This window comes from Flavobacterium sp. J372, from assembly GCF_024699965.1.
Classification (GTDB): Bacteria; Bacteroidota; Bacteroidia; order Flavobacteriales; family Flavobacteriaceae; genus Flavobacterium.
Map to the genome: position 1 here is coordinate 173,014 of NZ_JAJOMZ010000004.1, position 115,343 is coordinate 288,356.

The following is a 115,343-nucleotide window of genomic DNA, read 5'->3' on the forward strand; positions in this document are numbered from 1 at the left end:
ACTTGGTAGGTAGTGTTGCCATTGGTTATATCGCTGTTGGCCTCTGTAAGAAGGAAGATGGATTCGCCCGGGGCGGTCTCACACTCGGCAAGCGGAGTTGGCGCCGGGTTCACCGCCGGAAGCGGCTTCACCACAAGGCTGATAGGGGCTACGCTCACACAGCCGTTGGTATCCACTACCCTTACCCATGCCTGGCCTGTTCCGCTTGGGTAGGCGGCAGCATTAGCAACAGGGGTGGTGCCGGCCTGTGCGGCGGCTTGTGTCGGGTAATAGCTTACTGTGGCTCCCGGAAGCGCTGCCAGTATATCGGCCGTGCGTACCGTAAGGTCAAAGTCTTCCTGGCCCACAGCGCCCGTGGCGTCACACTCGGCTATCTCTGCAAGGGCAGGGATTACAGGCTGCGGGTATATCGTTACGTTGAAGCTTTCTTCATCTGTACAGTTCGGCGTTGTGCCGCTCTGGGCATATACGTATATCGTCTGGGTGGTTGTAATAAGGTCGCCTGCATTGAGCTGCGTGCCTGATCCACCTGGCTGGGTGTAATAGTTCCCCGTAGCAAGAACAGGAAGAACATATCCGTCAGCCTGGCATACAAATACATCGGCAACCGGTAATACATCAGGCACCGGGTTCAGAAGGAGGGTAAGGGTAGTAGTATCATAGCAATTTGTATTGCCATTGCTGGTCATCCTCACATATACGATAGTATTTGTTGCCGCAGCAAATGCAGTAGAATCAACAATGTCAATAGTGTTGTTATCTGCAGCTGCCTGGGTTGTATGGTAAGTAATTGTATATAATGCCGGATCCTGAGTACCTACTATCTCTGCATTGCGGCTAGTCAGGTTAAATAGTTCAGTATTATCATTGCCGGTATCACATAATGCGATAGGCTGAGGCGTATTAGGGACAGGAACAGGGCTGATAAGTAATTTAAACGGCCTGATGACATAACACCCGAAAGTAAGGTCTTCTAAACGAATATAAATTGTCTGGCCATTTGTTCCCTGAAAATTTTGCGCCTGTGCAGTACTTAAATGTGATATATCATTGATAGCCTGATTCTCTGTCAAGTATATTCTGATAGAATAATCGCCCAGATTAAGTCCGTTTAAAACAGGAGGAATATTTTGGGTTAAATCAAAAAAGTAAGTGCCTGAAGTATTTTCACACTGTATAAGGTCACTGGCATTACCGGCAGGAACTTGTGGAAGAAACTCAATTACTATATCATCCCTTAGATCACAAGTAGGATTAAGAGGTGATGAAGCAAGCACCGAATAAATACCCGGTTGGGTAACTTGTATACTGGCCGAAGTAACAGGGTTACCCTGGTCATTAAGTACAGGCTGCCCGTTGTATAACCATTCTAAAGTATAAGCAAGGCCTTGTGTATCTACTGTAAGGGTATAAGGCTGTTCGTGGCATAAGGCCAGTCCGCTTTCCATAGTTAAGTCTTCTGGAAGTTCCGGTTCTCCAAAATCAAAACCTTTTTCCTGAAGAAAAACAGCTGCATTCCAGGCGTGGTCTCCCCTGTTTCCGATAGCAACCTTTATAGAATATTCGTGAGTTGGATCAACCGTTGCAGATGCAGTAAGCTCTGTGGTTTGTCCATTAAAATTGATAGGTGAAATAGCTGCAGCAGCCGGAGTGTTGTTATACTGGCCGAAATAAATAGGATTTGCTGCAGCACAGCCACCAGGGCCAGGCACTGTAGGGCGTATATTGGTTACAGCAACAGGAATATTTGTATTTGGCAATACTGCTAAATTTTGTACTGCACCCGTGGTTAGGTCAGTTAATATAAATGCAAAAACATCAGACCATGTACATTCATAGTTTTGGGCACCACTAGTATACTCTTCAGATGCCATTATATACTTAAATTTAAAAGTATCGTTTAATGGCTTAAAATTAAATTTAATAAATGTGGCATCTTGTGTAGGTATGCCTGTGATACTAGTCAATTGAGCATCACCCGGCCAACCTGGGTTATTTGACATTTGTGTAGGGTAAGGAGGAGTTACACCTGCAGGGGTGGATTTAATATTTGGCCCCTGAACACCCTGATTGTAAGGACTGGTACCAACCGCGTTACCGCAAACCAGGGCAACCCCGCTTTTTATAGGAAAGGTAGAATTCTCCCTATGAAAATAGGCAATACCATTTGGCTGTCCGTAGTTAGTACCTGTACTTGAGGTTACGTTAGAAATATAAACACATTCTTTACCAACCAATATATTTCTTACAAGCTCTTCAGTCGTATAAACATTATTATTAGCAGAAACGAATTTTCCTCTTGGTGTATCTGTATCTGTACAATAAGGACACAATGGAACAGGGTCACTTACATCAGGTGATGTAACAGTAACAGTATTGGTAAGATTACCTATAAAGTCAGGAAAATCAATAGGTACAAAAAGATTAACAGTATACTGTACGGTTTGGCCTGCAGCCAATAAAGGTATAGTGTTATTTAATGACCCAACCCCGCCAACACCATTACCAGACCATGTCATTGAAGATGTATAATATGGCGCCGGGTCACTTACTTGTACATTAGTAGCATCACTTGGCCCTGCGTTGGTAATTGTTATTGTATATTTAACCTGCTCACCGGCCAAATACGATGTTTGTCCGTTAGTTTTATAAGTAACTATATTAGCTTTTGGAGCCGGCGTTGCAGACAATAGGCATGAAGCACATGTTGTGTCAGGGTCAGGGGTTGTGCTCGTAACGCTAATATTATGGTCTAGATTTTGCCCTGCAGGATAATTAGACGGTACTTCTATTAAAAGTGTATAAGTAATAGTCTGCCCGTTATTCACTAAAGGAATTGTATTGTTTAAGGCACCTGTACCACTGCTGCCGTTGCTTCCGGTCCATGTAACCTGCGATGCAGTAATGCCCACAGGCAGGATACTTGAAACCACAACGTCTTGCGCAGCTGTAGGTCCGTTGTTAGTTAGCGTAATAGTATAAACTGCAATAGCCCCTGGGGTGAATGTGGTACCCGTATTTAAGGTTTGTGACAGCACCAAATCGGCAGATGTTGCAGCAACATCTGTATCTGTACAATTAGGACAGCCGGGTGCGGGGGTCCGGCGTTGCTGATGTAGCTTGTACTGTTACTGCAAACGGTGTAGTTTGAAGTGCAGGAACATCAAGTGTAATAGTATAAGTTACCGTCTGGCCGTTTGCCAGTGAGGCTATGGCATCGTTAAGCGGCCCGGTTCCGCTGCTGCCGTTGCTGCCTGTCCATGAATAAGATGTTACACCTGCAGGTATTGCACTAGTAACAACAACACCTGTGGCAGCATTAGGACCAGCATTAGTAACCGTTACATTATAAGTAGATGCCGCACCCGGAGTGTAAACCAACTGGTTGTTAGTGTTTGTAACAACAATATCGGCTCCTGTAGGAGGCACATCTGTATCAACACATTGCGCACATGCAGGAACAGGGTCATTAGGCCCCGAAATTTGGGTAGTACTAACAAGGTTTCCCGTTTGCCCTGTAGGGACAGTTAAAGTTATAGTATATGTAACTGTTTGTCCGACAGCCATGTTAAGAATCTGGTCTACCAACGCAGCATTTGTACCCGAGGAACCATTTGAACCAGTCCATGAAAATGCTGTAACCCCGGCAGGGATGGCATTCTGTACACGCACATCTGCCGCCTCAGGGCCATTATTGGTAACTGTAACCGTATAAGTAGAAGTTCCGCCCGGGGTATAATAACTTTGGTTATTGGTATTTACCACAACAATATCAGCTTTGGGCTTATACGTAACTACAGGAGCAGGCAAAGGCATATTGAAACCTAAAGGTATCCTTATTCTTACTGTATATATAATTGTCTGGTTAACATTAATATTGATGGTATTGTCAATTTGCTGGTCATTTCCCGAAAAACCATTTGTTGCACTCCAGGAAAATTTAGTGTACCCGGGCGTATAAGTAATTCCGCCAGGAAGTGCATTGAAAACATTTACCTGTGCCGGCATAGGCCCGGTATTTGTTATAACTATATCATACACCATTTCCTGGTTAGTTTGGTATGCCATGGTAGGGTTTGTATTATACCAAACAATGTTTGACTGGGCATTTGCTATGAAAGTTGCCAGAAAAAACAATACTGCGAGTAAAAATCTCCTCATAAAGCTAATTTTTTAATTGCATTCTCTTATTTAAGAACATCAGTTAAATCTTTATAAACTAAATGTTATTAAAAATAAAAAGCCAAATATAATTATTCATTGAAATATTGCCTGTTAATTTTTGAATAATCACAAAATACCTCACAAATTCATATATAAATAACGGCTTCTTTATCTTAATATCAGATAAATATATTAACAGCTGTTTTACTTTTTACCCTACTAATATTTAACTTTTATTGTTTGTACCTTTGTGTCATAAATTTTACAATATGGAAAAAATAATTATAAAACCCACACAAAACCCTGCTATACTGAAGTTTGAGTTTAGCAATTTTATTACACGTACGGGTAATCACGAATTTAAAAATATTGATGAAACGGCCAATTCGCCACTTGCAAAACAGTTGTTTTACCTGCCTTTTGTAAAGACGGTTTACATTTCTGGGAATTTTATTGCTATTGAGCGTTACAGCATCATTGAGTGGGCAGATGTTCAGGACGAAGTGGCAAAACAGATTGAGGAATTTGTAAACAACGGCGGAGAAATACTTACTGCGGAAACAGAAGGGCCAAAGAAAATTCCGGTGACTGTTTATGTTGAAACCACTCCCAACCCGGCAGTGCTGAAATTTGTGTGCAATAAACTGCTTACAAAAACACCTGCTGAATTTAAAAATATTGATGAAACCGGCGCATCTCCGCTGGCAAAAGAGCTATTCCGCTTTCCTTTTGTGAAAGAGGTTTTTATGGATGAAAATAATATCTCCATAACCAAATATGCGGTAAATGATTGGGATGAAGTTACCGGAGAAATCAGGGCGTTCATTAAAAAATATATTGAAGAAGGCAATGAAGTAATTAATGAAGCATTGCTGCAGCAGACTCCACAAGCCGAAAAGCAGCAGGAGGCTTATTTTGATTCTCTTGATGTGACATCACAGCGCATTATCAATATACTTGAAGAATATGTGAAACCTGCCGTACAAAGCGATGGGGGCAATATTGCTTTTGATTCTTATGATGAGGCTGATAAACGCGTAAAAGTCATACTCCAGGGTGCCTGCAGCGGCTGCCCGTCATCAACTTTTACCCTCAAAAGCGGTATTGAGAATATGCTTAAAGATATGCTCAACGATAACGAAATAAAAGTTGAAGCGGTAAACGCATAAATTAAATCCCTGCTGCAGCAGGGATTTTTTTATTTAGGCACACGCTGTTCTTTCTTTATTACTGTATTTGTTTTTTCGTTGTATTGTGCAGGTTCAACCTTGTCATATGTTTTACTAAACACTTTTATTTCAGGGGCTTCGTGTGTGCCTTTAATCATGATTGGTATACCGATGAGCCCCCCCGGCGGCAATCCTAACCTCATCCTTATGTTCAGAATCCCTCCAAAACTGGTTGTCCCCTGGATTTTAGGCCTGAACCCGGCCACTGAGAATGTGAAATCATCAATCTGGATGAGATTGTTATCAATAGTAGTTTTCACCTCAATTCCCTTGATGTTGGGGTTATTGAGTTTGTCCTGCCCTGTCTTTTCACTTACACCGCCAAACAGTTTAAGCCCGGCAACTTTTACATCGCGAACAAAAATTGTACCTCCGCCTTCAAGTGATTCCATAATAGGGCTCATGTTGCCGTCAAGGTCGCCCGCTATTTTATAATCAAGAGATATGATGCCTTCAGCTTTTTCTGCGGCAGTTACCATTTCCCGAAACAAAGGAATTTCGTTGTAAGCGCGCTTCACGTCAAAATCTTTTGCACGGAGGTGTGCGTTAAACCTCGCCGAAGTTGGTGATTCATCATCATATGCAGCATCAATTCCAACCTGGCAGTCAATGATGTTGAATGTTGTATTTTCTAACAGGAATTTACCTTTACTTATACCAACCTTCCCAATTAATTTATTCAAAGTTAGGCCTGTATATTCAACTTTATCTGCATTTGCAATAAGCGATACATCAAGGTTTGTTGGTAAAACCACTACTCCGCTTTGTTTTGGGTTTTGCGCTTTTGCTGTTTCAACATCTGCTTTTCTGTCTGTATTCTCACCTTCTTCAAGCGCCATAAACTCATCAACATTTATGAGTTTGGACTTCATGTTGAAGGTACCGTGAAGTGTACCGTTCGATTCTAAAAAGTAATTTATAGTATTAAGCAAATGTCCGTTTATTGCAAAATCACTTTTACCATAGCCGGCGGTAAACTTATCAAAAAACATTTTTTCCTGAAAGAAGCTGAAGTATCCCTCCCTGATTAAAAAGGCTTTCGGGAAAAGTTCACTCGTTGCTTTAATGTTCTTCAGGATAATGTTACCCTTGTTGTTCAATTTTTCATACTGCCCGGTTGTTGCGTAGCTCTCCCGTCCTTTCAGTGATACATCTGCCTTAGCATAACCCTCAACGTCAAGGCCTTTCTGTGCAAAGACCTTATAAATACGCCCAATATTAAGCTCACCTTTCGCGTTCAGGTCATAGTAAGTGTCATCAAAATCAGAGAGAACGGCTTTTACATAAACGGGATTACCTTCAAATACAAACGATGCAGGAGTTACCGCAACTTTCAGGCCCTCAAAGGTTCCGGCAGCATTATCAGCATTTACCACAAATTTTATATTTGTGATTGGGTTAGGGTAATACTTTGTTTTGAGCCAGCCGTTTTGCAGGTTAATGCCGCCCTTTGTTTTAGGAAATAATCGTTTTTCAGCATCGTAAATCCCCTCAGCTTCAATATCGGTTTTAAGATTACCTTTCAGGTCAAAATCTTTAAGCCCTATTGCCTGGTCAAGCGTGGCAAGGTTTAACGTTCCTTTAACATTTGCTTTCAGTTGCATTTTTGACATCCCCTTTGATTGTAAAAACGCATGGAAACTATCTTTATCGCCAACATTAAAATCTAGCGCTTTTAAATACACTTCCATCTGTTCTACATCAAGTGCCGGCAATTTTGCTGAAAGATCGAGCTTAAGATTTGAAAGCGGCACCGGTGCATCCTCATATTCAATAAAACCATCACGCACTTTCATGCTAACACCCAGATTCGGTTGTTGGTTAGTTGCGGCTTTATATCTTCCCTTGAAAGAAATATTCAGGTCACTACGGCCTTTTATCCGGGTGTCTTCCATCCAGGTTAAATATTGCGGCGGAAGCACAGAGAATAAGTCAGCCAGGCGGTTGTCTTCACTTTTTGCATCGAGGTTGATGTTGTATCCATCGCGAAGTATGGTGAATTCCCCGGTAAATTCAACCGGCAGCCTGTTAATGCGCAATTCGTTCTTCTGTAATATAAAGGATAGCGAGTTGGTATTAATACGGGTTATCAAATCTGCGCGAAGGCGTTTTTTCTCAAGATAAGCGATATTATCATAAATGAAATCAACCGAATCAATTTCGGCATCGGTTTCTAAGTCAAAAACTGCCTCGCTGAAACCGCCTCTGCCTATATAATTGAACCCATGCGCGTCAACCAATACTTTTGCAGAACGGTCGGCATACTTCACATGGCAGTTCTCAAATTCAATACGGTCAAGCTTTATCGCCGTGCCTTGTTCGTTCAAAGTATCTTTAGGCTGGTCTTCAGGCGCTATGTAAACATTATAATTTGCCTGTCCTTTTTCATCAACCATAACATTAATGAAAGCATCAGACACATACAGCTCGTCAATCTTTACTTCACCGTCAAAGATCAGGCGTTTCAGGTTGATTCCAAAAGCCACCTGGTCGGCACGAAGCAGTGTATCTTTTGCAAAAGGCTGAGAACCCATAAGCGAAAGTTCGTCAAGCGAAACCGTCAGTGACGGAAAATGAGTAAAAAATGACAGTTTCGATTCTTTAAAATCAAGTTCTCCGGCAAGGCTTTTATTGGCCAGCGCCTTAACCTGCTGTGCTACCTGCCCCGGAAAGAGCAGCGGGATAAGGTAAAGCAGGAGGAGTACCGAAGCTATAAATATGCCCAGGCCCTTGAGCACTTTGAGTGATATTTTCTTTACGCGCGCATTCATTACCATTAAATTTATACTAAAAGTAAGTATTTACTTTCATTATAACAGTCTCATTTAACTTCACCTTAATAAATTTGGGCTTGTCAGCGTTTTAAGGTATTTTTACGTTTCATCAATTAAAATCACTATGAAAAAAGCGTTTTTAACCATAACCCTCATAGCTACACCTCTTATGTCTTTCAGCCAGGAAAACAAAGCCGTTGCAACAGGCAATAACCCGTTGCTCACTTCTTATTCAACACCCTATGAAGTCCCGCCATTCCACCTGATAAAAAATGAACATTTCAAGCCTGCAATCTTAGAGGCAATCCGTATACATGATGGTGAAATAAAAGCCATCGCAGAAAGTAAAGCTGCACCTACCTTTGAAAACACAATTGTAGCCATGGAAAATGCAGGCACACTCCTGAACCGGGTGAATACTGTTTTTAGTAACCTCAATGGCGCTAATACTAATGATGACCTGCAGCGTATAGCGAAAGAAGTAGCGCCTGAACAAAGCAAGCACCTGGATAATATTTTCCTGAATGAAAAGCTGTACGCCCGTGTGAAAAAGGTATGGGACGAGCAGAAGAAATATAACCTTAATGGCGAACAGGCCCGTATGCTGGAACGCAAGTACAAGGCATTCCTCCGCAGCGGGGCCAACCTCGATGCCAAGGGTAAAGAACGCCTCCGCGAGATAAATAAAGAACTGTCTGTACTATCCCTAAAGTATGGCGAAAATGTTTTGGCAGAAAACAATGCCTACCAGCTTGTAATTGATAAAAAAGAGGATTTGGCGGGATTGCCTGCAGACCTTATAAGCGCTGCTGCAGATGAGGCGAAAGCAAAAGGCAAGCCGGGTAAGTGGGTCTTCACGTTGCACAACGCCAGCGTAATGCCTTTCCTGCAATATGCTGATAACCGTGAGCTACGCAGACAAATATGGACTGCCTACCAAAAGCGCGGCAACAACGGCGGCGCAACCGACAATAAGGCAGGTGCAGTACAAATGGCGAACCTACGTAATGAGAAAGCAAGGCTGCTGGGATATAAAAACCATGCTGCTTTTGTTTTGGAAGAGCGTATGGCACAAACTCCCGAGAAGGCCTATGCCCTGCTTGACCAGCTTTGGAAACCGGCTTTAGCCAAAGCAAAGGCTGAAGAGGCCGACATTAAAAAGCTGATGGCTGCTGATGGCATTAAAGGCGATGTGCAGCCATATGACTGGCGCTATTATACTGAGAAAATACGCAGGCAGCGTTATGCGCTGGATGAAGAAGAGCTTAAGCCTTATTTCAGTTTGGAAAATGTGCGTAACGGAATTTTTAAAGTGACTGAAAACCTTTATGGGCTACAATACCGCCAGCTGAAAGATGTGCCGAAATACCATGAAGACGTGACTGTTTGGGAAGTGACGGAAAAAGACGGCAAACATATAGGCCTGCTGTATATGGATATGCACCCGCGTGAAAGCAAAAAGGGGGGGTGCCTGGATGACATCATACCGCAAGCAGCAGATGAAAGATGGCAAGCGTGTAGCGCCGGTTATCTCAATCGTATGCAACTTCTCTAAGCCGGTGGGCAATGCCCCTGCCCTGCTTACTTTTGATGAAGTAACCACATTCTTCCACGAGTTTGGCCATGCATTGCACGGACTTTTGAGCAACGTGGAATATGAAAGCCTGGCAGGCACCAGCGTATTTACCGACTTTGTGGAACTGCCATCGCAGATAATGGAAAACTGGGCTGCGGAGCCGGAAGTGCTGAAAATGTATGCGAAGCATTATAAAACCGGTGCCGTTATCCCGGATGAATTGATCAAAAAGATGCAGGCTGCCAGGACTTTCGACCAGGGATTTGCCACGGTAGAATACCTTGCAGCGTCATATCTTGACATGGCTTACCATACGCAGACTGAACCGCTAAAGCAGGACCCGATAGCCTTTGAGGAAGCTGCCATGGAGAAGCTTGGCCTTACAAATGCTATTATTCCACGTTACCGCAGCACCTACTTTACGCACATATTTGCTGGTGGTTACTCTGCAGGCTATTACAGCTATATATGGTCGGGCGTGTTGGATACCGATGCTTTCCAGGCATTTAAAGATAAATCGTTATTTGACACTGCTACGGCAAAATCGTTCCGCACCAACATACTGGAGCGCGGTGGCACAGCCGATCCAATGGTGTTATATAAAAACTTTCGCGGAGCCGAGCCTAAGATTGATGCGTTGTTGAAGAAAAGGGGGTTGGAGTAAGTGCCTTAGAGACTGAGCAACTAAGCTACTGAGCTGAGCTTCCATCATTTGCCCCTGACTTTAGTTAGGGGCTCAAAGAGAGTGAATTGGCTTTAGCCGAATACTTCATTGGAAAAATTTGGCTAAAGCCAATACCTGATTCAACCGTCAACCCTTGACTAAAGTCAGGGGCAAATGATGCCAGTCTTCGTGCGGTAGTTTGTGTTTAGGACACCCCGCCCTTCGGGCACCCCTCTGAAAGAGGGGAATAAGCCCCCTTAACCCCGAAGGGTAAACAACTTTATTCACTAAACATTCTTTATGAACCTTTGAGCTGCTTTGCGAATCTTTGCGGAATTAGCACGAGTGAAGCTAACCTCAGTACCTAAGCCCCTCAGGATCTCAGGTACTCTAACCGTGATATACCCTGCTAAAAACTATCTTTTCATCTTTAATCTCCAGTACTTCGGCAACCTGCATGTCGGGTTCACCGTCAACGGTGCGGGTGTATTCCATAAAAACTCGGTAGTTGTTTGCCGTGAGGGTTTTCACTTTATAGTGTAATGTCGGCAAGCGGTCAAACGCATCCTGCCACCAGCTGCGCAGGGCGTCTTTACCTTTTACAAGGCCTTCGGTTTCCGGCCGGTGTATTTTCAACTTGGGGCTGAAATGTTCCGCATCATCAGCATATAAATCCAGAAGCCTTTCAAGCGCCTGTGCATTAAAAGCATCAAACCAACGCATGGCTATTTGTTCGTTGTCCATAAAAAGATCCTTAGTGCCTGAGATAGTGAGTATCTAAGGCTAATAGTTAATAAGCAGAGGTGTGGTGTAGAGACCTCAGGTTCTAAGGAACTTAGGTACTCAGGCACTTTCCTTAAATGTTCTTCAGATTAATGATTTCCTGTTCCGTCAAAAAGCGGTAGTTGCCACGCGGCAGGTTCTTTTTGGTGAGGCCTGCGAATGATACACGGTCAACCTTAAGCACATCATATTTAAAGCTTTCAAATATGGCACGTACCACTTTTACATTCGGAGTGCGCAGCTTCAGGCCTATTTCTGTTTTCGGTTCGCCGTCAATGTAGCTTATCTCGTCAATATAAAGCCTGTGCCCGTCAAGCGTAACACCCTGGCTCATCTTCTCGAGGTCTTCAAACTTCAGGTTACGGTCAAGCGACACCTGGTATATCTTTGGCGACTTTTGGTTGGGCTGGGCGAATTTACGTATCATGTCGGTATCGTTGGTGAAAATCAACAATCCGGTTGTATTTTTATCCATACGCCCTATCGGCTGCAGTTTTGCTTTTGTAGCGCCACGCACCAACTCGGCAACGTTACGCAAATCTCCTTCATCATCACCTGATGTTGTGAAGTTTTTAGGCTTGTTAAGCAATATGTATTCTTTCTTTTCAGGAGTGATTACGCGGCCATCAAAGTCAACTTTGTCATTCAGCTGCACTTTGTAGCCCATTTCCGTCACGACTTTGCCATTCACTTTCACGTTCCCGCTCTGTATGTATATATCCGCATCACGGCGTGAGCACATGCCACTGTTGGCGATGTACTTGTTCAGGCGCATCTCGTCAGGATTGGCTTTTACAGCAGGTTTTTTAGCAGGCGCAGGTTTGTCGGCAACAGGTTTTGGCCTCGGGTAGCCTGATTTCTTTGCAGACACTCCCGGTTTTGCAGATGCAGCACTTCTTTTATCGGTTGCCTTCTTTGCAGGTGCACTTTTCTTCGCAGCTGTAGTTTTCTTTGCTCCGGTGCTTTTAGACGGCCCTTTGCTGTTACCCTTGTTCATAGCGTGAATATTTCGTACAAAGATAGTCGATTTAAGTTGGAATGTTGAAAGTTATAAAGTTTGAAAGTCTTGTTGTCGAAAAATCGAAATAATCGAACCTAAATCTGCGCAAGCAAATTCCTTCCATTAACCAAAACCTGCGGATCTATAAGCACAATACAGAACACCCCGGTTACAATGAGGAGCTTTAGTATGTTGTGCAGATGAGTGTATTGCAGCTGTGTTTCCGCCTGCCATAGCTTTATCAGGAAATAGATGATAACCATCATACCTGCGTAAAAGTAGATATCCATATAACCTACATCATACACGCTGATAAGAAGTATCACAGGTAGTAAGGTAGTAAACGTAAGTAGTGTGATGATGCGCTTGCTCATCCGCTCGCCAAACATAACCGGGATAGTACGGTAGTTATTGGCAAGGTCTCCCGTAATGGTTTCAAGGTCTTTGATGAGTTCCCGGGTGAGGATAAGCAGGTATAGGAATGTAGCGTGCGCAAATATTACCTCGTAAAAATTTTTGAAATACATTAGAATACCGAAAAAGGGCAGTACCGCAAGCAATGCCGCAGTAAGGTTACCTATTACAGGGTACTTCTTTAGCTTGTGTGAGTAAAACCATATCAAAAAAATATAAGCCGAGAAGAACACAGCAGCCCTCCAGGACACGATGAACGCCAAAAGCACCGCAAGTATGTTTAGTGCGAAGTAAACGTGTAGTTTCGTTTCCTGACTTACCAAACGGTCGAGCATAGACTTGTTTGGGCGGTTAATCAGGTCTTTCTTTGCATCGTAAAAATTATTGATTATATATCCTGAAGCGATAGATAGCGATGATGCTAATACAATTAAAAACAGGTTAAGGTCGAGGATAACATCAAGCGCACGTGCTTTAGGATTCAGGATAAAAATAGCCGAAAGGTACTGCGCTAAAATTATAATCGGGATATTATAGCCTCGCACCACCGAAAACAGGCTGAGGATTTTTAACCATGTAAGCCTGGCCTTCCTGGATGACATAAAATGCGGTATTAAAACTGGTAAACCACCTCTACCTTGTGCCCGTCAAGCGCTTTTTTGGCCCTGTCAATATCCGGGGCAAAGCCAAGGATGTAACCGCCGCCGCCTGAGCCGCAAAGTTTCAGGTAGTAGTCATTGCTTTCAATGCCCTTTTGCCATAGTTCATGGAATTGCTCCGGAATCATTGGCTTGAAGTTATTGAAAACTACTTTTGAAAGCTTCTTGGTGTTCGAGAAAAGTGACTTTGCATCCCCATGAAGAAAGTCATTAATGCAGGCATCTGTATATTTCAGGAACTGGTTTTTAATCATGGTACGGAAACCTTTATCTTTGAGGCTTTCCATAAAAATCTGTACCATTGGCGCCGTCTCCTTTACAATACCCGAATCAAGCAGGAATATTGCGCCCTTGCCTTCAAGATTCTGCATCGGTATGCCTGTAGCCTCGATATTGTCGTGAGAGTTGATAAGGATCGGGATGCTCAGATAACTGTTAAGCGGGTCAAGCCCAGAGCTTGTACCATGAAAATACGACTCCATCTTACTAAAGATAGTCTTTAGCTGAAGCAATTTTTCACGAGTAAGGTTTTCAAGAACGGTTATCTTATTGTTGGCATACTGGTCATAAATTGCAGCAACAAGTGCGCCGCTGCTGCCTATGCCATACCCCCTGCGGAATGCTGCTGTCAAAATACATGCCTGCTTCCACATTAAGCTTTAGCGTATCAAGGTCAAATGTTACCAATTCCGGCTGCTCTGCCTTAAGCTGCTCCAGATGCTTTACAAACCCTCGAAGGCTGGCGTTTGATTTTTTGGCAGCTTCGGTTTCGGTATTGTCAACCTTAAGCCCACCATTGTAAAAATTATAAGGTATAGAGAGGCCTTTAGAGCCTTTGTTTATACCATGCTCCCCGAACAGTAGTATTTTAGAGTAAAATAACGGTCCTTTCATCAGGTAATTTTTATTAAAGATACGTAAAAAACGCTACTTTAGTATTAATAGTATTACAAATTTTCAGCGCCCTTGCCAATTTGGTCACAAATGTACTGGTTGTTTTGGCAATACACAAGTAGTTCAGCCTTAATAAATTCCAAAACTTCCGAAGCATATTGCTGTGGATAAAGCACATGCACATTTGCCCCGGCGTCGAGTGTAAAGCATACCGGCACGCCGGTTTTCTGCCTGTATTGCCATATCTTATTTATAATCTCGAGCGTATTCGGTTTCATCAGGATGAAATACGGTAACGAGGTCATCATCATGGCATGCAGCGTTAGTGCCTCGCTTTCCACTACTTCAATGAAAGCATTTATATCTCCTTCAGCTAATGCTTTTTTTAATTTTGAAAGATTGGCATGTGCCTGCGTAAAACGCTGCTGCGCAAACGGGTGGCCATTCATAAGGCCGTGGCCAACTGTGCTGCTCACCTGTTTTTCACCTTTGTCAACCAGCAATATCGTATCCTGATAATTTTTAAATATGTGTGCTACCTCACCATCAAACTCTACCCCAAACAAATCAGAACTTCCTGTAATTTCATCATGCTCTCCCCATACTACCATCTCCCCCTTCACACTGCGGCAGGCGCTGCCCGACCCCAGCCTGGCAAGGAATGATGCTTTTCGGTAAAAATGTACATGGGTCATTTCAGGATTAAGCTCACGCTCAAGGCTCATAAGACACATAGCCAAAGCTGCCATACCCGAAGCTGACGATGCGATGCCGGAACTGTGCGGAAATGTATTGCGGCTGTCAATAGTAAAATGATAGTTTTTAATGAACGGTACGTATTGCTGTATTACATCAAAGAATTTTTCAATCTTCGGATGAAAGCTTTCTTTCGGCTGCCCTTCAAACAGAAAATCGAATGAATATTTACCGCTGTTTTCTTTCTTTTCAAATGCCAGCGTTGTAATGGTTTTACATGCATCGAGCGTAAAACTTATTGACGGATTTGCCGGAATCTGGATGCCGGTTTTACCCCAGTATTTTACAAGGGCAATGTTGCTGGGTGCGCTCCAGGTGAAGCAGCCATTTTCAAGTGTTTTTGTGTATGGTAACGGAATAAAATCCTTTTCGTTCATTAGTAAAGATTTGAGGGCAAAGATAAGTGATTTAAAATCCGGCAGTACATCAATCACAAGCATATTATATAACCGGGAATAAAAATTATGTAAACAATGTGGTGTAAATCATATATAACTTTAGTATCCTAAACAATATAATTATGACAGAAGATATGCACCAAAGCAAAGACAGTCACATAATCCCGATGACATCAGTATCGGCAGGCAAAGGCCGTGAAGTGGCTAATGATATTTTTTATTTTACCGACCAGATTGTAAATGTAATTTTTTACGGCGCTCCGGGTACAGATAATTGGGTTCTTGTTGATGCCGGTATGCCGGGCTCAGGCAATAATATTCTTGAGGCTGCGGCAAAACGCTTCAGCAGGACAACACCGCCCAAGGCAATAGTACTTACGCACGGGCATTTCGACCATGTTGGGGCAATTATAAAGCTATTGAAAGCATGGGGCAATATCCCGGTTTATGCTCATGTTGAAGAATTTCCATTCCTTACGGGTGAATTGGCTTATCCCGAACCCGACCCCACTGTTGAAGGTGGAATGCTTGCTAAAATATCGTCTATATACCCAAATGAGCCGATAGATATTTCAGCTGTGATACAAAGGCTGCCGGATGACGGAATGGTTCCTGAAATGCCGGGCTGGAAATGGCTGCATACTCCCGGACACTCACCGGGGCATATATCGCTATACCGTGAAACTGACGGGCTGCTGATAGCCGGCGATGCATTTGTAACAGTGGAGCAGGATTCATTCTATAAAGTTCTGGTACAGAAAAAGAAGTACACGGCCCGCCGCCATATCTTACAACAGATTGGGCAGAAGCTAAAGAGTCTGTGCGGAAGCTAAACGCTCTAAACCCTAAAGTTGCAATTACAGGCCACGGTACACATATGGATGGTGATGAATTAGCTAAAGGCCTGCACAGGCTGGCAGGTAATTTTGATGAGCTTGCCAAACCTAAATACGGCAGATATGTTGATGATAAGTAATTAATCCAGCGGCCGTAATGTATTGCTGTAGGTAATTACAAACGGGCTGCCCTTACCGTCATTATCTTTCATCAGGTATATAAATTTATGCTTTTGGGTTTCTGCAGTGGGCAATACTACTTCGGCTTTTGTAAGGTTGTCAAATATTTTGGTATCGGCTGTATTAATAATCCGTACCTGGTCTGCAATACCTGTTTTAAGATTACTTATCTGGTTGCCGCGGTACAGCGTTTTACCATCAGATGTTACCGTTAGCTGTTCGCCTTTATAACCTTTTGTAAATATTAGCACTGAATAATTCTTACCTGTAGCTTTTAGTGTTCTCAGCAGTTTGTTTTTCTTTGCATCTGTTGTGGCCCTGAAATCATCACGGTACTGCACTTCAGGCTTTGCCGGCTCATCTGCTGCGGGTGCTGCTGCAGCTTTCTTTTTGCTTCCGCAGGCTGAAAGCATAATAGTCATCAAAAGGAATAGAAAAGCTCTTTTCATATTTTTTGATTTAAAATATAAAGGTAATTCCTTACAGCTTTTTATACACCCTGTTTAAGAATACTATAACACCCAAATGAAAAAAGGCCCCGTTATCACGGGGCCTTCATAACCTAACTATAACTAAATCAAACTATTTTTTTATCAGTTTTTTAGAGCTTTGGCGGTTGTTGCTGTCTGTAATCTTCACAAGGTAAATACCCGGAGTAAGATCATTAACATTGAAGACTGTAAGTGCTTCGCCTCCTTTAAATGACTTAACAACCTGACCCGTTACAGAATATACCTCTACTGCTTTTGTTGCAATACTTATTGCAAAAACATCGGTAGCAGGGTTAGGGTACAGTGCTGCTGTTTCAGCGTCAAAATTTGCTGTGCCAAGCGCTGCCGGCATGTTTCCATATATCCTGTATTCGCCAGGCTGCAGGTTTATCGGTGCATTGGTGCTGGTAACTGGGTATGGCGAGTCATCCATCAGGTTATACCATGCTCCCGTGTAAGGAAAGTCAGGCACAATATTCTGAGCCGTAACATTAAAGTTGGCAAGGATAACTACATTCTTTAATTCTGACGACGGCAAACTGTTGTTATAAACATATATGCGTGGCAGCAAAGTATTACCGTTTATGGCATAATCTCCCTGGAAAGCAAGCTTTTCCTTTTTAAGCCTTATCATGCGCGCCCAATCATCATAAATCTTTTTACGCTGAGGGAGTACAAGCCAGTTTTCGGCCCATTGCGGCTGGGGTTTTGTATCAAGCTTACAATCTCCTGCAGTGGCATCGGTAGGGGTGTTAACAGTACCGTTGTTGCAGGTAAATATTGATTTTTCCCAGCCAAGCTCGCCAAAATGCCACAACATCTTAGGGCCCGGTACCGGAATGAATACCGCGCCAAGTGCAGGCATTCTTGATAACGCCACATTAAGGTTAGTAACATTATGCGCGGGGTTTGTTGCCACACCAAACTGCAGGTTTTTATACATTAGGCGCTCTTCATCATGGCTTTCAGCATAACCTATAAGCCTTTTGCCTGAGAAACCACGGCTTACGTGGCCTACACGGTTAATATCGGTATTTGTAGCATAGCCCATAGTAAGCTGGTTATAGGCATTATTAAGGTTACCCCAAAACATTATGCCTTTACCTTCGTTAAAGCGATAGTTTGCCCACTCAGTTTCTTCATTACCGCTGCCTCCGTTGCCGAGGTGCTCAAATATTACATAATGGTTAGCATCAAGGCTCCAGCTATAGTCAGCATATTCTTTCAGTATCGCCACCCTGTCTGCCTGGTAATTCTCGGTACAGGCATCTTGTGCGCTTTGGTTACCCGTGAAAGGACAGTTTTGGGTAAAGCCTTTGGTAAGGTCCCAACGGAAGCCGTCTATGCGGTATTCTTCTATCCAATGTTTTATAACCCTTTTGCTATATTCTTTGGTAAGTGCGCTGCTGTGGTTAAAATCACTGCCTACGTTATAACTATGCCTTGCATTCTGGTTAAAATAAGGATTCTCTGAACTTGGGTCTCCCCAACCGTCATTATCAGGGTCAAGCATCCACATCCTGTTCATAGGGTTGCGGCCAAAAGCATGGTTAAGCGCTACGTCAAGTATCACAGCAATGCCGTTTTGGTGGCAAAGGTCAATAAGCTCCTTCAGCTTGCTTGCCGGGCCGTAAAACTTATCATTAGCCAGGTGGAAAGATGTGTTATATCCCCAGCTCTCGTTGCCTTCAAATTCCATTACAGGCATAAGCTGTAATGCATTTATCCCAAGGTTTTTAAAATAGTCTATCTTGTCTATTAGGTCCTGATAATTCCTGTCGCTGTCAAAGTCCCTTACCAGAGCTTCATAAATTATGAGGTCTTCCTTTTTAGGCTTTACAAAGTTTGTAACCTGCCAGTTATAAGGCGTTTGCCCTGTTTGAAGCACAGTTACTTCACGCTCCTGCCCAGCCGGATATGGTGGGAGGTTAGGATATGTAGTTGCAGGGATATAAGGATCATCAAACGGAGAGAGTACTAGTGTGGAGAAAGGATCAGCCGTTTTTACCAGTTTTGGTGAGTTAGCCACAGGTGTTTCATCAACTACCCAGTATTGGTAGGTATAGTTTGTCTGGGGTGTAAGCCCTGTAAGCTCAAGCCAGAATTTACCTGTAGCCCCGTCTTTTTTCATGGCATATTGTGATGTTGGCTCCCAACTGTTGAAGCTGCCCGCAACAAAAACGTAATCTTTACCCGGAGCGGTAAGCACAAGCGTTGCCTTATTATTATCGGCGCTGTAGTTTATACCATCAACCAAGCCTGCAGGTATTGCCTGTGTAACATTACCTGGGTTTACTATTGCAGTAAACTTCCTTATGATTTCAGATGTTCCCTGGGTAACCTTTAGTGTATAGTTTTGGGTATTTGTAATGTTTGTGTGGTTATATGAATAACTTGAAACATTAGTCGCCGTATTTATTGTTACGCCATTAGAAATCAGGTTGTATGTAGCCGGCCCGCCGGTATTTGTTGCCGTAATCTGCAAACTACCGCCTGAAGCCAATATTGTATTGCTGTTTTGTGCAGGCGCCGTAAGATTCACCTGGAAAAGGCCAACATTTATAAGGATGTCCTGTGATTTTTTATTGCCATCACCATTTTTTGCTTTAATAAGGAACCCTATACGGCCAATATTTGTCCTGTTGAAATATGTTGTAGGTGTAATGACTTTTGTGTAGGTGTCGCTGCCTGCATTATATGTAAATTTAGCAGATTCGTTTGATGAAGTCCATGAACCATTTGAGGGAGCATCCTGCGTGTTGGCATAGTTCTGGTCAAGAGACCAAGCCCACATATATAATGCATTGCCGGTTACACCCCATGTAGATTCATTAATGCTACTGCCAAAAACTGTAATTGTAATGGACTGGGTTTCTTCAAATGCAGCGGGTGCAACTGAATATGTCACAGTCTGCTGCTGCGCAAAAGCAAAAATACTTGCCAGGAGAAATAAAAAAGTAAATTTTTTCATAGTAATAAAGATAAAAAAGGGCTGACAAAGCAGCCCTTTATACTTATTTTTATAATTATTGAACTGGTATATAAATGTAAGTACCGGCAAGGTCGTTAAACCAAACTTTATACTCACCGCTAACTGCTATGCCAATTGGTATATTGCCTCCGTTTGATACTGCTGCGCCAGAGAAAGATGTAGTACCACCCCAGTTACCAGGAAGATCCCATGAATTATTTGCCCTAAATTTAAGCTCACCACCCGCTGTAAAGAATACAGTACCATACCATATGTGCGGATCAAAAGAAGATTGTGTAAGGTCCGTATCAGGATCATTCCAGCCGTTTGGCGTAGCACTGCCAATAACAGCAATTGACGAGAATGTTTGTGAGCCTGCTTCATTAAAAGGCACTACGCTTTGTGTCATGTTTTCAGTATCTACAGTTACTGTATAGTAGCCAGCTGTAGCAATAACAAAAGCACCAGGATCAGACCCGTTACCAGGATTTACTGCCAAAGTACTTCCGTTTACGCCCCACTGTGGCTGCCAGTTTCCGCTTTTTTCAATTAGTTTAAACTCACCCGCGTTGAATTTTCCGGTATAAGTGTAGAGATTTTCGTTTGAACCGTCTCTGTACATTGCATAATGGTTTGTAGTCGCATTATTATCCCATCCGGCAGCGGTAGCGCTTCCTACAAGGAAAAGGTCTCTGTAAGGATATGTTACGTATGGTGTAACAGTAATATTTATAACATCAGAGTACATTGGGTCAGTACCTTCAGTCCCTACAGATGCCTTTACACGTACATTAAGCACTCCCGGAACATCTGGTGCCAGCCCTGATGCAATTGCTGCACCATTAAGCTGTTCTACAGTTACAGTTTTGCTTCTGGTTGTTGTTGCGCCTGTTGTTGCAAAAGTATCCCACTCTGCACCATCTTTTATGTACTGCACTTCATAAGTAACCTCGGTAGGTGTTGTATATTCTGCCGCAGTCCACGTAAAAGTAAGCGCAGGGTTTGTAGAGAGGCCCGGAGTTAAAACTACAGATGTGCCATTATCAGGTGTAAGAATTTCAAAATCTCCTGTCTGTTGTGTAATCATGAAGTTATCATCATCTGTACATGACGAAAGTCCTGCAAATAAAAGTGCCGTAAGGGCTATCTTAATTTTCGTTTTCATATTTCAATAATATTATATTAGTAATTAGGATTTTGTGATAAATTTCTGTTGGCATTCAAACTATTTAATGGTAGCGGATACACATTGAAATGTGATGGTATTGATGCACCTCCAATCGCATTTCCTTTCCAGTCCCAGTTATATGTTCCTCCTGTAAACCTTCCGAAGCGGATTAGATCCTGGCGGCGGTGGGATTCCCAATAAAGTTCTCTTGCCCTTTCATCAAGTATGAACGGAAGTGACAGCTGAGATGCAGTAATATTTCCTGCAGTGCTACCGTTATTTGCACGAACCCTCAACGCATTTACATAATCAAGCGCAAGGTTAGTGTCGCCACTGCCTCTTAAAGCACATTCAGCATACATAAGGTATACATCCCCCAGACGGAAAAGAGGGAAATCGGTATTTACAAATGTCTGGTTCGGGCCAGGTGTACCTGTAGAAGTAATATTAGAATATTTTGCCGCAGCATAACCTGTAGCCTTATCTTCTATGCTTGTCACATTTAATGTCCTGTCGGCTGTAAAAAGTGTATTTCTGCTATCTGAAGCAAAGGCAGAACCATTGAACTTTTGCGAAAACTGGCCGCGAACCCTTATAGCGCCGCCCCATCCTGTAGCGCCTACACCAAGTGAAGCACCATTTTGCTCTATTGAACCTACAGAACCATTAATTATTACTGTTGTAGGCCCATAAGCCTGTGTAACGTTACCATCAGCCTGCAATGCAAAAATTATTTCTTTTTGGCCTGCTTCATTAGTGTCATTATCTGCATTAAACAGGTTACGGTAGTTTGATGCAAGTGTATAACCTGAGCCAATAATAGTCTGGCACATATCAGCACAATCATCATAACGTGGAGTTCCTGTATATACTTGTGAATTCAGGTACATCTTAGCAAGAATCATTTGCGCCATAGCCCTGTCAGCACGGCCAGGTATATTACCTTTGGCAGGTTTCAGTTCTGGTATAATTGCTTCAAGTTCTGTTTCAAGCCAGTCAAAAAGCTGTACACGGCTATATTCCGGCCCTTTGAAAGTAACACCCACCGGGTCATTTTCTGTTACGAAAGGAGCTTTGCCATAAAGATCCATAAGGTGATAGTAAGCAAGCGCTCTTAAAAGGCGAGCTTCTGCCCTGTAAAAAGGCATCTCTGTAAGATCTGTGCCGGACACGCCTCTGGAGGCAACTTTATCGGGAGCCGACTGACGTAAAAATTCATTCACAAGTGTTACCTGAAACATAGCACGGCTAAACATGCCTTGTAAAACAGGATTCGCACTTGTCCATATACCTCTTTGTATTTCACGCACACCGGGGTCAGCCTCATAACTCCAAATTGCTTCTTCAGTTGAAAGGCATTGCAAATACCAAAGGCAGCGGCCATACTGGCTTGTGCCGGGATCCAGACCTGCAATATTACTTGAACCTGCATCACCAGAACCAGTCAGGGCAAGGTTGCCATATACGCCGGCCATAGCCTGTTTGTAAGCACCCGGTTGCGAATAAAATTGCTCTGCAAGCAATTCATCATCATCTTCAGGCGTTACATTTAAATCATCTGTACATGCGCTGAAAACAGCAAGCATGCTCATCAAATAAAAAATGTTTATATATCTTTTCATTATCAATTTTTTTAAAATTTAACATTTGCACCAACAAGGAAAGTTCTCGGCCTCGGATAAATAGTATTATCTATACCGCCAAATATTTCCGGGTCTATACCGCTATACTTAGTAATAAGGAATACATTTTGCATACCGGCATAAATCCTAAGTGATGTGTCATCATTCATCCATTTGTTGAATGTATAACCAAGCGTTACGTTATCCATCCTCAGGAAAGATGCATTCTCAATATAATAGTCTGAAAGAAGTACCCTGTCACCCACTGTGTCGAAATTTGAATCTTGTACAGATCTAGGAACGTTACCAAGAGCAGACTGGTCTATAAGCCTGTCCCACTGCGCAAGGTTTGAGTTTACGTTATTATAAAGCCTTCCGCCAATACTTGCACGCAGGTTAAAGTATAAATCAAAATTGTAGGCATTAAAGTTTGATGCAAAACCCAGCGTTACTTTAGGGTCAGCATTTTTATAGATATACCTGTCACGGTCATTAATTGTACCGTCGCCATTTAAATCAGCATATGCCCCTTCAATAGGATTGTTGTTTGCGTCATATAATTGCTTGTAAACATAGAAAGAAGACGGGTTAAATCCTTCTTTTAGCAATTGAATAGTTGTACCTGTACCACCTGCAATACCCCCTGTAGGAATTTCACTATTATTTATCAATTTAGTAATTTCTCTTTGGTAGTGCGATGCATTGAAATTCACGTTCCATTTAACTCTGTCGATATTTACAACTGATGCATCAACAGAAAATTCAATACCTTTTGTAGTGAATTTACCAACATTCTGGAAGCCCTGGTTACCAAAGTTAGATCCGTCTGCTACCGGGCCAAAAGTTAACAAGTCGCTAGACTCTTTATAAAATGCATCTATGCTACCGGTAATCCTGTTGTTAAAGAGGCCATAGTCAATACCAACGTTATATTGCATAGTCTCTTCCCATTTAATTTCGGTATTAATAAACTGTGCAATTGCAGTTTGGGATGGGGTTCCGTCAAATGAATATTGTGATGTTGGTTGTGATAAAATGTAACGCTGAAGATAGCTATATGCTGCAGATATGTCCTGCTGGCCTGTAACACCCCAGCTTGCTCTTAGCTTAAGGTCGCTTAGCGTGTTTGAACCTTTTAGGAAAGACTCTTCGCTTATCCTCCAGGCCAAAGCTGCTGATGGGAAACTGCCCCAGCGGTTATCTTCACTAAACCTTGAAGAGGCCTCATGCCTATAGGTTAGTGTTAAAAGGTATTTATCAGCCCAAGTAAGGATACCTCTTCCAAAGAAGCCTACAAGTACAATATCTGGTGCTGTATTTACATCAGCTATAGAGTTAGGGTTTACCCTGTCACCGGTATTGAAGTCTTCAGCATCAAATTTCTGGTAATTATAACCTGCAGTTGCATCTACATTGAGCCTTCCTATATCTTTCTTATAATTTAGGTAAGCATCTAAATTAGCGTTTTTACGGTAGCTTGTGTATTCTGAATCTGTTCCGAAAGGTACACCCCCGTTCTCAAAGCCCGAACCACTTCTTGGTGGCAGGTAGTTAAACCCTTCACCTTTACTCTGGTCAAAGCCAAGACTTACAAATGCCCTCATTTCAGGAAGAAAATGTAATCTGTAGTCAAAATCAACATTACCGTAAATCCTGTTTACACGTGATTTATTTTTTTCTTTGCAATAAGGCTGCCACAGGGTTACGTGCCTGGTTAGCAGTAAGTATGTCACCCGCAGCATTAGTATATTGAAAGAATCCGCCAAAATCTTTAGTTTCATCATATACCGGCTGTGTAGGGTCAAAGCGTATCGCCGCACCTTCTACACCATCAGCAAACCTGTTCTTTTCATGTGAATAGTTTGCATTAATGTTTATCTTAAGATGGTCATTGAATATACTTGGGTTCATAGCCAATGATGTTGTAGTCCTGTTAAAGCTGTTTGTAAGCCTTAATCCTTCCTGGTATGTATTACCTACGGATAAACGGGTAGGAATGGTTTTAAACAAAGACCCGCGAACAGAAATGTTATTATCTACAAGATCTGTTTTTTGATAAATTTCATCCTGCCAGTCAGTATTGGCATTTCCTAAAAGGCCTACCTGCAACGGCTCTCTTTCAGCAATCAGCGCACGGAATTCGTCAGCACTGAAAACATCAATTTTCTTTGCCAGCCTGCCACGGCCATATTGGAAATTATAATCAACAGCTAGGTCTTTTCCTCCCTTCTTAGTAGTAATTATAATCACACCATTTGATGCCCTTGAACCATAGATTGCTGTTGCAGAAGCATCTTTCAAAACTGTAAAAGATTCAATATCATTAGGGTTTATTGATGCTAATATTGATGTAGCACCACCGGCATTGTTGTTAGTAATAGGCAAGCCATTAATAACAATCAGCGGGTCATTTGAAGCGTTTAAAGAAGCACCGCCGCGAATCCTTATTGCTGAGCCTGAACCCGGCGCACCGCTGGTATTGATTGTAACACCTGCTACACGACCGTTTAAAAGGTTTTCTGCTGTTACTACAGCACCACGGTTAAAGTCTTCAGCGGTCACACTGGTAAGTGACCCTGTAGCATCTTTTTACGCACAGTTCCGTAACCGATAACCACCACTTCTTCAAGCTGAGTGGCATCTTCGGTTAAAGAAACATTTAGTGAGCTTTGCCCTGTATATTCAACAGTGTTTGAGGTAAAGCCTACAAAAGAAAATACAATACGGCTGCCGTTTGATACGCCTGATAATGTGTAATTACCATCCATATCGGTAACCGTGCCGTTTGTGGTGCCTTCTACAATTACATTTACGCCGGGCAAAGGCTCTCCCGATGCGTTGTCACGAACAGTACCCGTTACTGTGCTCTGTGCCAGAGCAGTTAAGGGCAGCATAAGCAACAACAGTAAAAACTTTGAGTAGAGTGTTTTCATACAAGTTGTTTAGGTTAATTTTGCTTTTTTGGTTAGCTTATAATCCACTTCGAATGTTAAAATTATGTAAATTAATTTACCAAAAAAACGTTTTCGGATTTGCAGGCAACCGCAAACGTTTTCGTGTTGAAAACTTTCGCCATTTCGCAGAATTTCAGTAAGATAATTGCTATTAATAAAAATTAAGTTTAAATTTATTTTCGAAATTTTAGTTAACATTTTTTTAATGAAGAGAAAGGTCACCCTTAAACAAATTGCAAAGGAACTTGATGTATCAATTTCTACTGTCTCCAAATCCCTGCGCAACAGCCCCGAAATAAGTGAAGATACCCGCCAAAAAGTTCAGGCATTTGCAAAACTGTACAATTACCGGCCTAACAATATTGCGCTGAGCCTTAAAAACAAGAAAACCAAGACTATAGGCATCATTATTCCTGAAATTGTGCACCACTTTTTTGCCACGGTAATCAGCGGGATTGAGCAGGTAGCCAATGAAAACGGCTATAACGTAATCGTGTGCCTTTCAGATGAATCTTTTGACAAAGAAGTGATAAACATGGAGATGCTTGCAACCGGCAGTACAGACGGTTTCATCATGTCTCTATCTAAAGAAACACAGCAAAAAAAAGACTTTCACCACATACAGGAGGTAATAAACCAGGGCATGCCCGTGGTAATGTTTGACCGTGTTACCAATGACGTGCTTTGTGACAAAGTAATTATAGACGACCAGCTCGCGGCTTATGAAGCAGTAGATTTCCTGATTAATGCAGGATTTAAGAAAATAGCCCTGGCTACTACTGTTGATTATGTGAGCGTTGGCAAACTACGTACCGAAGGCTACATAAATGCCCTGCACGACAGGGATATTGAAGTTGATGAGAACCTGATTGTGAAGATTGAAGATATTGAAAATTGCGCTTCAAAGATTGAAACCCTGCTGCAGGAGCAAAGGCCTGATGCCATATTTGCTGTCAACGAGCTATTTGCCGTTACCTGCATAAAGCTTGCAGCAAAAATGGGAATAAAAGTTCCTGAAGACCTGAATGTGATAGGATTTACAGATGGTATAATTTCACAATACTCTTCGCCAAGTATTACTACCGTGAGCCAGAACGGTATAAAAATGGGCGGGAAAGCCGCAAAAATGCTCATTGAAAGACTTGAGCTTGAAGATGAGGAAGACGAGCACTACCGTACTGAAGTTATAGAAACGCATCTGGTAGAAAGAGAATCTACGTCAACGTTGTAGTTGTATATAAAGTACTTAACCACAATATTTTATAAAATTAAATTCTGCCATTGGTGCAGAATTTTTTTTGCGTTAAAAATTTTTCAGATTAAAAAACCTTTATATTTGCTTTTGATTATCAAGGCTTATACTCCACTTCACCCATAAGTTTTTGATAAGCAGTAGCGCGCTTATCGTATTATAAATTATTTAATTACGATAATGGAAAAGCGTAAATTAGGTTTCTGGGGAATCTGGAACATGAGTTTCGGTTTCTTAGGGATACAAATGGGGTTTGCCCTGCAAAACGCAAATGTCAGCAGGATATTCCAAACCCTTGGTGCAGAGATAGATGACATCCCCGCATTATGGGTGGCAGCACCACTTACAGGGCTCATAGTACAGCCGATAATCGGCTATTTTAGTGACCGGACCTGGACAAAACTGGGCCGCCGTAAGCCATATTTTTTACTGGGGGCTTTGCTTGCTTCTGCAGCATTATTTGTAATGCCCAATTCGCCTGTGCTTTGGTTTGCCGCCGGTATGCTTTGGATTCTTGATGCTTCCATCAACATATCTATGGAGCCTTTCCGGGCATTTGTGGGCGATGTGCTGCCCGACAGGCAGCGTACTGCAGGTTTTGCCATGCAGAGCTTTTTCATTGGCGCAGGGGCGTATGTAGCATCCAAACTTCCTAATATATTTACGTATTATGGGGTTGCAAATACCGCTCCTGCAGGCGTTATTCCAGATTCGGTTAAATATTCCTTTTACATTGGCGGCGCTGCATTTATCATCTCTGTTTTATGGACAATCTTTACCACAAAGGAATATTCGCCTGAAGAGCTAGCTGCTTTTGAAGCGCATGGTAAAGAACAGTACAAAGAAGATGAAAAACCGGAGTCATGGTTTAGGGCAAACGGCTCAAAACATTTCCTTATCGGGGTAATAGCATTGCTTGCCGGGCTTCTCCTTACGTATGTTATTTATTCTAACGAGCTTAAAAAAGACCTATATGTCCTGTCGCTCGGCCTTATAAGTACTGGCGGTATTGCGCTTATAATTTCAGGATTATTTCAGAAAAAAGGGAAATACAGAAATGGATTCATCACCATCATGAACGACTTCCAGTTTATGCCCGGTGTTATGAAACAATTGGCATGGGTACAGTTCTTCACCTGGTTTGCCCTGTTTTCAATGTGGATTTACACTACAGGTGCAGTAACCGAACATATTTTCAAGACTACCGACACAACATCTGTCGCTTACAACACAGGCGCTAATGTAGTAAATGAAATGTTTGCCAATTACAACCTTGTAGGCGCTATTGCCGCGTTTTTATTGCCGGTAATTGCTAAACGCACCAGCCGTAAGTTCACCCACTTTCTAGCTCTTTGTGCCGGTGGACTTGGCCTTGCTTCAATCTATTTCCTTGGTAATTCAGGTGCATTCATGTATGAAATTTTCAGCATAGGAGAATTTACATTCTATATGTATGACATTTCAATGATTGGCGTAGGCGTGGCATGGGCAAGTATCCTTTCCATCCCGTTTGCTATGCTTTCCGGTGCATTGCCTGCTTCAAAAATGGGTTATTACATGGGCGTATTCAACTTTTTTGTGGTAATACCTCAGCTGTTGGCAGCATCAATCCTCGGCTTCCTGGTGTCAACTTTTTTCAATAACCAACCTGTGTATGCCCTGCTTATTGGCGGCGCATCAATGGTACTTGCAGGATTTATGGCGCTTAGGGTAAATGACAGAGCAAAAATTACAATCAAGAATTAAACATCATCAATCATATCAATCAAAACATTAATGAATCAAAAAGCATTTATTTTCGACCTCGACGGGGTTATTGTTGACACGGCCAAGTACCATTTTTTGGCGTGGCAAAAGATAGCAGGCAGGTTGGGAATCAATTTTTCGCATGAACACAATGAGCAGCTTAAGGGCGTAAGCCGTGTACGCTCGCTCGACATAATTTTAGGCCTTGGCGGCGTAGAAGCAGCACAGGAAGATAAAGACAGGTGGCTTATCGAAAAGAACGAAGACTACCTGGGCTACATCACCAATATGAAGGAAGATGAGATACTGGAAGGCGTTGTGCCGGTATTGCAGTATTTAAAAGATAACAACCAGAAAATTGCGTTGGGCTCGGCCAGCAAGAATGCAAGGCCGATACTGGAGAAAGTGGGCATACTGCACTATTTTGATGCCATTGTAGACGGTAATGACGTAACCAACGCCAAGCCCGACCCTGAAGTTTTCATCCGGGCAGCGCAGTTATTAGGCATGCAAAGTGAAGGCGCAATGGTATTTGAAGACTCGGTAGCGGGAATTCAGGCTGCAAATGTTGCAGATATGGTAAGTATCGGCATAGGCGATAAAACGGTATTGCATGAAGCGCAATATAACTTTAATGATTTTACAGAAATAAGTACAGAATTTTTAGAACAGCTAGTTAAGAATTAAAATGAACCAGGATTATATACTACCGGATAATTGGTCGATTATAGAAGAAGGATTTGATGCGGAAAGGGTAAAATCATCTGAGAGCCTTTTCAGTATTGGTAATGGTGCCATGGGCCAGCGCGCTAATTTTGAAGAAAGCTATTCAGGACATACTTTTCAGGGTAGCTACATTGCGGGCATTTATTACCCTGACAAAACCAAAGTGGGCTGGTGGAAAAACGGCTACCCCGAATATTTTGCTAAAGTGCTTAATGCTCCGAACTGGATTGGGATTAATGTTACCATAAACGGTGAACAGCTTGACCTTGCCAAATGTCAGGTAAAAAACTTCAGGCGTGAGCTGAACATGAAAGAAGGCTGGTACAACCGCTCTTTCGACGCCGTGCTAAAAAACGGGACTGAGGTTTCAGTTAATGTAAAGCGCTTCCTTTCACTCGTAAATGACGAACTGGGCATTATAAAATATGATGTTACTCCAATAACCGGCGATGCTGAAATAATATTCGCACCATATATAGATGCAGGGGTAAAGAACGAAGATGCCAACTGGGAAGAAAAATTCTGGGAACCGCTTGATGTGCAGCATAACGGAAATAGCGCTTTTGTAACAGCGCGTACTTTTAAGACACACTTCAACGTAGCCACATACATGCACAACAGTATCTTGCTTAATGGCGATGCGCAACAGGTATCACCTTCAAATGTTGAAGCAGATAACGACAAAGTGCAATTTACATACAGCATAAATGCAGCTAAAGGTGAAATGGCATCAATCGTGAAATTTGGAGGCTATACGGTTTCGCTTAATCATGATAACGAAAAGCTTGTTGACGCTGCTGCAGCTGTAATAGCATCTGCAGAAGCGAAAGGATATGATGGGTTGCTTGAGGAACAAAAGCAGGCATGGGCCAACATCTGGGAAATGGCAGACATTACCATTGAAGGTGACGTGAAGGCCCAGCAGGGTATCCGTTTTAATATTTTCCAGCTAAACCAAACGTATTTAGGCAAAGATGCAAGGCTAAATATAGGCCCGAAAGGGTTTACCGGAGAAAAATACGGCGGAAGCACCTACTGGGACACCGAAGCGTACTGCATACCATTCTACATGGCAACGAAAGACCAGCAGGTGGCGAGAAATTTACTAACGTACAGACACAACCAACTGGGCAAAGCGATAGAAAATGCCGAAAAACTTGGCTTTAAGAATGGCGCTGCCCTCTACCCTATGGTTACCATGAATGGTGAAGAATGCCACAATGAATGGGAGATTACGTTTGAGGAAATTCATCGTAACGGGGCAATTGCGTTCGCGATTTACAATTATTACCGCTTTACAGGAGATTACAGTTACATTCCTGAAAAAGGCCTTGAGGTATTAATCGGCATTGCCCGCTTCTGGCACCAAAGGGCTACATTCTCTACAAAACAAAATAAATATGTTATCCTTGGGGTAACTGGGCCTAACGAGTACGAGAACAACGTAAACAATAACTTCTACACCAACTATATTGCAAAGTGGTGTATTGATTATGCGGTTGAGCAGATAGCAAAAGTAAAAGATGAATACGCTGCAGACCATAGTCGCATCATGGGCATCACCAACCTTGATGCCGGAGAAATTGCAGAGTGGAAGAAGGTTTCCGATAACATGTACTTCCCTTATTCGGAAGAGCATGGAGTGTACCTGCAGCAAGATGGTTTCCTTGACAAAGAGCTGGTGAAGGTAAGTGATCTTGACAGGTCGCAGCGACCTATCAACCAAAAATGGTCGTGGGACAGGATACTGCGCTCGCCATATATCAAGCAGGCAGATGTACTGCAGGGTTTCTATTTCTTTGAAGATCATTTTACAAAAGAGGAGCTTGAAAAGCATTTCGATTTCTATGAGCCTTTCACTGTGCATGAGTCGTCGTTATCACCGTGTGTGCACTCTATACAGGCAGCAACACTCGGCCGGATGGAACAGGCGTATACATTCTATTTACGGACATCACGCCTTGATCTTGATGATTATAATAAAGAGGTTGAAGAAGGCCTGCACATTACCAGCATGGCGGGCACATGGATGAGCATCGTTGAAGGCTTTGGCGGCATGAGGGTGAAGAATGACATGCTGCATTTTGAGCCACGCATACCTGAACAATGGAAAGGCTACAGCTTTAAGATAAACTTCCGTAACCAGATATTAAAAGTAGCTGTGCACCCGGGAGAAACCAACTTTACGCTTGAAGGTGACAAAGAACTTACTGTATATGTAAACGGCGAAGCGGTTACAGTTGAGCCCAATATGCTGGTGACGGTATAGGCCTCTCCCCAACCCCTCTCCCAAGGAGAGGGGCTATCACTCGGATGAAAAACCAAACAAACAACAATATGAAAAAACTACTAATCTTATTGCTTCTTACCTGCGGATTTGCAAATGCACAGCTACAGCGCGTGGAGCCGCCTTTTTGGTGGAGCGGTATGAAGAACACCGAATTGCAGGTGATGTTCTACGGGAAGAATATTGCGCAGTACACTCCGGCAGTGTCCAACAACATCATCATCAAAAATGTGGTGAAGACCGAAAACCCCAACTATGTTTTTGTTACTATTGACACTAAAAATCTGCCTGCATCTAAACTAACTTTTACATTCAAAGATGGAAAAGGCAAGACTGCGCTTACGCACAATTATGAGCTGAAGCAGCGCAGGGAAGGTTCGGCGCAACGTGAAAGCTTTGATTCATCTGACATGATTTACCTTATCATGCCCGACCGTTTCGCCAACGGCAACCCTGCCAATGACAATGTAAAAGGCATAGAAGACAAAATGAACCGTGCCGACAGCCACGGCCGCCACGGTGGTGATATTGAAGGCATTATTAAAAATCTTGATTACCTACAGGCCCTCGGTGCTACTGCCATATGGAACACTCCGCTATGCGAAGACAATCACCCTCGCGGATCATACCACGGCTATGCGCAAACCGACCTATATAAGATTGACCCCCGGTATGGCACCAATGAAGATTACCTGCGCCTTTCGGCAGAAATGAAGAAGCGTGGCATGAAGCTGATACTGGATTACGTGACCAACCACTGGGGGAGCGAGCACTGGATGTATAAAGACCTGCCAACGTATGAGTGGGTGCACCAATTCCCTGGTTACTCACAATCAAATTACCGCATGACTACACAGTTTGATCCAAATGCTTCAAAAACAGATGCAGTACAGTGTATGGACGGGTGGTTTGTAGAGTCTATGCCCGACCTGAACCAAAGCAACCCGCTTGTACTGAATTACCTTACCCAAAACGCAATATGGTGGATTGAGTACGCTGATTTGGGTGGTTTCCGTGTGGATACGTATTCTTACAACGACAAAGCCGGCATCGCAAAATGGACAAAAGCCATTACTGATGAGTACCCTTACTTCAACATCGTGGGTGAAGTGTGGATGCACGACCAAGCACAGATGTCGTACTGGCAGAAAGACAGCAAAATTGCGGCAATACAAAGCTACAATTCTCACCTGCCAAGCGTGATGGACTTTACCCTGCATGATGCTTTCGGGGGAGCTTTCAACGAAGACAAAACCAACTGGGACCCAAGGCATGCAGCGCGTGTATGATAACTTCGCGAATGACTTCCTTTACCCGAATGTGAATAACCTGCTTGTATTTACAGAGAACCACGACACAGGCCGTTTCAATGAAATTTACAAAGGCGACTTTAAAAAATACCAAATGGCGATGACGCTTATTGCTACGGTTCGTGGAATTCCTCAACTTTACTACGGCAGTGAGATAGGCATGGCCGGAGACAAGGGCAAGGGCGATGGTGACATCCGCAGGGATATGCCGGGCGGCTGGGCAGGCGATGCCAACAGCGTGTTTACATCTGCCGGAAGGGATGCAAAACAGAAGCAGTTCTATGACTTCACGTCGAAACTTTTTACATGGAGGAAAAACAAGGAAGTGATACACAACGGAAAAACACTTCACTACCTGCCGCATGACAATGTGTATGTGTACTTCCGCTACAATGATAAAGAGTCGGTTATGGTAGTCATCAACAATGCCGCTGAGGCAAAGACGTTTAAGACAGCACGTTTTAGCGAAGGCATCAAAAACTACAATAATGGTAAAGATGTTCTGACAGGTAAGTCGATAAATCTTGCGTCAGACATTACCATCGACCCAAAATCGGTACTTTTACTGGAACTTAACTAAGCTAGAGAAATCAATAAATATGAAAAAAACACTCGTATTAGGGCTTTGCCTGGCTGCTTTCATCAGTTGTAAGAAAGAACATTCAGAGGCAAAAACAGAAGATAAAAAAACCGAAGAAATTGCAGCCGTAAGCCCTGAAATAATGGAAAGCGCTGTGATATACGAAGCAAACATCCGCCAGTATTCACCGGAAGGGACACTTAATGCTTTCACCAAAGATATTCCGCAACTAAAGAATCTTGGTGTGAAGGTGATATGGCTTATGCCGGTGTATCCTATCTCGATGAAAAACCGGAAAGCAACAGGAGATCTTTCGGTTGAAGACATCAAAGACCCGAAAGAACGTGAAAAATACCTGGGTAGCTATTATGCTATCTCGGATTACACAGCTGTTAATCCTGACCTGGGTACAAAGGAAGATTTTGACAAGCTGGTAAACACCGCACATGACAATGGCATGTATGTGATTTTGGACTGGGTAGCTAACCATACCGGATGGGACCATAAATGGATTACCGAACACCCTGAATACTATTACAAGAATGCGAAGGGTGAAGTGACCGACCCGCTGAATCCGGAAACCGGCGAGAGCTGGGGCTGGACGGATGTTGCGCATCTGGACTATACCAGCAAAAAGCTGTATGAGCCTATGAAGAACGAAATGCTGTACTGGGTAAAAGAGCATAATATTGACGGTTTCCGTTGTGATGTTGCTGATAACGTACCTACAGCGTTTTGGGAATACACTATCCCGAAATTGAAAGAAGTTAAGCCGGTTTTTATGCTGATGGAATCTAACAAGCCATACCTTTTTGGAAACTTGTTTGACATGGGCTACGGTTGGGAAGCACACCACCTGATGAATGATATTGCCAAAGGCAAAAAGACTGTTGGTGATTGGGATTCTTTTGTAGCTAAGCAGGCTAAAGAATACAAGAAGCAGGACTTTTTTATGAATTTCACGTCTAACCATGATGAAAATGCATGGAACGGTACTGAGTATGAAAGGCTGGGCAACCCAGAAGCCGCTGAGGCTTTTGCGGCACTTACCTATATAATGCCCGGTATGCCGCTAATCTACACCGGGCAGGAGTATGACTTTAACCGCAGGCTAAAGTTCTTCGAGAAAGATGAAATCACAAAGCAAAAAGGCCGGATGTACCCTGTGTATGAAAAGCTGGGCAGGCTGAAAAATGAAAACACAGCGCTTAACGGTGGTAAGAATGCTGCTTCATATAAACGAATCAATTCATCATCAGATCTTGAAATACTTGCTTTTGAAAGAGAAAAAGACGGCAAGAAAGTTATATACATTGCTAACCTTACCGCCAAGAACAAAGAATTTAACCTGCCGCTGGATGGTACATTCATAGATGCAATGACAGGAAAATCTATAACACTTACCAAAGGCCAAAAGCAAAACTGGAAGCCCTGGCAGTATCTTATCCTTACGAATTAATTATTTTGGGTTATATATCACTAAAGCACAGGCCGCAGGTTTGTGCTTTTTTGTTTGCTATCTTTACGGCAAACTTTACCAATGCTGAAGATTGGCCACAGGGGCGCAAAAGCCTATATTGCAGAAAATACGTTAGCCTCGTTTGAAGAAGCGTTCAGGCTTGGTGCCGATGGCATTGAGCTGGATGTGCACAGGTGCGCTACTGGTGAGCTTGTGGTGATACACGACTTTACTCTTGACCGGACAACCAATCGCTCAGGCGAGGTAAGCAAGATGGCATTTGATGATTTGAGAAAACTCGTTGTGGAAGGGAAATATCAAATCCCAACGCTTCAGGAAGTGCTGGACTTATCGGGTTCGGACAGGTTCATCAACATTGAAATGAAAGGGCGGCATACGGCGCAGGGAGTTTCAGATATTGTGGAAGAGTATATTGGTAAAGGCTTTAGCTATAACAATATTATAGTTTCAAGTTTCCAGCATGAAGAGCTTGAGGCAATGTATGCCATCAATAAAAGAATAAATCTTGGGGTACTGACGCAGGCAAGCGTTACCGAAGCATGGGAACTGGCAGAGAAAGTTAACGCAAAGGCACTGCACCCGCATTTTTCGCTTTTAACCCAAAGCAACGTGAAGAAAGCTCAGGAGGCAGGTTTCAAAATTTACACCTGGACAGTAAATGAGCCGGAAGACATAGCCCGCATAAAAAGCTATGGTGTAGATGGTATAATAAGTGACTATCCTGAAAGGCTATGAGCAAAAGTTATGATGTAGTGATAGCCGGTGGCGGGGCGGCAGGATTTTTTACAGCTATAAACATTGCTGAGGCAAATTCGAAATTGAAGATTGCAATTTTGGAACGTAGCAAAGATGTGCTGCAGAAGGTACGTGTATCGGGTGGGGGTCGCTGTAATGTTACGCATGCGTGTTTTGTACCTGATGAGCTGGTGAAGTTCTACCCTCGCGGCGAAAAAGAATTGCGTGGACCCTTCAACAGGTTTTGTTCTGGTGATACGATTGAATGGTTTGAGAAGCGAGGCGTAGAACTGAAGATTGAAGACGATGGCAGGATGTTCCCGGTGACGGACAGTTCGCAAACCATCATTGACTGCTTTCTGGAAGCCACGAAGAGGCTGGGCATACACATCCTGACAGGTGAGAGCATCCAAAGTTTATACAAATCAGATTCTCACTGGAAAATCGATACCCAAAACCAAACCTACATAGCCCAAAGCCTTGTAATGGCAACCGGCAGCAGCACAAAAATGTGGGATATACTCGCGGCGATTGGGCATACAATTGTGGAACCCGTGCCTTCGCTATTCACCTTTAATATTAAAGACCCTCGCATAAAAGACCTTATGGGGGTATCGGCGCAGGCATCGGTTAAAGTGAAAGGTACAAGACTGGAGGCAACCGGCCCGTTACTGATAACCCACTGGGGCATGAGCGGCCCGGGGATATTGCGACTCTCGGCATGGGGAGCGCGGGAATTGGCTACGAAGAATTACCAGTTTACGCTCATAGTCAATTGGCTTGACGACATGGATGCTGAAAATTGTGAAACCCAATTGAAATCGATTAAACAGGAAAACGCAAAGAAAGCTGTCGGCAAAAAGTCACCTTTCGCATTCCCGAACCGTTTATGGGAGAGCCTTGTAACTGCATCGGGTATAGACCCTGAGACACGTTGGGCCGACCTTTCCAAAAAACAGATTGATGCGTTGACACAGCAGCTCACCAACGCACATTTTCAGGTGAATGGCAAAAGTACGTTTAAAGAAGAATTCGTTACAGCAGGCGGTATTTCTTTAAAAGAGGTTAACTTTAAAACAATGGAAAGCAAAGTGTTTCCTAACCTTTACTTCGCCGGTGAAATTCTAGACATTGATGCCATAACCGGCGGCTTCAACTTCCAGAATGCTTGGACGGGAGGTTATATTGCGGCGCAGAGTATTGCAGGTACGTTGTAAAGTAACAGAGCTGCAAAGTTTTATTCATGTTGTCTTGAAGTCTAACAATCTAAAATTCTAACAATCTATTTGTTCAGCCACCATATTGAGGCAGTCAGCACAGTAGCAAACGTTACCCATAATAAATAAGGTATCAGCAAATAGCCGGCAACTTTGTTGACCTTGTTGAATTGGATAAAGGTTTCATATATCATTAGCCAGAGCAGAACAATTTCAATAAGTGCTAACAGAGGGTTGTGCAGGCCAAAGAACAGGTACGACCAAAGCGCATTCAGCGCCAACTGTATCCAGAAGAATATAATACCTTTGCGAACGGTTTCGCGTTGTTCTTCAATCTTATCCCACACCAGCCCCGCCGCAAGCCCCATCATAATATATAGGGTAGTCCATACTGGTGCAAAAATCCAGTCAGGCGGATTAAATGACGGTTTTTCAATTGTTCGGTACCATGTGTCTACACCCTCACGGGTAAACAGGCTTGAAAGATAACCCACCCCTACACAGGTAGCTATCATCACGAGTATTTTAAAAATTTTCGGCATACCCAAATATACAATATATTTGCTTTTGTCCCAGCAAATTAGCCACTTGCTGATATTTTTCTGCTTGTGTTTGAATTTCTAAGAATTAATTGTACTTTTGCAACCCCTTTATTGGGGACGGAATGTTTAATTAAAATTATTTATTGTGAACACATTAAGCTACAAGACAATTTCAGCCAACAAGGCTACCGCTCAGAAAGAGTGGATAGTTGTTGACGCTGAAGGTCATAACTTGGGCCGTTTTGCTTCAAAAGTTGCGATGCTTTTGAGAGGCAAATACAAGCCGAGTTATACCCCGCACGTTGACTGTGGCGATAACGTAATTGTTATCAACGCAGAGAAAATCAACCTTACCGGAAACAAGCTGGAGGATAAGACGTACATCCGCCACACAGGTTACCCGGGAGGCCAAAGGTCTTTGACCGCAAAGGTACTACAGGCTAAGAACCCTGCAATCCTTGTGGAAAAAGCTGTAAAAGGAATGCTGCCTAAGAACAAGCTTGGCGCAGAGCTTTTCCGTAATTTAAATGTATATGTAGGGTCCTGACCACAAACACGCTGCTCAGTCACCTAAAACCGTTAACTTAAACGACTTAAAGTAATGGCAACTATCCACAAAATTGGAAGAAGAAAGACCGCTGTTGCCCGTGTTTACCTTACTGAAGGTACAGGCAAAATAACGGTTAACAAAAAAGACATGGAAACGTATTTTCCTACTGCTACCCTTCAGTACAAAGTACGCCAGCCGCTATCTATGACAAACAATGCTGAAAACTTTGATGTGAAAATCAATGTTTATGGTGGTGGTGTTACAGGCCAGGCTGAAGCTGTACGTATGGCTATTGCACGCGCTATGTGTGAGGTTGATGCTGAGAACAGGGGCATCCTTAAGCCGGAAGGCCTATTGACAAGGGACCCGCGTATGGTTGAGCGTAAGAAATTCGGACAGAAGAAAGCACGTAAGAGATTCCAGTTCTCTAAGCGTTAATCGATTGTTCATTATCATTATTGAATTAAAAACAAAGTTGTTGTTGCCCCGCCGAGGCGAGGGGTTAGTTTAGCATCTAAATGGGCCGGGCCGAAAATTATCGCCACCAGTCCATTGCTTACTCAACAGAACGTAAACTATTACAAAAATGGCAAATAAAGTAGATGTAAAAGAATTACTGGAAGCAGGTGTTCACTTCGGGCACATGACCAGGAAATGGGACCCAAACATGGCCCCGTATATATACATGGAGCGTAATGGCATACACATTATAAACCTGTATAAAACTGCAGCTAAAATTGAAGAGGCTAATGAAGCCCTTAAGAAAATAGCTGCTTCAGGCAGGAAAATCCTTTTCGTAGCCACAAAAAAACAAGCTAAAGATATCGTTGCTGAAAAAGCTACTGCAGCCAACATGCCTTACATTACTGAAAGGTGGCCGGGCGGTATGCTTACTAACTTCGTTACTATCCGTAAGGCCGTTAAGAAAATGGCTTCTATCGATAAAATGAAGAAAGACGGTACATTTAACACGCTTTCTAAAAAAGAGCGTTTACAGGTAGACCGCCTTCGTGCGAAGCTTGAGAAAAACCTTGGTTCAATTGCAGACATGACAAGGCTTCCTGCCGCGTTATTTGTGGTTGACATCAAGGCTGAACATATCGCAGTAAAAGAAGCTCAGAAATTAAACATTCCGGTTTTCGCAATGGTAGATACAAACTCAGACCCGCGTGAGGTTGACTATGTAATACCTGCAAATGATGACGCTTCTAAATCAATAGAGAAGATTTTATCTTTGGTTACAGGCGCAGTTGTTGAAGGCCTTTCTGACAGGAAATCTGACAAAGAAGACCTGCCTGCAGAAGGTGAAGAAAACACAACTGAAGCTGCTGTAGCTGCCCCTGCACAAGAGGCTCCTGCATCAACTGAAGAATAATTAACATTACAGTAAAGCTGTTGTGCAGGTACATGCTTACTTTTGTGGCGGTACATGCATAACAGCTTTCATTTTTAACTATTAAATACTTTTCAAAAACAATGGCAAATATTACTGCTGCAGACGTAAATAAATTAAGGCAAATTACAGGTGCCGGTATGATGGACTGTAAAAAAGCGCTTACAGAAGCTGAAGGCGATTTCGACAAAGCAATTGAAATACTTAGGAAAAAAGGACAGAAAGTTGCTGCCAACAGGGCAGACCGTGAGTCTACTGAAGGTGCAGTTATCGCTGTAGTAAACGCAGACAAGACCGAAGGTGTTGTTATCTCTCTTAACTGTGAGACTGACTTCGTTGCTAAAAACGAATCTTTCGTAAAGCTTGCTAACGACTTTGCTGCACTTGCACTTAACTTCAAAACTAAAGAAGAATTCCTTGCTGCTGACTTTAACGGCATCACTGTTGAAGAAAAACTTACTGAGCAGACAGGCGTTATCGGTGAGAAAATCGAGATTGGTTCATTCGAGCGCCTTGAAGGTGCGTTTGTAGGTTCATACATCCACGCAGGTAACCGTATTGCTACGCTTGTAAGCCTTTCAGGTAAAGCTGACGGCGCTGAAGAAGCTGCACGTAACGTTGCTATGCAGGCTGCTGCAATGGCTCCTATCGCTCTTAACGAGGAAGGTGTTGACGCTGCTACAATTGAAAAAGAAATTGAAATCGCTAAAGACCTTTTGCGCCAGGAAGGCAAGCCTGAAGCAATGCTTGATAACATTGCTAAAGGTAAACTTGGCCGTTTCTTTAAAGACAATACGCTTGTAAACCAGGATTACATCAAAGACAGCAAAATGAGCGTAAGCGAGTATGTGAAGTCTATTGATTCTTCACTTGTTGTTACAGGTTTCAAAAGGGTTGCACTTGCATAAGTAAACCTTGTTACCAATATAAAACCCGCACCAAAAGGCTGCGGGTTTTTTTGTGTGTATTTTACTGCATTTCAACGCATTGTATATCAACAAATTTTTAGATATTTGAATACCAAAATAAACACATGAAACATTTTTACCTTGCATTGATTTTCCTGAGTATAACCGTTAATGCTCAGCCGGGAGTTCTGGATAATTCTTTTAACAGCGGTGATAGCGGGCTATACAAATCCTTGAGATTTTCAAATTCGGGTGGCACAGATCATGTTGCAAGTACTCCGGTGTTATTGCCCAACGGAAAAGTGGTTGTAATTTCACATAAAGATTTAAAAATTTATAGATTTAATGCTGACTGCACAGTAGATGTAACCTTTCAACCTCTTAGCTATGGTGAAGAGGATGACACGCGATATGATAAATTGTTTCTCCAGACAGATGGTAAAATTCTTGCTTTGGATTCTATGAGCAAAAAAATTATCAGGCTAAATGAAGATGGCAGTATAGATGCTACTTTTACCCCGCCGGTATTTCCTTCGGCAGTCTCACCGTCAACCTATATAAATAGAATAAATTTCCAGGCAGACGGTAAAATCCTGATTACGGGCACATTTTCATCAGTCAACGGAATTCCCCAAAAAAACTTTACACGCCTTAATACAAACGGGTCTGTTGATACCACATTCAATATGGGTACAGGCTTTAACCAGGCTACAAGCTCAGCAGTTGCACAGCCTGATGGTAAAATAATTGTTGTTGGCCACTTCACTTCTTACAATACAACTTATATTAATAAAATTATAAGACTAAATCCGGATGGCAGCGTTGACCCGACACTCACTTATGGATCAGGTTCTTCATTTTATTACCAGGGTGCAGCATTTGATGTGAAACTTTTACCCTCTGGAAAAATATTGGTTATCGGCACCGAAGATTTGTATGTTCATAATAACCTAATGAGGAGAGGCATTGTACGGCTAAACTCAAACGGAAGCTATGATACTACCTTCAGCGTACAGTCATTTACTCCTGCAATACAGGAGGGATTTACTGAGTTTGCCGTACAGCCCGATGGAAAAATACTTGTTTACAAGGAAGGATACCCTGAGGCAGACTCACAAAATTATTACAGATTAAATAGTGATGGCTCTAAAGACACGTCATTTACAAGTACCATGGTGTACCTGTATGGACATGTAAACAGGCTTATTGTGCAGCCTGACGGAAAGATTATTATTGGAGGGCCTTACAGAAACCCAATTACAGGTATAACCCGTAATGTTATGCACCGCGTTAACAGCGACGGAAGTCTTGATATATCTTTTATGCCCAATCATGGTGCAAATAACAAAGTATTCAGAAGTTTTGTACAGCAGGATGGAAAGATACTATTGATTGGATCTTTTACCACTTACCAGGATCAATATGCACCGGGCATGGCACGAGTTGATATAAACGGAAATCTGGATACTTCCTTTGCAATAGACCCCAGCATAAAAATTGTGGACAATGTTGACGCATACCCTGTGATTAAACAGCAAGCAGATGGCAAAATATTAATTGCCGGCACCGGCTATACTGTAAATGGTGTTGTCAAAAACATAATACGGCTACATGCTAATGGTACAATTGACCAGTCATTTGATTGTATGCCAGGAAACATTCTTGACTTTGAGATTCTGTCAGATGGTAAAATAATTGCATCAGGGATTGCAGGCAGTTTTTATGAGAATGGAGCAAAGTTACTGAGACTTAATTCAAATGGAGCAATTGAAGGATCTGTCGGTTTTAAATTCAATCAGGCTCCTATTTCTTTAGAAATTTTGCCAGATGGCAAAATTCTGGCTGCCGGAAGATTTAACCTTTATAATAATATATCTACACCAAAGTTAATCAGGCTAAATGCCGACGGCACAAAGGATACATCTTTTAATTACACACTCCCGCCAGGCGTTACCAACAGTAATGTAGACCGTACGATACAGTTGAACGATGGTAAAGTTTTGATTTCATTTACTAATATTAATACCGGAAAAGCAAGTATTGCGCGTCTAAATGGAGACGGCTCGCATGATACTTCATTTACTGTGAATGCAGGTACAGTAAGTGGCTCCGGATATTATGGCTTCAAGCAAATGATATTACTCGAAAACGGCCAGATACTCGTACCTCGTTACAAGTATTACGCTAATTTCAATTCTTTGCCATCACCAAATGTGATATTGCTTGATTCTGACGGAACCTGGAATACTGCTTTTGATGTGCCATCGTTTGACGACGACATCCCGTTTTACTCTCTTGCAGGATGTAACAGGCTCATAGTTACAGGAGATTTTGAATTACTTGGTTCCCTCTATAAAAATAATATCGCCGCTGTAAATGTTTCGCCAAATCCGGTTCCTCCGTCAGGCGCAAGTATACAATATGCGAATCCCGGAGAAACACTTGCAGATCTTGACGTTTCAGGACAAAATATATTATGGTATATGCAGCCCCCAACATGCGAGAACACATACAACGCGTTGTACACGGCACGTTCTTCTGACGAAACGGATAATGTAGCGCCATTGTCACCAACAACCCCTCTGGTAAATGGAAATACATATTATTGCACCCAAACAGTCAACACTTTGGAAAGCCTGTTTGCATTGCCGGTGAAAGTGATATTTGGCACACCTGCCGGAACAGAAGACTACGAGACTGCACCAAAGGTAACGCTATACCCTAACCCAACAGATGGCGTGCTTAAAATAGACTCTGCAACAGCTTTCAGTCATATATATATTTATAACACTGTGGGCCAGCTGGTATTGTCAAAACGCAATAATATTGCAAATGCCGAGATAGATATGTCACACCTAAATTCAGGGATGTATATAATAAAACTCGAGTCGGTAGATGCGGTCAGCACTCATTCTGTAATCCGTAAATAATCGACGATTTAAAATTAATACTTATAATAACCCGCACCGAAAGGCTGCGGGTTTTTTTGTTTTATCAGCCTAAATACTTATATTTGAGTTTAATAACCCCTAACCTTTCTCTTATGGGCATCGTTTATCCTCTTATTGCAGTTTTTTTGGCAGCTTTCTTTGTTGTTTATCTGCTATATCTTGCGTTAGTGAAAAGAAACATCAGAGAAAAAATGCAGACGGTTGTTTTGCCAGGCTTTTTCTTCCTCTCGGTTTGGGCAGCAATTTATTTTATAGTTTTTTAAAACAGCAATATTTCCTAACAATCTAATCTATCCTAAAAAAACTTTAAATTTGAAGGATTGATTTTATAATGCTCCAAACCAAAAAAGAAACCCTTTACGTAATCCTGGCGGGGATATTTATTACCAATGCCATAGTTGCTGAACTTATTGGCGGTAAGCTGATATACGTAGGCTCTGTGCCCATGAGCGTGGGCATTTTACCGTGGCCGGTGGTTTTCATAACGACCGACCTTATCAATGAATACTTTGGTGAGAAGGGCGTTCGCAAGCTGTCCTTCATCACTGCAGGATTGATTGCCTACTGTTTTTTTGTGCTGCTTATTGCCATGCGTATTCCGGCAACGGAAGGTATGGGTGTAAGCGATGAAAGCTTCAAAGCTGTCTTCGGGCAAAGCATGTGGATTATTGTCGGCAGTATTACGGCATTTTTAGTCTCACAGCTGATAGATATCACCATTTTCCATTTTGTAAAGAACAGGACAGGTGATAAAATGCTGTGGCTTCGCAGTACGGGTTCTACAGTAATATCACAGTTCTTTGACAGCTTTATTGTTCTGGGAATTGCCTTTTGGATGACAGGCCAAATGGATAACGAAACTTATATAAAATCAGGGCTTACAGGCTATGGAGTAAAGCTTGGTATAGCAATACTGCTTACTCCGATAATTTATTTAGCACATTCGCTTATTGACAAATATATAGACAATAAATCATGAAAGAAATAGTACGCTGCGGCTGGTGCAAAGGCGACCCGCTTTATGAGCGCTACCATGACGAAGAATGGGGAAAACCGGTTTATGATGACGAAACTCTGTTTGAATTCCTGTTGCTCGAAACATTTCAGGCTGGGCTTAGCTGGATAACCATACTACGCAAGCGGGAGAGTTTTGCTGAGGCTTTTGATAACTTCGACTATAAGAAGATTGCAAAGTATGATAAGGAGAAGCAGCACGAACTGTTGCAAAACCCAGGTATCATTCGTAACAGGCTGAAGGTTGCGGCGGCTATAAGCAACGCGCAGGCATTTATGAAAGTGCAGGAAGAGTTCGGCTCGTTCTCTAAGTACTTTTGGAATTTTACCGATGGTAAACCAATTGACAATAAACCCGAATCATTAAAAGGTGTCCCTGCCACCACTCCCCTTTCAGATGCCATTAGCAAAGACATGAAAAAGCGCGGTTTTAAATTTGTAGGCTCAACTGTTATCTATGCCCATATGCAGGCAACCGGTATGGTGAATGATCACATTGCTTCTTGCTCTTTCAGGGAATATTAGAACTATAGAATGTTGTATTTAGACTGCACGACTGTACAAATAAAAAAGTCCCGCCATACAGCGGGACTTTCTATCTAATTTAATGATCTAAAATTCAAATAATCCTGAAGATTAATACCTGTAATACTCCGGCTTAAATGGCCCTTGTACCTCAACACCAATGTAAGCAGCCTGCCCTTCAGAAAGCGTTTCCAGCTCTACACCAAGTTTGGCAAGGTGAAGTGATGCTACTTTCTCATCAAGGTGCTTAGGCAGCATATAAACATCATTTTCGTACTTGTCGCTATTGTTCCAAAGCTCTATCTGCGCAAGTGTCTGGTTTGTAAATGAATTACTCATTACAAAGCTTGGGTGGCCTGTAGCACAGCCAAGGTTTACAAGGCGCCCTTCAGCAAGGATTATTATATCTTTACCGTTAATGGTATATTTGTCAACCTGAGGCTTTATTTCAACTTTAGAAGAGCCGTGGTTCTTGTTAAGCCAAGCCATGTCAATTTCATTGTCAAAGTGGCCAATGTTACAAACCACAGTTTTATCTTTCATAGCCTCGAAATGACGGCCTACTACGATGTCTTTGTTACCTGTAGTAGTGATGATGATATCAGCATTGCCAACAACCGTGTCAAGCCTTTTCACTTCGTAACCGTCCATTGCAGCCTGTAGCGCACAAATCGGGTCAATTTCGGTAACAGCAACTATAGAACCCGCACCACGGAAAGAAGCCGCAGTACCTTTACCTACGTCACCATAACCGCAAACCACTACCCTTTTACCCGCAAGCATAAGGTCAGTAGCACGGCGAATAGCATCTACAGCACTCTCTTTACAGCCGTATTTGTTATCGAATTTCGATTTTGTAACCGAGTCGTTTACGTTGATAGCCGGCATAACAAGCGTACCGTTTTTCACCCTTTCATAAAGACGGTGAACACCTGTAGTAGTTTCTTCAGAAAGCCCTTTTATACCTGCAGCAAGTTCAGGGTAACGGTCAAACACCATATTGGTAAGGTCACCCCCCGTCATCAAGAATCATGTTAAGCGGCTGGCGGTCTTCACCAAAGAAAAGTGTCTGCTCTATACACCAGTCAAACTCCTCTTCATTAAGGCCTTTCCATGCATATACCTGTATGCCGGCAGCAGCAATTGCAGCAGCAGCATGGTCTTGCGTAGAGAATATGTTGCATGAGCTCCAGGTAACCTCTGCACCAAGGGCAACAAGCGTTTCTATAAGCACGGCTGTTTGTATGGTCATGTGCAGGCAGCCTGCTATGCGTGCGCCTTTAAGTGGCTGCTCGTTTTTATATTCTTCACGAAGCGCCATAAGGCCCGGCATTTCAGCTTCTGCAAGCTGTATTTCTTTCCTTCCCCATTCAGCAAGGGCAATATCTTTAACTTTATATGCCACGTAAGGCATTGTGGTTGTACTCATGAATAATGTATATTTGTGATTACGAAATTTTTGCAAATTTAGTGAATTGATTTGTAATCATAAGCTCAACGTTTCATAATAAAATTGAGCATTACATTTTAATTCGCTGAAAAACAACCTCATTTAAATGCCGCTGTATAAATCTGAAGAAGTACTGCCCGGGACACGCCTCCTCATCTGGAAAATCACAGAAAGTGAAGAAGAGCTTGGCGCTATTGACCTGAAGCCTGCCTGCCACGGCCGTATAGACCGCATGAAAAGCAGCCAGCATCGGAGGGGTTTCCTCAGTGTACGGTGGCTTCTGAAGGAAGCAGGCTACACTGATTTTGACCTGCATTATGATGCTGACGGCAAACCTTACCTTGAAGATGGCAACTATATCTCGATTACCCATTCATACGGTTTCTCTGCAATTATTGTGAGTGACAGAAATGTTGGCATAGACATGGAACTGCGGCGTGAAAAAGTCATAACTATTGCAGATAAGTTTGTTGACAGGGAGTTTGCATATCTCGACCCAATGCATCTGGATACTTACATGCAGATGCTGATTGTGATTTGGGGTGTGAAGGAAGCTGTTTTCAAAATGATTTCGCGTGACGGCCTTAGCTTTAAGCAGCATATGGATGTTTTGCCATTTGAATATGCTTCAGGCAATGGCAGCGCTAAGGTTATATTTGAAGAAATTAATAAAAACTACCGTTTCTTATTCGAGGAGATTGAAGATTTTACGCTGGTATATTCTTTTGAAAACTAAAGCTGATGAATGAATTTATTGATTTGGTCTTCAGCCAGTTTAATGGTTACACCCCTTTTGTTTTGGGCCTTGAGCTTATTGCTGTAATTCTCGGGCTTTTTAGCGTTATGTTTTCTGCCCGCAACAGCATCTGGCTTTACCCAACCGGGCTGGTAAGTACGGGTATATTTATTTACCTGATGTATACTGCAACATTATATGGTGACCTTATTGTAAACCTATATTATTTTTACATGAGCGCTTACGGCTGGCTGCTGTGGAGCAACATCAACAGTAGCGAAAGCCTTACAATTACCCGCGCAACACTTAAAGATAACCAAAAATGTATATTGATATTCAGTGTTTCAGTTATATTTGTCACTGGGGTATATGTCTGGTTCAACATGTTTGGCCCCTGGTGGACGTATGTTGACATATTTACAACAGGGCTTTTCTTTGTTGGGATGTGGCTGCTTGCCAAAAGGAAAATTGAGAACTGGATATACCTTATTATCGGCGATATCATTGTGGTACCGCTTTTTTCTATAAAGGATTGGTGTTTACAGCAATCTTTTATATCATAATAACTATAATTGCCATTTTTGGTTACAGGGCATGGAACAAAATATTACTAAACAGCAAACCGGCACAATCAATGTAGCCATATATAGCAATACTGCACAAACTGATTTAGCAAATAAACTCTTGCAATTTATTGCACCCGACGGAAGAGAAGCCCGCGAATTTGCTTTTGAAGTAAAAAGCTTGAATGCCGCCATAAATTCACAAGATGCGCTTAGTATTATCTTTGAGCACACCAATGATAATGAAGCCAAAAAAGTTGCACAGTTTTTTGAAAATAATGGCCTGCCACACATTATAGCGGTTAGCGATGAAATAAATGAAACGGCTAAAAATATCATACTGTCGCTGGAAAAAGCACTTGATTCCGGCTTTACAGTAGCAGATTTTATACAGATTTATAATCAGGGAACATCTATTGATGCATTGCGCCGCCAGCTTACCATATTCAGGAATGGCCTTTCACGCATCACTCTCGAAAAACCGGCTTTGCTTAATGACGGCATCTGCCCGATTGATGAAGAAAAAGCTATTGACCATGCTGCTTATTTTGACAGTAAAAAAGACAACTTCAAGCTCAAGAAGTTTGTTCCGGCATCCGGCGCAGCAAGCCGGATGTTTAAATTTGCCTGTACCTTTATTGCAGAGTATAATCCTGCAAAAGAAACAATCAATGCCTACATAAACCGCAGGGGAGATACTGCACTCAGTGTTTTTTTAGTAGGCATAGACAAACTCCCATTTTACAATGAAGTGTTAGCGGTGATGAAAACCCACCCGGATTACAATACATGGGATAAAAATTTACGCTATTACAATTTCATAAAAACAATGTTGGGTAGTGGTGAATTTGACTTTGCCAACAAACCTAAGGGAATACTCCCATTCCATCAATATGAGGGCTTTACGGCAACACCGGTTTATGAACATTTAAAAGAAGCGGTAGCCTACGCTGCATCACAAGGAAAAACAAATGTGCATTTCACTATTTCAGAAGAGCATGTTGACGGATTTCTTGACGCAATTAAAGCTGTAAAAAGCAATATTGAAGCATCATCAGGCATAAGCATTAACTTCAACTTCTCTTACCAGCATAAACAGACTGATACCCTGGCAGTTGATTTAAACAATAATCCTTTCCGCACAGATACAGGAGAATTACTTTTCAGGCCCGGCGGGCATGGTGCACTGATAGAAAATCTGAATAACCTTGATGCAGATATTGTTTTTATTAAAAATATAGATAATGTAAGCCATAACAATATAGAAGTTATCGCTCTTTACAAAAAAGCCCTTGCAGGAATGCTTATAAAGCTTCAGGAAAAGATATTCGGCTACCTTGAAATTATTGATGGCGGCCATCTTACCGATGCACAACTCAATTCAATGTTTGCTTTTGTGAAAAATGAGCTTTCAGTACAAATCCCTGACGATGTTGCAAAATACACAAAAGGCTACAGGATTGATTATATAAAAGACCTGCTTAACAGGCCGCTTCGTGTATGTGGCATGGTAAAGAATGAAGGCGAACCCGGCGGCGGGCCATTTTGGATTAAAGGTGAGCAGGGAAGGCTTTCGCTGCAAATAGTGGAAAGCTCGCAGATTGACCTGCAAAATCCTGCACAAAAACAGATTTTTGAAAAATCTGAATTCTTTAATCCGGTTGACCTTGTATGTGGCTTAAAGAACTACAAAGGCGAATATTTTGACCTGCACGAGTATGTAGATAACTCAACAGGCTTTATTGTGTATAAAAACAAGTACGGTAAAGACCTGAAATCTTATGAACTCCCCGGACTATGGAATGGAGCAATGGCGCGATGGCTTACGGTTTTTGCGGAAGTACCCCTGGCAACCTTTAACCCGGTGAAGACAGTAAATGATTTATTGAAACCCGCACACCAGCCGAAATAATTTCAGATTGAAAATTTCGGATTTTTGATTTTGCTATCGATTCAGCAAATCTTAAATCTTATATCATAAACGTAAACCAAATGAATACTGAAACCATTATAAAAGAGCTTGACTACAAGGCCGTTCGCAGCAGTGGCGCGGGCGGGCAGAATGTCAATAAGGTTTCATCAAAAGTGGTACTCAGCTTTAATTTACCTGCCTCGCAATCACTTTCTGAAGACGAAAAGACGCTTGCCATGCAAAACCTCGCATCAAAACTAACTTCAGATGGCATATTTATCCTGCAATGTGATGAAGACCGCAGCCAGCTGCGCAATAAAGAAATTGTTACAAGACGCTTTCTTACAATAATGGAAAATGCCCTTAAAGTAAAGAAAGCCAGAAAGCCCACCAAAATTCCAAGGTCTGTTATTGAAAAACGTATCAGGGCAAAGCGTAATCAAAGCGAAAAAAAGGAAGGACGCAGAAGGCCGGATTTTTAGATCATTCGATTTTTCAACTGCAAGACTCTATATTGTATATTCTAATATTCTAAAAATCGAATGATCGAATAATCTTTTTCCTATCTTTGCCGCGTCTCAAAGGGGTGCCCTACTATTCGGGCTGAGATCATACCCAACGAACCTGGGCAGGTAATGCTGCCAAGGGAAAAGGCAAAAAAGCGGAGTGCACGCCGTACTATGCCACAACAAAACCATTATTACTAACAAAGAATAATGCCCCTTTTATTCGTAAAATTTATTTACGGATGAAACTTTTTTTTAGAGCTGCTGAGCTGCTTAGCCACTTAGCTTTTAAACAAATTACAAAAAATTCACTATTGCTTGCCGCAGGCCTGTTTTGCCTTGGCGCAGCTGCGCAGGAACAGGACACTATCCAGAAAATGGATGAGGTGCTGGTTCAGTCTGTTCGCGCTACGGCACAGTCACCTGTTACATTCAGCAACATTACAAAGCAGGAACTTGCGCCCCGCAATCTTGGGCAGGATATCCCAATTCTCCTGAACTATTTGCCATCGGTAGTAACTACTACCGACGCCGGCAATGGCTTCGGCTACACGTACATCAGGGTGCGTGGGTCAGACGCTTCACGAATCAACGTAACCCTTAACGGTATTCCCTACAACGATGCCGAATCACAAGGAACATTTTGGGTAAACATGGGCGACTTTGCATCGTCGGTACAAAGCATACAGCTGCAACGTGGTGTAGGTACATCTACCAATGGCGCGGGCGCTTTCGGCGCCCGCCTCAACCTGTTGACAGATTCTTACGAAACCGAAGCAGGCGGTGAGGTTTCCAATTCTTTCGGAAGCTTCAATTCGCGGAAGCATACCGTAAAGTTTACTACCGGCCTATTGGGCGATAAGTTTGAGCTTGCCGGGCGTTTATCAAACATCTATTCTGATGGTTATGTTGACAGGGCTTTCAGCGACCTAAAGTCGTATTACCTGCAGGGAACATACCTTTCGGGGGGCACCCTGATAAAAGCGCTTGCCTTTGGCGGCACAGAAAAAACGTACCAGGCCTGGAATGGGCTTGACGCAGAAACACTGCGTAACGCCAGGCGATTTAATCCTTCAGGCGTTTACACGGATGAGGCAGGAAACACCCGCTTTTACGACAATGAAACAGATAATTACCAGCAGGACCACTACCAGCTGCACTGGAGCCAGCGCCTGAACCCGAACTGGAACACCAATGTAGCGCTGCACTACACAATCGGCAAGGGTTACTATGAAAATTACCGCGATGATGCCGACTTTGCTGATTACGGGCTCGGGCCACGGCCGGGAGAGACTAGCACTATTGGTGACCTTATCACCCAAAAATGGCTTGATAATGACTTTTACGGCACTACTTTTTCTGCTAACTATAACAAAGGCGCATGGAACGTAAACCTTGGCGGAGCTTATAACAAGTATGAAGGGGATCACTTCGGGAATGTGATATGGTCGCAGTTTTCTCAAAGCACAAGGCCGGATGACAGGTATTATAGTGATGTAGCAACAAAAACAGATTTTAATATCTACGCTAAAGCTAATTGGCAGATAACCAAATGGTTTAATCTCTTTGCTGATATGCAGTACCGCACTGTAAACTATGAGGCTGACGGTGTGATGGCAGACCCGGTTGATGATACATTTGACTTCTTTAATCCTAAGGCTGGGGCTACTTTTACCCTGAACCAGAATAACAACATTTATGCATCCTACGCCCGCGCCAATCGTGAGCCGCGCCGCGATGATTATGAAAACGGCAGCTTTAAACCGGAAGAGCTTAATGATTTTGAGCTTGGATGGCGATACAGCGCTTCTAACGTAAAAATTAATGTAAATGGCTACTACATGCGCTATAAGAACCAACTAGTGCTTACAGGGGCTTTAAATGACGTAGGAGCGCCAATATATACTAACAGCGGCGACAGTTACAGGCTGGGTATTGAAGCTGATGCAGCAATCGCGTTAGGGAGCAGGTTCGTAATTCGTCCAAATATTTCTGTAAGCAGGAACAAGAATATTGATTTTTATTTCCAAAGGGATGGTGTGCTTCAAAACCTTGGCGAAACAAATATTGCTTTCTCACCAAGCCTTATTGCCGGCAACGTCTTTACCTACATTCCAATAAAAAACCTGCAAATATCGCTGCTTTCAAAAATTGTGGGCGACCAGTATATGGGCAATATCGACTCTCAAGGTTCTAAACTGAAAGGGTACTCGGTAAGTGACCTGAATTTATCTTATGAATTTGCCACGAAGACATTCATAAAATCCATAACTATTTCAGGATTAGTGAATAACATCTTTGATTACCAATATGAATCAAACGGATATTTCTATACGTATGATGATGACTGGTCTGTACCCGGCTCGGTTACAACACTTGAAGGCGCAGGTTATTACCCGCAGGCAGGTATTAATTTTCTGCTCGGCGCAACTGTGAAGTTTTAATTGTTTGAGTTATTTAAAAGAGGTCCTGCTAATTACAGCAGGACTTTTTTAGTTTGAAACCCTGATATATGTTGGGCTCACAACGGTAACCCTGTATGGCTTTAACGGGTATTGCTTGCCAACAGCCAGCCCGGTAAAGAGGTTATATTCAGCGTCATCACAAGGGCAGATGGCGTTTATCCCGTCGATTTCCATAAATGAGCAGGTAGTGATTGGCTGATTTGGGCAGGTAGCCTCAAAAGCTGTAAAGCCCGTTCCTGTATTCATGATAATAACATCATTGATTGCACCCGGCTGATCGGCATAGACTGCATTGCCGGTAAATTGCAACGATGCATACTTATTCAGTGTCATATCTATATTCATCGAAAAATTATAATTAGGCAGGTACGGATTATTATTTCTGATATTATCATCTTTACTGCAGCCGATAAAAACAATTATGGCGAGAAACAAAACGGCAAAACACTTTTTCATAGGTAAATTTTACACTAATAATTATGATACAAATTTAATTTAATTAACTTTGGGATGTGCATAGCACATAACATTAGAATTGAATTAACATATTAATATTATCTTTGCAGAAAGAAATCCCGTCCTGATGGGATTTTTTCTATTTATATAAACGATGAAGTTATGAGTACAGTATCTTACTACACAGCAGAAGGATTAAAAAAATTAAGGGACGAGCTTGAGCAGCTGAAAAGTGTAGAAAGGCCGAAAGCCTCACAGGCCATTGCCGAGGCACGCGATAAAGGAGACCTTAGCGAGAATGCAGAATATGATGCCGCAAAAGAAGCGCAGGGGCTGCTTGAACTTAAGATTGCAAAACTGGAAGAAGTAGTTGCAAATGCCCGGCTTATAGATGAATCTCAGCTTGACCTGAGCAAAGTGCTGGTGCTTTCTACCGTAAAAATAAAGAATCAGGCCAATGGCGCCGAGATGAAATATACCCTTGTTGCTGAAAGTGAAGCCGACCTGAAATCAGGTAAAATATCTGTGACATCACCAATAGGCAAAGGGCTTTTGGGCAAGTCAGTCGGCGAGGTTGCAGAGATAACGGTTCCAAACGGAACGCTGAAGTTTGAAGTTCTTGACATTACCCGCGACGAACACTAAAATACAGCGATGGCTACTATTTTCACAAAAATAATCAACGGCGAAATCCCGGCTTATAAAGTTGCGGAAGACGATAACTACCTGGCATTCTTAGATGTAAACCCGAATGCTAAAGGCCATACCCTCTGTATCCCAAAGCGCGAGGTGAACAAAATTTTTGAGATGGATGAGGAAGAATACCTCGGTCTGATGAAGTTTTCACGCAAAGTTGCGATAGCGCTGGAAAAGACGGTGCCTTGCAAGCGCGTAGGCGCAGCCGTAGTAGGTTTGGAAGTACCTCACGTACACGTTCACCTTATTCCGTTGAATGAAATGGACGAGATGCGATTTGTAAACAAGGTAAAACTCGAAAAAGAAGAGTTTGAAGCGCTCGCTGAAGCCATTAACAAAAATTTATGATAAAAAAAAAGGAAGCATCTGCTTCCTTTTTTTATGCCTTTTTAAAGCTTGCCTGCATAATGGTACCCTTGCCTAATTCGCTGTGAGCTACCTTAATACGCCCTTTGTGATACTCCTCAACAATGCGTTTGGTAAGTGAAAGGCCCAGGCCCCATCCGCGTTTTTTTGTGGTAAAACCCGGCTCAAAAACTTTTTTAAATTGATTTTTGGCGATACCCTTGCCCGAATCAGAAACCTTCACCTGCACAAAATTACCCTTCTCTTCGATTATAATGTCAAGCCTGCCGCGGCCTTTCATGGCATCAATGGCATTTTTTACAAGGTTTTCTATTGTCCAGCTATGCAGTTCAGGGTTTAACATTACGTTAACAGGATTTTTCGGCGCACGAAAAGTGAAATTTATTTGCTTCGAAGCACGCGATTTTAAATAGTCAAATGCCTTTTCAGTTTCAGAAACAATATCAAGTTTTTCCAAAACAGGTTCCGACCCGATTTTCGAAAAACGGTCGGCAATACTCTGCAGCCTTTTTACATCTTTTTCAATTTCGGTTACAGTGGTTTCATCAACATTGTCAGCTTTCATAATCTCAATCCATCCCAAAAGCGATGACAGCGGTGTGCCAATCTGGTGCGCGGTCTCTTTAGCCATACCGGCCCATAGCCTGTTTTGCGAGCCCATTTTGGTAGCACGGTAAAAATTATACACCACTGCCCCAAACAGCACAATGATCAGCAACAGCGCAACCGGGTAATACTTTAACTGGTTAAGCAGGAAAGAGTTACCGTAATAGATATATTGTTTTTCACCTAAAAAATCTACCTCAATTGGCGGGTTCTGCCCTTTAAAGTCCTCGAGCAGCTCTTTAGCTTCTGCAGAATCCGTGGCTATATTTTCATCTATATTTTTGGTTGTGAGTATGTTGCCGGCGCCATCTGCCAGGATGATGGGTATGGTAGTATTATTTTCCTGGATGAAACGAGGAAGCTCCAAATCTTCAGTGTCACTTGTTGACTTTACGATTTTCTGTGTGGCCTGACCCCAAAGTTCCATTTTCAGGCGCTCTTCGCCCTTGAATGTCTGGAAGAGATAATAGGTATTCCAGACAATGAGTACAACAATAAGAAAAGAAGTTATGATGATGAACCAACGCGTAAAACTTCTTTTGTCAACAATCTGCATAAATAAGGTTTTGAGGCTTAAAGATAGTGAAAGTTCGCTCGTTAGGAAAATAGTAGCTTTTATATTACATTTGATTTTTGCCGAAGTAATTAAGATGGAAACTAAAAGGTGGAAAGAGATAAAAGACAATGTTTACGGAGCTGAAGGGACTGAAAGGCGCGATGAACTGGAAAGGGATTTTGAAAGTTTTAAAATTGGCCTATTGCTAAAAAAAGCAAGAGAGGATAAGAATCTGACACAATCGCAATTGGCAGATATTGTGGATAAAAAGCGTGAATATATTTCGCGTATAGAGAATAATGGCAATAACCTTACACTTAAAACGCTGTTTGATATTGTGGAGAAAAGGTTTGGGCGGGAAGGTGAAAATACAGATTGAGATTTGATAAGCACGGATTCCAAATCTGTACCATCGGGTTATTTATACGGTTGGAATAAGTAGTAGACAGATAATAATGAATAAGCTGAAGTACGTAATAATATTATTAATTTGTATTCCATTTTTAAAGTGTGGACACCACATTGAAACGCATCATATTTATTCTCCTGATGAAAAGCAATGCATAACTTTTATCGAGGGTTTTAATAGTATATACATATATAGTGGTTATATTACTACAATCCCTAATAATAATTATGTAAGAATTAAAACAGATAAAGAGTCAGAATTTGGTCAAGAATTTGTCGGATGTTGGAGAGATTCGATTTACGAATGGAAAATTATGATTCATGAACCGATTATCCTCGAAAATAAATTAGACACAACCCGCTTTGCATTCATAAATAAATTACCAATTAATCCTCAACTAGGAATACCGCGATATGATATTGAAGGATGCTTTAATTTCGGAACATATTATTATTCAGTTGCCCCTGAAGGAAGTGCAATTGTTAAATAATTATTATTAATCCAGATTTAATTTATTAATACTCAGCTGGCGCGAGCGGTCACGCTCGTTCCTAAGTAAGAATACAAAATAAAAACAGCCTCACTCTCCCAGCCCTGATGACAGCGGCATCCTGCTGCGGAGCTTCCGGAGCAGCAGATAGAGCGGACAGCAGGACATAGCCTGCAAAAATGCCTAAGCCAAAACTGCTGCAAAATTCCCACTTATCAACACCCACATCCTGCCAAAAAAGTATCTTTGCACAAACAGCAAACAACCATGCTTAGCATAGACCCAAAATCAATACCCACGCCAAAGCTGCACGCCTACCTTCAAAGTTCGGTAGGGCCGCGGCCCATAGCCTTCGCCAGCACCATAGATAAAGACGGTACACCCAACCTGTCGCCGTTCAGCTTCTTTAACGTGTTCAGCGCCAACCCGCCTATACTTATATTCTCACCATCGCGCCGTGTGCGTGACAATACTATTAAGCACACGCTCATCAACGCCGAACTAAACCGCGAGGTAGTAATAAACGTAGTGAACTACGCCCTTGTGCAGCAGGCCTCGCTCTCTAGCACCGAGTATGGCGCAGGAGTGAACGAATTTGAAAAGGCCGGGCTTACCATGCTGGCGTCGGACATAGTGAAGCCTTTCCGTGTGGCCGAGTCACCCGTGCAATTTGAATGTAAAGTGAATGAAATCATTTCACTGGGAACCGAAGGCGGCGCAGGTAACCTCATCATTTGCGAAGTGGTAAAGCTGCATATCGATGAAAGCATTCTTGACGAAAATGGGGTGATAGACCAGCATAAAATTGACCTTGTGTCGCGCCTTGGCGGCAACTGGTACAACCGCAGCAGCGAGGGCCTGTTTGAGGTGGAAAAACCGCTGACGACACTGGGAATTGGCGTTGATGCTATACCGCAACACGTAAAAGACAGCGGCATTTTCGATGGCAATGATTTAGGTAAACTTGGTAATACAGAAATGTTGCCGACTGAAGAAGAAATTGATATATTTGTAAAGAAGGACTTTGGCATTAAAGCCGTACTTAGCGCTGACGACAGCGAAAAACAGTACCGCCTGGCCAAAGAATACCTCGATAATAACGATGTGCAGAACGCCTGGAGAGTACTTCTGTCTAAAAAAGAATTTTAATTATTAACGATAGCTGCCCGCAGTGGCAGAAAATACACAAACAATTATGGAAGTATCAGGAAGGATCAAGATGATCGATGAGACTAAGGCATTTGGTGCAAACGGTTTCAGGAAAAGGGAAATGGTGGTAACTACCGATGAACAGTACCCACAGCACATCATGATAGAGTTTACGCAGGACAAGTGTGACCTGCTGAACAATTACCAGATAGGCGAACCGGTAAAGGTAAGCATCAACCTGCGTGGCCGCGAGTGGGTAAACCCGCAGGGCGAAACCAAGTACTTCAACTCGATACAAGGGTGGAGAATTGAGCGTGCACAAACTGATGCTCCGCAACAGGGCTACCAGCAGCAATCGCAATACCAGCAGCCGCAGCAGGGCTACCAGCAGCAACAATCACAGGCGCCGGTACAGCAGCGCGATTCTTTCGAGCCTGCAACAAATTACCGCGAAGAAGAGCATGACGATTTGCCATTCTAGGAAAATAACAAATTCCAAAATCAAATAACAAAGAACCCCGGATATGTCCTATTCGGGGTTTTGTTTTATTTATATATTTGGCGCAAAACCAATTGCAATGAAAAAACTTTTGCTATTACTTCTGTTTTGTACAACAGCCACATTTTCGCAAATAAATCTGCAACCGATTCCGCCTTATGCTATTTGCGAATATCCGTATGATGGCCAGGCAGTTTTTATTCTGAACATGCATACGCCGCAAGTTTTGGGAAGTCTTAATCCTCAATTATACAGCGTTGCCTATTTTCAAACATTAGCTTCTGCCCAAACTAATACTGGTGCATTACCAAATCAATATATTAGCAGTAGTGCAATAATTGCTGTAAGAGTTTGGGAAAATGCCAACCCAGCTAATTTTGATACTGCATCGCTTTTATTACGTGTCGAGGAAAATCCGCCCACAATTACCGCGACGCCAATGACATTATGCGGCAATTTTACAGGAGCTGCAACTTTTAATTTATTGTCAAAGGGGGCCGAACTTACTATGGGAAATCCAAATTTTACAGTAACTTACCACATAACGGCAGAAGCAAACTTTGGTGACCAAATTGCCAATCCATCAGCCTACACAATTACAACAAGCCCGAAGACTATTTATGCAAGGGTGAGTAATGGTGTTACGGGTTGTTCGTCCGTTTCAACATTTAATCTTATTGTGCAGCCAGCTCCCATAGCGCCGGTGCTTCCTGCTATAACTTCATGTTCGGGCACATATAACCTTACACTTAATAACGCTTTGCACAGTAGCGGGGCTACGCTGTCTTTTTTATACGAGTGCAAACAGTGCTCTAGACAATACAAAACCTATAACAAATCCTACTAATTATACTACGGTTCCCGGTACTGTTTATGTAAGATCATCATTGGGTACTAACCCTGAATGTTTTAGCATCGTACAACAAAACCTGTCGTTAAACAGTATGTTAGAGGGTTTCAATATCATGATTAATGGAAACACTGTAACGGTACAAGGGCCAATAGGCGAATACATGTACAGTATTGATAATAGTGTGCAGCAATCGGGCAATGAGTTTGAAAATGTCCCCGAAGGAAGCCATACATTAACAATATATGATAACTGTGGAAATATTAGGATTATCACGTTTTCGGTAACTCTGGGAACGACTGAAAACGTATTCAAATCTCTAAAATCTTATCCTAACCCTGCGCAGAACATCTTTACAATTTCAAACAATACAATAATTGATAAAGTAGAAGTATACAACCTGACGGGGCAGCTTGTGAAAAGCGAGACAATTAATACTGAAACGGCTGTATTAAAGATTGCGGATTTACAAAATGGAATCTATATGATGAAGGTAAATTCGGGCAATGCTGAAAAAACTATTAAGATGGTCAAGCAATAAGATGAATTTGAGTAGTGTTAAAATAACCACTTTTTAATTAACTATAACTTTAAAAATCTATATTTGAAGTAGGGTTTTAGCCCAAAAAATTGTTAAGATTAAAAAGCATATCCAATATGAAAAAAACTACCAACATTATTTTCGCCATACTGCTTATTATTGTACTGGTGATGTCATCGTTCACGTATTTGTAGAACCACCACTAAACCCTAATAAAAAACCCGCTTAGAGATAAGCGGGTTTCTTTATATATAAAACTTAAACTATAGCTCCAGTGCTTTCTTAGGATTGTTGTCCATAAGCAGTTCAGCAGGGTTTTCAAGGCCTTCTTTAACCGCTACAAGGAAACCAACCGACTCACGCCCGTCAATGATCCTGTGGTCATAAGAAAGCGCCACGTACATCATAGGGTGTATCTCTACCTTACCGTTTACCGCGATTGGGCGCTCAATAATGTTGTGCATGCCCAGGATACCTGACTGCGGTGGGTTGATGATTGGCGTTGAAAGCATACTGCCGAATACACCGCCATTTGTAATTGTGAATGTACCGCCCGTCATATCATCAACAGTGATCTGTCCGTCACGTGCACGTGTAGCCAGCCTTTTGATCTCTGCCTCAATACCACGGAAAGAAAGTGCCTCGGCATTCCTCACAACCGGTACCATTAAACCTTTCGGCCCGGATACAGCTATAGAGATATCAGCAAAATCATAAGATACTTTATGGTCGCCGTCTATCATCGAGTTAACATCAGGGAACAGCTGTAGCGCCCTTGTAACGGCTTTCGTAAAGAAAGACATATAACCAAGGCTCACACCGCCGTGCTTCGCTTTAAACGCATCTTTATACTCATTACGGATGTTGTTGATAGGCGTCATGTTCACCTCGTTAAACGTGGTAAGCATAGCGGTCTCATTTTTGGCAGCTACCAAACGCTCGGCAACCTTACGGCGAAGCATAGAAAGTTTCTGGCGCTCGCTGCCACGGTTACCGCCTGTTGGCGTACCCATAGACGGTACTGCGTTTACAGCATCGTCTTTTGTTATCCTGCCGCCCTTGCCTGTACCTGATACAGTTGCAGCGTCGATGTTTTTTTCGTCAAGTATTTTGCGTGCCGCAGGCGATGGTGTGCCTGAAGCATATGTTTTAGGCGCTTCCTCTTTTTAGGCTCAGCAGCCTTAGGAGCTTCTTCTTTTTTCTCTTCAGCTTTCGGGGCTTCTGCCTTCTCTTCTTTTGCAGGGGCAGCAGCGCCATCCGGCTTGGCAGCACCTGTATCAATAAGGCAAACCACCTGCCCTACCTTTACCGCGTCGCCTTCTTCAGCTTTCAGGGTAATGATACCGGCAGCCTCAGCAGGAAGCTCAAGCGTGGCTTTATCAGAATCAACTTCGGCAATTGCCTGGTCTTTTTCTACATAGTCCCCGTCTTTTACAAGCCATGTTGCAATTTCAACTTCGGTGATTGACTCTCCCGGCGAGGGCACTTTCATTTCTAAAATCATGTCAATATAATTTTATTGGTGTTGCTATTCTATTGAAAATCAAAAATACAATTAATTAAATAAGTTCTTGTCAAAAACCATGGCAATGGCTGCAGCATGGCGTTTTTTAGAACGGGTGTAGCTGCCGGCGGCCGGTGCACTATATGCTTTAAGCGATGCCACGCGGAATTTCACTTCATTAAAGTTCATCAGCATGTAGCCGTATGCACCCATGTTACGCGGCTCTTCCTGTGCCCAAACGTAATCATCGGCATTTTTATATTTAGCGATAGCTTCTTTCATTTGCTCAACAGGCAGCGGGAATAGCTGCTCTATTCTAACAAAAGCAACATCTTCACGGCCCAGGTTTGCTCTTTCGGCAACCAGGTCGTAGTAGAACTTACCGGTACAGAATACCAGTGTCTTCACTTTTGCCGGATCTGCGATCGGGTCGTCAAGCACTTCCTGGAAACTGCCGTTTGCCAGTTCATCTACAGTCGAAGTCACATCCGGATGGCGTAATAAACTCTTCGGAGTAAACACGATAAGCGGCTTACGGAAGTTCGTTTTCATCTGCCTCCTCAACAAGTGGAAGAAGTTAGCCGGCGTGGTACAGTCGGCCACATACATGTTATGGTTGGCACAAAGCTGCAGGTAACGTTCCATACGGCCCGATGAGTGTTCTGCCCCTTGGCCTTCGTAGCCGTGTGGCAACAGCATTACAAGCCCGTTCTGGTTGTTCCACTTATCTTCAGCAGCGCTTATGTACTGGTCTATCATTATCTGCGCGCCATTTGAGAAGTCGCCAAACTGGGCTTCCCAAATAGTAAGCGTTTTAGGGCTGGCAAGGGCGTAACCATAATCAAAGCCCACAACAGCATATTCTGAAAGCAATGAGTTGTAAATGTAGAATTTACCCTTTTGGTCTTTAAGCATGTTAAGCAACACCACTTCTTCTTCAGAATCTTCTACTTTCACTACAGCGTGGCGGTGAGAGAATGTTCCGCGCTCAACATCCTGGCCCGAGATACGCACATCATACCCTTCGGTAAGCAGCGACCCGTAAGCGAGTAATTCGCCCATAGCCCAGTCAAGCTTGTCGTTTTCAAACATCGACTTCCTGTCGTTGATGAGCTTTTGTATCTTATTGATGAATTTCTTGTCTGAAGGAAGGTTGGTGATAACATCTGCAACATCCGTCAATATATCTTTTGAGAAAGCAGTGTTTACTTTCTTTAGCATTTCTTCACTATCCGCCTGCTCAAAACCTTCCCATTCATTCTGCATGAACGGTGTAATTATAGTAAGCTCTTTTTTGCGTGATGCTTCAAGGTTCTCTTCAAGCAGCGCTTTATATTCTTTTTCAAGGCCACCCACATAGTTAGCATCAATCACACCGGCCGCTACAAGCTTTTCAGCATAAATGTCGCGCGGGTTTTTGTGTTTGGCGATTATCTTGTACAGCTTAGGCTGTGTAAAGCGCGGCTCATCACCTTCGTTGTGGCCGTACTTACGGTAACCCAACAGGTCAATGAATACATCGCTGCCAAACTGCATCCTGAAATCAAGTGCAAAAAGTACAGCGTGTACCACTGCCTCGGCATCATCAGCATTTACGTGAAGTACAGGAGACAATGTCACTTTTGCGATATCAGTGCTATATGTTGATGAACGTGCGTCAAGGTAGTTTGTAGTAAAGCCAACCTGGTTGTTTATCACCATATGGATGGTGCCGCCTGTACGGTAACCGTCAAGCTTTGCCATCTGTACAATTTCGTACACAATACCCTGGCCTGCCACAGCTGCATCACCGTGAAGTGCGATAGGAAGGACTTTCGAGAAATCATCAGGAAAATTCCTGTCCTGCTTAGCGCGGGCAATACCTTCAATTACCGCACCTACAGTCTCAAGGTGAGAGGGGTTTGGCGCCAGGTTCATGTTTATTTTTTTGCCCGACTTCGTAATCTTATCGGCTGTAAGCCCAAGGTGGTATTTCACGTCACCATCAAAAAGCGCATCGTCGTCATAATCTTTACCGTCAAACTCAGAGAAGATGTCTGATGTTGACTTACCAAATGTATTGGCAAGAACGTTAAGGCGGCCACGGTGTGCCATACCCATCACGAAATGCTCCACCCCTTTTTCGGCAGCGGCCTCTACAAGCGCATCAAGCGCAGGGATAAGCGATTCGCCACCTTCAAGCGAGAAACGTTTCTGCCCTACGTATTTTGTATGAAGGAAGTTCTCAAAAGAAACTGCCTCATTCAATTTTGAAAGTATATTCTTTTTCTGCTCAGCACTAAAGTCCGGCTGGTTGTGGTTCACACTCAGGCGGTTCTGAATCCATTTGCGCACTTCCGGGTCGCGGATGTACATGTACTCGATACCGATGTGCTGGCAATACACCATGCGCAGGTGGTCAACAATCTGTCTTAATGTTGTCGGCTCAAGGCCTACTTCTTTAGCAGCATCAAAAGTTGTATCAAGGTCGGCATCGCTTAGGCCAAAGTTCTCCAACGCCAGGCTTGGCTTGAAAATACGGCGGTCGCGCACCGGGTTTGTTTTAGTGAAAAGGTGGCCACGCGTGCGGTAGGCCTCAATCAGGTTGAATACCTTAAATTCTTTCTGCAGCTTTTCAGGAAGGCCTGAATAGTCTGACACCGGCTGGGCAGGTGCGTTTTGTGCGGTGGCTGTGCTTTCAAAACCATCACCGTAGCCGGAATTGGCAAAGTCGAACCCCTGGAAAAAACTCCTCCAGCTGGGCTCTACACTATCAGGGCTTATTAAGTATTGATCGTATAAATCTGCGAAGAAAGCCGTATTGGCTGCGTTTAAAAAGGAAAACCTATCCATAGTATAGTGTTTGTGGCCTTGATTTTATAAAATTTTACGCAAAAGTACAATAATTGTAATAATCTTTCATGTAAAATATGTATTTATATTGGGATAAACCGGGTTTAAAATGGATTTTGCTGAAGGGTTGTGAAAGGGAACACAAATTAAACAGATTTTGCAGATTTGAACAGTCAAAAAGGTAGTTGAAATCTGTTGATATCAGTCTAATCAGTTAAATCTGTGTTACTGTTTTCAATACCTGTTCCTGAACCACACCTTTTGCCATTCCCTTTTCAGGATCAAAAAAGTAACCTGCTCGGCCAATTCTGCAATGTCGGCTCCGTTCAGTGCTTTTATTTCTTTTTCGGGCACGTCAATGATGTAAAGCAGATTTAGATACTCGGCAAACTTTACTTGTATCAGCCTGTAAATCCTGTCCTGCAGGCCAAGTTTCAGCTCAATAGGTGCAATGTCGGCAGGCATGTCGAGCACTTCGTTTGCCAGCGTAAAGTCTTTATTAAGCTGCCGTACCAGTTCCATATACAATTTTTCTTTCTGGGCTTCGCTCAGCAGCAGGTCGGTATTTTGGGGAGGTGTAAATATCATACTTTTCGCTCCATTAGTTTTTGGGCAAATGCCTGTAATACAGCCTTATTCTGTTCCGCCATTTCCATCTCCTCAAGCGTTGCCAGTGCGCGTTGGGTATAATCATTAATTGCTTTTTTAGTAGCCTCATCAGCCCCGGTCGCTACAAATATCTCTTTAACGGCTTCAACTTTTGTTGCAGTATCTTCCGGATGTGTTGTAAAATAGTGTTGCAATTGCTGTTTCTGCTCACCGCCTGCATTCTGCAACGCCAGTAGGTATAGATACGTTTTCTTGTTTTCGATAATATCGCCCCCCACCTGCTTGCCAAATGTTGCAGGGTCGCCAAAAGCATCAAGCAAATCATCCTGAAGCTGGAACGCGACACCAAGATTAAGCCCGAATTCATAAATCAGGCGGCAGTTATCTCCCGTTGTACCTGCTACAATGGCCCCCATCTGCAAAGCCGCAGCAACCAGAACAGCCGTTTTATATTCAATCATTTTAAGATACTCCGGCAATGTTACATCATTGCGGTTCTCAAAGTCAACATCCCATTGCTGGCCCTCACATACCTCAAGCGCCGTTTTGCTGAACAGCTTCGCCAGTGAGCGGAACACAACCGGCTCGTATTCTTCAAAATAACGGTAAGCCAGTATCAGCATAGCATCGCCGGAGAGAATAGCCGTATTTAAATCCCACTTTTCATGCACGGTAATGTTTCCGCGGCGCAGTGGTGCATCGTCCATAATATCATCATGCACTAATGAGAAGTTATGGAACATCTCTACGGCAACAGCAGCCGGGAGCGCTTTTTTACAATCTGCGCCAAAAGCATCGGCAGCCATAAGGGTAAGCACCGGGCGCATTCGCTTACCACCGAGAGACAAAATGTAATCTATTGGTTCGTAAAGGCTTTTAGGCTCTTTAACAATGTGGTGGCTATTAAAGTAATCAGAAATTATATCGCCGTAGTGCGTTATTGGCTGCATGTATGTATTTTTTGCTAAGGTACTGGTTTCGGCAATTTTTAACAAACACAAAAATCGGTTTGACATTTTTGTAAAAACTTTGGAAACTTTTTGCGTATTAAAAGTTTCCTGTGTACTTTTGCTTCGCGAAAATGATATTATGAGAGAGATAATTTTAAAGAAAGCGAACGAGATGTTCCTCACATTAGGCTTCAAGAGTGTAACCATGGATGATATTGCCGCAGAACTGGGCATATCAAAAAGACAATTTACCAGCACTTTGCAAATAAAACAGAACTTGTTGAAGCCAGCACCATGAATTTGTTTGAGAACATATCCTGCGGTATTGACACTATCAGGGAACAGGGCCTTAATTCTGTTGAAGAGATATTCCAGATCAGGAATTTCATGATGAAGAACCTGCACAATGAAGATGCTTCACCATTTTACCAATTGCAGAAGTTTTTTCCTGAAATCTTTGCGCAGCTGCGATTAGCACAATTTGGCAAGATGCACGGCTGCATGATCGAAAACCTTCAAAAGGGGGTTGATGACGGTACGTATCGGGACGATATAAATATCGATTTTATATCGAGGATCTATTTCACGGGCCTCACGGGAACGAAAGACGATTCCATCTTTCCGAAATCGCTTTATAACCTACAGGATTTAACAAGACAGTACCTCGAATATCACCTGAGGGCGATTGTTAGCAAAAAAGGGCTAAAAATCCTCGAAAACGAAATAGTGAAATTAACAAATTCTTAACATTTGCTAAATTCAAAAGTGCATTAAATTTGCATTGACAAAAATGTCAAACAAAAAAGTTAAACAAAAATGTCAGCTAAAGCGTTAAGTGAAACTGAAAAACTGATTATGGATACGGCGATGAAGGTTTTTTTCGCCGAAGGCCGCTTCAATGCTACCACACAGGAAATTGCCGATGCTGCCGGAGTGAACAGGACGTTAATAAATTATTATTTCCGCTCCCGCAACAACCTTTTTGATATTGTGTTTGAGAATGCACAAAAACAGGAGAATGAGCTAACGGAGGCTATTGTATTCAGTGATTTGCCATTGAAGGAAAAAATAAGCCGCCACCTCGATATCTATTTTGAGCAGGCTAAAAAGTACCCATACCTCGAGATATATATGGTTACCCAGGTAAACCAGGGCAATTGTTTTAAGGATAAGGACACCATGGGCCGTGTGTTAGACAAATTCTACCTTGAGATTGCCCTTGAAATGGAAAAAGGCAACGTTGCAAAGATGAGACCCGAACAATTTGTACTCAATTTTGTATCGCTTATGGTTTTCCCTGTGTCAATGCGCCCGCTGCTTGAAGAAACCATGGGTATGAGCAAAGAAGCTTATGAAAAATTGCTCGAGGAGCGCAAGGAAATAATATTACAGACCCTATTTATAAATTAATCATCAATCAATAAACCGGTTATCATATGAAGACCAACCTTTTTAAAGGCATTTCATTACACAGGCTGGCTATTGCGCTTATACTGGTGCTCACAACAGGAATGTTGCATGCACAGCAAGTAAAAACGCAGCAGCTTACCTTAAAGGATGCCATAAATTATGCGCTGGAGAATAAAGCTGAGGCGCGAAAAGCAAAACTCTCTATTGAAAATGGCGAGTATGAGATAGACGAGATACGTGCTCGTGCACTTCCGCAGATCACGGCAAACGGAAACCTTACGTACAACCCTATCCTGCAGCTTACAGCTTTCGATGCAGGTGCGCTGCCTGGTGCGCCGGCAGATGCAGGTATATCGCTTGTACCATTCGGCCAGAAATGGGCATCTACAGCAGGTGTAAATCTTAATCAGGCAATCTTTGACCAGGCAGTATTTACAGGCCTGAAGGCTGCAAGATCTACCCGTGAGTTTTACAGGATTAACGCCCAGCTTACCGAAGAAGATGTTATAGAACGCGTGGCTAACAACTACTACCAGGTATTTGTACAGCGCCAGCAGCTTGCCGTGCTCGACAGTACGTATGCCAACACTACCAAGGTGCGCGACATCATAAAGGGCCAGTTTGACAACGGGCTTGCGCGTAAAATTGACCTTGACCGCATGAACGTAAACCTCAGCAACATCAACACGCAGCGCCAACAGATAATAAATGCAGTGCAGCTGCAGGAAAATGCACTGAAGTTTTACATGGGTATGCCTATAAATACACCAATAACACTGGCGCAGGAAAACTTTGACGTTACACCGATGAATCTTGATGAAGTGCCGGACACTACACAACGCACACAGTACCAATTGCTGAAAAAACAGGAAGAATTATTAGGGCTACAGCGCAAATCGGTAGTGGCAGAGTATTATCCGACTCTTTCACTAACAGCAGGTTACAACTATTTTGGCACAGGCAGAGAATTCCCGTGGTTTGCCAAACCGGCTGATGGTGTTTACTGGACAGACTTTTCATCTGTAGCGCTTAACCTTTCAATACCTATCTTTAACGGTTTCGGTACTAAAGCCAGGGTTAACCAGGCAAATATAAACCTGAAGAATACTGAAGAAGACCTGAAAGACACTAAACTGGCGCTTGACCTTGCTTTTGAGAACGCACGCACTCAGATACAAAACAGCATCATCACTATAAATAACCAGCGTGAGAATGTAACGCTTGCACAAGAGGTGCTTGACAATACACAGAACAACTACCAGCAGGGCCTTGCCACGCTTACCGACCTTCTTGATGCAGAAAACTCATACATACAGGCACAAAATAATTTTACCTCTGCCCTGCTTGACTATAAGCTTGCCGAGGTGCAGCTAAGGAAAGCAAAAGGCGAATTAAGAACATTTGTAAACTAACCCATACCATGAAAAAAGTAATATATATAGTAGTAATCCTTGCAGTACTGGCCGGCGGCTATTTTATACTGATGCAAAACAAGGAAAAAAATGAGGCTGAAAGTGCAGTCGTATCGCAAAAAAAACAGTGCGGTAGCAGTAAGGACAGCTGTTGTTAAGAATGAAACTCCTAACATGGAATACCTGGCTAACGGAACCTTTGAGCCTTCACAGCAACTGGAATTTCCTGCTGAAAATAATGGGCGCGTAGTTCGTGTGCTTGTAGATGAAGGTGATGTGGTAAGAAAAGGCCAGGGTCCTGGCAGTTATAAAAGGCGACCAGCTATCGGTAGAGCTTACCAATGCGCAGGCAGCTTACAATACTGCAGTGGCCGACAGGCAGCGTTATGAAAATGCCTTCCAGACAGGAGGTGTAACAAAGCAGCAGGTAGACCAGGCGAAACTTGGCGTAGCTAATGCAAAAGCCAGGCTTGACCAGGCAAGATTAAGCTTTGGTGATGCAAGCATCAAATCAAGCATCAACGGTATCGTGAATAAGCGTAACATAGAGCCGGGCTCTGTGGTATCTCCGGGTACAATATTGTTTGAACTGGTTAATGTATCAACGCTTAAACTGAAAGTTACAGTTACAGAGCAGCAGGTTGCTTCTCTTAAAACAGGAACTATTGTGCCTGTAAAAGCAAGTGTTTTCCCGGATAAAGAATTCAATGGTAAAATAACTTTCATCGCACCGAAAGCAGATGAATCACTAAACTTCCCGGTAGAAATCGAGATAACCAACAACACCAATAATCAGATTAAAGCCGGTATGTACGGTACCGCTACATTTGGCAAAGGCGAAAAAGCCGGTGCATCTGTACTAACAGTTCCAAGAAACGCTTTTGTAGGCGGTGTTGGCAACAACCAAATATTTGTAGTTAACGGTGATACAGTTAAACTCACAAAAGTTACTTCAGGCCGCATATTTGGCGAAGAGGTAGAAATACTGGGCGGACTTAAAGAAGGTGATGTTGTTGTAACCAGCGGACAAATAAACCTACAGGACGGCACCAAAGTGAGCGTTATAAAATAATAAGGTCAGCCCCCTAACCCCCGAAGGGGAACAGTTCCCCCTTCGGGGGGTTAGGGGGGCTCTTAAACTTTAGAAAATGAAATTAGCAGAAATATCAATAAAACGGCCAACGCTTATTATAGTGTTGTTCATTATCCTCACTTTAGGAGGGCTCTTCAGCTACAGCAACCTTAGCTATGAGCTTATCCCTAAATTTGAGATGAATGTGGTAACAATCTCTACTGTGTATCCGGGTGCGTCGCCAGGTGAGATAGAGAATACCGTTACCAAAAAAATAGAAGACGCGGTGTCGTCTCTGGAGCTTGTTAAGAAGGTAGAGTCAAAATCATACGAAAGCCTTTCTGTGGTGATGGTTACCCTTGAGCCGGAAGCTGATGCTGACTATTCACTGAACGATGCGCAACGTAAAATCAATGCAATTGAAAAAGATTTACCTGAAGATGCAGACCCACCGGCTTTGGTAAAATTCTCTTTAAGTGACCTCCCTGTTATAACACTTGGTGCCACTTCAAAAATTGATGAAGTTGAGTTTTATGACCTTCTTGATAAAAAGATAGAGCCAATACTTGCCCGCGTACCGGGTGTGGCACAGGTAACGCTTGTGGGTGGACAGGAGCGTGAGATACAGGTAAACCTTGATGCAGAAAAGCTAAAAGGTTATGGCCTGAGCATCCCGCAGATACAACAGGCAATTCTTGGCAGTAACTTAGACTTCCCTACCGGTAGTGTAAAGACGCGTGAAAGCTCAATGCTTGTGCGCCTTGCAGGTAAATACCGCACGGTTGAGGAAATGCGTAACCTTGTAGTGTCAGACAAAAACGGCATTCAGGTGCGCCTTGGGCAGATTGCCGATGTGCAGGACAGCCAAAAAGAAGCTGACAAAATTGCGCGTGTTAATCAGGGCAGCGCTATTGCAATACAGATAACCAAACAAACCGAAGCCAACGCGGTACAGGTAAGTGAGGATGTGCATGCTGCCATTGCCAAAATAGAAAAGGATTACAGCAAAGAAGGTCTAAAGCTTGAGATAGCTAACGATACTTCAGAGTTTACGCTTGTAGCTGCTGACGCTGTTATACACGACCTTTTCATTGCTATCTTCCTTGTGGCGTTTGTGATGTTATTTTTCCTTCACAGCTTAAGGAATGCGCTTATAGTGATGATATCTATCCCTGCATCGCTTATTGCTACATTCATCGGTATCTATTTAATGGGATATACCCTGAACCTGATGAGCCTTCTTGGCCTGTCACTCGTGGTGGGTATTCTTGTGGATGACGCAATTGTGGTGCTTGAAAATATTTACCGACACATGGAAATGGGTAAGAACCGTGTTCGCGCCGCTTATGACGGTACTGCCGAAATCGGGTTTACAGTATCGGCCATTACATTGGTAATCGTGGTTGTATTCCTCCCGATAGCTATGAGTTCAGGCCTTGTAAGTAACATCATTACACAATTCTGCGTAGTGGTTGTAATTGCCACCTTGCTGTCACTATTATCATCATTTACACTTATTCCATGGTTGTCATCACGCTTTGGTAAGCTGGAACACCTTACAAATAAATCAATTTTCGGCCGCATCATCCTTGGATTTGAGCGTGGGCTTGACCGATTCACCGCCTGGGTTACAGATATCCTTAAATGGTCGCTTAAAAGCCGGGGCACTAAATTAGCAAGTCTTGGTGTAGCTATATTACTGTTTGTTTTATCACTGTTTGTTGCAGGGACGTTTGTAGGTGGAGAATTCTTCGCTAAGCTTGATAGGGGCCAGTTTATTGTACAGATGGAACAGCCTAAAGATGCATCGCTTGAGCAGACGAACTTCATGACCCAAAAAGCTGAAAAATTCCTTGCGGCACAGCCGGCAGTAAAAAGTATTATTACTACCGTGGGCCAGACCAGCGAAGGTTTTTCGGGCGGTGTACAGGGTACTGCTTACAAATCTGAAATTACCGTAACACTGGTTGATGCAGAGAAGCGTGCAGACAACTCGTTTGTGTACGCAGCAAAAACCAAGCGTGAACTTGAAAAGGTTTTGGTGGGCACTAAAATAAAAACGGTGCCGGTAAGTATTATGGGTGGTGCTGATGATGCGCCAATTGCACTTACCGTAACAGCCAATGATCTTGAAAGTGCTATGGCATATGCAAACAAAGCTGCTGCCGAACTGGCCAAAATTGAAGGTGCCACAGAAATCAAGCTTACATCAGAGTCAGGATCTCCGGAAGTAAACGTCCAGGTTGACCGTGATAAGATGTCGGCGCTTGGCTTAGACCTGCAAATGGTAGGTTTAACAATGCAAACGGCTTTCAACGGTAATACCGATGGTAAATTCCGTGCCGGGCAATATGAGTATGACATCAACATTCGTTTTGGTGAATATAACCGTATGAATATAGACGATGTACGTAACCTTACGTTTGTAAACAATAATGGCCAGGAAATAAAACTGTCTCAATTTGCTTCGATTACTGAAGGTTCTGGTCCGTCATTGCTTGAAAGGCGTGACAAGAGTGCATCGGTAACAGTACAAGGCCAGTCTGTAGGGCGCCCTGTGGGCTCTGTAATTGCCGACTGGCAGGCAAATTTCTTAAATAAAGAAACACCTGCAGGAGTAAGCTATGTATGGGGTGGTGACATGGAGATGCAGGGCGAAGGTTTCGGAACATTGGGTATTGCCTTGCTTGCTGCCATAGTACTGGTTTACCTTGTAATGGTGGCGCTTTATAACAGCTTTGTGTATCCGTTTGTGGTATTGTTCTCGGTTCCGTTGTCATTCATCGGTGCGTTACTGGCACTTGCATTAACAAACAATTCCCTTAACATATTTACCATCTTGGGTATCATTATGCTTATCGGCCTTGTATGTAAAAATGCAATATTACTTGTTGACTTTACCAATCACAGGAAAGAAGAAGGCGAAACAACATTTAACGCGCTTGTACAAGCTAACCATGCCCGTTTGCGCCCTATCCTTATGACAACCATTGCAATGGTTATTGGTATGATTCCGATTGCACTTGCCAAAGGCGGTGCAGCAGAGATGAACAATGGCCTTGCCTGGGTAATTATCGGGGGGCTTGTGAGCTCGCTGTTTCTTACCCTTATCATAGTTCCGGTAGTATATTCTATCTTTGACAGCCTTATCCGAAGGTTTTCGAAAAAAGAACCTACTGACTATGCGGCTGAAATGGTTGCCGATTATGAGCACCGTGAACTGAGCGATGACGGTTTTACAACCAAGCATTAATTTCTTTACATATTATATTTCAAAGCCTCCTAATGGAGGCTTTTTTATGCTTTCTCATTAAGAATATACACCAACAACAAATGATAAGATTTATAAATTTATTTAGAATAATTAAAAATAGTTTGACTTATATAATATGCATGCCTACCTTTGCCGCCGATTAATAAAACACCCAATATACAACATGGATACCATTACAAAAAAGCTGTTGTTTTGCCTTTTGTTTCTTATACCGGTAATGATGCTGGCTCAAAGCAGGGGCAGTATCAGCGGTACAATCATTCTTAGTGATAATTCAGCTGCAGAAAATATTACTGTTGCATTAAAGAACACTGTATATTCTACAGTATCAAACGAAAGTGGCCAATATGAACTAAAAAACGTAAAACCCGGCACTTATACTATACGCATATCTTCGATAGGCATAACTACGGTTGAAGAGATCATTACAATAGCTGAGGGGGAATCGGTAAAACGTGATTTTACATTATCGGCAAACCGCCAGGACCTTGACGAAGTTGTTATAGAAGCAAATAGAGTTAAATATACCCGGGAAAGCAGTAAGGTTGTTTCAAAAATGCCTCTCAAAAACATTGAAAACCCGCAGGTATATAATACAATTACAGCCGAAATCCTTAAAGAGCAGGTTGTTACAAACTTTGATGATGCACTTAAAAATGCACCCGGTATTGACAAGCTTTGGGAATCTACAGGTCGTGGCAGCGATGGTGCAGGCTATTATTCGCTTCGCGGATTTGCAGTGCAGCCTACAATGGTAAATGGACTTCCTGCTATTACCAATGGCTCGCCGGACCCCTGCTAATATTGAAAGTATAGAAGTTATAAAAGGCCCATCGGGTACGCTATTTGGCAGCAGCCTAATATCATATGGCGGCCTTATCAATGTTAACACCAAAAGGCCTTTCAGCACTTTCGGTGGCAATATAAATTATTCAGGCGGTACTTATGGCCTTAACCGCTTTGCAGTAGATGTAAATACATCTCTTGGCGCCGAAAAAAGGTGGCAGTAAGGCTTAACGCTGCCCAGCACACAGAAAACAGCTACCAGGATGCAGGTTTCAGGAAGTCTTTATTTATTGCACCATCGCTAACTTACCAGGCTACAGACAAACTTTCGTTTTTTATAAACACAGAGTTTTTTGACGGACGCAGCACCAACCCTACAATGCTTTTCTTAGACAGGGGTATTGAGCTAAGGGTTAATGATATAAATGAATTTGGCTATGACCACAAGCGTTCTTACACAGGTAACGATCTGTATATAGATAATAATACCTTTAACCTGCAGGCGCAGATGAACTACCAGATATCTCCTGAATGGACATCGCAAACAGTAGTTTCAAAAACTTCAACAAAATCTGACGGATATTACTCTTATCTGTATGAAGTTTCGCAATTCACTACAGTAACTGAAGGTGTTGTTTTTGGCCGGTATATGAGCAAGCAAAATTCTGAAACTTATGGTACAGATATTCAGCAAAACTTTATTGGTGATTTCAGGATAGGCAATTTCAGGAACAGGGTTGTTGTAGGCTTTGACTATTTCAACCGTAACGTTGTAAACAACAGCAGTCCGTATGTGCCTAACGGTTACGTATATGTTGGCCGCAACCTTTCGCAATTTACAGATTTTATTACCGGGCAGGGCATTACACAGGCGGGCCAGTATGGAGATGATACAGGTATACTTACACAGGCAGGAACTGACGCATTGCTAGCCGACGGGCAAATAGCACCTTTAAAAACAAAAGAAGAAATTTTCAGTGCCTATGCCCAGGATGTGTTTAATATATTCGATAACCTTTCGGTTATGGCAAGCTTAAGGATTGACCGTTTTTCAAACAAAGGAAATGTTGTTACTGATCGCGATGATTTCCTTCAAACCGCGCTATCACCAAAATTTGGTATTATATTTCAGCCGGTGCTTGATAAGGTTGCCGTATTTGCAAACTATATGAATGGCTTTGTAAATGTTGCACCGGGCGAAGACAGGAATGCAGCAGGCGCGGTAACCCCAAGAACTTTCAAGCCTGAACAAGCCAACCAATTTGAAATTGGCACTAAACTGGACCTGTTTAGCAACAGGCTTACAGCAACCCTCAGTTACTACAATATTGAGGTAAGCGATATGGTATACCAGCTTTACAACGGCCCTGTTGAAGTTTCTAACATGCAAGATGGTAAACAACGCAGCAAAGGTTTTGAAGCCAGTATAATTGCAGTACCGCTAAACGGATGGAGCATACTTGCAGGGTACAGCTATAATGACAGTAAGCTATCTATGGGCGACCCATCTTTCGTAGGCTTCAGGCCGGAGAGTTCAGGGCCACGCAACCTGTTAAATTTCTGGACAAGCTATAAGTTTAGCCAGGGTGCGTTAAACGGATTTGGCCTTGGTTTTGGAGGTAATTACGCCAGTGAGAATAAGATATTCAACAGGAACGTAGGCTCTTTCACCCTGCCTGAATATGCTGTCTTCAATGCATCTGCTTTCTACACAATAAATGATTTCACACTTACCCTGAAACTTGACAACATAGGTAATGTAGAATATTATAAGGGGTGGTCAACCATCAACCCTCAAAGGTTAAGGGCATTTGCTGCAAGCCTTAGCTATAATTTTTAAACATTAAAATAAGCATCTTTTCTTCGGGGGAGATGCTTTACTTATACACCTGCCGAATGGTAAAAGACAAGAAAAAGAAAAAATCAAAATACTGGATCAGCAAGATCCACCTTTGGCTCGGACTTACATCCGGGCTCATTGTTTTAATGTTGTCAATAACCGGGTGTATTTATGCATTTAGCCAGGAAATAATAACCTGGCAAAGGCATGACGCTATTTATGTACCTCATGTAAAAGAGAAAAAATTGCCTGTTAGCGAGATTTGGAATAAAATGCACGCGGCAGTTGGTGACACGATTGACCTGGGCGATGCACATGTTTATAAAGATCCTGCACGCTCAGTGGAATTTCATTGCTATAAGGTAAATGAGAATACTGAATCAATTTGGTATTTTGATAAAATTGATTACTACTACCACATATATGTAGATCCGTATACAGGTAAAATCCTGGGTATTTATAACGAAGAAAAAGATTTTTTCAACATAGTGAAAATGCTGCACTGGAGCCTTTTGCTCACCGATGATATTGGCCAGCCAATTGTTGGTTACGCCACATTGATATTTGTTGTGATGCTTATTACCGGCATTATATTGTGGTGGCCTAAAAACAAAGCATCAAGGAAACAGCGCTTCAGGTTTATATGGAAAGATTCAACAAAATGGCGCCGGAAGAATTATGACATTCACAACATATTCGGTTTTTACATTTCTTTTATAGCCATAATTGTAGCCTTTACAGGTATGGTTTGGGCTTTTACATGGTTTAAGGCAATTGTGTATGTCGCCGGCGCCCAAAGCACAACACCACCCGTAGAAGTTATTAAAAAATCTGAAGCGCCCAAAGGTGATACCGATGTAGCGCTGGAAAAAGCTTATGCATATACGGTAAAAAACTTTAATGATGCGGCAGGCCTAAGCATTGGCAAACCCGCCGACCCTAAAGCAGCTATCGATGTGTATGTACAGCAATATCCGGGGCTGTATTATGTATACCATCACTTGCAGTTTGACCAGTACTCCGGAAAACTTCTCCATACAGAGCACCACAAAGAGCGGAACTTTGGCGAAAAATTGATTATGGCCAATTATGATGTACACGTGGGCGCCATACTTGGCATTCCCGGTAAAATAATTGCGTTCATAGCCAGTTTTATCTGCGGTATGCTGCCTGTTACAGGTTTCATTATCTGGTGGGGAAGAAAGAACAAAAAGGAGAAAAAGAATAAATTGAAAAAGGGGCTGTCTCAAAAGTGAGGCAGCCCTTACTTTTTAAACATAAGCGCCATGTTCAAGAGAGGTTTTATTGCTTCATGATATTCAGTGTTTCAATCCTGTCGGCAGCGCGCAGTTTTATCATATAATTTCCGTAAGCAAGTCCTGAAATATCAAGGCGCGTACCATTGCCGTCTATATCTCGTACTGTTACCTGCTGGCCCTGCATATTAAAGATCGCCCATTCATCAACAGGAGCATTAAATTCCAAATGCAGATAGTTATCACCCGGATTGATATATGCCGATGCCAGGGTATTTCCTGAAAGGGTTTCTGCTAACACCCCCTGCACTGCACTTATCTCATCAACATAAACATAGTAGTCAGTATTAAAAGCTGTTCCCGGTACGGCAGAAAATCTGAGGAAAAGCTGCTGGCCTTCGGGTACTTGCACATTTGCTGTCCTGTGTATGCAATCAGCTGTAGGTGTATAGTTTGATATATCTATCCTGTCAATTATTGCCCAGGGCCCATTTGCGCTAACACCCGTTTCAAGTGTTATGCGGCCAAAATCGGTATTTGGGAGCGCATACTGTGGTACCGCAGCATCATAGGCTAAAAGCCTGATATTGTATTGCAGCAGCGCATTGCTCCCGTCACTCACCCCAAGCGGAGCAGACACAGCTGTTATTGTCTTATTTTGGGAAATACTTTTGTTGACCCGCGCACGTATAGCGCCATTGCCTGAGCAATCTGCCACAGATGTTGTTTCAAAACCACTACCCGTCCAGCCTACGGCACCATTGGAAAAGTTTTCCTGATAGTCTATTTGTGCATTTGCTATCTGTATAACAACCAGCAAAATATATAATAACTTATTGTTGTATAAAGTGTTCATAGCTAAAGTTTTTATATTATAAAATTATCATTCAAATGCTAAAATTTCTGCCAAAATTTCTGCCTTAACTTAAGATTATCATTCAGGTGAAAAGCTTTTATGTCTGATTTGTATACTTTTCGCAAATCGTTGCATGTTGTAGCCTTTTTATTTTACGAAAACGTTTGAAATCTATACTTTTGCAGCAGTCAAACAACAACTACACTTCATGAACAACAACGTTTTATACGAAAAAGAGCTGTCTTTCCAGGCCGACAGGCGCCGCGCGGCAGTTGAGTTTATCAAGATCGTAAGCGATCTATGGTATGAAAAATCTATCGAAATGGTACTCTTCCGTAACCAGCTGATAGACCGCAATGTTAGTGACATTATGAACCTGCATGAATATGCCGGCGAATTTGTACAGAAGCCTATCAATGTTTTTGACTCCGTTGAGATTGCGAGGGCAATTGAAAGCCTTGACTTACCGCCTTCACGTATAGATATTGGCCGCCTTACTTATGAGTATCACCTTGAAGATGACAAGTATAACGATGCTAAAGCATTTGTAATTGATAAGCTTAAAGGCGCAAAAGCAAGCAAAAACATACAGCCTAAAGATGTTGTGCTTTATGGTTTTGGGCGTATAGGAAGGCTTCTTGCCCGCGAAATGATGAGCAAGATAGGCAAAGGCACACAGCTGCGCCTAAGAGCTATTGTAGTTCGTGATAAGAGTGATGCCACATTACTTGAAAAACGTGCTTCACTTCTGCGTTATGACTCTATACATGGTGATTTCCAGGGCAGCGTTGTTGCCGACCCGGAGAATAATGCGCTTATTGTAAATGGCACTACGGTACATATAATCACTGCCAGTCAGCCTGAAGATATTGACTATACAAAATATGGTATTGAAAATGCCCTGCTTATAGATAATACAGGCGCTTTCACAACTGAAGAAGCACTGAAACGCCACCTTACTTCTAAAGGTGTGGAGAAGGTGCTGCTTACTGCTCCCGGTAAAGGTGTGCCGAATATTGTTTACGGTGTTAACCACGAAGAACACAATCCTGAGAAAGTAGACATTTACTCGGCTGCTTCTTGTACAACCAATGCTATCACGCCTATTCTTAAAGCGGTTGAAGATACACTTGGTGTTGTAAAAGGCCACCTTGAAACGATTCATGCATATACAAACGACCAGAACCTGGTTGATAATATGCATAAAAAATACCGCCGCGGGCGTGCTGCAGGCCTTAACATGGTTATTACTGAAACCGGTGCCGGCAGTGCAGTAGCAAAAGCTTTACCGTCACTTGCAGGCAAGCTTACCAGCAATGCCATCAGGGTACCGGTACCAAACGGATCTTTGGTGGTGCTTAACCTTGAGGTTGAAAAGCCTACATCTGTTGAGGAAATCAACGAAATTATGAAGCGTTATGCTCTTGAAGGTGAACTTGTTGAGCAGATTAAGTACTCTATGAACAACGAGCTTGTATCAAGCGATATCGTAGGTACGGCACAACCTTCAATTTATGACAGCAACGCTACGATTGTGAGCTCTGACGGAAAGAACATCGTACTATATGTGTGGTATGATAATGAGTACGGCTACAGCCACCAGGTAATACGCCTTGCAAAATACATTGCAAAAGTAAGGCGCTTTACTTACTACTAGGAGAACCTAACTAACCCAATTTTTATGTGAAGAATCCGCTACCTGAAAAGGTGCGGATTTTTTGAATTTAAAGGAACAAGGATTGAACAGATTTGACTGATTGCCACAGATTTCATTTAAGCTGTCAAGTGTACTGCCAGGCTTGGACAGGCTCAGCATGACTGACTCAGATAGCAGAGGAAAGCCGTCATTCTGAGCTTGTCTAGGGCGCATTATGAGGAAGCTAAATTTGTGGCTTATGCCTTATGACTATTTTCTTGTTCGGGGCAAACTCGCCTCCTCAGTTTTGCTTGACGGCTCAATCAGCTGATTAAGCTGCTTTATCTCTGCAGGTGTGAGTTCGCGGTAACGCCCTTTTGGCACATCAAGCGATATATTGATGATACGGATACGTTTCAGTGCAGTTACTTCGTAGCCAAGATATTCACACATACGGCGTATCTGGCGGTTTAAGCCTTGTGTTAGGATTATCCTGAAAACATATTTGCTCACCTGCTCTACCTCACACTCACGAGTAATAGTGTCAAGAATCGGTACACCTTTACTCATCCGCTGTATAAACCGGTCGGTAATAGGCTTATTAACCGTAACAATATATTCTTTCTCATGATTGTTGCGCGCGCGAAGTATCTTGTTTACTATGTCGCCGTCATTCGTCATGAAAATAAGGCCTTCACTGGCTTTATCAAGGCGTCCTACAGGGAATATGCGCGTGGGGTAATTAATGTAATCAACGATGTTATTACGCACATCGGGATTTGTAGTGCATTCAATACCTACAGGTTTATTAAATGCCAGGTAAATCAGCTTATTGGCTTTGGCGCCGATCAATTCACCATCAACACGCACTATATCATCAGGGGCAACTTTTGTACCCATTTCAGGCACCTTGCCATTAAGGGTAACACGGCCTTCTTCAATCAGCCTGTCAGCCTCACGGCGGGAGCAAAATCCGGTTTCAGATATGTATTTATTCAGGCGTTTCAGTTCTTCCATCCGGCAAAGTTACAGCTTTTGCATCAAAAAGAAATGCTATGATCTGCTTGTACAAAACAGCATCATGCAGGCTGTGCCCCAGCCCATTTGTTGTAATAAATTCTGCGGACGGCCATGCCTCTGCAATCTTTTCAGCTTCGGCATAAGCAACAATCTCATCATCACAGTCGTGAACCAGTAAACCTTCAGTTTTCAGTTCTTTTGCAAAAAGCCCGCAGCTAAATTCTTCAGTGTTAATTTTAAACTGCGTTTTGAAATGAGTGTCCATAAGCAGCCGTACCCTTTCATTTAACCCCAGCATAGTGCGGTAATTGAGCAGGATGGTGTCAAGGTCACACGGCGCACCGAGTATCACCATCTTTTTTATGCTGTTGTATGGGTGGCGTGATTGATAATAAAGTGATGTAGCGCCGCCGAGTGAATGCCCCACAAGGTATTGCGGTGTGTACCGGCGTACTACGATATCTACGAAATCAGCATAGCCCGGAATATTGAATGATGTACCTGACGAAAGCCCGTGTGCAGGGGCGTCAAGCGCCATTACCGTACAGCCTGTGGGTCGAAGATAGTCCAGCATCTGTTCCCAGCGTGAGGCGTTGCTCTCCCATCCATGAACAAGTAATACTGTTGTTGCGTTACCCTTCCATCTATATAGTGTAATATGTGCATCACCGTCATAAATTACTTCGGCTTCTGCCTGCTGCAATACTTCCGGCAGCGCATCCTTTAAGAGCCTGCCATCCCTTGGTTCACTAAAGAACTTATATGCCATTTTTGTAGCTCTTTCAGGGCTTATGTAACCCAATAGGTTTATATAAGCGCCAAGGCTGCGTTTTATTAGGGTGGAAAGGAATTTGGGCATGTATAAAAAAATCCCGCCGAAGCGGGATAGTGCATTATATGTTAGCGAACATCTGTTCCATTTTCTCTCTTTCTTCTTCAGCAAGCGAGCTGTCTACAAGAATCCTTCCGCTATGCTCATCAGTAATGATCTTTTTGCGTGAAGCAATTTCCATTTGTGTTTGAGGCGGGATGGTGAAGAACGATCCTGCTGAAGCTCCCCTTTCAATAGAAACTACCGCAAGGCCGTTACGCACGCTGCCACGGATGCGCTTGTAAGCCGCAATAAGCCTGTCTTCTATCTGCGAAGCGAACTCTTCAGATTTAGCTATAAGGAACTGCTCTTCTTTCTGAGTTTCAGCCATAATAGCATCCAGCTCAGATTTTTTGTGGCCAAGATGGGTTGACTTAGCCTCAAGTTTTTCTTCGCTTTGCGCGATAACTTCTTTCTTATGCTCAATAGAAGCTTTCATCTCTTTGATGTGCTTTTCTGCAAGCTGTATCTCAAGTTCCTGGAATTCAATTTCTTTGCTTAGTGAGTTGAATTCCCGGTTATTGCGAACATTTTTCTGTTGCTCAGTATACTTTTTAATAGCGGCCTGGTGCTCTTCAATAGCGCTCTTTTTGTCGCGTATCTGGTCATTGATGGTCTCAAGGTCAGCCTTCAGCTTTTCAAGCCTTGTGGTAAGCCCGGCAACTTCATCTTCAAGATCCTCCACTTCAAGCGGCAGTTCGCCCCTTACATTGCGTATTTCGTCAATCCTTGTATCGATTAACTGTAAATCATAAAGTGCCCTTAGCTTCTCTTCCACACTTAATTCCTTGGTATTCGCCATAATTTAAAAGTACTTAACTGGATTTGTATTTTCTTCCGATAAAATGATTGCAAAATTAGGCATTTTTTTCGTAAGATAATCAACTATATAATTTTTTGTATAACGTTCTGATTCATAATGCCCTATATCCGCCAGAAGCAACTTTCCCTCCGCTTCATAAAAATTATGATATTTCAGGTCGGCAGTGAGATAAGCATCTGCGCCTGATGCAATTGCATTTTTTATTGCAAAAGCGCCCGAACCGCCAAGCACGGCCACTTTTTTAATTTTTTTGCCGGTAAAAGCCGTGTGCCTTATGCCGCCTGTTTGCATTTTGTCCCTTACAAGGCCAAGAAATTGCATCTCATCCATAGGCACTTCAAACTCACCTGTCATACCCAGGCCAATATTTTGATGACTGTTTTTCAGGCCGTATAACTCATAGGCAACTTCCTCATAAATATGGTTTTGAAATAGCGCTTTCAGGATTTTGCCCTCAAGGTGCTTTTCAAAAGTAACTTCAATTTTAACCTCTTTCGCTTCAACAAATTCACCCACATTACCCATTACAGGGTCACTGCCGGCATTGCCCTGGTATGTACCTATACCCTGCGAATTAAAGCTGCAATTTTCATAATTTCCAATCTGTCCGGCACCTGCATCAAATAAGGCATTGCGTAATTTTACAGCATTTTCGGGAATGGTGTAAGTCACCAGTTTTGTAATGAAGTTATCTTTTGGCACTAGGACTTTAGTATTGTTAAGCCCCAGCGCATTACACATTATCTTATTCACACCCTCTTTATGATTATCAAGGGCTGTGTGCACCGCATATATGGCAATGTCGTTCTTAATAGCTTTGATTACAGACCACTCTACATAAGTTTTGCCTGTAATTTTCTTTAGTCCGGAAAACAATATAGGATGAAAACATACTACCATATTACACTTTTTGGCAATAGCCTCATCAATAACAGTTTCAAGCGCGTCATGGCATACAAGCACCCCTGTTGCTTCAGCTTCTGCGTTGCCAGCAAGCAGCCCAACATTATCAAAATCTTCAGCGTAAGCCAGCGGCGCCATGGCTTCAAGATGTGAAATTATTTCTTTAATTTTCATAGGGCTAAAATACTGTTTTAAATATTCTCTCAATCTTAAATTTGCAACTCATTGAAAATGAACACACAAATTAATATTATCGCTACAAATACTAAATTGTTGCATTATTCTTAAATTTTTTTGTTGTTTAATTAATTTATTCTTCTGTGTTTGCAAAACCAACAACAATTTTAAACTTATTTACGAAATGAAAAATTCAGGTTACTCCTTTGCGGATTGATGGTTGCAGGTTTTGCATTTACATCATGTAGCGACGATGATGGTGATGCTCCTGCACAACAAGCATCAATCACAGGAAAATGGTACTATGCTCAGCAAGGTACAAACTTTATGGGTCAGGATGTAGGATTTACCAACTATCCTTTCCATACACAAGGCTGTGAGAAAGACAACATGGTATTAGGTACTGATAACAGCTACAAAGAATATGAGTATGAAACTGCTGCAACAGGTTGTACAGAAGAAGAGGTTTTATCTTCAACATATACAATGGGTAACAGCAGCATTACTTTCGGAACAGGAGCAAGTGCTGATACATGGGAGATTGAATCAGTAACTGAAAACACAATGAGAATACGTCAGGCTCAAACTATGGAGGGCCAAACGTACTATGAAGTACAAACTTACACAAGACAACAATAATTGTTTGTGTTTTTTGAGTAAAAAGCTGCTTTCGGGCAGCTTTTTTTATGGCCTGTTCAATAAATATTTTAAGTTTGCAGAAATACTTAAATTGACATGAAAAAAATAAAATTATATCTATGTCTGTTATTTGCTGCGGTGCTTGCATCTTGCAGTGACGACAGTACCGAGCGCACAATTGCAGCGCAGCCACCCATTACAGGCAAATGGTATTATTCGCAACAAGGCCAGTCAATTGCAGGTGAAGATTTTCTGGTAAACTATACATTGCACACCGCCGGCTGTTCAAAAGACAATATTGTCCTCGGAACAGACAACAGCTACAGGATTAATGAATATAGCGAAGAAAATTGCCAGGAAATTTCAAACACATCCACCTATTCAGTCAATAATAATTTTATAACATTTGGCACAGGATCAAGTGCCAATACGTATGAAATAGAATCGGTTACATCTACTACCCTCAGGCTGCGCCAGGCAGAAGCAGTAAACGGAACTACCGAATATTGGGTTGAAACATTTACAAGAAATTAATTTTTTCTTGTTTCAGTAAAACTGCTTTCGGGCAGTTTTTTTATGGAATTTATTTTTAAAATGTACATTTGCTTTTATGAAGCAGCTTCGCCTATTGCTATATCCGTTTGCTATTATTTATGGCATTATAACAGGCATCCGCAACTGGCTATACAATAAGTCAATACTAAAATCATATGCATTTCCGCTCCCGGTAATTGCCATAGGAAACCTCAGCACCGGCGGCACAGGCAAAACCCCAATGACGGAGTACCTCATTAGGCTTTTAGGAGAAAACTACAGGCTCGCAACACTAAGCCGCGGCTATAAAAGAAAATCAAAAGGTTTCGTGTTGGGCAGTGAGGCTTCAGGGCCTGACATTTTGGGTGATGAACCTTACCAGTTTTACAGCAAATTTCCGAATGTACGCGTGGCGGTAGATGCCGACCGTGTAAATGGAATCACTAAATTAATTGCCTTAACTCCTCAACCGCAAGCAATTGTACTTGACGATGCTTACCAGCACCGACGTGTAAAAGCAGGATTTTATATATTGCTTACTGCATACGGCGATTTATATGTCGATGACCATATTTTACCTGCAGGAAATTTGCGCGAAAGTAAAACGGGCGCCGAAAGAGCTGATGTGATTCTTGTAACTAAATGCCCGGCAGGTCTTTCAGCAGCTGAGCAGCAACGCATTACATCAAAATTAAAGCTACAGCCTGGCCAGCAGGTGTATTTCACTACAATTGCTTATGACAGGCAGGTTTATAATGAAACAGTCAGGCTCAATGTTGAAGACATAAAGCATCAACCCAAAATCCTTGTGGCGGGGATAGCTAAGCCGGAGCCTTTTTTCAAACACCTTAAAATTGATGGTGATATTTTAAAGCAATACCCTGACCATCATGATTTTACACCGGATGAAATACAAGAACTAAATAACTTTAACCAATTAATAATCACTACTGAAAAAGACTATATGCGCCTTCGCGGGAAAGTTTCGAACGACCGGCTGTATTATCTTCCGATTCGTACGGATTTCTTAACGGGTAGTGATAAATTCAACGAAACTATTATAAATTATGTGGGAAAAAGTACAGGAAACCGTTAGCTATATCACTGAAAAAACTGGCTTTACACCAAGATACGGCGTTATCCTCGGTTCGGGCTTGGGGAGTTTTACCGAAGACATTGAAATTGAGCATACCCTGCCCTACAGCGAAATACCGAACTTCCCGACATCAACTGTCGAGGGGCATAAAGGTGCGCTCATTTTCGGTAAAATTGGCGGAAATAATGTAGTAGCCATGCAGGGGCGTTTTCATTATTACGAGGGTTACAGCATGACTGAAGTGACTTTCCCTGTGCGGGTTATGAAATTTTTAGGCGTAGAAAAACTTATTGTGAGCAACGCTTCAGGCGGGGTGAATCCGTTTTATAAAGTGGGCGATATTGTTTATATCTATGACCATATTAACCTGATGCCGGAACATCCGCTGCGTGGAAAAAACGATGAAAGGTTTGGGCCGAGATTTGTAAATATGGGTGAACCGTACAGCCGTAAAATGATTGCTAAAGCTAAAGAAATAGCCGTGAATATGGGCGTTGACGTGAAAGACGGCATTTACCTTGGGCTGCAGGGGCCAACTTTTGAAACGCTCAGTGAGTACCGCATGGTGAAAGTGCTCGGGGCCGACTGCGTGGGAATGTCAACCGTGCCGGAGGTTATTGTGGCGCGGCATATGAACATGGAAGTTTTCGGCATTTCGGTGATTACGGACATAGGGAGTGAAGATGCGATTGAAGAGATAAGCCATGATGAGGTACTTTTGGCTGCCCAAAGCGCTGAACCAAAGGTTCGGGGTATTATTAAAGAACTGATAATCAAATACTAAAAAATTTAGACTACTAAAGCTATCTTAATTTCCCACAAAGCAGTAATCCGCAGGCTGAAAAGTGTGCGGATTTTTGCTTTTATGGTATATACCCTATGCAAGGTAATCTAACACCTTAACATCTCTTTAACAGATATTATTTAGAACTATAGACATGACAATTATGCAGCCCCGTTTCTTCTCAAGAAAATAATCGATGAACGGTTAATTTTTGAACGGGTTTTGTAACGTGTTTCGAAAATTGCCGCCGTAACCTTGCAAAAAGTTTTGAAGTGAGTTTTGAGGAAAGGTTCTTTGAAATACTGATAAACTTTTAAAACACATAGATAACATAGCTATTCAAGCTGAAGTTATTCCGCAGAGATGCACAAAGAAGCACAGAGTTTCACAAAGGTCACTCTTCACTCAGCCGTCAGAGTGAAGCTGTCTCTAAGCTTGTTTAGTGCTATCAGTTAAGCCATTCATAATCTAAACCACGAGTTACTCAGCAAGATATTTATTTATCTCTTTGCGCAATTCTGAGCTGCCCGGCCTCGCGGCATCGGCATTTACAATATTTCCTTTTTTATCAATGAGCATATAGCGCGGTATCATTTTTATCTGCAACTCGGCAAACCGACCATCGCGCTTTATGTTCCAAAGATTGTATTTTTCCTGATGTATATTCTCTTTTTCTGAAGCTTTCTCCCAGTCGCTTTTATTCTTATCAGTAGAGATGTACATAAAAACCATTTGCTTGTCTTTCAGCTTTTCGTGCAGTTTTATAGATTTCGGTAACTCTTCGCGGCAGGGTTTGCACCAGCTGGCCCAAAAGTCGATGAGTATTACTTTTCCTTTATTTTCGGCAACAAGTTGTTCAAGGGATTTATCCTGCGCGTAGGAAGATGATATAAAAAGCAGGAGAAGCAGCGTAATGACTTTCATGATATTTTAAAATTTGCTGCGTTCACATATATTCTACAACCCCTTAGTAATCTTTTTAACCGCTGCCCCGGTATCGGTGTCAATAATAACATTATATATGCCTGGCATAAGGTTAACTGTAGAGATTTCAGTAATATTTTGGGCCGACACCGTAAAGATGTTTCTGCCGCTAATGTCACAAACAGATACTTTTTTTACCTCCTGCCCCGAATCAATATGCAATGTATTGCCCACCGGAACCGGATAAACACTGAGTGACTTTAAACCAGGTGTATTGGTAGACATAGCATTTTGTGAAAGACGGACAATCCAGAATCGTCTGCCGGCACTATTTGCTGTGTGGTTGTTTGATTCCAATCCCGGGCGGCCTATAGCTGCGAATTCTCCGTCACTTATTTCTACTAAATCATTAAGATAGTCCACGCTAAAGTCACCCCCAATGGCTTTCTGCCACTCCAGATTGCCGTTTCCATCAACTTTTATTACCCATCCGTTTTGCAAAGATGAAAGATATGTTGAAGCAAAATCTACCAATACCTGCCCATCATTAGACCATGATGATCCTGCAATTACATAGCCGCCGTCTATAGTTTGCCTTACTGAGTAAGCACGATCATCTCCCTGCCCACCGTAATTTTTCTTCCATTGCAAGTTGCCGTTATCATCAATCTTTATTGCCCAGAAATCAAATCCTCCAAAAGAGTTTTGCACGCTATTGTCTCGCCCATATCCAACTATCATATACCCATTGTCATTGGTCCGGATTATAGCTTCAGGACGGTTGAAGAAATTGGTGCCCGAATAAACAGAGCCGAAACATTTCGCCCACAAAATTATACCGGTCTCGCTAAGTTTGATCAACCAAAAATCTGATTCGCACGTACTGGGATTACGACACGTGACATTATTGTTTTCTGAAAAAGTTTCACCGGCAACTATCATGGTTCCGTCCGGGTTAACCACTAGTGATGTTGCGTTATCATCATCAGTGCCGCCATAAGTAAAACTCTGCTGTTTAATCCCGTTTTGATTTAGCCTGAGTATCCAGTAATCTCCAAGACCTTTATTTAAAAGCACATCACCATTCGATGAGCGTGACCAGCCGGAAACCACCAAATCTCCGGATGCGGTTTCTACAATATCTGACGCCCAGTCTTCATTGCTACCACCAAAATTGTATTCCCAGGATACCTGGCCTGCAGTATTTAGTTTAACAACCCATACATTAAAACTGGCACCAGCAATTGACTTTGTAGCAGCAAATGCATACCCGCCGTCACTGGTTTGAATAATTTTTGAAGGACTCTCATAGTATTGCCCTCCATAGCAATATGACCATTCCTTGTCAAAATTGGCGTTCACTTTAACTACAAATACATCAGGGCCGTTCACAAAATTTACCGCATCTTCATGAGCATTTTGTGCTGTGCCGGCAATAATAAAACCGCCGTCTGCTGTCTTTTCAATAGATATAGCCTCACCGCCCTGGCCGCCAAAATACTTATCCCATAGTACTTGGGGAGCCTGAGCATAGCATAGTGCAGTAATGAAAAGAAACAATAATTGTACGAAGTATTTTTTTACCATTTTAACAATATTTATTTGTTTATGCAACGCAATTTGTTTTACAAACATAAGTAATCGTATTGAAATATAAGCGTTTAAATTACATTTATAACCTAATACACTCTACGTGAAGCGCAGTATGGTAAGACAATATCCAAAGCTACTTCGCCGACTTCTCCAGCGTAAAAGAAAATTCAGAGCCTTTTCCGTATTCGCTTTCTACGTAAATTTTTTCGTCGTGCCCTTCAATAATGTGCTTTACAATGGCAAGACCCAGGCCGGAGCCGCCCTCGCTGCGGGCGCCGCTTTTGTCGACACGGTAAAAGCGTTCAAAAAGCCGTGGTATATGTTTTTTCTCAATACCCTCGCCATTGTCTTTTACACGGACGATGACTTTATTATTTACAAAGTCTTCAATGCTAACTTCGGTAGTGCCATGCTCACGGCCATACTTTATGGCATTTACCACCAGGTTTATAAGCACCTGCTGTATTTTTTCAACATCGCCATACACATATATGGGCTTAAGGTATTTTGCGTCAAACATCAGCATAATTCCTTTTTTATCAGCCTTCATCTCCAGCAGGTCAAACACGTTCTGCACCACCTCAACAATATTAAAGGTGGTATAGCTAAGGTTCAGGTCGCCCACCTCAAGTTTGGTTATCATGTCAAGGTCCTGTACAATATAAATAAGGCGCTCAACTCCTTTTTCGGCGCGCTGCAGGTATTTTTTTCGTAGCTGCTTGTCGCCCATAGCTCCGTCAAGCAACGTAAGCAGGTAGCCCTGCACAGTAAATAGCGGCGTCTTCAGCTCATGAGAGACATTCCCGAGGAACTCACGGCGGTACTCTTCGCGTATTTTCAGGGTTTCAATTTCAATCTTTTTATCCCGGGCAAATTTTTCTACTTCACGGGTAAGCGTAGCCATATCGGTAGTGATGCTCTTGTTGCGGAAAGAGCTGCTCTCGAGCAATGATACATCATCATAAATCTTCTTTACCCTGCGATAAATGAAATGCTCTACACGGTATTGCAGCATGAAAAACGCAAATACAAAAATGGCACCGGTAAAAGTGCCTATGACGTTCCATGTAAGTTCAGGAAAATAAAAGTATTGCATACCGGCCAGGAAACCGGCAGAGAAAATGGAGATGTATAATGCTGACTTTACAGCAAATTTGTAGGTTTTCTTAAATTTTATCGCCACTAAATCTCAAGCTTATAGCCCACCCCTTTTATAGTTTTAAACAGCTCATCGCCAATTTTTTCGCGCAGCTTGCGTATGTGAACATCTATGGTGCGGCCGCCCACAACCACTTCGTTGCCCCATACCTTATCAAGTATCTCTTCGCGCTTAAAGACTTTGCCCGGCTTGCTGGCCAGCAGGTAAAATAGCTCAAACTCCTTTCGCGGAAGCACAATCTCGCGGTCTTCAAGCATTATCTTATATTCTTCGCGATTCACTTCAATATTGCCCACGCGCAGTATGTCTTCTTTATTTTCATCTTCCTTAAGCCTGCGCAGTAATGCCTTTACTTTGCTTACCAGCAGCTTCGGCTTTATCGGTTTGGCAATGTAGTCATCAGCCCCGGCATCAAACCCGGCAACCTGGCTGTAGTCTTCGCTCCGCGCCGTAAGGAAGGTGATGATAACGTTGCTGAGCTCAGGTATTTTCCTGATGTTTTCACAGGCTTCCATACCGTCCATCTCGGGCATCATCACATCCATAATAATAAGGTGCGGAAGTTCTTTCTTAGCCTTAGTGATGGCCTCTTTACCATTTGATGCGGTAATTACCTGGTAACCTTCCTGAGAAAGGTTGTAGCCAACAATTTCAAGGATATCCTGCTCGTCATCAACCAGTAAGATCCTGATATCTTTTTTCTTCATAGATAAATGATATACGCTTTTAGGCCGTAAAGGTAAAGATAATACAAAATGAACAAACGGCTTAACTATTATTTAAATGACTTAACAATAAGATAAAGAACTGTAAATCTAAACGTAACACTTACGTAACACAGAATTTTGATGCGCGGGGTTTCTTTGCACAAAATTAAACAACACACTGATGAAACGCCAGATTTTATTTATCTTACTGCTTATCACAACATTAGGGTTTGCCCAGCAAAAGGGTACTCTAACCGGGACGATTACTGATAAAGACATGAACAACGAGACGCTGCCATTTGCCAGCGTTAGCATAAAAGGCACCGGCATTGGTGAAAACACCGATGAAAACGGAAAGTACAGCCTTGAAGTGCCTGCAGGCAGCCACGTACTTGTTATAGCCTTTATGGGATATGAAACGGTAGAAGTGCCGTTTACCATTGCTGCAGGCGAAACCAAAACCATAAACCGCAGCCTTACATCGGGCAGCGTTACCATGGAAGAGGTGGTGATACAGGCAACCGTAAACCGCGAAAAGGAAAGCGCCCTGTTGATGGAGCAGAAAAATGCTACAGAGATTAAAACTAATATAGGCGCACAAGAACTTACCCGTAAAGGTGTAAGCGATGCAGCGGCTGCCGTAACTAAAGTTTCAGGTATATCTAAACAGGAGGGCAACAGCGGCATATTTGTGCGCGGGCTGGGCGACCGCTACAACGGAACATTCCTTAACGGCCTGCCACTACCCTCAAATGAACCGGAGAACAAGAACATAGCCCTTGATCTTTTTCAACCGATATTATACAAAGCGTAGGCATTAATAAAAGCTTCACGCAAGAAATATACGGAGACATAGGCGGAGCGAATGTTGACATATTTTCAAAAGAACATAGTGGCAAAGGCAATATGGTAATTGAGATAGGCAGCGGGCTCAATGATAAAGCTTTCGGGTCTGATTTCAGGATTGCCAATAATGTAAAGAAAACCGGGTTTTATAATATTGAAACACCAACAACTACAAGAGCATACACTTTTGGTTCACGTTGGGCACCGGATACAGAGAGTAACCCTGTAAACGGCAACTTTAATATTGCCGGCGGTCAGTCTTTTGATATTAATGATGAAAGCCGCATAAGCTTTTTTGCCACTGCAGGCTATGGCAACGGCTACACTTACCGTAATGGCTTCCAGCGTATTGTGAGTAATGAAAATACAAATATCTTGGTTGACTTTTATAATGTAGACCGTTTTGAATTCAGCACCAAGACTACCGCCATGGCCAATGTGGTTTACCGTATTAATGCTAACCACACAATTAAGGCCAATTCGGTTTTTGTAAATGCTTCAAAAAGTTCAGTTAATGAGTATGATACATTTATAGGCCAGGGTGACGATCGATTTGAGTTTACGCGCCAGACACTTACTGACCAAAACAAGCTATGGGTAAACCAGCTTTTAGGAAAGCATATCATTAATGACCGGCTTGACCTTAACTGGGGTGGCTCTTACGCTACAGTAAATGCCGACCAGCCCGACAGGATTACCAGCAACCTGATACTTACTGACGGCAATTATACATTTAACAGCGCTGCACCCACTACAAACAATAGGTACTTTCAATATATTGATGAGAAAGAAATCGCAGCAAAGGCAATTTTTTCTTATAAAGTACTGAAAGCTGAAGACGAAATGTATAAGGGGAAGCTTACATTTGGATACAACGGAAGGATAAAAAGCCGTGATTTTGAGGCTACACAATTTAACTTTAGGATAGCGTCAGATAACAATTTCAGTGTTGATGAAAATAATATTGATACTTTTTTAAATGCTTCGAATCTGGGCATAACACAAAATCAGCCCAACACGTTCTATATACTTACCGGAAGGCTGCAAAGCCTCAGGCCGTTTACCTATAATGCGGATATGAACGTACATGCAGCAACCGCCGGGTTTGAACATAGCCTCAATGACAAGCTTACTTACACCCTAGGCCTTAGAGCAGAAAAGGTGCTACAGGAACTAGAGTGGGATACAAACTTCACGTTATCAGGTGTAGATTTTGATGATGCAACAATTGATAAGTTATATATCCTGCCTTCTGCAACACTCAAGTATGTGCTTAACGACAAACAGAATTTTCGCGCAGCAGCAAGCAAAACTTATACACTGCCACAATTTAAAGAAAAAGCGCCTTTCAGGTATGAAGGAGTTGGTGAAAACTCTGTGGGTAATCCTTTCTTAAAACCATCAGACAATTATAATCTTGATATTAAGTGGGAACTTTTCCCGGGCGGTGATGAGGTGATATCAGCAACAGCTTTTGGTAAATATATTGTAAATCCTATAAGTCAGGTTTTATTAAACTCAGTACTTAATGACAATACATTTGTAAATGCCGGAGGTTATGCTTATGTAGCCGGAGCAGAGTTTGAAATACGCAAAAACCTATGGAAGAGTGGTGAAGATGAGCGCCATGTGTTTTTGGGCGGCCTAAACTTTACTGTAATGTACTCACAGCAAGAGCTTGATTCAGACAAAGTGGCCAGCGATGCACAGGGTACACTTAGTGTTAACTTTAATGAAGATAAAGACGCGTTGCAGGGAGCTTCGCCTCTTATTGTAAACGCTGACCTTACATATAAAGTAAATAATGGGTTTGTTAAGCCTACTATATCACTTGTAGGAAACTATTTTCATGACAGGATTTATTCGCTTGGCTCATTCGGGCGTGGCAATATAGTAGAAAAAGGAATTCCAATATTAAACTTTGTATCAAACACTACCATCGGTGAGAAATTTACTGTAGGAGTAAATATTGAGAATATGCTTAACAGCCGTATAAGGAGGGTGCAGGAAAATGCAGGTGGGGATATTGATACCTTTAATTTTAGGGCAGGTGTAGATTATACACTTACACTTAAATATTCACTATTCTAAGATAATAACAATACACATAATAAGGCAGCTTTAGGCTGCCTTATTTATTTTATTAGGTGCATTAACTATTTAGTAACTATTACACATTATCACTTAAAGATTATATAACAATAGCTTAACGGCACAGCAATCACATAGCCTCATATTTGCACCATTAAACGTAAACAACATAAAAACTTTAAAAAATGAAAAAGCTACTATTAAGCCTGGCTGTTATTGCAGCAACTTTTACAAGCTGTTCAGATGATGACAACAACAACTCAAACAATGCTCCTGCAGAAGCAGTACTGCCAGATGAGATTACAGAAAACATGACGTTAAATGCAGGTACTGTATATACGCTTATGGGGCCTGTATACGTAAAATCTGGTGTAACACTTACTATACCGGCAGGTACACGAATAGAAGGATATGCTGAAGAAGATGCTGAAGAAGTTTCATTCCTTGCTGTGGAGACAGGCGGAAAAATTATAGCACAGGGCACTGCTGAAAACCCAATTGTTATGACTTCAAGTAAAGCTAATCCGCAACCGGGCGACTGGGGTGGGCTTGTAGTGTGCGGACTTGCACAAACTAACCTTGGTACAGGCGTATCAGCTGAAGTAACCGGCCTTACTTACGGAGGTACAAATTCTGCCGACAACTCTGGTGTTTATTCTTATATCGTTCTTGAATATGCAGGCGCGCTTATCAACCAGAATGCTGAATTTAACGGCTTTACTTTTTATGCAGTAGGTTCTGGCACTACAGTAAATAACCTTCTTGCTTATCAGGGGTCTGATGATGGTTTTGAATGGTTCGGCGGATCTGTAAACGCTACTAACCTTGCTGCAATTGGCTGCCAGGATGATTCTTTTGACTGGACAGAAGGCTGGAACGGAACTGTAACTAACCTTTATTCAGACCAGTCTGTAGCTACTGCTTTCTCTGCAGACAGCAGGGGTATTGAAGCAGACAGCAACCAAAACAATGAAACACAAGCGCCAATATCTAACCCGACACTTAAAAATATAACTCTTATAGGAAGAAATAACGCAGCTGTAACCAGCGAGGCAGGTATTATGCTAAGAAGAGGTACTAAGGGAATGATTGACAATGTTTATATCGCAAACTTTAAATCTACAGCTTCAGGAAGTTATGCTGTAAACTTTAGCGGTACAGGATCACAGGCACACTTTACAGCAAATCCTGTAACTAAGGTAAAACTGGTAAATAATACTGCCGATACAAATATTGCTGCAGGCATATCTATAGATGATAATGCTACAGGTGCAGGAAACGGCGCAACAGCCCCTACATGGATGGACTGGATGGGCCTATAAGCCACACTTTTAACTAATAATAACATTCATAGGTTACAATTAGGATTAAGTTAACTAAACCCCTCATTTTGAGGGGTTATTTTTTGGAATGATTTTTGAAATTTATTTTGTAGTTTTACCCCATCAATCAAAATCAATGGCAAAAAAATACTTTTATATAACCTTACTACTGTTTTTCTTTTCCGTTTTTGGCGCTGCGGCGCAAGAAGGAAAGAGCGAAAGCATAGACGGGCTCAACATCTACCCTAACCCCGTGAGCACCGGCAGGATATACATTACCTCAAAATCATCGCTTAACAAAGATGTTGAGATATATGATGTGCTTGGCAAAAAAGTAGTTACCGCCACGCTAACCTCGGCAAAAGAGCTGAACATTACCAGCCTTACACCGGGCGTTTACATCATTAAAGTAAAAGAAGGCGACGCTACAGCCACCAGGAAGCTGATAGTGAAATAGTTAGCTTTTTGTTAATCTGTGCTAATTTAATCATAAGTTTACATAGGAATATTTTTATAAAAAAAAATGTCCCTATCTTTGCTGCGTAATAAAATCATAAAAACAAAAAACATGAAAAAACTTTACATTATTGCAGCTGCTTTGTTAGTTGCTGTTACGTCACAAGCACAAGTTGTCATCAGCCAGGTTTATGGTGGTGGTGGAAATAATGGTTCAGTATATACGCATGACTTCGTTGAACTATTTAATAGAGGCAATGTCGCAGTTACGCTTACGGGGTATACGTTACAATACGCTTCAGCATCAGGTACTTTTGCACAAAGTAACTTACAAACACTTCCGACAATTACAATCCAACCCGGGAAATATTATCTGATCCAGCAAGCTCAGGGTAATGGCGGCACAACAGCTTTGCCTTCACCAGATTTAGTGCCAACCGTAGCCGATAATGGCGCAATTTTAGCTCTTTCTGGAACAAATGGTAAAATTGTTCTTGCTAGTAATAACACTTTAGTTACTGCGGTATCTGACGCTAATGTTGTCGACTTTGTTGGTTTTGGATCTGCTAACATTTACGAAGGAAGTTCAGCTGTGGCTGTTCTAAGTAATACAACAGCTGCTGTTAGAGCTAATAACGGATGTCAAGACACAAATGATAACGGTACCGACTTCGCTGTTACTGAACCTACTCCAAGAAATAGCGCTTCTCCTGCGAACGTTTGTGGCACTGCTAGTACAGAGAAAAACAACATCGCAGGCCTTAAGCTTTTCCCTAACCCACTTTCAGGAAACGTGCTTAATGTAACTTCAAACAGCAGCGCTGATAAAACTATCGCGGTGTATGATGTACTTGGCAAAAACGTACTAAACGCTAAGGTTACTAACGAGGCTGTAAACGTATCTGCTCTTAACAGCGGCGTGTACATTGTAAAAATAACTGAAGAAGGCAGAACCGCTACAAGGAAACTTGTTGTGAAGTAAGCTAACCTCTTTATAATGAGCTGAAAAGCACTTGCCACGGCAGGTGCTTTTTTATTTAAGCACCGTTTAGCGGTGCTTTTTTGTTTTTCATCGAGAATTAATAGTATGGTAACTTGTTCTTACAAATAAAGTCTTAGATTTCCTAATAATCTTAAACCTTACTATTATGACAATCAAGCAATTACTTTCGGGGATGTTCCTTACAGGAACGGTTTTTACAATGAGTGCTCAAACGAATGTTGCAAATGCAACAACCACTAGTGGAGGACTAGGTGCTGGAACAAATGGCTATAATACATTTTATGGCGCTAACGCAGGTACAAATACTACAAGTAACGACAACACATTTATTGGAAACGGGGCAGGCAATTATAATACTACAGGAACACAAAACACATTTGTTGGTATATTAGCAGGATTTGACTGCGATACGGGTAATAAAAATGTTTACGTGGGTTTCAATACTGGTGAAGGTAATACTGTCGGAAGTCAAAATGTATTAATGGGACACGAAGCAGGCCAGTCATTTACAGGTTCTAATTGTACTTTCTTAGGATACCGAGCAGGAAACGCTAGCTTTGGATTAAATAATGTATATGTAGGAGATAATGCAGGCGAAAATTCATCAGGCTCAGGTAATATATTTATTGGCAGTAATTCAGGTTTTTCTAGTTCCTCTGGCAATAGTAACCTATTTCTAGGAGTATATGCAGGCCTCAATAATACCGGCAGTAGCAATTTATTCTTTGGTAATAGTTCTGGTCAAGATAATGAAACAGGTTCTCAAAACACCTTTATCGGAATTAATACAGGAAGAGTTAATGCTACTGGGGCAAACAACGTTTATCTTGGTTATGCTGCAGGATCAGAAAATATAGGTTCTGGAAACGTTTTTTTAGGCTATTATGCTGGCGAACGAGAAAATAGTGCCAGCAACAAATTATATATTGAAAATGGCCAGTCAAATAAGCAACCCCTTATCTGGGGCGACTTCGCAGCTGATCTTTTAAAACTAAATGCTAAAGTGGGTATTGGCTTGGGTGCAGCGGCTTTCCCAACTGCTACGGGCGAAATTAATGTAAGCGGGTACAAGCTATTTGTAAAGGGTGGCATACTTACTGAGGAAGTGCGCGTAAAACTTGCCGCCGGTTGGGCTGATTATGTTTTTGACAATAGCTATTCTTTAAAACCTCTTGAAGATGTAGAATGCTTTATTGCTGAAAATGGCCATTTGCCTAATGTACCATCGGCAAAGCAAGTAGCCGAAGAAGGAATTGAATTGGGCGATATGGCGCGTATACAGCAGGAAAAGATCGAAGAGCTTACCTTATATGCCATACAACAGCAAAAGCAGCTTGACAAACAAGATGCTGAAATTAAAGTGTTGAAGGCAATGGTGCAGGAATTATTGGAAAAGAAACAATAATTTCAAACAACCATGAATAAATTATATATACTTATAGCCTTGTTGCTTTGCACGACGGGCTACACTCAGGATTTACAGAATGCCAAATGGTATTTTGGCGATGGTGCAGGCCTTGATTTCCTCCCTGATATTTATAATCCGACACCAGTTGTTAATGCCCAAAATAGTTTTGAAGGCTGTGCAACAGTATCAGATACCCAGGGGAACTTGTTATTTTTTAGTAACGGTTTACAATTGTGGGACGCAAATGAAAACATCATCACCAGTGCGTTAAAAGGAAATGGCTCAAGCACATCAAACGTTATCTTCGTTCCAAAACCTCGGGACAGCACACGATATTACGTAGTAACTATTGACGGTGCAAGCGGACTAAACAAAGGCTTGCACTATTCTGAAATCTCGACATCCGGAACTATCATCAGTCTGAACCAGTCGCTACTTGACCACAACGGCATCAAGATTGATGAAAATTATAACAGTATGTCTGAAAAACTGACATCGACAGTACATGCTGACGGTGAAAGTTACTGGATTATAGCACAGATAAAAGACAAAATATATTCATATAAAGTATCTAATACCGGTATTAACGCAACGCCTGTCAGTTCTGATGCGCCGGTTGATGTTGATGTGCCTCTAGGAGAATATCCGGGCATCGGGCATATTAAGGTAAGCCCTAACACACAACGCATTGGAGTTTGCTATAGTCACGGCATCACATTTCAGGGATTTCTTATTTTAGGTGATTTTAATTTTATTACCGGCCAGGCAGTTTTTGATAATAATACAATTACTGTTGCGGGGCAAACTCAATATTATGGCTTAGAATTTTCGCCGGACAGTAACTATGCTTTCTTTTCAACACAGACAGATATTAACGGTACTGCAGCCCAACGAGGCCCTGGCGACAATAAGCCTGATATGAATGTTTATTCTGTTAGTGCTGCAAAGTCTTCCCAAAGTATAAATCCTGAACTTGTGGGAAATATTACTTTAAGTGAAGAAGAAGAAAATCCCGAGATACTTAATGACGCGCCGTTACATGGCAGTTTGCAATTAGCTATAAACGGATACATTTATGCATCATCAACTTTTGGCTCTTATGTTATACAATTGTCTGTAATCACTAATCCAAACGATGGGCCTCTTGCTTATTTCGACCCACTTTCTGTGTTGGCAAGCCCGATAGAACAGCCTCGTATTATACGATTGGGACTTCCGCAATGGGTACATAATAATACAGGCAGGATTTGTCCGTTAAACATTGTGCTCGAAGGGCCCGATCTGATGGGCGACCACATTTACAGTTATACCGATTATATCCATACTCAAAATGGATATGAACTATATGGTAATCCTGTAATAATGAAAGCCGGAGATCATATTGTATTGGGTGACGACACATATATAGGTTGGGGAGGAGCAGATTTTTTGGCAATTATCAAACCTTGTGGCGAGCCTGTATATCCTGAACCGATATATGAAGTAAGCGAAAGACAATATGAAACAGCCTCAAAAATGAATAAGATAAATACTGTAATTATTTATCCTAATCCGGCTGAAGCCGTTGCAACAATAGTAGCCCAAAGTAATATAGATAGTATTAGCATATACTCTATTCATGGCAAAAAACTTTACAGTCAGAACATAATGGAAAAAAATATACAATATACTGTAGATGTCAGCAGGTTTGGCAAGGGTATTTATCTTGTAACCATTCAGACCGATACAGGAGAATCATTTACATCAAAACTTGTTGTGAAGTAAGCTTCTGCACAATACTCAAACATCCCGCCCACAAAGCGGGATGTTTTATTTTATACCTTTGCATAAATTAAATCCACGTGGTTTCAGCAGCTGACATCTTTACTATTTCCGGCAAGAAAGCATTCGATAAAATTGCATTAAAAGTGTTTCGCCACCAATATGCAAACAATATTGTGTACCGTGATTTTTGTAACCACCTTGCTAAAAGCCCAGAGAATGTTAAGTCTGTTGAAAGCATACCCTTTCTGCCTATACAGTTTTTCAAGTCGCACGAGGTATTGAGCAGTACAGAACACGTCCAGGAAATTTTTACCAGCAGCGGCACAACAGGCATGGCCACCAGCCGGCACCTGGTAACCGATGTAAGTTATTATGAGCAGAGTTTCAGGCTTGCGTTCTCACAGTTTTACGGCAATATCGAAGATTACACTGTTTTAGCGCTATTGCCATCTTATCTTGAGCGTGAGGGGTCTTCACTCATTTATATGGTGAATGACCTTATACAGCGTAGCAACAACCCTCAAAGCGGCTTCTACCTGAATAATTATCAAGAGTTGATTTCAAAACTCGAGAGTCTTGACGCTTCAGGGCAAAATGTATTGCTTATCGGCGTTACTTACGCACTGCTCGACCTGGTTGAGATGAAGCAGTTCAGCCTGAAAAATACTATTATTATGGAAACCGGAGGTATGAAGGGCCGTCGCCGCGAGATGATACGCGAAGAGTTGCACGATCAACTCTGTAAAGGCTTTGGCGTAAGTGAGATACATAGTGAGTATGGCATGACAGAATTGCTTTCGCAGGCCTATTCATTAGGTAACGGAATATTTGAGTGCCCTCCCTGGATGGATGTGCTTATCCGCGACCCTGAAGATGCGCTTACTTACATGGGCAATGGGCGAAACGGCGGCATTAATGTAATAGATTTGGCAAATATCAATTCATGTTCTTTTATCGCAACCCAGGATTTGGGCAAAAAATATGACAACCAGTCATTTGAAGTGCTTGGCCGTTTTGATAATTCAGATATACGTGGCTGTAACCTGATGGTGCTATAAAGCATTAAATAACAAGCACCACAAAACATTCTATTCAATAAAAAAGGCCGCCTCTTCTTGAGACAGCCTTTCTTAATAAAGCTTTTCAGAATTTATTTTACCACAACTGCGGTATTGCTCCAGGTTTTTACATCGGCAATCCTGCTGTTGCTGTAATCAACTTCGCTAAGCTGCGTGTCGCCCCAAAAGAACCACTTGCCGCACTTAACGCCGTCTTTATACTCACCCATGCCCAGCTTAGAGCCGTCTTCTTTAAATGATGTCCATTTGCCGTGTGGCTTACCATCTTTAAAGTAGCCTTCCTGACTTATATTTCCGTTATCATGGTAATAAGTAGCTTTTACAAGGTTGTTCTCTATTTCATATTTAGGTTTTACTTCCTGTGCAGATACAACACATGCTGACAGCAGCAAACCGGCTATAATAATCTTTTTCATATCAGTTTTGTGTTAAGGTTAAACATTTATATACACGAAGTTAGAAAATTAATTTACACTAACAATACATTTGCTTAACAATTTGGTAACATTAGAGAAAACTTAACATTGGAATGCAGTTTCTATAAGAAAAAGTCTACCTTTATAAGTAAACTTATATCGATAATGAAAAATGTACTGCCGCTGTTGGTGCTGATAATGACTTTTATCTCCTGCAGTAAAACCGAACCTGCCGAAACTGTAAATGTTGGCGGGCGCTATAGCCTTGACTTACCGAAATCGTTCAAAAAAGCTAAAGGCCTCAACCCTGAAGCGTCATTAGAATATATGGATGCTGCGAACAGGCTGTATGTTATTGTAATAGACGAGCAGAAAGATGCCGTTATTAATGCTATTGTTGAAAACGGGCTTGAAAACACTTATTCACCTGACCTGAATGGCTATTCACAGCTTTTGGCTGACACGATGAAGCCTAACCTTAAGGCAGGCACCATTGAACCTTTTAAAGACACTATTATAAACGGACTGAAAGCCCGGAAGACCGACCTCGAGGGTATTGTTGAAAACCTACGGATACATTATAAGCTTGGTGTGGTTGAAGGGAAAAATCGATTTTACCAGATAATGACCTGGACAGCGCCTGATGACTTGCAAAAGAATCAGGAAGAAATGCAGGCCATAATAAACTCCTTCAAAGAAACGGACAGAAGCGTTGCTAAATAGCTTCAGGCAAAATAAAGATTTCGCTTTACTCACCATAATTGCTAATAGTTGCTAAATTTGCACATCTTAAAATTTTGACGATGTACAGAAGCTATACCTGTGGGGAGCTTAACGCCACGCACATAGGCCGGGAAGTTACACTTGCCGGCTGGGTCCAGAAATCACGCAACAAAGGTTTTTTAATATGGGTTGACCTGCGCGACCGCTACGGCATCACGCAGCTAATATTTGACGAAAGCCGTACCGACAAGGCTGTTTTTGACCTTGCTGCTACCCTTGGCCGTGAGTTTGTGATCCAGGTGAAAGGCAATGTTATAGAGAGGGAGTCTAAAAACATGGCTATCCCGACCGGTGAGATAGAAATACTCGTTAGTGAGCTGAACATCCTCAACACGGCCATCACACCGCCATTTACTATTGAAGACGAAACTGACGGGGGTGAAGATATCCGCATGAAATACCGCTATCTTGACATCCGCCGTAACCCTGTAAAGAACAGCCTCTTGTTCCGCCATAAAGTTGCTATGGAAGTTAGAAATTATCTTTCTGCACAGGGCTTTATTGAGGTGGAGACACCCGTACTTATAAAATCAACTCCTGAGGGTGCACGTGACTTCATCGTTCCATCCCGCATGAATGAGGGCCAGTTCTATGCACTTCCGCAATCGCCGCAAACATTCAAGCAGCTGCTTATGGTAGGCGGCATGGACAAGTATTTCCAGATTGTAAAATGTTTCCGTGATGAAGACCTGCGTGCCGACCGCCAGCCGGAGTTTACCCAGATAGACTGCGAAATGGCATTCATTGAGCAGGAAGACATCCTGAATATGTTTGAAGGCCTTGCCTCTCACCTGCTTAAAGAACTGAAAGGTGTTGAGACAGGTAAATTCCCCCGCATGACGTATGATGAGGCGATGAAAAAGTATGGTAATGACAAGCCGGATATCCGTTTCGGGATGGAATTCGGTGAACTAAATGAAGTGGCACAGCATAAAGACTTTGCAGTATTTAACAATTCAGAGCTGGTTGTTGGTATTGCAGTGCCTGGTGCAGCTTCATACACACGTAAACAAATAGATGAGCTTATAGAATGGGTTAAACGTCCGCAGGTAGGCGCAACAGGCATGGTATATGCCAAATATGAAACCGATGGCTCAATAAAATCATCTGTAGATAAATTCTACGACCAGGCTGATTTACAGAAATGGGCTGAAATTACCGGTGCTAAACCAGGCGATCTTATATTGGTACTTTCAGGTGAAGCACACAAAACCCGGACACGCCTTAGCGCCCTGCGTATGGAACTGGCAACACGCCTTGGCCTGCGTAATCCGCAAGAATTCGCTCCGCTTTGGGTGCTCGATTTCCCACTGCTTGAGTGGGATGAAGAGTCTGAACGCTTCCACGCCATGCACCATCCGTTCACATCACCAAAACCGGAAGATATCGCACTATTGGAAACAAACCCGGGTGCAGTTCGCGCCAATGCCTATGACCTTGTGCTGAATGGTAACGAGATAGGCGGGGGTTCCATCAGGATACATGATAAAGCCACACAACAGCTTATGTTTAAATACCTTGGATTTAGCGAAGAGCAGGCCAAAGAGCAATTCGGCTTCCTTATGGATGCGTTCCAGTACGGTGCACCGCCACATGGCGGGCTTGCCTTTGGTTTTGACAGGCTTGTTGCCATACTGGGCGGACAGGAAACTATCCGAGACTTTATAGCCTTCCCTAAAAACAACAGCGGCCGCGATGTGATGATTGATGCCCCATCGGCTATTGAAGATGCACAATTACAAGAGCTGCATATAAAATTGAGAAGTTAAATTATTTATTAGGTTTTAAAAATCTTTGACAAAATTTAAAACTTTTTTAACAAGAAAGTTGTAAGCGTCATAATAAATTTTATCTTTACGCATTATTAATATTTTTTTATTACAGAATGCGAACAGGCAAAATTAAGTTTTACATTGAATCTAAAGGATATGGGTTCATAACTGATGACGAAACAGGACAAGATATTTTCGTTCACGCTACAGGCGTTAAGGCACAAAACCTTCGCGAAGGTGATGCAGTAAGCTATCAGGAAGAAGAAGGAAGAAAAGGTAAAGTAGCTGCTCAGGTAGAAGCTATAAGCTAATAGTACAATTGTACAGTATAAATTATACCGTTCTCTCACAGGAACGGTTTTTTTATGTTTTACCCCTTTTTACTACCATATTGTCATGTATTTTTAACAAATATTTAAAATAAATCATTCAAATTATCAAAAGGAAAAATTATTCTGAATCACTTGTTATTTAGAATAATTAAAAATTAAGTTAAGGACACGCTACATCGCATCATAGCTCAATTTTGCCATGTATATTTGTGAATTATTATAAAAAATTAAACTATCATGCAGACAAACCAGGTAGATTATTTCCCTATTTTCATGCAGCTTATATTGGCTGTAGGGTTTGTAGCAGGCACCATTGCAGTATCAAACATGCTTGGGCCTAAACGCAGCTCTCTTAATAAAGACAAGAACTTTGAGTGCGGTATAGAATCTGTTGGTAATGCCCGGATTCCGTTCTCAGTGAAGTATTTTCTTGTAGCCATCCTTTTTGTGCTTTTTGATGTTGAAGTAATATTTATGTACCCATGGGCGGTTAATTTCCGTGATATGGGGTTTGAAGGACTGCTGAAGATGGGCATTTTTATGTTGCTGCTTGTAGTAGGCTTTTTCTATGTAATGAAGAAAAAAGGCCTTGAGTGGGAATAAAGCATTGTTGGGTATGCTTTTTGCATTATATACCTGATAATCAAACTAAATTACAAAATGAGCGATAAATCTGATATTAAAATGGCTGATACCCCCGAAGGTTTTGAGGGTAATGGCTTTTTTGCAACAAAACTTGATACCGTAGTGGGTTTGGCGCGTGCCAACTCGCTATGGCCTTTGCCGTTTGCAACATCATGCTGCGGTATTGAATTTATGGCTACCATGGCATCGCATTATGATGTGGCGCGTTTCGGTTCAGAGCGTATGAGTTTCTCACCCCGCCAGGCTGATATGCTTTTGGTTATGGGCACGATTGCCAAGAAAATGGCGCCTATCCTCCGCCAGGTGTATGAGCAGATGAGTGAGCCGCGTTGGGTTATCGCCGTTGGAGCGTGTGCATCATCAGGCGGTATATTTGATACCTATTCTGTACTTCAGGGTATTGATAAGGTAATTCCGGTAGACGTTTACGTACCGGGGTGCCCGCCAAGGCCCGAGCAGATACTTGACGGCATCATGAGGCTTCAGGAAATGGTAAAAACAGAATCTGTAAGGAGAAGGAGCTCACCTGAATACCAGGAACTTCTTGCTTCATATAATATTTCTTAAATCAAGACATGGCTTTAGACACGGCTATAATCCAGGAAAAACTTTCAGACAAATTTGGTGATAAAGTAACCGGCTTCATTCAGCAAAAAGATATTTTTTCTTTTGAAGTTGATGCTGAAATCTCCAATGATGCAATGCGCTTCCTAAAAGAGGACCCGGTACTGCGCTTCAACTTTCTTACTGATGTTTGCGGAATACATTACCCAGACAATGAAAAAGAAAGGCAGTTTGCAGTAGTATACCACATGCATAACTGGTTTGATAATATCCGCATCAAATTCAAGTGTTTCCTAAACGGGGATAATCCTGAGATTGAATCGGCTACCAACCTTTTCCTTGGGGCTAACTGGCAGGAGCGTGAAACATATGATTTTTACGGAATAGTGTTTAAAAACCATCCGCAGCTGAAGAGGATACTGAATATGGATGAGATGACGGTGTTCCCGATGCGTAAGGAATACCCCCTTGAAGACGGCGGGCGTACGGATAAAGACGACAGGTTCTTTGGCCGCGTAACCGATAATGCAACTAATTAAACGTAATAATAAAGATATATAATGTCAGACCTGTTATTACCACCGGAGCACCGCTACGCCAAAATGATTGAGGCGAAGAAGAATGATGACGGCAGCGAGCTCTCTATACTGAACCTTGGCCCTACCCACCCTGCCACACATGGTATCTTCCAGAACATCCTCCTTATGGATGGCGAGAGAATACTTGACGGCGAAGGCACCGTAGGCTACATACACCGCGCTTTTGAGAAAATTGCCGAAAACAGGCCGTTTTACCAGATAACACCGCTTACCGACAGGATGAACTACTGTTCATCTCCTATCAATAACATGGGCTGGTGGATGACCCTTGAAAAAGCCCTTGATATTGAGGTGCCGAAAAGGGTGCAGTACATGCGTGTGATTATTATGGAACTAGCACGTATAGCCGACCATATCATCTGCAACTCAGTACTGGGTGTTGATACAGGAGCGCTTACGGGCTTCCTTTACGTTTTCCAGTACAGGGAAAAAATATACGAGATATACGAAGAAATATGCGGCGCGCGTTTAACAACGAACATGGGCCGTATTGGCGGTTTCGAAAGGGACTGGAGCCCTGCTGCATTCAAAAAGATACACGACTTTCTTGAGGAGTTCCCATCAATCTGGACGGAGTTTGAAAGCCTGCTTACCCGTAACAGGATTTTTATGGACCGTACCATTGATGTAGGCCCTATCTCTGCTGAGAAAGCTATGAGCTATGGCTTTACAGGCCCTAATCTTCGTGCTGCCGGTATAGATTATGACGTACGCGTGATGTCGCCGTACAGCTCATACGAAGATTTTGAATTTGACGTGCCGGTAGGTAAGTCAGGCGATACATATGACCGTTTTTGCGTGCGTAATGCAGAAGTTTGGGAAAGTTTGAAGATAATCCGCCAGGCAATTGACAAAATGCCTGAAGGGCCTTTCCACGCGAATGTACCGGACTATTATCTTCCTCCGAAAGAAGAGGTTTATAACAATATGGAAGCGCTTATCTATCACTTTAAGATAGTGATGGGTGAAGTGCCTGTACCAAAAACTGAAGTATACCATGCTGTAGAAGGCGGTAACGGCGAGCTTGGCTTTTACCTGATTACCGACGGTAGCCGCACGCCATACAGGCTGCACTTCCGCAGGCCGTGCTTCATTTACTACCAGGCGTTTAATGATATGGTTCGCGGCCAGATGCTTAGTGACGCTATTGCAACATTATCAAGCCTCAACGTGATTGCAGGCGAATTGGACGCGTAAGAGTTATTTTAAATTATAAATTTTGAATTTTGAATTGTTTGCAAACACTTTAAGTTCAATAGTAGGTATTTTCAGAATGAGTTTGATTCCGGGTTTTACATTTAAAATTTAGAATTCAAAATTCAAAATAGAAAAAAATGGAGATAAGTAACGTACATCAGGAAATAAATTTTACAGAAGCTTTGCTTAACCGCATTGCCGAGCTGATAAGCCATTATCCTGAAGATAAAAGAAAAGCGGCATTGCTTCCGGTGCTTCACGAAGTGCAGGATGCTCACAACAACTGGCTGAGCATTCCGTTGCAGGACAAAGTTGCTGAAATGCTGGAAATACAGCCGATCGAGGTTTATGAGGTAGTGTCTTTCTACACTATGTTCAATCAAAAGCCTATAGGCAAATATATGTTTGAATTTTGCAGGACATCATGCTGTGCAGTCCGCGGTGCTGAAGACCTTATGGATTATACCTGCAATAAGCTTGGCGTGCAGGAAGGCGAAGTTACGCCGGACGGTATGTTCCAGGTGGTAGGCGTTGAATGCCTAGGCGCATGCGGCTATGCACCAATGATGCAGCTTGGTGACTATTATAAAGAGCACCTGACTAAAGAAAAGGTTGATGCTATTATAGATGACTGCCGCGCCGGAAAAATAGATTTACACAAACAGGCCATTACTGAATAACAATGGGACAAAAGATATTATTAGAGAAAGCGCATGTGCCGGGAATCCGCACCTACGAAGTGTATCGCCGTGAAGGCGGCTACCGCTCTGTAGAGAAAGCGCTGAAAAGCATGACGCCTGATGAAGTGGTGGAAGAAGTAAAAACCTCAGGGCTTCGCGGCCGTGGCGGTGCAGGCTTCCCTACCGGAATGAAGTGGAGCTTTATCGATAAAAAATCAGGCAAGCCAAGGCACCTGGTTTGTAACGCCGATGAGTCAGAGCCGGGAACATTCAAAGACCGCTACCTCATGGAGTTCATCCCGCACATCCTCATCGAGGGGATGATCACATCGAGCTATGCACTGGGCTGTAACCTGTCATATATCTACATCCGTGGCGAATATATGTGGGTTTTCCGCATACTTGAAAATGCGATTAAAGAAGCCTATGCAGCCGGTTGGCTGGGTAAAAACATATTGGGTACAGGCTATGACCTTGACCTGCACGTACACTGCGGCGCCGGTGCGTATATTTGTGGTGAAGAGACTGCGCTTATCGAGTCGCTTGAAGGCAAAAGGGGTAACCCGCGCATTAAGCCGCCATTCCCGGCGGTGAGCGGGCTTTGGGCTAATCCTACGGTTGTAAACAACGTTGAGTCTATTGCAGCTGTGCCGTGGATTGTGAACAATACCGGCGCAGAATATGCTAAAATAGGCATCGGCCGCTCTACAGGAACTAAACTTATATCAGCATCAGGGCATTGCAAAAACCCGGGCGTGTATGAAATAGACCTTGGCCTTAGTGTTGACGAGTTCATGAACTCTGACGAATACTTAGGCGGAATGATGGATGACAGGCCGTTGAAGGCATTGGTACCGGGCGGTTCGTCTGTGCCTATCCTTCCTGCCAATCTTATATTTAAGACAGCAGAAGGCAACGACAGGCTTATGACATATGAGTCACTTTCTGAAGGCGGTTTTGCATCAGGCTCAATGCTTGGTTCAGGCGGGTTCATCGTATATAACGACACCACGTGTATCGTACGTAATACCTGGAACTTCTCGAGGTTTTACCATCATGAAAGCTGTGGGCAGTGCTCACCGTGCCGCGAAGGTACCGGCTGGATGGAGAAAGTGCTTCACCGTATAGAACACGGGCATGGCCGCGAAGAAGACATTGAATTGCTTTGGGATATACAGCGCAAGATTGAGGGTAACACTATATGTCCATTAGGTGATGCGGCAGCATGGCCGGTGGCGGCAGCTATACGCCATTTCAGGGACGAGTTTGAATTCCACGTAAGATACCCTGAAAAAATTAAAAACAGAGACCACTTTGTGGCCGAGCCTTGGGAAAAGGTGAAGCACATGGTAGCTAAGGAAGTAGTATAATTTAAGTTATAAAGTTAGAATGTTGAAAGTTTGAAAGTTCTATCGAACCGGATGCTTTCCTCATAAATAAAATTGAAATTGAGTTTACGTTGTTGAGTAGGAACTTTGCAACTTTTAAACTTTAAACTTTCAAACTCAATAAAAATGAAAGTAACAATAGACGGCCAGGAAATAGACGTAGAACCGGGGACCACCATCCTGCAGGCTGCGCGTATGATTGGCGGGGAATCTGTCCCGCCGGCAATGTGCTATTACTCAAAACTTAAAGGGAGCGGTGGCAAATGCCGTTGCTGCCTGGTAGAGGTAACAAAAGGCAGTGAGGCCAACCCTACCCCTATGCCGAAGCTTATGGCTTCATGCGTAACGGGCGTGATGGATGGAATGGAAGTGAAAAGCATCACTTCTGAAAGGGTTGTAGATGCAAGGAAATCGGTTACGGAATTCCTGCTGATAAACCACCCGCTGGATTGCCCTGTGTGTGACCAGGCCGGTGAATGCGACCTGCAGAACCTGAGCTTTAAGCACGGTGCAGCCAAGACACGTTTTATTGAAGAGAAACGCACATTCGAGCCTGAAAATATTGGCCCGAACATCCAGTTGCACATGAACCGTTGCATACTCTGCTACCGCTGCGTTATGGTGGCCGACCAGCTTACCGACAGCCGTGTGCATGGCGTTGTAAACCGTGGCGACCATTCGCAGATATCAACCTGTATTTCTAAAGCAGTGACCAATGAATTCTCAGGAAACATGATTGATGTGTGCCCTGTGGGTGCATTGACAGATAAAACCTTCCGCTTTAAGCAAAGGGTATGGTTTAACAAGCCGTACAACGCACATCGTGACTGCGATAAGTGTTGCGGTAAGACCACGCTTTGGATGTTTGGCGAAGAAATTCAGCGTGTTACGGCCCGTAAGGATGAGTACCACGAAGTGGAAGAATTCATCTGCAATGAGTGCCGCTTTGAGCATAAAGACCCTAAAGACTGGGTGATTGAAGGCCCGCGCAAGTTTGAGAAAGATTCGGTTATCAATGCGAACAACTATACCCGCAAGATTGAGCCGGTAGTGATAGAAACAGAAAAAAACATACTTCTTGGCCGCGACCGCGACAGGAAGAAAATAAGTATGCCGGCAATTCCGCTGAAACCGGAAGAGCGTGAGGTATTTAAAGAAGGAAACGTATAATGGATCAGGCATTAATCATTGAAAAGAGCGTCTTTATCGTGGCAGTTTTTGCCATTACGATGCTCATGGCCATGTACTCAACACTGGCCGAACGTAAAATCGCTGCATGGCTTCAGGACCGCGTAGGGCCAAACCGTGCAGGTAAAGGCGGTATATTACAGCCTTTGGCCGATGGTTTGAAACTCTTCTCTAAAGAAGAATTCTTCCCGAACACACCAAACAGGTTTCTGTTCATCGTAGGCCCTGCCATATCAATGACTATGGCGCTTATGACCAGCGCTGTAATACCGTGGGGCGACAAACTTGAAGTATTCGGCCGTACTGTTGTGCTTCAGGCAACCGATATTGACGTGGCACTGCTATACGTATTCGGAGTACTGTCTGTTGGTGTTTACGGCATTATGATTGGCGGATGGGCATCAAATAACAAATTCTCACTGATGAGCGCCATGCGTGCTTCATCACAAATGATATCATACGAAGTAGCAATGGGCCTTTCTATCATTGCTTTGATTATGATGACAGGTACACTCAGCCTTGGTGAAATCGCGGCACAACAGCACGGCATGAACTGGAACGTTTTCTACCAGCCGGTAGGCTTCCTGATATTCCTGGTATGTTCATTTGCTGAAACTAACCGCACCCCGTTTGACCTTGCCGAGTGTGAGGCTGAGCTTATCGGCGGTTACCATACCGAGTATTCTTCAATGAAAATGGGCTTTTACCTGTTTGCGGAATATGCCAGTATGTTCATCTCATCAACTATCCTTGCAGTACTTTACTTTGGCGGCTACAACTATCCGGGTATGGACTGGGTAAGAGAAGCGGCAGGCGTAAACGTAGCCAGCATTATAGGCATCATGGTATTATTTGCTAAGCTTTGCTTCTTCATATTCTTCTATATGTGGGTAAGGTGGACGGTGCCAAGGTTCCGTTATGACCAGCTGATGCGCCTGGGATGGAAAATGCTTATACCGCTGTCTATCGCCAATATTATAGTAACGGGCGTTGTAATGCTGCTTGCTGAATAACAAAAATTAAAACGCTGCGGAATTTTCCAACGCAAATCAAGATAAAGAAATGTCAATAGAAACCATATCATTATCGGGCAGGAAGAAAGAGGTTTCCAACAAAAAAATGAATTTTTGGGAAAGCCTTTACCTTGTTGCCATCTTTAAGGGACTGGGTATCACCATACGGCACTTATTCACCCGCAAGGTGACTATTAAATACCCTGAGCAAACCCGTGAGTTGAGCCCTGTGTATCGTGGCCAGCACATGCTTATGCGTGATGAGGAAGGCCGCGAGCGCTGTACTGCCTGCGGGCTCTGTGCATTGTCATGCCCTGCCGAGGCTATCACCATGAAGGCTGAAGAACGCAAGCCTGATGAAATGCACCTGTACCGTGAGGAAAAATACGCATCTATCTACGAGATAAACATGCTGCGCTGCATTTTCTGCGGGCTGTGTGAAGAGGCGTGCCCCAAACAGGCAATTTACCTTACAAAATCACGCGTGATGGTAAAATCAAACAGTGACCGTGAAGATTTTATCTTCGGGAAAGACAAGCTTGTAATGCCTCTTGAAATGGCTATTAATAACACTAAACCACAAATGGCGAAATAGTATGATAACAACTTTATTTTACATCCTTTCGGCCATCACGCTTGCTACCGCATTCCTTACCATTTTCAGCAAGAACCCTATTCACAGCGCTATTTACCTTGTGCTTTGCTTCTTCTCAGTTGCAGGGCATTATCTTATGTTCAATGCGCAGTTCCTTGCCATCGTACACGTAATCGTTTACTCGGGGGCCATTATGATACTGATGCTCTTCACGATAATGCTCATGAACCTCAATAAAGAAGACGAGCGTAATAAATCATTGCTTTCGCGCCTTGCTGCGGTGGGCTCGTTCTGCCTTGTGGCGCTTGTGCTTTTAGCGGCATTTATTAAAGGGCAGAGACAGCATGAGTACCAGGTATCGGGTGAAGATTTCCAGTCGATCAAAGTATTGGGTCAGGTACTCCTTAATGATTACATGGTACCGTTTGAATTCGCTTCAGTATTGCTGCTTGTATCAATGATAGGCGCGGTATTGCTTTCTAAAAAAGAACATATTAATAATTAGTATGGAAAATATATTACAGGAAATAGGTATTGACAACTACATTTACCTGAGCACTCTGCTATTTTGCGTGGGTGCGTTCGGGGTACTGTACCGCCGCAATGCCATTGTTATGTTCATGTCTATCGAGATAATGCTCAACGCGGTAAACCTGCTGCTTGTAGCATTCTCAACGTATCACCAGGATGCTGCCGGGCAGGTTTTCGTATTCTTCTCTATGGCTGTTGCCGCTGCAGAAGTTGCTGTAGGCCTTGCTATACTTGTAGCCATTTACAGGAACTTGGGCAATATTGATATTGACAATTTAAAGAAACTAAAAGGATAACCCCTGATGGAGATAAATTTGGCTTTACTGTTACTTTTCGCCCCGTTTGCCGGGTTTTTACTTAATGTATTTTTCGGGAAAAAGCTTGGCCATGGCGCTGCCGGATGGCTTGGCACTGCTGCCGTAGCAACATCATTTGCTGTTACGCTGTATTTTTTCCTTCAGGTGCTTGACACAAAAACAGGTATAGATATTACGCTTTTTGAGTGGATGCGCCTGGCTAACTTCCAGGTTGATTTCGGTTTCCAGCTTGACCAGCTTTCACTGTTGTGGCTAATGTTTGTTACCGGCATCGGTACGCTTATACACATCTACTCTATCAGCTATATGCACGATGATGAGAACATGCACAAGTTCTTTGCTTACCTTAACCTGTTTGTTTTCTTTATGATCACGCTGGTAATGGGCAGCAACCTGCTTATTATGTTCATAGGCTGGGAAGGTGTTGGGCTATGCTCATACCTGCTTATCGGGTTCTGGTATAAAAACCAGGATTACAATGATGCTGCCAAGAAAGCCTTCATTATGAACCGTATTGGTGACCTCGGTTTCCTTATCGGGATATTCATCCTTGGCTACCTTTTTCAACAGCGTTGATTACACAACGATAAGAACCGCCATTGAAAGCGGACAACAAATTGATATGATGTGGCTGAGCGCCGCTGCACTATGCCTTTTCATAGGCGCGTGTGGTAAGAGTGCACAGCTTCCGCTCTATACATGGCTGCCAGATGCGATGGCCGGCCCTACTCCTGTATCGGCGCTTATTCACGCGGCAACGATGGTAACAGCGGGTATCTTCATGATTACGAGGATGAACTCTTTGTTTGACCTTGCACCTGATGTACAAAATGTAATAGCCATTGTAGGTGCAATCACATCACTAGTGGCTGCCGCAATCGGGCTTGTACAAAACGACATCAAGAAAGTACTTGCCTACTCTACCGTATCACAGCTTGGGCTTATGTTCCTTGCGCTTGGACTTGGCGCTTATGAGATAGCGGTTTTCCACGTTATCACACATGCGTTCTTTAAAGCATGTTTATTCCTTGGTTCTGGTTCAGTTATACACGCGCTTCATGGCGAGCAGGACATGCGCAACATGGGCGGGCTGAAAGGCTGGATGAAAATTACATTCATCACGTTCCTTATATCAACCCTTGCTATTTCAGGATTACCTCCGTTTTCAGGATTCTTTTCTAAAGATGAAATTTTGATGACGGCATTCCATCATAATAAGGCATTATGGGTGATAGCATCATTGGCATCGATAATGACGGCTTTCTATATGTTCAGGCTGCTGTACCTAACTTTCTTTAAAAGTTTCCGCGGAACTGAAGAGCTGAAACACCACCTGCATGAGTCTCCCACATTAATTACATTCCCGCTTATTATTTTAGCAATACTTGCACTTGTAGGAGGGGCTATAAGCCTGCCGGGCAGCAGCTGGCTTAACCACTACCTGGCTCCCGTAATTGCAAAACCTGCAGTACATCACCATCTTGACACAACAGCCTATATGCTTATGGGTATTGCTGTAGTGGGCGCGCTTATCGGTATCGGCATCGCTTACATGAAATACATCAAAAAAGGCGAAGTGCCGCCACAGGACAGCGAAATTGAAGGCGTACACAAAGTGCTTTACAATAAATTCTATGTTGATGAATTTTACATGGCAGTTATCGTGAAGCCAATTTATGCTATAGCATCTTTTGGTAAAAACGTGGTTGAAAGAGGTATTTCGGGGCTGGTGTTTGGCACCGGTAAGCTGGCAAACATGTTTGGCGACGAAGGCCGCACCATCCAGAACGGCAGCGTTGGCTTGTATCTTTTTGTATTTGTATTTGGCATTTGCTCTGTAGTGGCTTATGTGTTCTTAAAATAATTTATACCTGATGAACGTATCTATACTACTCATTATCTTATTAACGGGAGCTGTTGCAACGTATCTTGCAGGCAATAAATGGGCATCAAAAGTAGCCCTTCTTTTCAGCGTTGGTGCCTTTGCGGCAACCATAGCCACTACTTTAAGCTTTGTAAACGGTGAAGCAGTAAGCTATATCGCACTCTGGATGAAAACCCCCAAAATTTACCTGGCTTTCCAGGCAGACGGGCTGTCACTCGCCATGGCTTTGCTTACTACAGCATTAACACCGCTTATCATTCTTTCAACCTTCAGGAATAATTTTGAGAACCAACGCTCGCTTTACGCACTTATACTGTTTATGGCATTTGCTATGGCCGGTACATTCCTTAGTGTTGACGGTTTTGTGTACTACATTTTCTGGGAACTTGCGCTTATACCAATATACTTCATAGCATTAATATGGGGCAACGGCAATGCGGAAGACAGAAAGAGAGCTATCGTGAAGTTCTTTATCTACACGTTTGCGGGTTCACTGTTCATGCTTGTATCTTTCATCTATCTATATACTCGCACAGGATCATTCTTAAATATAAGCCTGTACAGGGCATTCTTAACGCCTAACCAGCAGCTTTGGGTATTCCTGGGTTTCTTTGCGGCATACGCCATCAAGATTCCGCTCATACCATTCCATACATGGCAGGCCAATACCTACCAAAAGGCTCCGGCTGTGGGTACCATGCTGCTATCGGGCATCATGCTGAAAATGGCGCTTTACAGCATTGTGCGCTGGCAGCTGCCTATAGCGCCGCTGGCCGCTAAAAACTATATGTACATTTTTGTAGGCCTTTCGATTGCAGGCGTGGTTTACGGTTCAATTGTGGCATTAAAGCAAAACAATATAAAAAAGCTTTTAGCCTATTCATCACTGGCACACGTTGGCCTTATTGCGGCTGGTATTTATACGCTTACTATTGACGGTATGCGGGGCGCTTTCCTACAGATGATTGCACACGGGTTTGTGGTTGTAGGCTTGTTTTATGTGGCTGATATCATTGAGCGCAGGTATAACACTCAGTCTATAGACGAGATGGGTGGCATCAGGAGCCAGTCGCCAAAGTTCACTTCGATGTTCATGATACTGGTGCTGGCATCGGTAGCGCTGCCGGGAACTTTCAACTTTATCGGTGAATTTGAACTGCTTTACAGCCTTGCACAAGCCAACATCTGGCTGGCCGTGATAGGAGGTACAACAATAATACTGGGAGCGTTCTACATGCTGAGGATGTTCCAGAGAGTGATGCTTGGCGAAACCAATGCAAGGATTTTTGCCGATGTTACGTTTGGTGAAGGCTTTGTGCTGGTAGCCATAATTGCGGTACTACTCGTTTTCGGACTTTACCCTAAGCCGATATACGATTTTGTGACGCCGGAACTCGTGCGCCTTTCAGAATATGTAAACCGATTTAATTAAGCCCTAAGATATAGAAATGAATACATTAATAGCTATTGCAGGATTAGGCCTTATATGCCTTATAGCTGAAATCTTCAACTTAAGGAAAGCAATTGTACCGGTTACCATAATCGGGCTGCTTGCCGTTCTGGGCTTACCTTATATGAACATACCTGATGCAGGTACATTCAATAATATGATAATACAGGACAGTTACGGTAAAGCATTCTCCATGCTTTTTATTGTGCTGGCCATTTTCCTTATCGCATTGAGCCCTGATTTCCATAAAGAGCATAAACCAAAGATATCTGACTTTGTTGCCATAAAACTGTTCCTGCTTGCAGGCGCGGTGGCAATGGTTACTTTTGGCAACCTGGCCATGTTCTTTTTAG

The 115,343-nt window shown here is 42.5% G+C and carries 101 protein-coding genes and 7 pseudogenes (2 of these 108 only partly in view); 75 read left to right on the top strand and 33 right to left on the bottom strand.

The features are described from left to right. Both LRS05_RS01215 and LRS05_RS01220 read right to left on the bottom strand, forming a co-directional pair. Window positions 1–3,038, bottom strand: the 5' portion of a protein-coding gene (locus LRS05_RS01215) for a DUF11 domain-containing protein (RefSeq protein WP_257869217.1). 70 nt of this gene lie to the left of the window's left edge; 3,038 of the gene's 3,108 nt are visible here — the first part of the coding sequence; the start codon lies at window positions 3,036–3,038; the stop codon falls past the left edge of the window. Window positions 3,039–3,078: 40 nt separating this feature from the next. Continuing rightward, window positions 3,079–4,161, bottom strand: a complete 1,083-nt coding sequence (locus tag LRS05_RS01220) for a DUF11 domain-containing protein (protein ID WP_257866642.1) — start codon at window positions 4,159–4,161, stop codon at window positions 3,079–3,081. A 272-nt stretch (window positions 4,162–4,433) separates the two neighbouring features. Between LRS05_RS01220 and LRS05_RS01225 the strand changes: the two genes are divergently transcribed. Then, complete coding sequence (locus tag LRS05_RS01225) at window positions 4,434–5,333, top strand: NifU family protein (protein ID WP_257866643.1); 900 nt, start codon at window positions 4,434–4,436, stop codon at window positions 5,331–5,333. Window positions 5,334–5,362: 29 nt separating this feature from the next. Here LRS05_RS01225 and LRS05_RS01230 read toward each other — a convergent pair whose 3' ends face one another. Then, window positions 5,363–8,164: an AsmA family protein gene (locus tag LRS05_RS01230; protein ID WP_257866644.1), complete on the bottom strand. Its 2,802-nt coding sequence runs from the start codon at window positions 8,162–8,164 to the stop codon at window positions 5,363–5,365. Window positions 8,165–8,291: 127 nt separating this feature from the next. Between LRS05_RS01230 and LRS05_RS01235 the strand changes: the two genes are divergently transcribed. Next, the gene (locus tag LRS05_RS01235) at window positions 8,292–9,722 is read left to right on the top strand and encodes a M3 family metallopeptidase (RefSeq protein ID WP_257866645.1); all 1,431 of its coding nucleotides are present in this window, start codon (window positions 8,292–8,294) and stop codon (window positions 9,720–9,722) included. Continuing rightward, window positions 9,643–10,407: a M3 family metallopeptidase gene (locus tag LRS05_RS01240; RefSeq protein WP_257866646.1), complete on the top strand. Its 765-nt coding sequence runs from the start codon at window positions 9,643–9,645 to the stop codon at window positions 10,405–10,407. The genes LRS05_RS01235 and LRS05_RS01240 overlap by 80 nt, the downstream gene beginning before the upstream one ends. Window positions 10,408–10,797: 390 nt before the next feature. Here the strand turns inward: LRS05_RS01240 and LRS05_RS01245 are convergent, their stop codons facing one another. The 5 genes and pseudogenes from LRS05_RS01245 to LRS05_RS01265 all read right to left on the bottom strand — a co-directional run bounded on the left by LRS05_RS01245 (window position 10,798) and on the right by LRS05_RS01265 (window position 15,290). Further along, window positions 10,798–11,151 carry a nuclear transport factor 2 family protein gene (locus LRS05_RS01245; protein ID WP_257866647.1) on the bottom strand — a complete coding sequence of 118 codons (354 nt, stop codon included), beginning with the start codon at window positions 11,149–11,151 and terminating at the stop codon, window positions 10,798–10,800. A gap of 112 nt (window positions 11,152–11,263) precedes the next feature. Beyond that, window positions 11,264–12,187, bottom strand: a complete 924-nt coding sequence (locus LRS05_RS01250; protein ID WP_257866648.1) for a pseudouridine synthase — start codon at window positions 12,185–12,187, stop codon at window positions 11,264–11,266. A gap of 98 nt (window positions 12,188–12,285) precedes the next feature. Continuing rightward, complete coding sequence (locus tag LRS05_RS01255) at window positions 12,286–13,206, bottom strand: geranylgeranylglycerol-phosphate geranylgeranyltransferase (protein ID WP_257866649.1); 921 nt, start codon at window positions 13,204–13,206, stop codon at window positions 12,286–12,288. An 11-nt stretch (window positions 13,207–13,217) separates the two neighbouring features. Continuing rightward, window positions 13,218–14,157, bottom strand: a pseudogene (locus tag LRS05_RS01260) (mevalonate kinase). Window positions 14,158–14,210: 53 nt separating this feature from the next. Next, the gene (locus tag LRS05_RS01265) at window positions 14,211–15,290 is read right to left on the bottom strand and encodes a diphosphomevalonate/mevalonate 3,5-bisphosphate decarboxylase family protein (RefSeq protein WP_257866650.1); all 1,080 of its coding nucleotides are present in this window, start codon (window positions 15,288–15,290) and stop codon (window positions 14,211–14,213) included. Between the two features lie 143 nt (window positions 15,291–15,433). Here LRS05_RS01265 and LRS05_RS01270 point away from each other — a divergent pair, with 143 nt between their 5' ends. Together LRS05_RS01270 and LRS05_RS01275 are read left to right on the top strand one after the other, a co-directional pair. Beyond that, window positions 15,434–16,144 (top strand): MBL fold metallo-hydrolase, encoded by a 711-nt coding sequence (locus LRS05_RS01270; RefSeq protein WP_257866651.1) that lies wholly within the window; start codon window positions 15,434–15,436, stop codon window positions 16,142–16,144. Next, entirely contained in the window at window positions 16,132–16,287 is a 156-nt protein-coding gene (locus tag LRS05_RS01275; RefSeq protein WP_257866652.1) for a hypothetical protein, read from the top strand. The genes LRS05_RS01270 and LRS05_RS01275 overlap by 13 nt, the downstream gene beginning before the upstream one ends. On the opposite strand, the gene LRS05_RS01280 is transcribed toward LRS05_RS01275, so the two are convergent. The 7 genes from LRS05_RS01280 to LRS05_RS17175 all read right to left on the bottom strand — a co-directional run bounded on the left by LRS05_RS01280 (window position 16,288) and on the right by LRS05_RS17175 (window position 25,512). Further along, window positions 16,288–16,776 carry a hypothetical protein gene (locus LRS05_RS01280; protein ID WP_257866653.1) on the bottom strand — a complete coding sequence of 163 codons (489 nt, stop codon included), beginning with the start codon at window positions 16,774–16,776 and terminating at the stop codon, window positions 16,288–16,290. Window positions 16,777–16,909: 133 nt separating this feature from the next. Then, a complete protein-coding gene (locus LRS05_RS01285; RefSeq protein ID WP_257866654.1) occupies window positions 16,910–19,789 on the bottom strand; it encodes an alpha-amylase family glycosyl hydrolase in 2,880 nt (959 codons plus the stop codon). A gap of 55 nt (window positions 19,790–19,844) precedes the next feature. Beyond that, the gene (locus LRS05_RS01290; RefSeq protein ID WP_257866655.1) at window positions 19,845–20,954 is read right to left on the bottom strand and encodes a SusE domain-containing protein; all 1,110 of its coding nucleotides are present in this window, start codon (window positions 20,952–20,954) and stop codon (window positions 19,845–19,847) included. Between the two features lie 17 nt (window positions 20,955–20,971). Then, window positions 20,972–22,579 carry a RagB/SusD family nutrient uptake outer membrane protein gene (locus LRS05_RS01295; RefSeq protein ID WP_257866656.1) on the bottom strand — a complete coding sequence of 536 codons (1,608 nt, stop codon included), beginning with the start codon at window positions 22,577–22,579 and terminating at the stop codon, window positions 20,972–20,974. A gap of 11 nt (window positions 22,580–22,590) precedes the next feature. Then, on the bottom strand, window positions 22,591–24,312 hold the full coding sequence (locus LRS05_RS17165) for a SusC/RagA family TonB-linked outer membrane protein (protein WP_308224794.1): 1,722 nt from the start codon (window positions 24,310–24,312) through the stop codon (window positions 22,591–22,593). Continuing rightward, window positions 24,248–25,141 carry a TonB-dependent receptor plug domain-containing protein gene (locus tag LRS05_RS17170; RefSeq protein WP_308224796.1) on the bottom strand — a complete coding sequence of 298 codons (894 nt, stop codon included), beginning with the start codon at window positions 25,139–25,141 and terminating at the stop codon, window positions 24,248–24,250. The genes LRS05_RS17165 and LRS05_RS17170 overlap by 65 nt, the downstream gene beginning before the upstream one ends. Beyond that, the gene (locus tag LRS05_RS17175) at window positions 25,138–25,512 is read right to left on the bottom strand and encodes a carboxypeptidase-like regulatory domain-containing protein (protein WP_308224798.1); all 375 of its coding nucleotides are present in this window, start codon (window positions 25,510–25,512) and stop codon (window positions 25,138–25,140) included. Before LRS05_RS17175 ends, LRS05_RS17170 begins: the two co-directional genes overlap by 4 nt. A gap of 226 nt (window positions 25,513–25,738) precedes the next feature. Between LRS05_RS17175 and LRS05_RS01305 the strand changes: the two genes are divergently transcribed. From LRS05_RS01305 to LRS05_RS01340, 8 genes and pseudogenes are all read left to right on the top strand, one after another. After that, on the top strand, window positions 25,739–26,764 hold the full coding sequence (locus tag LRS05_RS01305; RefSeq protein WP_257866657.1) for a LacI family DNA-binding transcriptional regulator: 1,026 nt from the start codon (window positions 25,739–25,741) through the stop codon (window positions 26,762–26,764). 201 nt (window positions 26,765–26,965) lie between these two features. Further along, on the top strand, window positions 26,966–28,531 hold the full coding sequence (locus tag LRS05_RS01310) for an MFS transporter (protein WP_257866658.1): 1,566 nt from the start codon (window positions 26,966–26,968) through the stop codon (window positions 28,529–28,531). A gap of 30 nt (window positions 28,532–28,561) precedes the next feature. Continuing rightward, entirely contained in the window at window positions 28,562–29,218 is a 657-nt protein-coding gene (gene pgmB, locus LRS05_RS01315) for a beta-phosphoglucomutase (RefSeq protein WP_257866659.1), read from the top strand. Between the two features lies 1 nt (window position 29,219). Beyond that, the gene (locus LRS05_RS01320; protein ID WP_257866660.1) at window positions 29,220–31,526 is read left to right on the top strand and encodes a glycoside hydrolase family 65 protein; all 2,307 of its coding nucleotides are present in this window, start codon (window positions 29,220–29,222) and stop codon (window positions 31,524–31,526) included. Between the two features lie 68 nt (window positions 31,527–31,594). Then, window positions 31,595–33,434, top strand: a pseudogene (locus LRS05_RS01325) (glycoside hydrolase family 13 protein). Window positions 33,435–33,453: 19 nt separating this feature from the next. Further along, window positions 33,454–34,893 carry an alpha-amylase family glycosyl hydrolase gene (locus LRS05_RS01330; RefSeq protein WP_257866661.1) on the top strand — a complete coding sequence of 480 codons (1,440 nt, stop codon included), beginning with the start codon at window positions 33,454–33,456 and terminating at the stop codon, window positions 34,891–34,893. Window positions 34,894–34,974: 81 nt separating this feature from the next. Further along, window positions 34,975–35,649, top strand: a complete 675-nt coding sequence (locus LRS05_RS01335; protein WP_257866662.1) for a glycerophosphodiester phosphodiesterase family protein — start codon at window positions 34,975–34,977, stop codon at window positions 35,647–35,649. Beyond that, entirely contained in the window at window positions 35,646–36,866 is a 1,221-nt protein-coding gene (locus LRS05_RS01340; protein WP_257866663.1) for an NAD(P)/FAD-dependent oxidoreductase, read from the top strand. Before LRS05_RS01335 ends, LRS05_RS01340 begins: the two co-directional genes overlap by 4 nt. A 65-nt stretch (window positions 36,867–36,931) precedes the next feature. On the opposite strand, the gene LRS05_RS01345 is transcribed toward LRS05_RS01340, so the two are convergent. Further along, window positions 36,932–37,408, bottom strand: a complete 477-nt coding sequence (locus LRS05_RS01345) for a TspO/MBR family protein (protein ID WP_257866664.1) — start codon at window positions 37,406–37,408, stop codon at window positions 36,932–36,934. Between the two features lie 145 nt (window positions 37,409–37,553). On the opposite strand from LRS05_RS01345, the pseudogene rplM reads away from it, so the two are divergent. The 8 genes and pseudogenes from rplM (at window position 37,554) to LRS05_RS01385 (ending at window position 44,749) form a co-directional block, all read left to right on the top strand. Beyond that, window positions 37,554–38,010: pseudogene (gene rplM / locus LRS05_RS01350) on the top strand (50S ribosomal protein L13). Beyond that, window positions 38,010–38,396, top strand: coding sequence for a 30S ribosomal protein S9 (gene rpsI / locus LRS05_RS01355; RefSeq protein WP_257866665.1), 387 nt, complete (start codon window positions 38,010–38,012; stop codon window positions 38,394–38,396). The pseudogene rplM and the gene rpsI overlap by 1 nt, the downstream one beginning before the upstream one ends. A gap of 148 nt (window positions 38,397–38,544) precedes the next feature. Then, entirely contained in the window at window positions 38,545–39,333 is a 789-nt protein-coding gene (rpsB, locus tag LRS05_RS01360) for a 30S ribosomal protein S2 (RefSeq protein WP_257866666.1), read from the top strand. 101 nt (window positions 39,334–39,434) lie between these two features. Beyond that, window positions 39,435–40,259, top strand: coding sequence for a translation elongation factor Ts (gene tsf / locus LRS05_RS01365; RefSeq protein ID WP_257866667.1), 825 nt, complete (start codon window positions 39,435–39,437; stop codon window positions 40,257–40,259). A gap of 125 nt (window positions 40,260–40,384) precedes the next feature. Then, on the top strand, window positions 40,385–43,189 hold the full coding sequence (locus LRS05_RS01370; RefSeq protein ID WP_257866668.1) for a T9SS type A sorting domain-containing protein: 2,805 nt from the start codon (window positions 40,385–40,387) through the stop codon (window positions 43,187–43,189). A gap of 113 nt (window positions 43,190–43,302) precedes the next feature. Continuing rightward, complete coding sequence (locus LRS05_RS01375; RefSeq protein ID WP_257866669.1) at window positions 43,303–43,473, top strand: hypothetical protein; 171 nt, start codon at window positions 43,303–43,305, stop codon at window positions 43,471–43,473. A gap of 68 nt (window positions 43,474–43,541) precedes the next feature. Continuing rightward, window positions 43,542–44,189, top strand: a complete 648-nt coding sequence (locus LRS05_RS01380; RefSeq protein WP_257866670.1) for a queuosine precursor transporter — start codon at window positions 43,542–43,544, stop codon at window positions 44,187–44,189. Next, window positions 44,186–44,749, top strand: coding sequence for a DNA-3-methyladenine glycosylase I (locus LRS05_RS01385; protein ID WP_257866671.1), 564 nt, complete (start codon window positions 44,186–44,188; stop codon window positions 44,747–44,749). The genes LRS05_RS01380 and LRS05_RS01385 overlap by 4 nt, the downstream gene beginning before the upstream one ends. Window positions 44,750–44,860: 111 nt before the next feature. Here the strand turns inward: LRS05_RS01385 and ahcY are convergent. Then, a pseudogene (ahcY, locus tag LRS05_RS01390) lies at window positions 44,861–46,178 on the bottom strand (adenosylhomocysteinase). 127 nt (window positions 46,179–46,305) lie between these two features. Here ahcY and LRS05_RS01395 point away from each other — a divergent pair. The 5 genes from LRS05_RS01395 to LRS05_RS01415 all read left to right on the top strand — a co-directional run bounded on the left by LRS05_RS01395 (window position 46,306) and on the right by LRS05_RS01415 (window position 52,360). Next, window positions 46,306–46,935: a 4'-phosphopantetheinyl transferase superfamily protein gene (locus LRS05_RS01395; RefSeq protein ID WP_257866672.1), complete on the top strand. Its 630-nt coding sequence runs from the start codon at window positions 46,306–46,308 to the stop codon at window positions 46,933–46,935. A gap of 5 nt (window positions 46,936–46,940) precedes the next feature. Beyond that, on the top strand, window positions 46,941–47,498 hold the full coding sequence (gene pnuC, locus LRS05_RS01400) for a nicotinamide riboside transporter PnuC (RefSeq protein ID WP_257866673.1): 558 nt from the start codon (window positions 46,941–46,943) through the stop codon (window positions 47,496–47,498). 31 nt (window positions 47,499–47,529) lie between these two features. Then, window positions 47,530–49,410 (top strand): DUF4301 family protein, encoded by a 1,881-nt coding sequence (locus tag LRS05_RS01405; RefSeq protein ID WP_257866674.1) that lies wholly within the window; start codon window positions 47,530–47,532, stop codon window positions 49,408–49,410. Window positions 49,411–49,490: 80 nt separating this feature from the next. Then, on the top strand, window positions 49,491–49,892 hold the full coding sequence (gene arfB, locus LRS05_RS01410; protein ID WP_257866675.1) for an alternative ribosome rescue aminoacyl-tRNA hydrolase ArfB: 402 nt from the start codon (window positions 49,491–49,493) through the stop codon (window positions 49,890–49,892). Window positions 49,893–50,158: 266 nt separating this feature from the next. Next, complete coding sequence (locus LRS05_RS01415) at window positions 50,159–52,360, top strand: TonB-dependent receptor (RefSeq protein ID WP_257866676.1); 2,202 nt, start codon at window positions 50,159–50,161, stop codon at window positions 52,358–52,360. Window positions 52,361–52,408: 48 nt separating this feature from the next. On the opposite strand, the gene LRS05_RS01420 is transcribed toward LRS05_RS01415, so the two are convergent. After that, window positions 52,409–52,837, bottom strand: coding sequence for a hypothetical protein (locus LRS05_RS01420; RefSeq protein WP_257866677.1), 429 nt, complete (start codon window positions 52,835–52,837; stop codon window positions 52,409–52,411). A gap of 162 nt (window positions 52,838–52,999) precedes the next feature. Here LRS05_RS01420 and greA point away from each other — a divergent pair, with 162 nt between their 5' ends. Both greA and LRS05_RS01430 read left to right on the top strand, forming a co-directional pair. After that, the gene (gene greA, locus LRS05_RS01425) at window positions 53,000–53,482 is read left to right on the top strand and encodes a transcription elongation factor GreA (RefSeq protein WP_257866678.1); all 483 of its coding nucleotides are present in this window, start codon (window positions 53,000–53,002) and stop codon (window positions 53,480–53,482) included. Window positions 53,483–53,491: 9 nt separating this feature from the next. Then, the gene (locus LRS05_RS01430; RefSeq protein ID WP_257866679.1) at window positions 53,492–53,881 is read left to right on the top strand and encodes an HIT family protein; all 390 of its coding nucleotides are present in this window, start codon (window positions 53,492–53,494) and stop codon (window positions 53,879–53,881) included. Between the two features lie 31 nt (window positions 53,882–53,912). Here LRS05_RS01430 and LRS05_RS01435 read toward each other — a convergent pair whose 3' ends face one another. Continuing rightward, window positions 53,913–55,061, bottom strand: a complete 1,149-nt coding sequence (locus tag LRS05_RS01435) for a PAS domain-containing sensor histidine kinase (protein ID WP_257866680.1) — start codon at window positions 55,059–55,061, stop codon at window positions 53,913–53,915. A gap of 94 nt (window positions 55,062–55,155) precedes the next feature. Between LRS05_RS01435 and LRS05_RS01440 the strand changes: the two are divergent. The 6 genes and pseudogenes from LRS05_RS01440 to LRS05_RS01465 all read left to right on the top strand — a co-directional run bounded on the left by LRS05_RS01440 (window position 55,156) and on the right by LRS05_RS01465 (window position 58,999). Next, a pseudogene (locus LRS05_RS01440) lies at window positions 55,156–55,447 on the top strand (helix-turn-helix domain-containing protein). 69 nt (window positions 55,448–55,516) lie between these two features. Continuing rightward, window positions 55,517–55,960, top strand: a complete 444-nt coding sequence (locus tag LRS05_RS01445) for a hypothetical protein (protein ID WP_257866682.1) — start codon at window positions 55,517–55,519, stop codon at window positions 55,958–55,960. 267 nt (window positions 55,961–56,227) lie between these two features. Then, entirely contained in the window at window positions 56,228–57,109 is an 882-nt protein-coding gene (locus LRS05_RS01450; protein ID WP_257869218.1) for a flavin reductase family protein, read from the top strand. Window positions 57,110–57,155: 46 nt separating this feature from the next. Then, window positions 57,156–57,590: a DUF3127 domain-containing protein gene (locus LRS05_RS01455; protein ID WP_257866683.1), complete on the top strand. Its 435-nt coding sequence runs from the start codon at window positions 57,156–57,158 to the stop codon at window positions 57,588–57,590. Between the two features lie 97 nt (window positions 57,591–57,687). Beyond that, window positions 57,688–58,455 carry a hypothetical protein gene (locus tag LRS05_RS01460; protein ID WP_257866684.1) on the top strand — a complete coding sequence of 256 codons (768 nt, stop codon included), beginning with the start codon at window positions 57,688–57,690 and terminating at the stop codon, window positions 58,453–58,455. 97 nt (window positions 58,456–58,552) lie between these two features. Next, window positions 58,553–58,999 (top strand): T9SS type A sorting domain-containing protein, encoded by a 447-nt coding sequence (locus tag LRS05_RS01465; protein WP_257866685.1) that lies wholly within the window; start codon window positions 58,553–58,555, stop codon window positions 58,997–58,999. Between the two features lie 263 nt (window positions 59,000–59,262). Here the strand turns inward: LRS05_RS01465 and odhB are convergent. The 4 genes and pseudogenes from odhB to LRS05_RS01485 all read right to left on the bottom strand — a co-directional run bounded on the left by odhB (window position 59,263) and on the right by LRS05_RS01485 (window position 64,894). After that, window positions 59,263–60,503: pseudogene (gene odhB, locus LRS05_RS01470) on the bottom strand (2-oxoglutarate dehydrogenase complex dihydrolipoyllysine-residue succinyltransferase). Window positions 60,504–60,554: 51 nt separating this feature from the next. Further along, window positions 60,555–63,335, bottom strand: a complete 2,781-nt coding sequence (locus LRS05_RS01475) for a 2-oxoglutarate dehydrogenase E1 component (RefSeq protein ID WP_257866686.1) — start codon at window positions 63,333–63,335, stop codon at window positions 60,555–60,557. A gap of 234 nt (window positions 63,336–63,569) precedes the next feature. Beyond that, window positions 63,570–63,923: a hypothetical protein gene (locus tag LRS05_RS01480; RefSeq protein WP_257866687.1), complete on the bottom strand. Its 354-nt coding sequence runs from the start codon at window positions 63,921–63,923 to the stop codon at window positions 63,570–63,572. Next, on the bottom strand, window positions 63,920–64,894 hold the full coding sequence (locus tag LRS05_RS01485; protein WP_257866688.1) for a polyprenyl synthetase family protein: 975 nt from the start codon (window positions 64,892–64,894) through the stop codon (window positions 63,920–63,922). Before LRS05_RS01485 ends, LRS05_RS01480 begins: the two co-directional genes overlap by 4 nt. 139 nt (window positions 64,895–65,033) lie before the next feature. On the opposite strand from LRS05_RS01485, the gene LRS05_RS17180 reads away from it, so the two are divergent. The 11 genes from LRS05_RS17180 to LRS05_RS01530 all read left to right on the top strand — a co-directional run bounded on the left by LRS05_RS17180 (window position 65,034) and on the right by LRS05_RS01530 (window position 75,944). After that, entirely contained in the window at window positions 65,034–65,192 is a 159-nt protein-coding gene (locus LRS05_RS17180; RefSeq protein WP_308224800.1) for a helix-turn-helix domain-containing protein, read from the top strand. Continuing rightward, window positions 65,189–65,641 (top strand): TetR/AcrR family transcriptional regulator, encoded by a 453-nt coding sequence (locus LRS05_RS01490; RefSeq protein ID WP_308224802.1) that lies wholly within the window; start codon window positions 65,189–65,191, stop codon window positions 65,639–65,641. The genes LRS05_RS17180 and LRS05_RS01490 overlap by 4 nt, the downstream gene beginning before the upstream one ends. Window positions 65,642–65,710: 69 nt before the next feature. Next, window positions 65,711–66,304: a TetR/AcrR family transcriptional regulator gene (locus LRS05_RS01495; RefSeq protein WP_257866689.1), complete on the top strand. Its 594-nt coding sequence runs from the start codon at window positions 65,711–65,713 to the stop codon at window positions 66,302–66,304. Window positions 66,305–66,330: 26 nt separating this feature from the next. After that, window positions 66,331–67,716, top strand: a complete 1,386-nt coding sequence (locus tag LRS05_RS01500) for a TolC family protein (protein ID WP_257866690.1) — start codon at window positions 66,331–66,333, stop codon at window positions 67,714–67,716. A gap of 90 nt (window positions 67,717–67,806) precedes the next feature. Beyond that, window positions 67,807–68,106: a hypothetical protein gene (locus tag LRS05_RS17185; protein WP_308224804.1), complete on the top strand. Its 300-nt coding sequence runs from the start codon at window positions 67,807–67,809 to the stop codon at window positions 68,104–68,106. Further along, window positions 68,084–68,788: an efflux RND transporter periplasmic adaptor subunit gene (locus tag LRS05_RS01505; protein WP_308224806.1), complete on the top strand. Its 705-nt coding sequence runs from the start codon at window positions 68,084–68,086 to the stop codon at window positions 68,786–68,788. Before LRS05_RS17185 ends, LRS05_RS01505 begins: the two co-directional genes overlap by 23 nt. A gap of 76 nt (window positions 68,789–68,864) precedes the next feature. Next, window positions 68,865–72,041 (top strand): efflux RND transporter permease subunit, encoded by a 3,177-nt coding sequence (locus LRS05_RS01510; protein ID WP_257866691.1) that lies wholly within the window; start codon window positions 68,865–68,867, stop codon window positions 72,039–72,041. Window positions 72,042–72,225: 184 nt separating this feature from the next. After that, entirely contained in the window at window positions 72,226–72,864 is a 639-nt protein-coding gene (locus LRS05_RS01515; protein WP_257866692.1) for a carboxypeptidase-like regulatory domain-containing protein, read from the top strand. Continuing rightward, window positions 72,842–73,072 (top strand): hypothetical protein, encoded by a 231-nt coding sequence (locus LRS05_RS01520; protein WP_257866693.1) that lies wholly within the window; start codon window positions 72,842–72,844, stop codon window positions 73,070–73,072. The genes LRS05_RS01515 and LRS05_RS01520 overlap by 23 nt, the downstream gene beginning before the upstream one ends. Next, window positions 73,063–74,688: a TonB-dependent siderophore receptor gene (locus LRS05_RS01525; RefSeq protein WP_257866694.1), complete on the top strand. Its 1,626-nt coding sequence runs from the start codon at window positions 73,063–73,065 to the stop codon at window positions 74,686–74,688. The genes LRS05_RS01520 and LRS05_RS01525 overlap by 10 nt, the downstream gene beginning before the upstream one ends. 56 nt (window positions 74,689–74,744) lie before the next feature. Then, window positions 74,745–75,944 carry a PepSY domain-containing protein gene (locus LRS05_RS01530; protein WP_257866695.1) on the top strand — a complete coding sequence of 400 codons (1,200 nt, stop codon included), beginning with the start codon at window positions 74,745–74,747 and terminating at the stop codon, window positions 75,942–75,944. A gap of 46 nt (window positions 75,945–75,990) precedes the next feature. On the opposite strand, the gene LRS05_RS01535 is transcribed toward LRS05_RS01530, so the two are convergent. Then, window positions 75,991–76,800 (bottom strand): T9SS type A sorting domain-containing protein, encoded by an 810-nt coding sequence (locus LRS05_RS01535; RefSeq protein ID WP_257866696.1) that lies wholly within the window; start codon window positions 76,798–76,800, stop codon window positions 75,991–75,993. A 208-nt stretch (window positions 76,801–77,008) separates the two neighbouring features. On the opposite strand from LRS05_RS01535, the gene LRS05_RS01540 reads away from it, so the two are divergent. After that, entirely contained in the window at window positions 77,009–78,457 is a 1,449-nt protein-coding gene (locus tag LRS05_RS01540; protein ID WP_257866697.1) for a glyceraldehyde-3-phosphate dehydrogenase, read from the top strand. 249 nt (window positions 78,458–78,706) lie between these two features. Here LRS05_RS01540 and rluF read toward each other — a convergent pair whose 3' ends face one another. Genes rluF through LRS05_RS01560 form a run of 4 tightly spaced genes read right to left on the bottom strand, consistent with a single transcriptional unit; the run spans window position 78,707 to window position 82,227 of the window. Beyond that, on the bottom strand, window positions 78,707–79,453 hold the full coding sequence (gene rluF, locus LRS05_RS01545) for a 23S rRNA pseudouridine(2604) synthase RluF (protein WP_257866698.1): 747 nt from the start codon (window positions 79,451–79,453) through the stop codon (window positions 78,707–78,709). Beyond that, complete coding sequence (locus LRS05_RS01550) at window positions 79,428–80,315, bottom strand: alpha/beta hydrolase (RefSeq protein WP_257866699.1); 888 nt, start codon at window positions 80,313–80,315, stop codon at window positions 79,428–79,430. The genes rluF and LRS05_RS01550 overlap by 26 nt, the downstream gene beginning before the upstream one ends. A gap of 34 nt (window positions 80,316–80,349) precedes the next feature. Continuing rightward, entirely contained in the window at window positions 80,350–81,129 is a 780-nt protein-coding gene (locus LRS05_RS01555) for a zinc ribbon domain-containing protein (protein WP_257866700.1), read from the bottom strand. Between the two features lie 3 nt (window positions 81,130–81,132). Further along, window positions 81,133–82,227, bottom strand: a complete 1,095-nt coding sequence (locus tag LRS05_RS01560; RefSeq protein ID WP_257866701.1) for a Nif3-like dinuclear metal center hexameric protein — start codon at window positions 82,225–82,227, stop codon at window positions 81,133–81,135. 219 nt (window positions 82,228–82,446) lie between these two features. Between LRS05_RS01560 and LRS05_RS01565 the strand changes: the two genes are divergently transcribed. The 4 genes from LRS05_RS01565 to LRS05_RS01580 all read left to right on the top strand — a co-directional run bounded on the left by LRS05_RS01565 (window position 82,447) and on the right by LRS05_RS01580 (window position 85,283). Next, window positions 82,447–82,869, top strand: a complete 423-nt coding sequence (locus tag LRS05_RS01565; protein ID WP_257866702.1) for a hypothetical protein — start codon at window positions 82,447–82,449, stop codon at window positions 82,867–82,869. Between the two features lie 96 nt (window positions 82,870–82,965). Further along, window positions 82,966–83,403: a hypothetical protein gene (locus tag LRS05_RS01570; RefSeq protein ID WP_257866703.1), complete on the top strand. Its 438-nt coding sequence runs from the start codon at window positions 82,966–82,968 to the stop codon at window positions 83,401–83,403. A 76-nt stretch (window positions 83,404–83,479) separates the two neighbouring features. After that, a complete protein-coding gene (lpxK, locus tag LRS05_RS01575) occupies window positions 83,480–84,499 on the top strand; it encodes a tetraacyldisaccharide 4'-kinase (RefSeq protein ID WP_257866704.1) in 1,020 nt (339 codons plus the stop codon). Continuing rightward, window positions 84,471–85,283 (top strand): purine-nucleoside phosphorylase, encoded by an 813-nt coding sequence (locus LRS05_RS01580; RefSeq protein WP_257866705.1) that lies wholly within the window; start codon window positions 84,471–84,473, stop codon window positions 85,281–85,283. Before lpxK ends, LRS05_RS01580 begins: the two co-directional genes overlap by 29 nt. Window positions 85,284–85,763: 480 nt before the next feature. On the opposite strand, the gene LRS05_RS01585 is transcribed toward LRS05_RS01580, so the two are convergent. The 4 genes from LRS05_RS01585 to LRS05_RS01600 form a co-directional block, all read right to left on the bottom strand. Next, window positions 85,764–86,207, bottom strand: coding sequence for a TlpA disulfide reductase family protein (locus tag LRS05_RS01585; protein WP_257866706.1), 444 nt, complete (start codon window positions 86,205–86,207; stop codon window positions 85,764–85,766). A gap of 33 nt (window positions 86,208–86,240) precedes the next feature. Beyond that, window positions 86,241–87,794: a T9SS type A sorting domain-containing protein gene (locus LRS05_RS01590; protein WP_257866707.1), complete on the bottom strand. Its 1,554-nt coding sequence runs from the start codon at window positions 87,792–87,794 to the stop codon at window positions 86,241–86,243. Between the two features lie 139 nt (window positions 87,795–87,933). Next, complete coding sequence (locus tag LRS05_RS01595; protein WP_257866708.1) at window positions 87,934–88,983, bottom strand: cell wall metabolism sensor histidine kinase WalK; 1,050 nt, start codon at window positions 88,981–88,983, stop codon at window positions 87,934–87,936. Next, the gene (locus tag LRS05_RS01600; RefSeq protein WP_257866709.1) at window positions 88,983–89,666 is read right to left on the bottom strand and encodes a response regulator transcription factor; all 684 of its coding nucleotides are present in this window, start codon (window positions 89,664–89,666) and stop codon (window positions 88,983–88,985) included. Before LRS05_RS01600 ends, LRS05_RS01595 begins: the two co-directional genes overlap by 1 nt. Window positions 89,667–89,847: 181 nt before the next feature. Here LRS05_RS01600 and LRS05_RS01605 point away from each other — a divergent pair, with 181 nt between their 5' ends. From LRS05_RS01605 to LRS05_RS01640, 8 genes are all read left to right on the top strand, one after another. After that, window positions 89,848–90,480 carry a carboxypeptidase-like regulatory domain-containing protein gene (locus tag LRS05_RS01605; RefSeq protein WP_257866710.1) on the top strand — a complete coding sequence of 211 codons (633 nt, stop codon included), beginning with the start codon at window positions 89,848–89,850 and terminating at the stop codon, window positions 90,478–90,480. A gap of 92 nt (window positions 90,481–90,572) precedes the next feature. Beyond that, entirely contained in the window at window positions 90,573–92,603 is a 2,031-nt protein-coding gene (locus LRS05_RS01610) for a TonB-dependent receptor domain-containing protein (protein ID WP_257866711.1), read from the top strand. Between the two features lie 185 nt (window positions 92,604–92,788). Continuing rightward, complete coding sequence (locus LRS05_RS01615) at window positions 92,789–93,925, top strand: hypothetical protein (RefSeq protein WP_257866712.1); 1,137 nt, start codon at window positions 92,789–92,791, stop codon at window positions 93,923–93,925. 136 nt (window positions 93,926–94,061) lie between these two features. Next, window positions 94,062–94,382, top strand: a complete 321-nt coding sequence (locus LRS05_RS01620; RefSeq protein ID WP_257866713.1) for a T9SS type A sorting domain-containing protein — start codon at window positions 94,062–94,064, stop codon at window positions 94,380–94,382. A gap of 111 nt (window positions 94,383–94,493) precedes the next feature. Beyond that, a complete protein-coding gene (locus tag LRS05_RS01625) occupies window positions 94,494–95,363 on the top strand; it encodes a T9SS type A sorting domain-containing protein (protein WP_257866714.1) in 870 nt (289 codons plus the stop codon). Between the two features lie 166 nt (window positions 95,364–95,529). Then, a complete protein-coding gene (locus LRS05_RS01630; protein WP_257866715.1) occupies window positions 95,530–96,789 on the top strand; it encodes a hypothetical protein in 1,260 nt (419 codons plus the stop codon). 12 nt (window positions 96,790–96,801) lie between these two features. Next, on the top strand, window positions 96,802–98,556 hold the full coding sequence (locus LRS05_RS01635) for a T9SS type A sorting domain-containing protein (protein WP_257866716.1): 1,755 nt from the start codon (window positions 96,802–96,804) through the stop codon (window positions 98,554–98,556). A gap of 77 nt (window positions 98,557–98,633) precedes the next feature. Continuing rightward, window positions 98,634–99,614 carry an acyl transferase gene (locus LRS05_RS01640; RefSeq protein ID WP_257866717.1) on the top strand — a complete coding sequence of 327 codons (981 nt, stop codon included), beginning with the start codon at window positions 98,634–98,636 and terminating at the stop codon, window positions 99,612–99,614. A gap of 92 nt (window positions 99,615–99,706) precedes the next feature. On the opposite strand, the gene LRS05_RS01645 is transcribed toward LRS05_RS01640, so the two are convergent. Then, window positions 99,707–100,051, bottom strand: a complete 345-nt coding sequence (locus LRS05_RS01645) for a toxin-antitoxin system YwqK family antitoxin (protein ID WP_257866718.1) — start codon at window positions 100,049–100,051, stop codon at window positions 99,707–99,709. Window positions 100,052–100,216: 165 nt separating this feature from the next. On the opposite strand from LRS05_RS01645, the gene LRS05_RS01650 reads away from it, so the two are divergent. The 17 genes and pseudogenes from LRS05_RS01650 to LRS05_RS01730 form a co-directional block, all read left to right on the top strand. Next, window positions 100,217–100,774 (top strand): hypothetical protein, encoded by a 558-nt coding sequence (locus LRS05_RS01650; protein ID WP_257866719.1) that lies wholly within the window; start codon window positions 100,217–100,219, stop codon window positions 100,772–100,774. Between the two features lie 80 nt (window positions 100,775–100,854). Beyond that, window positions 100,855–102,603, top strand: coding sequence for an aspartate--tRNA ligase (gene aspS, locus LRS05_RS01655; RefSeq protein ID WP_257866720.1), 1,749 nt, complete (start codon window positions 100,855–100,857; stop codon window positions 102,601–102,603). 116 nt (window positions 102,604–102,719) lie between these two features. Further along, window positions 102,720–102,917 (top strand): cold-shock protein, encoded by a 198-nt coding sequence (locus tag LRS05_RS01660; protein WP_257866721.1) that lies wholly within the window; start codon window positions 102,720–102,722, stop codon window positions 102,915–102,917. A 258-nt stretch (window positions 102,918–103,175) separates the two neighbouring features. After that, complete coding sequence (locus LRS05_RS01665; protein WP_257866722.1) at window positions 103,176–103,541, top strand: NADH-quinone oxidoreductase subunit A; 366 nt, start codon at window positions 103,176–103,178, stop codon at window positions 103,539–103,541. A 57-nt stretch (window positions 103,542–103,598) separates the two neighbouring features. Continuing rightward, window positions 103,599–104,150 carry an NADH-quinone oxidoreductase subunit B gene (locus LRS05_RS01670; protein ID WP_257866723.1) on the top strand — a complete coding sequence of 184 codons (552 nt, stop codon included), beginning with the start codon at window positions 103,599–103,601 and terminating at the stop codon, window positions 104,148–104,150. Window positions 104,151–104,158: 8 nt separating this feature from the next. Then, window positions 104,159–104,686, top strand: a complete 528-nt coding sequence (locus tag LRS05_RS01675) for an NADH-quinone oxidoreductase subunit C (protein WP_257866724.1) — start codon at window positions 104,159–104,161, stop codon at window positions 104,684–104,686. A gap of 21 nt (window positions 104,687–104,707) precedes the next feature. After that, a complete protein-coding gene (locus LRS05_RS01680) occupies window positions 104,708–105,943 on the top strand; it encodes an NADH-quinone oxidoreductase subunit D (protein ID WP_257866725.1) in 1,236 nt (411 codons plus the stop codon). A gap of 137 nt (window positions 105,944–106,080) precedes the next feature. Further along, window positions 106,081–106,623 carry an NAD(P)H-dependent oxidoreductase subunit E gene (gene nuoE / locus LRS05_RS01685; RefSeq protein ID WP_257866726.1) on the top strand — a complete coding sequence of 181 codons (543 nt, stop codon included), beginning with the start codon at window positions 106,081–106,083 and terminating at the stop codon, window positions 106,621–106,623. A gap of 2 nt (window positions 106,624–106,625) precedes the next feature. Then, complete coding sequence (gene nuoF / locus LRS05_RS01690; RefSeq protein ID WP_257866727.1) at window positions 106,626–107,993, top strand: NADH-quinone oxidoreductase subunit NuoF; 1,368 nt, start codon at window positions 106,626–106,628, stop codon at window positions 107,991–107,993. Between the two features lie 144 nt (window positions 107,994–108,137). Continuing rightward, entirely contained in the window at window positions 108,138–109,181 is a 1,044-nt protein-coding gene (locus LRS05_RS01695) for a 2Fe-2S iron-sulfur cluster-binding protein (protein WP_257866728.1), read from the top strand. Further along, window positions 109,181–110,212 (top strand): NADH-quinone oxidoreductase subunit NuoH, encoded by a 1,032-nt coding sequence (nuoH, locus tag LRS05_RS01700; RefSeq protein ID WP_257866729.1) that lies wholly within the window; start codon window positions 109,181–109,183, stop codon window positions 110,210–110,212. The genes LRS05_RS01695 and nuoH overlap by 1 nt, the downstream gene beginning before the upstream one ends. Before the next feature lie 49 nt (window positions 110,213–110,261). Beyond that, window positions 110,262–110,807, top strand: coding sequence for an NADH-quinone oxidoreductase subunit I (locus LRS05_RS01705; protein WP_257866730.1), 546 nt, complete (start codon window positions 110,262–110,264; stop codon window positions 110,805–110,807). A gap of 1 nt (window position 110,808) precedes the next feature. After that, window positions 110,809–111,312, top strand: a complete 504-nt coding sequence (locus LRS05_RS01710; protein ID WP_257866731.1) for an NADH-quinone oxidoreductase subunit J — start codon at window positions 110,809–110,811, stop codon at window positions 111,310–111,312. Window position 111,313: 1 nt separating this feature from the next. Beyond that, window positions 111,314–111,634 (top strand): NADH-quinone oxidoreductase subunit NuoK, encoded by a 321-nt coding sequence (nuoK, locus tag LRS05_RS01715; RefSeq protein WP_257866732.1) that lies wholly within the window; start codon window positions 111,314–111,316, stop codon window positions 111,632–111,634. 6 nt (window positions 111,635–111,640) lie between these two features. Further along, window positions 111,641–113,519 (top strand): annotated as a pseudogene (gene nuoL / locus LRS05_RS01720) (NADH-quinone oxidoreductase subunit L). A 10-nt stretch (window positions 113,520–113,529) separates the two neighbouring features. Then, the gene (locus LRS05_RS01725; protein WP_257866733.1) at window positions 113,530–114,972 is read left to right on the top strand and encodes a NuoM family protein; all 1,443 of its coding nucleotides are present in this window, start codon (window positions 113,530–113,532) and stop codon (window positions 114,970–114,972) included. A gap of 16 nt (window positions 114,973–114,988) precedes the next feature. Beyond that, a protein-coding gene (locus LRS05_RS01730; RefSeq protein ID WP_257866734.1) for an NADH-quinone oxidoreductase subunit N crosses the window boundary here: on the top strand, window positions 114,989–115,343 show its 5' end (the start). It continues 1,028 nt past the right edge of the window; 355 of the gene's 1,383 nt are visible here — the first part of the coding sequence; the start codon lies at window positions 114,989–114,991; the stop codon falls past the right edge of the window.

Bases quoted from the DNA above. Each gene is read 5' to 3' on its own strand.
- rpsB (WP_257866666.1), top strand. From the start codon at position 38,545: ATGGCAAATAAAGTAGATGTAAAAGAATTACTGGAAGCAGGTGTTCAC.
- LRS05_RS01665 (WP_257866722.1), top strand. From the start codon at position 103,176: ATGCAGACAAACCAGGTAGATTATTTCCCTATTTTCATGCAGCTTATA.
- LRS05_RS01480 (WP_257866687.1), bottom strand. From the start codon at position 63,923: ATGATATTTACACCTCCCCAAAATACCGACCTGCTGCTGAGCGAAGCC.
- LRS05_RS01285 (WP_257866654.1), bottom strand. From the start codon at position 19,789: ATGAAAAAATTTACTTTTTTATTTCTCCTGGCAAGTATTTTTGCTTTT.
- LRS05_RS01320 (WP_257866660.1), top strand. From the start codon at position 29,220: ATGAACCAGGATTATATACTACCGGATAATTGGTCGATTATAGAAGAA.
- LRS05_RS01305 (WP_257866657.1), top strand. From the start codon at position 25,739: ATGAAGAGAAAGGTCACCCTTAAACAAATTGCAAAGGAACTTGATGTA.
- LRS05_RS01435 (WP_257866680.1), bottom strand. From the start codon at position 55,061: ATGCAGATTGTTGACAAAAGAAGTTTTACGCGTTGGTTCATCATCATA.
- LRS05_RS01290 (WP_257866655.1), bottom strand. From the start codon at position 20,954: ATGAAAACGAAAATTAAGATAGCCCTTACGGCACTTTTATTTGCAGGA.
- LRS05_RS01620 (WP_257866713.1), top strand. From the start codon at position 94,062: ATGGCAAAAAAATACTTTTATATAACCTTACTACTGTTTTTCTTTTCC.
- LRS05_RS01710 (WP_257866731.1), top strand. From the start codon at position 110,809: ATGATAACAACTTTATTTTACATCCTTTCGGCCATCACGCTTGCTACC.
- LRS05_RS01540 (WP_257866697.1), top strand. From the start codon at position 77,009: ATGAACAACAACGTTTTATACGAAAAAGAGCTGTCTTTCCAGGCCGAC.
- LRS05_RS01580 (WP_257866705.1), top strand. From the start codon at position 84,471: ATGTGGGAAAAAGTACAGGAAACCGTTAGCTATATCACTGAAAAAACT.
- LRS05_RS01600 (WP_257866709.1), bottom strand. From the start codon at position 89,666: ATGAAGAAAAAAGATATCAGGATCTTACTGGTTGATGACGAGCAGGAT.
- LRS05_RS01420 (WP_257866677.1), bottom strand. From the start codon at position 52,837: ATGAAAAAGTGTTTTGCCGTTTTGTTTCTCGCCATAATTGTTTTTATC.
- LRS05_RS01245 (WP_257866647.1), bottom strand. From the start codon at position 11,151: ATGGACAACGAACAAATAGCCATGCGTTGGTTTGATGCTTTTAATGCA.
- LRS05_RS01430 (WP_257866679.1), top strand. From the start codon at position 53,492: ATGGCTACTATTTTCACAAAAATAATCAACGGCGAAATCCCGGCTTAT.
- LRS05_RS01270 (WP_257866651.1), top strand. From the start codon at position 15,434: ATGACAGAAGATATGCACCAAAGCAAAGACAGTCACATAATCCCGATG.
- LRS05_RS01295 (WP_257866656.1), bottom strand. From the start codon at position 22,579: ATGAAAAGATATATAAACATTTTTTATTTGATGAGCATGCTTGCTGTT.
- LRS05_RS01460 (WP_257866684.1), top strand. From the start codon at position 57,688: ATGAAAAAACTTTTGCTATTACTTCTGTTTTGTACAACAGCCACATTT.
- LRS05_RS01520 (WP_257866693.1), top strand. From the start codon at position 72,842: ATGGCTCGCCGGACCCCTGCTAATATTGAAAGTATAGAAGTTATAAAA.
- LRS05_RS01605 (WP_257866710.1), top strand. From the start codon at position 89,848: ATGAAACGCCAGATTTTATTTATCTTACTGCTTATCACAACATTAGGG.
- nuoH (WP_257866729.1), top strand. From the start codon at position 109,181: ATGGATCAGGCATTAATCATTGAAAAGAGCGTCTTTATCGTGGCAGTT.
- LRS05_RS01370 (WP_257866668.1), top strand. From the start codon at position 40,385: ATGAAACATTTTTACCTTGCATTGATTTTCCTGAGTATAACCGTTAAT.
- LRS05_RS01530 (WP_257866695.1), top strand. From the start codon at position 74,745: ATGGTAAAAGACAAGAAAAAGAAAAAATCAAAATACTGGATCAGCAAG.
- LRS05_RS01615 (WP_257866712.1), top strand. From the start codon at position 92,789: ATGAAAAAGCTACTATTAAGCCTGGCTGTTATTGCAGCAACTTTTACA.
- rpsI (WP_257866665.1), top strand. From the start codon at position 38,010: ATGGCAACTATCCACAAAATTGGAAGAAGAAAGACCGCTGTTGCCCGT.
- LRS05_RS01265 (WP_257866650.1), bottom strand. From the start codon at position 15,290: ATGAACGAAAAGGATTTTATTCCGTTACCATACACAAAAACACTTGAA.
- pnuC (WP_257866673.1), top strand. From the start codon at position 46,941: ATGAATGAATTTATTGATTTGGTCTTCAGCCAGTTTAATGGTTACACC.
- LRS05_RS01650 (WP_257866719.1), top strand. From the start codon at position 100,217: ATGAAAAATGTACTGCCGCTGTTGGTGCTGATAATGACTTTTATCTCC.
- LRS05_RS01375 (WP_257866669.1), top strand. From the start codon at position 43,303: ATGGGCATCGTTTATCCTCTTATTGCAGTTTTTTTGGCAGCTTTCTTT.
- LRS05_RS01675 (WP_257866724.1), top strand. From the start codon at position 104,159: ATGGCTTTAGACACGGCTATAATCCAGGAAAAACTTTCAGACAAATTT.
- LRS05_RS01405 (WP_257866674.1), top strand. From the start codon at position 47,530: ATGGAACAAAATATTACTAAACAGCAAACCGGCACAATCAATGTAGCC.
- LRS05_RS01515 (WP_257866692.1), top strand. From the start codon at position 72,226: ATGGATACCATTACAAAAAAGCTGTTGTTTTGCCTTTTGTTTCTTATA.
- LRS05_RS01535 (WP_257866696.1), bottom strand. From the start codon at position 76,800: ATGAACACTTTATACAACAATAAGTTATTATATATTTTGCTGGTTGTT.
- LRS05_RS01280 (WP_257866653.1), bottom strand. From the start codon at position 16,776: ATGAAAAGAGCTTTTCTATTCCTTTTGATGACTATTATGCTTTCAGCC.
- LRS05_RS01485 (WP_257866688.1), bottom strand. From the start codon at position 64,894: ATGCAGCCAATAACGCACTACGGCGATATAATTTCTGATTACTTTAAT.
- LRS05_RS01660 (WP_257866721.1), top strand. From the start codon at position 102,720: ATGCGAACAGGCAAAATTAAGTTTTACATTGAATCTAAAGGATATGGG.
- LRS05_RS01310 (WP_257866658.1), top strand. From the start codon at position 26,966: ATGGAAAAGCGTAAATTAGGTTTCTGGGGAATCTGGAACATGAGTTTC.
- LRS05_RS01625 (WP_257866714.1), top strand. From the start codon at position 94,494: ATGAAAAAACTTTACATTATTGCAGCTGCTTTGTTAGTTGCTGTTACG.
- tsf (WP_257866667.1), top strand. From the start codon at position 39,435: ATGGCAAATATTACTGCTGCAGACGTAAATAAATTAAGGCAAATTACA.
- LRS05_RS01345 (WP_257866664.1), bottom strand. From the start codon at position 37,408: ATGCCGAAAATTTTTAAAATACTCGTGATGATAGCTACCTGTGTAGGG.
- LRS05_RS01630 (WP_257866715.1), top strand. From the start codon at position 95,530: ATGACAATCAAGCAATTACTTTCGGGGATGTTCCTTACAGGAACGGTT.
- LRS05_RS01590 (WP_257866707.1), bottom strand. From the start codon at position 87,794: ATGGTAAAAAAATACTTCGTACAATTATTGTTTCTTTTCATTACTGCA.
- LRS05_RS01565 (WP_257866702.1), top strand. From the start codon at position 82,447: ATGGTTGCAGGTTTTGCATTTACATCATGTAGCGACGATGATGGTGAT.
- LRS05_RS01250 (WP_257866648.1), bottom strand. From the start codon at position 12,187: ATGAACAAGGGTAACAGCAAAGGGCCGTCTAAAAGCACCGGAGCAAAG.
- LRS05_RS01560 (WP_257866701.1), bottom strand. From the start codon at position 82,227: ATGAAAATTAAAGAAATAATTTCACATCTTGAAGCCATGGCGCCGCTG.
- LRS05_RS01255 (WP_257866649.1), bottom strand. From the start codon at position 13,206: ATGTCATCCAGGAAGGCCAGGCTTACATGGTTAAAAATCCTCAGCCTG.
- LRS05_RS01495 (WP_257866689.1), top strand. From the start codon at position 65,711: ATGTCAGCTAAAGCGTTAAGTGAAACTGAAAAACTGATTATGGATACG.
- LRS05_RS01455 (WP_257866683.1), top strand. From the start codon at position 57,156: ATGGAAGTATCAGGAAGGATCAAGATGATCGATGAGACTAAGGCATTT.
- lpxK (WP_257866704.1), top strand. From the start codon at position 83,480: ATGAAGCAGCTTCGCCTATTGCTATATCCGTTTGCTATTATTTATGGC.
- LRS05_RS17175 (WP_308224798.1), bottom strand. From the start codon at position 25,512: ATGAAAACACTCTACTCAAAGTTTTTACTGTTGTTGCTTATGCTGCCC.
- LRS05_RS01465 (WP_257866685.1), top strand. From the start codon at position 58,553: ATGTTAGAGGGTTTCAATATCATGATTAATGGAAACACTGTAACGGTA.
- LRS05_RS01220 (WP_257866642.1), bottom strand. From the start codon at position 4,161: ATGAGGAGATTTTTACTCGCAGTATTGTTTTTTCTGGCAACTTTCATA.
- aspS (WP_257866720.1), top strand. From the start codon at position 100,855: ATGTACAGAAGCTATACCTGTGGGGAGCTTAACGCCACGCACATAGGC.
- LRS05_RS01240 (WP_257866646.1), top strand. From the start codon at position 9,643: ATGACATCATACCGCAAGCAGCAGATGAAAGATGGCAAGCGTGTAGCG.
- LRS05_RS01490 (WP_308224802.1), top strand. From the start codon at position 65,189: ATGAATTTGTTTGAGAACATATCCTGCGGTATTGACACTATCAGGGAA.
- LRS05_RS01235 (WP_257866645.1), top strand. From the start codon at position 8,292: ATGAAAAAAGCGTTTTTAACCATAACCCTCATAGCTACACCTCTTATG.
- LRS05_RS01610 (WP_257866711.1), top strand. From the start codon at position 90,573: ATGGTAATTGAGATAGGCAGCGGGCTCAATGATAAAGCTTTCGGGTCT.
- LRS05_RS01415 (WP_257866676.1), top strand. From the start codon at position 50,159: ATGAAACTTTTTTTTAGAGCTGCTGAGCTGCTTAGCCACTTAGCTTTT.
- LRS05_RS01330 (WP_257866661.1), top strand. From the start codon at position 33,454: ATGAAAAAAACACTCGTATTAGGGCTTTGCCTGGCTGCTTTCATCAGT.
- greA (WP_257866678.1), top strand. From the start codon at position 53,000: ATGAGTACAGTATCTTACTACACAGCAGAAGGATTAAAAAAATTAAGG.
- LRS05_RS01445 (WP_257866682.1), top strand. From the start codon at position 55,517: ATGAATAAGCTGAAGTACGTAATAATATTATTAATTTGTATTCCATTT.
- LRS05_RS01585 (WP_257866706.1), bottom strand. From the start codon at position 86,207: ATGAAAGTCATTACGCTGCTTCTCCTGCTTTTTATATCATCTTCCTAC.
- LRS05_RS01550 (WP_257866699.1), bottom strand. From the start codon at position 80,315: ATGCCCAAATTCCTTTCCACCCTAATAAAACGCAGCCTTGGCGCTTAT.
- LRS05_RS01725 (WP_257866733.1), top strand. From the start codon at position 113,530: ATGAACGTATCTATACTACTCATTATCTTATTAACGGGAGCTGTTGCA.
- LRS05_RS01670 (WP_257866723.1), top strand. From the start codon at position 103,599: ATGAGCGATAAATCTGATATTAAAATGGCTGATACCCCCGAAGGTTTT.
- LRS05_RS01500 (WP_257866690.1), top strand. From the start codon at position 66,331: ATGAAGACCAACCTTTTTAAAGGCATTTCATTACACAGGCTGGCTATT.
- LRS05_RS01645 (WP_257866718.1), bottom strand. From the start codon at position 100,051: ATGAAAAAGATTATTATAGCCGGTTTGCTGCTGTCAGCATGTGTTGTA.
- pgmB (WP_257866659.1), top strand. From the start codon at position 28,562: ATGAATCAAAAAGCATTTATTTTCGACCTCGACGGGGTTATTGTTGAC.
- LRS05_RS01555 (WP_257866700.1), bottom strand. From the start codon at position 81,129: ATGGCGAATACCAAGGAATTAAGTGTGGAAGAGAAGCTAAGGGCACTT.
- LRS05_RS01475 (WP_257866686.1), bottom strand. From the start codon at position 63,335: ATGGATAGGTTTTCCTTTTTAAACGCAGCCAATACGGCTTTCTTCGCA.
- LRS05_RS01340 (WP_257866663.1), top strand. From the start codon at position 35,646: ATGAGCAAAAGTTATGATGTAGTGATAGCCGGTGGCGGGGCGGCAGGA.
- LRS05_RS01450 (WP_257869218.1), top strand. From the start codon at position 56,228: ATGCTTAGCATAGACCCAAAATCAATACCCACGCCAAAGCTGCACGCC.
- rluF (WP_257866698.1), bottom strand. From the start codon at position 79,453: ATGGAAGAACTGAAACGCCTGAATAAATACATATCTGAAACCGGATTT.
- LRS05_RS01570 (WP_257866703.1), top strand. From the start codon at position 82,966: ATGAAAAAAATAAAATTATATCTATGTCTGTTATTTGCTGCGGTGCTT.
- LRS05_RS01680 (WP_257866725.1), top strand. From the start codon at position 104,708: ATGTCAGACCTGTTATTACCACCGGAGCACCGCTACGCCAAAATGATT.
- LRS05_RS01385 (WP_257866671.1), top strand. From the start codon at position 44,186: ATGAAAGAAATAGTACGCTGCGGCTGGTGCAAAGGCGACCCGCTTTAT.
- LRS05_RS01695 (WP_257866728.1), top strand. From the start codon at position 108,138: ATGAAAGTAACAATAGACGGCCAGGAAATAGACGTAGAACCGGGGACC.
- LRS05_RS01510 (WP_257866691.1), top strand. From the start codon at position 68,865: ATGAAATTAGCAGAAATATCAATAAAACGGCCAACGCTTATTATAGTG.
- LRS05_RS01380 (WP_257866670.1), top strand. From the start codon at position 43,542: ATGCTCCAAACCAAAAAAGAAACCCTTTACGTAATCCTGGCGGGGATA.
- nuoK (WP_257866732.1), top strand. From the start codon at position 111,314: ATGGAAAATATATTACAGGAAATAGGTATTGACAACTACATTTACCTG.
- LRS05_RS01635 (WP_257866716.1), top strand. From the start codon at position 96,802: ATGAATAAATTATATATACTTATAGCCTTGTTGCTTTGCACGACGGGC.
- LRS05_RS17180 (WP_308224800.1), top strand. From the start codon at position 65,034: ATGAGAGAGATAATTTTAAAGAAAGCGAACGAGATGTTCCTCACATTA.
- LRS05_RS01395 (WP_257866672.1), top strand. From the start codon at position 46,306: ATGCCGCTGTATAAATCTGAAGAAGTACTGCCCGGGACACGCCTCCTC.
- LRS05_RS01230 (WP_257866644.1), bottom strand. From the start codon at position 8,164: ATGAATGCGCGCGTAAAGAAAATATCACTCAAAGTGCTCAAGGGCCTG.
- LRS05_RS17185 (WP_308224804.1), top strand. From the start codon at position 67,807: ATGAGGCTGAAAGTGCAGTCGTATCGCAAAAAAAACAGTGCGGTAGCA.
- nuoE (WP_257866726.1), top strand. From the start codon at position 106,081: ATGGAGATAAGTAACGTACATCAGGAAATAAATTTTACAGAAGCTTTG.
- arfB (WP_257866675.1), top strand. From the start codon at position 49,491: ATGAATACTGAAACCATTATAAAAGAGCTTGACTACAAGGCCGTTCGC.
- LRS05_RS01225 (WP_257866643.1), top strand. From the start codon at position 4,434: ATGGAAAAAATAATTATAAAACCCACACAAAACCCTGCTATACTGAAG.
- nuoF (WP_257866727.1), top strand. From the start codon at position 106,626: ATGGGACAAAAGATATTATTAGAGAAAGCGCATGTGCCGGGAATCCGC.
- LRS05_RS01335 (WP_257866662.1), top strand. From the start codon at position 34,975: ATGCTGAAGATTGGCCACAGGGGCGCAAAAGCCTATATTGCAGAAAAT.
- LRS05_RS01705 (WP_257866730.1), top strand. From the start codon at position 110,262: ATGTCAATAGAAACCATATCATTATCGGGCAGGAAGAAAGAGGTTTCC.